The sequence below is a fragment of the Streptomyces hokutonensis genome (assembly GCF_000376565.1).
Classification (GTDB): Bacteria; Actinomycetota; Actinomycetes; order Streptomycetales; family Streptomycetaceae; genus Streptomyces; species Streptomyces hokutonensis.
Window position 1 is genome coordinate 1 of record NZ_BARG01000013.1, and the last position, 108,947, is coordinate 108,947.

Consider the following 108,947-nt stretch of genomic DNA (forward strand, 5'->3'; position numbering starts at 1 on the left):
CCCCGGCACACCGCACCGCACCCCCGACACCCCACCACCCCGCCTGGACACCGAGGCCGCCGAACGGCTCCGCGCGCTCAGCGCGGGCGACGACGGCCTGGAGGTCGAACTCCGCGCCCGCGCCGACCGCTCCGGCATCCGCCTGCACCGGGCCGGCTCCCCACCCCTCGGCTACGACACCGGCGTCGTCCAGCTGCACACCCGGATCACCGCCCGGGGCGAGAGCATCGGCCACATCGGCCACCAGTCCCACGGCCGCTCCGTCCCCGGCCTCCTGAACCGGCTGGCCACCGAGGAACTGCCCGAACTCATCGGCCTGGCCCGCCTGTTGGCCACCAGACCCGTACCACGACTCGCCTACGACGACCTCCTCGTCGACGGCCGGGTCCTGGTCAAGCTGCTCTCGCTGATCGTCCCCGCCTTCCAGCTGGACTCCGTCCTCGAAGGACGCTCCCCGCTCGCCGACCGCACCGGCGAAACGGTCGCCTCACCCGGCGTCGGCCTGGTGGACGACCCGACCGCACCCGACAGCCCGCTCCCCGTCCCCTGGGACGGCGAGGGCACCGCCTGCGGACCCACCGCGCTGATCGAGGACGGCGTCCTGCGCGGCTTCCTCAGCGCCCGCCGGACGGCGGCCGAGGCCGGTACCACCAGCACCGGCTCCGGACAGCGCGGCCCCGGCGGCGAGATGGTCACCGTCCAGCCCGGCTATCTGAGGCTGCGTCACACCACCGACCTCGGCACCGAGTTCCGGCCCGGCCGCACGGTGCTGCACGTGGTGCAGGCCAACGGGGCGCACACCTCCAACCCCATCACCGGCGAGTTCTCCATCGGCGCCAACGCCGTGGTCGTAGGACCGGACGGCGGCCGCGACAACGCGGGCAACATCACCCTCGCCGGCAACGTCTTCGAACTGCTGCGGAACCTCGACGGACACGACGGCCGGATACGGGTCAACCGCGCCCACGACTCCTTCGTCGCCGGCCCGGGGGTATGGACCACCAGCCTCACGACCGGCCGCTAGGCCACGGAGTCCAGATGTCACTGCTGAAGAACCCCGAGTTCCGGCTGTTCTGGGGCGCCCAGACGGTCAGCATGATCGGGACGAACACGAGCAGGACCGCCATCCCGCTGCTCGCCGCCACCACGCTGGCCGCGACCCCGATGCAGATGGGTGTGCTGCAGGCGGCACAGACCTTCGCCTTCCTGCTCGTCGGACTGCCCGCCGGAGTCCTGGTCGACCGGGTGAGGCGACGCCCCGTCCTCATCGTCTGCGACCTGCTGCGGGCCGTCCTGATGATCCTGATCGGCGTCGGCTTCTTCCTGGACCGGATCTCCTTCCCGGTCCTGCTGGCGGGCATGCTGCTGATCGGGTTCGCCACCGTCTTCTTCGAGATCGCCTACCAGTCGTACATCCCGGTCGTGGTGGGCCGCGACCGGCTCGTCGAGGGCAACGCCCGGCTGGAGAGCACCAATTCGGTCTCCCGGACGGTCGGCCCCACCCTCGGCGGCTCCCTCGTGGAACTCGCCGGCGCCACCGCCACCCAGTGCTCCCAGGCCGCCGCGCACCTGCTGTCGGTGTTCCTGCTCTCCCGCATCCGCAGCGTCGAAGCGGTGCCCGAAGGACGCCCCGACCGGCGCATGGGCGCCGAGATCCGGGCCGGTCTGAGCTTCGTGCTGCGCCACCCCGTGTTCCGTGCGATCACCGGCTCGGCGGCCACGTACAACTTCTTCTACGCCATGACCCTGCCGCTGGTGACGCTGCTGCTGGTGGACGAGATCGGTTTCTCGGGCACCCTCGTCGGCGTCCTGATGACCATCGGCGGGGTCGGCGGAGTGCTCGGCGCCGCCCTCTCCGGCCGGCTCGCGCTCCGGCTCGGCCAGGTCCGCGCGATGCGGCTCGGCTACCTCGCGACGGTGCCCACCACCCTGCTGATCCCGTTCGCCGGCGACGGCTGGGCCGCGCTGCTGTTCGCCGGACCCTGGTTCGCCACCGCCTTCGGAATCATCGTCTACAACGTCGGCCAGGCCAGCATCCGCCAGGCGCTGTGCCCGCCCGACCTGCTGGGCCGGATGAACGCCAGCGTGCGCTTCCTCGTCTGGGGAATCCTGCCGCTCGGCTCCCTCGCGGGCGGCGCGCTCGGCGAGTGGGCCGGCGTACGGACCGCACTGTTCGTCGCCGGGGCCGGGATGAGCGCCGGCGGCCTGTGGCTGGTCTGCTCCCGGCTGCGCACGATGCGCGACCTGCCCGCGCCCGAGGACTTCCCCTTGGCGCGCACCGCCCCCCTGAGCAAGTGAATGGAGCAATCATGGCTACCCGTTTCGTGGTCTTCGTCGACTCGCCGTGGACCGGCGCGGGCCAGGACTGTGCCCGCTACCTGCTGGAACAGGGCGTCACCCCGATCATCGTCGCCGCCGACCCGGCCGCACTGCACCCCTCCCTGCTGCACGACTACGCCGAACTCGGCGTGGAGATCCAGGCCTGCGACGTGGACTCCGTCGACGCCGTCGTGGACTTCTGCCGCGAACTCGGCACGCGGGGCGAGGTGATCGGCGTGACCTCCGTGTACGAGTACTACTGCGACACGGGCGCGGAGGCCGCCGCCCGCCTGGGCCTGGCCGGACCGGACCCGGCGGCGGTGGCGATCTGCCGCTCCAAGGCGGCGATGCGCGAGGCCATGGCGGACACCCCGGGCCTCAACCCGCTCTTCCGGGTCGCCGAGACGCCCGCACAGGCCGTGGCCGCCGCCGAGAGCATCGGCTACCCCGTGGTCGTCAAGCCGCTCGACCTGACGGGCAGTCTCTTCGTCCGCCGCTGCGACTCCGCCGACGACGTCGCCGCGATCACCACGCAGGTCATGGAACTGGGCGAGTACCTCGGCCACACGGTGACGCCGAAGGTGGTCGTGGAGGAGTGTGTGCCCGGTGCCGAGTACTCGGCCGAGATCGTGCACGGCAAGGTGCTCGGCCTCACCGAGAAGATCGGCAGCGAGCCGCCGCTGTTCCTGGAGATGGGGCACGTCTTCCCCGCCGCACTGCCGCCCGAGCGCGAACGGCTCCTGGTCGACAAGGCCGAGCAGGCGGTACGCGCGATCGGTGTCACCTGGGGTCCCGCGCACGTGGAACTGAAGCTCACCGCCGACGGAACGGACGCCCGCGTCATCGAGGTCAACGGCCGGATCGCGGGCGACCGCATCCCCGAGGCGGTCCGCATCGCCAGCGGCGTCGACATGTGCCGGCTCCACATGATCGCGCTGCTCGGCGGCACCCCCGACCTGACCCTGCGCTGCGACCGTACGGCCGCGATCCACTTCCTGATGCTGCGGCAAAGCGGCCGTCTCGACGCCATCGAGGGCATCCCGGAGGCCAAGGCGCTCAAGGGAGTCCACGAGGTGCACCTGCGCCCAGGAGTCCAGGCGGGCATCACCTACGAGGCCAACGGCTCCAACCGGGACCGCGCGGCCTGGATCATCGCCGAGGGAGCCGACCGCGACGAGGCCCTCGGGCGGGCACACGCGGCGGGCGACGAACTGACCTTCGCATGGTCCCCGGCCGGCGCGGCGGCCCGGTCCGCATGACACCCGAGCCCGGGCCGGCGGCACCGGTCCCCCCGCGCACGGTGACCGTCCCCTTCGAGGCGGGCGGCACCGGCCCGGCCCCCCTGACCTGGAGTCAGCAGTACTACCTGGCGGAAACGGACGCGGCCCGCCCCCACGGCCGCAGCCTGGCCATCACCCGCCTCTACCCCCTCCGCCCCGGGGTGAGCGAGGAACAGGCGACGAGCGCGGTACGCGATCTCATGGAGCGCTACGAGACCCTGCGCAGCCGGGTGATCCGGTCCAGCCCGCCTGGTCAACAGGTCTACCAGCAGGGCGAGTTGAGGGTGGCCGTGCATGATGTCGCGGCGCCCGGGATCCAGGTCCCGGCCGACGCCGTACTCGCGGATCTCGCCCGCCGCCCCTTCGACGTCACCGAGGAATGGCCGGTGCGGGCCGCGCTGGTCGGGGTCGGTGGGCGGCCCCGTTTTCTCGCGCTGGCCTTCAGCCATGTCGCCGTGGACGCCTACGCGTTGCTGCCGGTCGGCGCGTTTCTGGTGGAGCGGTGCGCGCGGGCGGACCCGGTCGCGCGCACCCTGCCCGGGGCCGGTGCCAAAGGGTCGCAGCCGCGCGAACTGGCCGAGGCCGAGGCGTCCGAGGCGGGAGACCGCGCCGCCCGCCGGGCACTGCTCCACGCCGAGCGGGTGCTGCGGCGCATGCCCGCGACCTCCGTCCGCGGCGGCCGCCCGCGCACCGGTGAGCGGTTCCGCTTCCTGCGCCGGAGATCCGCCGCACTCGACCTCGCCGTGGGCGCGCTGGCGGCCCGCACCGGAGAGAGCGCCGCCGCCGTACTCGCCGCGGCCGTCCTGGCACTCGACGCCGCGGACACCGGTGAGCGGTACGCCGCCGTCCAGTTGATCTCCGCGAACCGGCTGCGCCCGGAGACCGTGGACGCGGTCGTCCCCTGCTCCCAGCCGGTGCTGTGCTGCGCCGACACCGAGGACGCCTCCTTCTCGGAGCTGGTGCGCCGTACCGCCGCCGCCTCCCTGCGCGCCTATGCGGCCGGCCCCTGCCCGCCCGCCGCCCTGGCGGAACTGCGCGCCGCGGTGGAGCGGGAGCGGGGCGTACGGCTGGACGGCGTCCCCACCCTCAACTACCGCCCCCGGGCCACCGCGTTGCCCGTCCGGGAGACCGACGCCGAAGAGCTGCGCCGGGCCGCGGCCGACACCGAGACCGAGTGGATGGACAGCGCCATGCTCTGGCGGTCCGCCCACTACCTCAGCGTCGACGCAGACGGCACCGGCGTCCGGCTGCTCCTGCAGATCGACACGGAGATCCGGTCCCCGGGATGGGCCGAACGCCGGCTGGCCGACCTGGAAGCCCTGCTGTGCGCCGCCGCGACGGACACGCGAATGACACGAATCCGGAGAGCCCGATGACAGACCCGCGACAGCAGCAGACCGTCCTCCTGATCGGCGCCGGCGTCATGGCCGAGGGCTATCTGCGCGCGGCCCAGAAGGCGGGCCTGCGTGTGGGCGTCGTCGAGACACCCGCCCGGTACGCGGCCCTCACGGGGCGGTTCCCGTGCGTCGTGGACTTCGAACCGGTACCGGAGGTGATCGCGACCCGGGACGAGAGCTGGCTCTCCCCGGCCATGACCCTGGCCGGCCGGCTCGCCCCGGACGCGGTGTGGGCGTTCGCGGAGGCCCATGTCATGGCCGCCGCCATGGTCCAGCACCGCCTGGGGCTGCCGGGCCCCGGTCTCGACGCCGCGACCGTCTCCCGCAACAAGGCGCTCCAGCGCGCCGAGTTCCACCGTGCGGGCCTGCCGCAGCCCGCCCACCGGCACACGCCACGCCTGTCGGACCAGCGGGAGTGGGCCCTCGCCCGGCTGCCCGTCGTGGTGAAACCCGTGTCGCTGCAGGGCAGCCAGGGCGTGGAGCGGATCGCGAGCCCGGACGAGTGGGACGACGCGGTGGCCCGGCGGGACGACGAGGGGCCACTGCTGGTCGAGGAGTACGTGGCGGGCCAGGAGTACAGCGTGGAGGCGCTGGTGCACCGGGGCCGGGTCCTGTTCACCAACCTGACCCGCAAGGAGACCACCGGCCCGCCGTACTTCGTCGAGCTGTTCCACGAAGCCGGCCACGGCGCCGACCGCCCGCTGCTGCGCAAGGCCGCGGACGACCTGTGCGCGGGTGTCGTGACCGCGCTGAACTTCGGCACCGGCATCGTCCACCTGGAGTTCCGGGCGCGCGCCGACCACGATCCGGTGATCATGGAGGTGGCCGTCCGCACCCCGGGCGACCACATCCTCGAACTCGTCGCCCGCGCCCACGACTTCGACGTCTTCGCCGCCTGTCTGCAGCTCGCCCTCGGCGAGGTGCCGGACACTCCCACGGCCCCGGTGCGCGCCGCCGGCAGCCTCTTCCTGTCCGCACCGGAACCGGGACGGCTGACCGGGCTGGACCTCGCCGCCTGGGCGGCCAGGCCCGAGGTCGTCGCACACGACGCCCGCCTCGCCCCCGGCGCTCCGGTGCGCCCCGCGCAGAACTCGGGCGACCGCCTCGCCTGGGCGGTGCTCACCCGCCCGACGGGGCCGGAACTGCGCCTGCTGGCGGAGCGGTTGGTCACCGAGGCCGTGGTGGAGATCGAGGCGGGTGCGGTGGGGACCGGAGCGGCCGACGCGGCAGGCCCCCTCAACACCCCTGTCCCAGTGAGGAGTTCCATGTCCAAGCAGCGTGTGCTGATCGTCGGCGGACGGATCGAGAACGTCCGCAAAGCCAAGGAGCAGGGACACGAGGTCGTCTTCCTGCAGCGCCCCGAACTGTTCCGCGCGGAGCACGCCGAGCTGGTGGACGCCGCCCTGCTGGTCGACTACCGGGACTGGGACACGCTCGCGCCCCTGATCACCGCGGCCCACCAGGTGTACGGCTTCACGGCCGCCGTGACGACGAGCGAGGCCGGGGTCGAGCCCGCCGCCCGCATCAACGACCTGCTCGGGCTCGGCGGTGTCTCCCACGAGGTGGCCCTGCTGCTGCGGGACAAACTCCTGATGCGCCGTCATCTCGCCGCCGCGGCACCGGAGATCACCGTCGCGGCCGAGGAACTCGACGGCCGGGAGAGCCTCGACCGGTTCGCGGCGGCCCACGGGTACCCGTTCATCGTGAAGCCGGTGGACGGCATCGCCAGCCTCGGCCTCCAACTGGTCAGGTCCGGGGCGGAACTCGACGACGTCTGGGAGACCACCCGTGAACTGCGCGGGGTGGAGCACCAGTTCGCCTCGGCCTTCCCCATCGAGCGGTTCGTCATGGAGGAGTACGTCGACGGGCCGGAGTTCAGCGTCGAGGCGTTCACCTTCGCGGGCCGGCACGTGATCGTGGCGATCACCGAGAAGCTGACCTCCGACAACTTCGTGGAACTCGGCCATGTCGTCCCCGCCCGGCTGGATCCGGACTCGGCCCGCGCGGTCGAGCGCTGTGTGCACACCTTCCTGGACGCGATCGGGCTCCAGGAGGGCCCGAGCCACACGGAGGTACGGCTCTCGGACCGGGGACCCCGGGTGATCGAGTCGCACAACCGGCCGGGCGGCGACCGCATCCGGGACCTGGTGGAGGCGGCCTACGGCTTCGACATCGAGCGCTACACCGTCGCCTGGGCCGGCGGCACACTCCCCGAGCTGAACTCCCGGCCCCCACTGCGGCAGGCCGCGGCGACCCGCTTCCTGAGCGCGGAGCCGGGCACGGTGACGGCGGTGGAGGGAGCGGCGACGGCCACCGAGCACCCGGACGTGCTGACCGTCGCCCTCGACATCGCGGTCGGCGACACGGTACGACCACTGCGCTCCAGCTGGGACCGCATCGGCCAGGTGGTCGCCGTGGGCCCGGACGCGGACGCGGCACTCGCCCTGTGCGAGAAGACGGCCACGACAGTCGTGGTCCGCACGGAGGCACCGACCGATGCCCCCGAGTGACCGGGGGCGCGCCCCGCGACAACCGGGTTCGGTGGAGCGGGGTCCTGAGGTTGTGGCTGACTCCGGTGGTGATGGCGGGGCCCGTGGTGTGTCGGGGTCGGGTTCGGTGGAGCGGGGCCCTGAGGTTGTGGCGGACTCCGGCCGTGGCGGCCGGGCTCGTCCCGCATCGCGACCGGGTCAGGCGGAGCGGAGTTCGGAGGTTGTGGCGGATCCCGGCTCCAGTGACCGCGCTCGTCCCGTATCGCGGTCGGGTTCGGTGGAGCGGGGCCCTGAGGTTGTGGCGGATCCCGGCCGTGGTGGGCGGGCCCGTCCCGTGTCGGGGTCGGGTTCGGTGGAGCGAGGTTCTGAGGTTGTGGCGGATCCCGGCCGTGGTGGGCGGGCTCGTCCCGTATCGCGACCGGATCCGGCGGAGCGGAGTCCTGAGGCTCAGGTGGATCCCGGCCGCAGTGGCCGGGCCCGTCCCGTATCGCGACCGGATCCGGACGAGCGGGGGCCCGGCGCCCCGGTGGACCCCGGCCATGTCGAGATCACGTCCGAGGAGGAGCTGCGCGCTCTGGTCGGCGAGGCGAACCCGGTTGTCTACGGCAAGGCGAGCGCGCTGCTGGGCGAGTTCGAGCGGGCGTGGATCCGGCACACTCCGCTGGTGCTGATCGCGACGGCGGCGCTGGACGGCACCTGTGACGTGTCGCCGAAGGGCGATCCGGCGGGCTTCGTGCGGGTCCTCGACGATACGACGCTGGCGGTGCCGGACCGGCCGGGCAACCGGCGGCTCGACAGTTGGCTCAACGTCCTGCAGAACCCGCACGTCGGGATGATCTTCGTGATTCCGGGGCGGGGCGACACCCTGCGGGTCAACGGGCGGGCGCGGCTGGTTCGTTCGCCGGAACTGCTGGACTCGATGGTGGTCAAGGGCAATCGGCCGAAACTGGCGCTTCTGGTGGACGTCGAGGAGGCCTATTTCCACTGTGCGAAGTCGTTCATGCGGGCAGGTGTCTGGGACCCCGGGTCGTGGACACCGGACGCGGCGCCGTCCAGGGCGCGCATCGCCAAGCGCACGGAGTGGAAGGACGTACCGCTTGACGTGCTCGAAGAGCGTTACGGGGCCGCCTACGAGCGCCGCCTGTACCCGTGACCGGCGGGCCGAACGCACCGGTGAGGAACACATGGATGCCAGGGGGTGTCAACACGATGACGAGGTGAACAATCGGTAATTGCCAACCTTTGGCAAGCCTTGCCAAACCGGAAGGCCGGAGGTTAGCTTGAGGGAATCAGGCGGGCCGCACGGGGGAGATGGCCACCTCTGGAGTGCGCCTTGTCCGCGGTCAAAGGTGATCGCGCCCATCCACTCGACCTGGAAACAAGGCAAAGGATCGATCATCGTGAAGGTTCTCATCGGCGGACTGGCCGCCCTGGCGCTAGCCCTGTCCCTGGCTGCGGGACACGCACCGACCCAGTCCTCCGAGCGGGCGCAGGTGAGCGCCCAATCCGCGCCGGCCACCGATCTCATCGACTGGCCCTGACGCGTCAAGATTCAGAAAAAAGCGACCTTGCCAAATGTAGACAAGGTTTGCCATACTCCTGGACAGGGGGAGTCGCTGAGGCGACTCCCCCTTGAGTGCCTTCTAGGGCCGTGGGCGCCTGTGCGGGGCGCCGCTGGCTTGACGTGATCATCACCCTCAAGGACGGATCTCACTCATGCTGGAGCAGCCGAGTTTCGGCCGACGCCTGCGTCAGTTGCGACTGCAGCAGGGCAAGTCGCAGTCGGAGCTGACCGGACCCGGAATGTCGGCCGCCTACCTGTCCCGGCTCGAATCCGGGGCACGCCCCCCGACCGACCGTGCGGTGGCCTACCTGTCCGAGCAACTGGCCGTGCCCGTCGAGAGCTTCGCCCAGTACTCCGAGAACGATCTCGCCGACCTGGTCATGACCCTCTCCTCCCGCCCGCAGGGCGAGCGGGACGGTGAGATCCGGGACCTGCTCAACGACGCGCTCAGCACCGCCATCGACGTCGACGCCACCACGCGCTGGGAGGCCCTCGACCTCTTCGCCCGCCAGCACTCGGCACTCGGCGAGTTCCAGGAGGAGCGCACCGTCCTGGAGAACCTGGACGTGATGAGCCGCGAACTGAACCGCCCGGCCCTGCACGTCTACATCCTCCAGCGCATCGCCCGATGTTGTCGCAACCTCGGCGACATGGAGGGCGCCCGACGCTCGGCCCAGGAAGCGCTGGAGCTCACGCGGCGGCACCAACTGCGCGTACTGACCGCGGACCTGGTCCGCGCCAAGCTCCTGCTCATCTCCGCCGAGGCGGAACTCGGCAACCTCGCGGAAGCGGCCGCACTCAGCACCGAGGTGTGCGAGAGCCTGCCGCACGGCGAGGGCGCACTCGCCGCCGAGGCCTACTGGACGGCGTCCACCGTCCGGGCCAGGCAGGGCAACTTCAGCCAGGCCTTCGAGTTCATCGAGCGGGCGCTCGCGGCGCTGGACAGCCGCGAGGAACTCACCCTCTGGATGCGCCTCAGGCTGGCCGCGGCGAGCCTGTCGCTCCAGGCCCTGCCGCCCCGCCTCGACCGGGCCGAGGCCCTGCTCACCGAGGCGGAGCCCGCGCTCAAGCTCGCCGGCCCGCCCAGGAACGTACAGGAACTACTCCTCCTCAAGGCTCAACTCGCCTACCGGCAAGGCGACTTGGAGCGTGCCGCCGAGCTCGTCGCGGCTGCCGAGAACGATGTGCACCTGCTGACCTACCGGGACCAGATCCGCTTCCGGCTGCTGCGCGAGATGCTCGCCACCCGCGGCGGCGACCTCGGCGCGGACCTCCGGCTGCGCGAACTGGCCGCCCAGGTCCAGGCCGCGCGGATGCCCGACCTCAGCGCGGAGGTGTGGCGCGCCATCGCCGAGAGCGCCCCGCCCCCACCGTCGGCCCCCGCCGACCGCCCGCTCTCCCTGCACTGACATCCCTGGCAGTGCCTTCGATATAATCTGCCCAGTTCACTCTTTCGGGTCGACACCTCCGGTCATCAACCGGACCGGGTGTCGACCCTTCTTCATGTTCCACGCCGGCTCCGCCACCGGCACCTCAGCAGCACACTCCCCCCGCAGCACCCCGCACCGACGGGCCACCGTGCCCGCCGGTCCTTCGTCATGGAGTTCGACAGATGACAGACACCACCCTGCCCATGCCTCAACTCCCGCCCCTCCGGCGGAACTCGGGGTTCCGGAACTTCTGGCTCTCCCGTGCCGTGTCCGGGCTCGGCTCCGCCGTCACCACCGTCGCGCTGCCCGTCCTGGTCTTCCAGCAGAGCCGGTCGCCGCTGCTGGTCTCCTTGGTCGCGGCGGCCGGGACGCTGCCCTACCTCGCGTTCGGTCTGCTCGCGGGCGCGGTCGCCGACCGCGTCGACCGGCGCACCCTGATGATCGTGACCGACTGCCTCAGCGCCCTCTGCCTGGGCTCGCTCCCACTCGCCCAGGCCCTGCACGCGCTCACGGTCGGACACGTCGTCGTGGTCGCGTTCGTCTCCTCCACCCTCTCCCTCTTCTTCGACGCGGGCGGCTACGGCTTCGTCCCCGCCCTCGTCGGCAAGGACAGGCTCCCCGACGCCAACAGCGCGCTCTACGGCGCCGAGACCGTCGTCCGCATCATCGGCAACGGCGTCGCGGGCGTCCTCATAGCCCTCGTCCACCCCGTGGGCACGCTCACCCTCGACGCCGTGAGCTTCGCCGGCTCCGCGCTGTTCCTTCGGGCTGTCGCCAACGGCCCTTCCCGCGTCGTCAGTTCGGGTCCCCGAACGAGCTTCCTCCGGGCCGTCGCCAACGCCCTTTCTCGCGCTGCCAGTTCGGGCCGGCGAACGGCCTTCCGTCGGACCGCTGCCAACGCCCCCGCCCACGCCACCACCAACACCCCCGCCCCCAGTTCCGTTCCACGACCTGGTTTCCGGGAGTCTGTCCGCGAAGGCCTGCGCTTTCTGGCCGGGCATCCGACGCTGCGGGTCATGACCGTGGTCGGCACCCTCCAGTCGTTCTCCGGCGGAGCCATCGTCGGCCAACTCGTCGTCTTCGCCGACCGCGTCCTCGGCATCCACGGCTCCGACGGCCGTATCGGACTGCTCTACATGGCGTGGAGCGCCGGCGGCATCGGCGGCTCCCTGCTGCTGCCCCGACTGCGGCGCCGCTACGACGCCTTCCCGCTGCTGCAACTGGTGCTGCCGGTCGGTGCGTTGCTCGGACTCGTGGTCGTACTCAGCGCCGACTGGCGGATCGCCCTGGTCGCGCTGGCGGCCTGGGGAACCGCCTATCTGGTCGTCCTGGTGAACACGATGACCTACTCCCAGGAGGTGACCCCGGCCGAACTCCAGGGCCGCGTCAACACCACCCGCCGGATGCTCTCCTCCGGCCTGGGCGTCCCGCTCGGCGCCCTGGCCGCGAGCGCCGTCACGCTCTCCGCCGGCATCCGGGCCGGCATGGCCACCGCGGTCGCCTCGATCACCCTGGCCGCGATCGTTGTGTGGGTGGTACGGCTGCGCGGTCTGCCGGGAACGGCTGGCGGGGCGTAGGTGTCAGGGGTGTTTGCCTGGGCTGGGGCGGCGACAGTGGTACGGCTGCGCCGGCTGCCGGATCCCGCTGCCGGGGTGCAGCCGTCGGGCGGGTTCTCTCGCGGGCCGGGGCAGCGACAGCGGGTACGGCTGCGTCGGCCGACGGATCCCGCTGCCGGGGCGTAGCCGTTCGGGCGGGTTCATTCCTGGGCCGCGTCGGCAATAGGGGTACGGCTGCGCTGGCTGTCGGATCCCGCCGCCGGGGCGTAGGCGTCACGGGGGTGCTTGCCTGGGCTGGGGCGGCGACAGTGGTACGGCTGCGTCGGCTGCCGGATCCCGCTGCCGGGGTGCAGCCGTCGGGCGGGTTCTCTCGCGGGCCGGGGCAGCGACAGCGGGTACGGCCGCGCTGGCCGCCGAATCCCGCCGCCGGGGTGTAGCCGTGGGACGGGTTCTCTCCTGGGCCGTGGGCGGCAACAGCTGTACGGCCGGGCCATTTGCCGGATCTCCCCGCCGAGGGGTAGCCGTCAGGCGGGCTCTCTCCCAGGCCAGGACGGCGACAGTGGTACGGCTGCGCGGTCTCGCGGAACCTGCCGCCGAGGCGTAGCCGTCACACCCGGTCCCCCTCCGTGCATCAGGCCCCAGCACTCCCACCCCCCACCGGAGTCAGGACCGCGCCACCCGAGTGAACCGCCCCGCCACCCGCAGATCCGCCTCGATCCGCCCCGCCGTCGCCAGCAGCTCGGGCAGGATGTCCGCGACGTACGCCTCCGCCGGCTGGCGGGCCACATGCGTCGCCGTATTCAGCGCAGCGACGACCCGGCCGGTGCGGTCGCGGACCGGTACGGCGAGTGAGCGCAGGCCTGCCTCCAACTCCTCCTCGACCAGGGCGTATCCCTGGGACCGGACCTGCTCCAGGGCGGTCGAGAGCGCCCCGGGGTCGGTCAGTGTGTGCGGGGTCAGGGGACGTAGGTCGGCCAGGGACTGTCGTAGCGTCGGCGGCGGGGCGTCGGACAACAGGACACGGCCCAGTGCCGTCGCGTACGCCGGGAAACGGGTGCCGACCGCGATGTTCACGCTCATCACGCGGCTGGTGGCGACCCGGGCCGTGTACTGGATGTCGGAGCCCACGAGGATCGCCAGGGACGCGGACTCGTGGATGCGGGCGGCGAGGGCGGTCAGGTGCGGGGTCGCGAGGGACGGGAGGGTGGTGCGGGAGAGAGGGGGGAAGCCCAGCGACAGTACCCGGGGCGTCAGGGTGAAGCGGCGGTCGCCGGACGGGGTCACCAGGCCGAGGTGCTCGTAGGTGATCAGTGCGCGGCGGGCGGTCGCGCGGGCCAGGCCGGTCGCCTGGGAGACCTCCGTCAGGGTCAGTTCGGCGCGGCCCTCGCCGAAGGCCGTCAGGACCGTCAGCCCGCGGGCCAGGGACTCGACGAACTCCCGGCCCAGTTCCTGCTTGGACGCGCCCGTCCAGGTCGCCAGGCCCGAGGGCGCGGCCACCGAATCTGGCTGGGGTGCCGCGCGCAGGTCCTCCTCCATCGCCTCGACCGCCGACCGCAGCCGCGGCAGCAACGTGTTCCGCAGATCCGCCGCCGTGTGCCGGCTGGTGTGGCTCACCACGCTCGCCACACACGCGATCGTGCCGGTGCGAGGGTCCCGTACCGGCACGGAGACCGCCATCAGTCCCGGTTCGATCAACTGGTCGTCCAGCGCCCAGCCGTTCTCGCGGGCCAGGGCCGCCGACCGTTCGAGGTCGGGTGCGGGGGACGACGGCGGGCGCGGGGGTACGGCGGGGAAGCCCCGGTCCTCCGGGTCGGCCGCCCGGCGCTCGCGCCAGCGCGCCCAGTCGTGCTCCGTCCACTCGGTCGCGAACAGCGGTCCCGGCGCGGTGCGTTCGGCCGGCAGCAGGTCGCCGATGCGGAAGCTCAGGGACATCGCGCGGCGGCGGGTCGCCTGGTGGATGAAACGGATGCCGTCCCGGTCGGCGACCGCCAACGACACGGACTCGTCCAGCTCGTCGGCGAGGGCGTCCGCGCGGGCGTCCAGGAGGGACGGCAGCCGCAGGGCGGCCAGGTAGGCGTTGCCCAGTTCCATGATCCGAGGGGTGAGAACCGCGTCCCGGCCGTCGAGACGGACGTATCCCATGCGGGCGAGCGTCGCGGTGATCCGGTCGACCGTGGAACGGGCAAGACCGGTGGCCCGCTCCAGCCCACTGAGGCTCAACGTGCCGCCCGCCTCGGTGAGTTGACGCACCACGGCGACCCCCCGGATCAACGGCGCGACCGCCTCGGCGGGCACGGCTCCGGCACGGTCGTCCAACGTGGTCTCAGCGGGCATCGGCTCTCCGGTACGGCGATCTCGGCAGCCCTACGGTAAGCCCGCGCCCGATGCGGTCACCGCCGAGCCTGCGACACCCGCTTCAGGAGAGCGGTGCTCAATCCCTTGAGCCGCGTCACCTCGCCACCTCTATCGCGTCCGAGTAACCGTCACCCGATAATTCCCCGCCGCATCGGCCCCCGTCACCACCACCCGAACCCCCCTACGAGGATCGTTGAACGATTCCCCCGCAGTGAACGGCGCGTCCGACAACTCGGCGTGCACATTGGGACTCCGCGTGCAGCCCCCGCTGTCCCGGTGCGCGTCGTACACCTTCACCGGCCCCATCCCCGTGTCGACGTCCGCCTCCACCTTGTAGATGAGGACGCCGGGGCGGCACACCGCCTCGTCGTTGCCCTCGCGGGTGCGCAGTTCCAGGGCGTAGCCCGTCCGGCGGGTGAGGGGGACGAAGACGAGGCGGGTGCCGTCGCCGCCGGGGCGTTCCAGCGGGGTCAGGGTGTACTCCGAAGTGCCGCTGGTCATCGCGCAGTTGACCTGGGACGGGTCGAGCCAGCCGAGTTTCCACTTGTGCCAGCCCAGGAGGTCGTTGTCGGCGCCCCAGTCCTCGCTCATGATGTCCCAGTGGCCGACCGCGCCCCCGCCCTCCTGGGTGTAGAGGTCGGGCAGGCCGAAGACGTGGCCGTTCTCGTGGGGGAGGACGCGGTAGCCGGTGCGGGCGTAGGAGCCGGAGCCGTCGTCCTGGCGGGAGTAGACGAAGGAGGCGTTGGAGACGGGGACGCCGTCCGCGACAGGGGCCTCGGTGTTGCCGGCGAACGTCACCGAGAGGACGGTGTCCAGGGCGGAGGGGCCCGCGTTCGGGGTGACGAGGACGTTCAGGAGGTCGTACGACCGGAAGTCCACGGTCGGGTCGGCGGCGGTGACGATGTCCTGGACGAGCTGCCGGTACCCGGGGTCGAAGGGCGCGCCGCGCTCTATGCCGTAGGACTTGAAGGGCTTGGGCATGCGCAGCCAGTGGTCGACCGGGGTCTCGGGGCGGTAGTCGAGGCGGCCGTAGGAGCTGGTGCGGAACCACTCCTGGGTCTGTGGGAAGAACTCGTGGTAGCGGTCCATGGCGGTGCCCTGGCCGGGGGCGTCGGAGAAGTCGACCATCAGGGTCAGGGCGTGGACCGTGCCGGTGGAGCGGGAGTAGCCGCCCGGGGTGGGGATGCCCTCGGACATCTCGGTGTCGAGGGGGCCGTTGATCATGCAGGCGCCGAGTGCGGAGGTGCGGGCGAGCGCGATCGGGCCCGCCGCCGTCGTGGCGCCCGGGGTGAGGTGTCCGGTACCGGCCGAGGTGCTGACCGCGAGGGTCAGGACGGTCACGGACGCGAGGGCGGCCACGCGGCGCGGGCGTATCCGACGGCTGGGCTGCATGCATGGACCCTTCGCGCCACGGCAGCCGCCGGTCTCGGGCTGCACCCTTTCGATCACCCTGTGTCGTGCGGTGCGAGGGCGCGCGCTGGAGGAGACCGACCGTGTGGTCGAGCGGGAAAAGGGGCCCGAACAGGGGTCCAAACGGGGTGTGACCCAGGTCACATCAAATGTCCCGCTGAGTGGGAAATAACCGGGGAGCGTTTCCCCGTTTAGCCATGTGTCCGAGCGAAACGGGGAGTGGATCCCCGGATCGCGTCAGCAGTCCAAGACCTTCAGAGCCCCAGGAGTACGCCGTGACGACCGCGACCCCCGTACAGCGAAAGGTGACCCGGCCGCGCGCCGACGCTTTGCGCAACCGGGAGCGGATCGTCACCGCCGCCCGGGAGATGTTCGTAGAGTTCGGCTCCGATGTGCCGCTCGACGAGATCGCCCGCCGGGCCGGCGTCGGCAACGCCACGCTCTACCGCAACTTCCCCGACCGTGACGCCCTCGTCCGCGAGGTAGTGGTCTCGGTCATGGACAGTACGTCGGAGGCCGCCGAGCAGGCGCTCAACGAGACCGGCGACGCCTTCGCCGCTCTGGAGCGCTTCGTGCACGTGGCCGCCGACGAGCGGATCAGCGCGCTGTGCCCGATGATCTCCAGCACGTTCGACCAGTTCCACCCGGATCTGGAAGCCGCGCGGGAGCGGGTCGAGCAGCTCATCGGCGAGGTCATGGACCGCGCCATGCGGTCGGGACAGCTCCGTACGGACGTGGGTGTCGGCGATCTGATGGTCGCCGTGGCCCAGCTCAGCAGGCCCCCGGCCGGCACCGGTTGCCTCAGCGCCGACCGCTTCGTACACCGACACCTGCAGCTGTTCCTGGACGGACTGCGGGCCCCGGCCCGCTCGGTCCTGCCCGGTACCGCCGCGACCATGGAGGATCTCCGGCAGCCCTGACCGATTAGTTCAGAGCGTCACGCCCGTCTCAACAACAAGCACCGGCTCTCGTCGTCGTAGCGGCCACGGAGTGTCACCCGCCGACGAGCCGTCCCCGAACACGTCCTTCTTCCGTATTTTTCCGTCACGAAGTCCCGAAGTGGGTACCGCCATGTCTGAAACAGCTCGAAGCGCCCCCGGCGCTCTCGACAAGGCCGCCGAGGCGGCCGAGCACGAAGCCCATGCCAACCGCTGGAAGGCGCTCGCGTTCATCGCGCTCGCCCAGCTGATGGTCGTGCTCGACGCGACCATCGTGAACATCGCCCTCCCGTCCGCCCAGACCGACCTGGGCATCTCCGACGGCAACCGGCAGTGGGTCGTCACGGCCTACGCCCTCGCCTTCGGCGGACTCCTCCTCTTCGGCGGCCGGATAGCCGACCTGTGGGGCCGCAAGCGCGCCTTCGTCGTCGGTCTGACCGGCTTCGCCGCCGCGTCCGCCCTCGGCGGTCTCGCCACCTCCGGCGCCATGATGTTCGGCGCCCGCGCCCTCCAGGGTGCCTTCGGCGCACTGCTCGCGCCCGCCGCGCTCTCCCTGCTCGCCGTGATGTTCACGGACGCCAAGGAACGCGCCAAGGCGTTCGGCATCTACGGTGCGATCGCCGGTGGCGGCGGCGCCGTCGGCTTCATCCTCGGCGGTGTGCTCACCGAGTACCTCGACTGGCGCTGGACGTTCTTCGTGAACATCCCGTTCGCGATCATCGCCGCGCTCGGCGCGTACTTCGTCATCCGCGAGCCGGAGGGCGGCCGCAACCGCAACCCGCTCGACATCCCGGGTGTCCTGCTCTCCACCCTCGGCCTGGTCTCGCTGGTCTACGGCTTCACCCGCGCCGAGACCGACGGCTGGGGCGACTCCTCGACCATCGCGCTCTTCATCGCGTCGGCCGTCCTGCTGGCCTCGTTCGTGATCGTCGAGTCCAGGGTCAAGGCCCCGCTGCTGCCCCTGCGCGTGATCACCGACCGCAACCGCGGCGGTATCTACCTCTCGCTCGGCATCGCCATCATCGCGATGTTCGGCACCTTCCTCTTCCTCACCTACTACCTGCAGGTCGTGAAGGGCTTCTCGCCGATCAAGACCGGCTTCGCCTTCATGCCGATGATCGTCGGCATGATGGTCGGCTCGACCCAGATCGGCACCCGCCTGATGACCCGCCTGCCGGCCCGCCTGCTCATGGGCCCCGGCTTCCTGGTCGCCGCGGTCGGCATGCTGCTGATGACGCAGCTGGAGATCGGCTCGTCCTACGCCTCGATCATCCTGCCCGCGATGCTGCTGCTCGGCCTCGGCATGGGTACGGCGTTCATGCCGGCCATGTCGCTGGCCACCCTGGGCGTCGAGCCCCGGGACGCGGGTGTCGCCTCCGCGATGGTCAACACCTCGCAGCAGGTGGGCGGCGCCATCGGTACGGCCCTGCTGAACACGATCGCCGCCTCCGCGACGACCGCGTACATCAAGGACCACATCGCCGGCGCGGGTACCTCCAAGACCCAGCAGCAGCTGATCCAGCTGCAGGGCCAGGTGCACGGCTACACCAACGCCATCTGGTTCGCCGTCGGCATGCTGGTGGCGGCCGCGGTCATCGTCTCGGTCCTCGTCAACGCGGGCACGCAGGGTTCCGACCCGGTCGCCTCCGGTGACGGCGCCGAGGACGAGTTCAAGGTCCCGGTCGTCGCCCACTGACGACGCCCGACCCGGTCGTACCCCCTTCGCACCATCCGTACGTACGGGGAAGGGGACGCCCCGTACGTACGATCCCCAGGAACTGCCCTGGTTTCCGCCTGAGTTGAGCGGCTCAGCGGAGCCAGGGCAGATCCGCGCCCGCTTCGTTGGGCTGAAGTCCCTCGGCGACGATCTCCATGATCTCGCCGAGGGACTTCTGCTGTTCCGGGCTCAGCCGCTCGAACAACGCCTGCCGTACGGCGCTCACATGCCCCGGCGCGGTCCGGCTGAGCACCTCGTGGCCCGCGTCGGTCAGCACCGCGAACTGGCCGCGCTTGTCGGAGGGACAGTCCTCGCGGCGCACCCACCCGTTCTTCTCCAGCCGCGCGATCGCGTGCGAGAGCCGGGAGCGGGTGATCTTCGCGTTCATGGCCAGCTCGGTCATCCGCAGCCGGCGGCCCGGCGCCTCGGCGAGCTGCACGAGAAGGCCGTAGTAGATGTGCGGCATGCCCGCGTCCCGCTGGAGCTGGCGGTCCAGATGGTCCTCCAGGAGGGTGCTGGCGTGCATGTAGAAGCGCCAGACACGCTGCTCCTCGTCGGTGAGCCAGCGGGGTTCTGCGGAAGTGGGTGCCGTGTTCATGCACTCCGCTGTACGAGAGCTCTCCTTGAAAGTTAAACAAACGAGGCGTAAGCTCTGACGCAGGGAATTTGAGAGTTCAAGCATGGGGAGTGACCGTCATGTCCACCGCCGCACCGGAGCGCATGCCCGCCCTCTACCTCAGCCACGGCGCGCCGCCCCTCGCGGACGACCCCGTCTGGCCCGGCGAGTTGGCTGCCTGGTCCGCCGACCTCCCCCGCCCCAAGGCGATCCTCATGGTCTCCGCCCACTGGGAGGAGGCCCCCCTCGCCCTCGGCGCCACCGCCCCGGTCCCGCTCGTCTACGACTTCTGGGGCTTCCCCGAGCACTACTACCAGGTCCGCTACGACGCTCCCGGCGCACCCGAACTCGCCGAGTCCGTACGGAAGTTGCTGCGCGCCCCGGGCATCCCCGTGCAGGACGTCCCCGACCGCGGCCTCGACCACGGGGCGTACGTCCCGCTCGTCGAGATGTTCCCGGCCGCCGACATCCCCGTCCTCCAGGTGTCGATGCCGACGCTCGACCCGGTGAAGCTCATGGAGATCGGCCGCAAGCTGGCGCCCCTGCGCGACGAGGGCGTCCTGATCGTCGGCTCCGGCTTCTTCACCCACAACCTGGCGGCCCTGCGCCACACCGGCGACGGAGTGCCCACCTGGTCCTCCGAGTTCGACGACTGGGGCAGGCGCGCGCTGGAGGCCCGGGACTGGGACGGCCTGCTCGACTTCCTGCACAAGGCACCGGCCGGGCGCTACGCCCACCCGCGCACCGAGCACTTCGCCCCGCTGTTCGTCACCATGGGCGCGGCGGAGGCCGGCGGCGAGCTGGACACGCAGCACTCGGTGATCGACGGGTTCTGGATGGGGATGGCGAAGCGGTCGGTGCAGTTCGGCTGAGCCCGCGTGCCTTCCGGCCGAGCTCGCGCCGAAAACGCCCTCCCCTTCGGGGAGGGCTACAACTCCTTCTCGTACCAGGCGACATCCCAGTAGCGGCCGAACTTGCGGCCCACCTCCCGGTAGGTGCCCACCGGCCGGAAACCGAAGCGTTCATGCAGCCGCGTGGACGCTTCGTTGGGCTGTGCGATCCCCGCGTACGCCCGGTGCACGTCCTCGGTCGCCAGGTCCGCGAACAGGGCCTTGTAGAGCAGCGTTCCGACACCGCGCCCGCCGGCGTCGGGCGCGAGGTAGATCGTGACCTCGACCGAGGTCGAGTAGGCGGGCTTCGCCCGGTAAGGGCTGGATGTGGCGTAGCCGAGGATTCGCTGTGAGTTTCCTTGGAAGGTCCCGTCGACGGCAACCTTCAGCCGGTATGGGCCGTCTTCAGGGTGGGAGAGCAGCCAAGGACGGCGCTCCTCCGGCGTGAAGGCGGCGGTGTCGAAGGTGATCGGGGTCTCGCGTACGTAGTGGTTGTAGATGTCGGTGAGGGCGACGAGGTCATCCTCGACTCCCGGCCTGACCTGCACCTCTGTACGTTCCGACGGCATCATGCCTCCCTTGTGGCCGGACAGGGTACTGCAAGATCAGAAAAATAGGGGAGTGGGTCGGGAATTCTGTCCGGATTCCAGTCGTTGTTTCCATCAGATGCAGGGCACACGAGAAGAGTCACGAAAAGAGTGCCCGACCATCCGACGAACACCTGCTGACCCACCATCGCAAGGGAGCACGCATGGCAACCCGTGCCGTCGCCCGTCGTAAGTCCGCCTCCGGCGAGACCTCCGGCGTGGCACGCAGTGTTCGCGCCCATGGCGGCGAGATCGCCGACCGCGACCTGGTCGGCATGTATCTCGACGAAATCGCGCGTACACCGCTGCTCGACGCCGCCAAGGAAGTCGAGCTTTCGCAGACCATCGAAGCGGGCGTGTTCGCGCGCCAGGTCCTCGACGGCGAGGAGGAGTCCCAGGCGGACGCCACCCGCGAAGAGCTGGAGGCCCTGGTCGCCGAAGGGGAGCGTGCCAAGGACGTCTTCATCCGGTCGAACCTCCGCCTGGTCGTGGCCGTGGCCCGCCGCTACCCCCGTAGCGGCCTGCCCCTGCTCGACCTGATCCAGGAGGGCAACGCGGGCCTGGTCCGCGCGGTCGAGAAGTTCGACTACCGCAAGGGCTTCAAGTTCTCGACGTACGCGACCTGGTGGATCCGCCAGGCCATCACCCGCTCGATCGCCGACCAGTCCCGGACCATCCGGCTCCCCGTCCACCTCGTGGAGGAGCTGGGCCGGATCCGCCGCGTGCAGCGCGAGTTCAACCGCAAGAACGGGCGGGAGCCCGAGCACGAGGAGATCGCCGCCGAGCTGGACTCGACCCCGGAGCGGGTGACGAACGTCCTGGACTGGGCGCGCGACCCGGTCTCGCTGAACATGTCGGTGGACGACGACGGCGACACGCAGTTCGGTGACCTTCTGGAGGACACCTCCGCGGTCTCGCCCGAGCAGTCCGTGATGACCCTGCTGCGCAGCGAGGAACTGGACGACCTGATCGGCCGCCTCGACCAGCGCACGGCCTCCATCATCAAGATGCGGTACGGCATGGAGGACGGCCGGGAGCGCACGCTCACCGAGGTCGGCAAGGAGCACGGCCTCACCCGCGAGCGCATCCGCCAGATCGAGAAGCACGCCCTGCTGGAACTGAAGAAGCTGGCCAGCCAGACCGGTTTCGACGCGGCGGCCTAGGAAAGGCCCTGAGCAGCAACCCCTCCGGCGGGGGCGCCGGAGGGGTTGCCGGGGGCAAGAGTCCCCGGCTCCCCGGCACATGGCCCGGCAGCCACAGGGGCGCGTACGACCCCCGTGTGCGCCCGGCCGCGTACGCCGGGTGGCGGGAGACCGCGCAAACATGGCCGTGCAACGCCGCTTCAACGTGCGGGGCCCTGGGAACAAGACTTCAGGGCCCAGGAGTTGGGGCCATGGGCGTTGCCCCGTGACCCTCTGAGCCAAGTCCCGACGCAAATCCCCCCCCCCGGCGCCGGGACTCTCCCGAGCCGGGCTTCGGCACCTGTCCCCCCAGGCGCCGGGGCCCGGCTCACCTTCACGCACGGGCGGGGCGGGTTGAGGTGCGGACATGCCTGGATGGCGGGGCACCCCGTACCTGAACACCGGGGTGGCCCGCCGAATGGCAGATTGTGCCACAGCGGCATAGCCTGCCGGTGTGAGCAGCCCCACCCCAGCCCCGGATCCCCGTCCCGACTCTCCCTCCGCACCGCTCTCGCTGACCGAGCGGCGCAAGGCCGAGACCCGGATGCAGATCGCCCGGGCGGCGGCCGGACTCTTCGCCAGACACGGGCTGCGGGCCACCCGCGCCGAGGACATCGCCCAGAGCGCCGGTATCGCCCCGCGCACCTTCTACCGCTACTTCGCCACCAAGGAAGAGGCCGTCGCCCCGCTCTACGCGGCCGGCGCCCAGCGCTGGGCGGACGCGGTGCGCGCGGCCCCGCCGGCGCTGTCGGTGCCGGAGGCCCTGGAACACGGGGTGCGCCACACGCTGACCCCCGGGGTGGGCGTCTCCACGACCTCCTGGACCTGGGTGCGCACCCTGATCGGCATGGCCGAGTCCAGCCCCGGCCTGCGCAGGGTGTGGGCGGAGGTCTGCCAGGCATCGGAACGGACCCTGGGCGAGGTCCTGTTGGAACGTGTCACCCACGGCGACCCCACCCTCGCCGCCGGCACCCCCGACGCGACCTCCCCGGAACTGCGCTTCGCCGCCGCCGTCGCGAGCGCCGCCGTACGCACCGCCGTAGAGGGCTGGGCGACCGGAAAGGAACACCCGGGCACGCTCGCCGGCCCGGCGGAGTCGGCACTGCGGAACCTGCGGGCGCTGCGGGACTTTCCCTGGAGGGAGATCGGGGCGGCGCGGGGGGTGGGGTGAGCCGTAGTGGAGTGCGTGAGGCGCGATGGAGGGGCGTGCGGCCGCCTCATTCGTGCCGTACCGGCCCGCCCCCTGCTGCCGCCCTGCTCAGCCGCTCCCCCAACTCCCTTACGCAGCGCACCAGTTCCTCCGGTTCCTGCACCGTGAACTCGAACTCCAGCAGGGCCAGCCGGGCGGCGAGCCAGCGGATCTCGTCGCCGGTCGTGGCGCGCAGGCGGCAGCTGTGCGCGTCGAGCGGTTCGGGCGTGCCCATCCAGGCCGGGACGCGCGCGGCGACGACGTCGGCGGGCGCGGCGAACGTCACGGTGTACTCGTAGGACTCCTGCCGCCGGTACATCGACCGCCGCAGATACTCCGCCGCACTCCCCGTCGGCAGCTCGCGCGGCGCGAACCGCGCCCCCGTCGCGAACGGCTCGCTCACCCGGTCGACCCGGAACGTCCGCCAGTCCTCGCGGTCGAGGTCGTAGGCCACGAGGTACCAGCGCCGGCCGGTCGAGACGAGTCGATACGGCTCCGTCACGCGGCGCGACTCGGTGCCGTCCTTCGCGCGGTACGCGAACCGCAGCCGCTCCCGGCCGGCCACCGTCGAGGCCATCACGGTCAGCGTCTCGGGCGCGATGCTCGCCCCGTCGCCACTGGTCAGCGGGGTGGTGGCGGCCTGGAGGGTGGCGACCCGGTGCCGCAGCCGCGAGGGGAGGACCTGTTCCAGCTTGGCCAGCGCCCGTACGGACGCCTCGTCCACGCCCTCGAGCGCGTGCCCGGCGCCCGCCCGCAGGCCGACCGCGATGGCCACGGCCTCCTCGTCGTCCAGGACGAGTGGCGGCATCGCCTTGCCCGCGACCAGGCGGTAGCCGCCGTCGGTGCCCAGGGTCGCCTGCACCGGGTAGCCGAGTTCGCGGAGCCGGTCGATGTCCCGGCGGACCGTACGGCGGGAGACCCCGAGCCGGTCGGCCAGCTCGCCGCCGGGCCACTCGCGGGGCGTCTGGAGGAGGGAGAGCAACTGGAGGAGCCGGCCTGGGGTGTCCGTCGTCATGGATTCGAGGATGCCGTAGAACTAGGACACGATCTGACCTAATGAGGTCATAGCTTCGAGCCATGACCTCCACCGAACTCCTTGTGGACAGCCCGGCCGTCTCGACGGAACCGGCACGTACGGCCGACCGGCGGCGCTGGTTCGCCCTCGCGATCGTGATGACCGCGGCCTTCATGGACCTCGTCGACGTCACGATCGTCAATGTCGCGATCCCGTCGATCCAGCGGGACGCGGGCGCGTCCTTCAGCCAGATCCAGTGGATAACGGCCGGTTACGCGCTCGCCTTCGCCGCCGGACTCATCACCGGCGGACGGCTCGGCGACATCTACGGCCGCAAGCGGCTGTTCCTGCTCGGGATCGGCGGCTTCACGCTCGCCTCCGCGCTGTGCGGCTTCGCCGCGAACCCGGAGATGCTGGTCGCCTCGCGCATCCTGCAGGGCGGGATGGCCGCGATGATGGTGCCGCAGGTGCTGTCGATCGTGCATGCCACCTTCCCGGCGCACGAACGCGGCAAGGTCTTCGGGCTGTTCGGCGCGATCGTCGGCCTCGGCGCGGTCTCCGGACCGTTGCTCGGCGCCCTGCTCACCGAGTGGAACCTCTTCGGTCTCGAATGGCGTCCGATCTTCCTGATCAACCTGCCCGTCGGCATCGCGGGCCTGATCCTCGGCAGCCGCTTCATCACCGAGTCCAGGGCCCCGCGCGCCCTGAAGCTGGACCTCGTGGGCGTCGCCCTGGTCGTCCTCGGCCTGCTGATGCTGCTCTACCCGCTCACCCGCGGCGAGGAACTGGGCTGGCCCGCCTGGGGGTTCGTGTCGATGTCCGGCTCCATCGGCGTCTTCTGGGGGCTGGTGGCGTACGAGAAGAAGAAGGCGGCACGGGACGGTTCCCCGCTGGTCGAACTCTCCCTGTTCAAGGTGAAGAGCTTCGCCGCCGGCATCGCCGTGCAGACCGTCTTCGGCGTCGGACTCGGCATCTTCTTCCTGGTCTGGACGCTGTACATGCAGACCGGCCTGGGCTGGAGCCCGCTGCGGGCGGGGCTGACCGGAGTGCCGTTCTCCATCGCTGTGTCGGTGGCGGCCGGGATGTCCGTCCAGAAGCTGGTACCGCGCGTCGGCGGACGCAACGTCCTCCAGGCCGGCGCGCTGGTGATGGCCGCGGGTGTGCTGCTCTACCTCTGGGAGTCCGACCGGTACCAACTGGCCATCGCCTCCTGGCAGATGGCGCTCCCGCTGGTCGTGATGGGCGCCGGCATGGGGCTGATCTTCGCCCCGCTGACCGACACGATCCTCTCCGAGGTGCCGCGCGAGTACGCGGGTTCGGCGTCCGGACTCATCAACACCGTGCAGCAGATGGGCAACGCGCTGGGGCTCGGGCTGGTGTCGGTCGTCTTCTTCGGCTCGATCGGCGACCGGCTGACCCAGGCCGAGGTGGGCCCGGCCTTCGTCAACGCCTTCCAGAACGCGCTGGGTTGGGTGGCCGCGGTGATGGGCCTGATCTTCCTGCTGATGTTCGCGCTGCCGGGGCGGGCGGCCACGGAGGAGAGGGCGGCCACGGAGGAGAGGGCGGCCAAGGGGGCTGCCTCCGACGGGAGTTGACGCCGTCCCATGACGCCATCCACAGATGCCGTCCGCTGACGCACCGCAGTCGAGCGCCCCGCCCCGAGGCCGTACCGGGGGCGGGGCGCTCGGCGCAACCGGCCGGAGGATGGCGTACGCCGGTGGTCGGACGGGGGCGTACGCCGGGCAGGTCCGGCGGCGCACTCGGTGCCGAACGCGGCATTGAGTACCAGAATCATCGGTTATGTGGTGAACACTCCGGCTTCGGGTGTCGCGCGTGCCCAACTCCCCTGTTCCGCAAGAAAACTGACAGGGTGAAAGATGATGGCGGGAGGGGCGGGCCGGGAGTGGTTCCCTTATCCATTAGTCGATATTTGGTGATGTGCGGCGGCGAACTGTGGATTCCCGTACGGGATTCCGTTGCCCGCGCGGAAGCACCGCATTTCCTGTCGACTCCGATTGCCTCTCGAAAAGGAATTGCGGAAGTCGCGGCGGGCTAATTCGCCGGGTGGGGGCGGCTCGCCGGGCCGGTTCCGGTGGGTGTGCTTCCGCTCGCGGGGGCGGCCGGTCGGGCTGAACCGTATTGGCCGGATCTGTTGACTCTTGATCGATGGCCTTCATTTGATAACGCTGTCAGTGCCCGGTGAAGTCGGGGTCGTCTCGCCCCTGCGTGCATAAAGGGGGTAAAACGTGCCGCCCGGCGGGGTGTTCCGGTGGCGTGCGCGGGGTGGTGCGCTGCTCGCCGTGCAACCCCCATCGCCGGGGTTTCGGCTGGCCGCCGGGCACTCAGGGCTCCTTGTTGCCTGACGGGGAGTGACCTAAAGGCCATCCGTGGTGTTTACTGGGCACCGGTCTGATCCCTGGTGGGTCCGGACCTTTCCGGGAGGTCCTGGGGGTGGTGCCCCGGGGCCTCTCGTTTTTGCCGCCGGTTTGTGCGGGCGTCATATGTTGCTCACCCGAGAAGGGTCCTCTCGCCCTCTGCGGGGGCATGTGAATAATCAGGATCGGTAAATCCGTATAGGGTGCGGTGGTATTCGCATCGGGATTACGTGCGATCTTCTGTAACAAAACCCCACGGTAAGGGGTTCTGGTTCATGATCGCTATTCCTCGTGCCGCCTTCGAAAAGGCGACTGGCTCTTCGCTCACGGCGAGCGGTACGGTTTCCATCGCTCAACTGTCTCCACCCGCCCGGCCTCACCACCCGGGCGCTGCCGCACCTCCCGGAGAGGGAGCAGGACCCACCACCCGGAACCCCGCTGACCAGTGGGGTTCCACAGCACTGACAGAGCAAGGGATCAGGTCAATGCGCACCGTCAACGACGACGGCGTCATTCCGCCGTCGTGCCGCGGACCCCGCGGTACCTCGCCCGTGACACACCGTCACCATCACGCCCCTCGGGGCGCGTACGCCGGGACACGCGCCACCACTGCCGCCGGAGCGGGGGAGTGAACATGCCCTCGACCGTCGACACCTCCCGGTCGGCCGAGCTTCTCCTGGGCCACGAGAACCAGCCTGAGGGAAGCTTCCTGCAACGCCTCTCCGCCGAGGACTGGCAGGTCCTGTTACAGGCCGGACTGCGGGGCAGCACCTTCGTCCGGGACGCGTTGCTGCCGCTGGGCCCGGACGGCCCGGACGTGTACATCATCTGGGAAGGCGTCGTACGACAGGACCGCTTCCCGCTGGGCGACGGGGAGAACGTCCCCACCGTCACGCGGTTCCGGGGCAGGGGCCAGCTGGTCGGTGAGGCCAAGCTCATCACCCCCGACTCCGCCGTCCTCACCAAGTGCCTGACCCCGACCGTGGCCGTCCCCTGCCCGGCCCGCAACCTCAACGTCCTGCTGCGCCGGCGGCACACCATCCAGGGCGCCCTCCTGTGCAGCCTCGAGGACCGCAACCGCAGCGACGAACTCCTCTACACCATGGCCACCCGGCCGCCCGTCGAGCGCGTCGGCAGGCTGCTGGCGCACCTCGCCGACACCGCGGGGGTTCCCGACCCGCGGACGGGCTCGACCGTCATCACCGGTCCGGGCCAGAAGGACATCGCCGCCTCGCTCCAGGTCGCCATCTCCACCGTGGAGAACGCGATCCGGACCCTGCGCTACCAGGGCGTGATCGACGCCAGGTACCGCCAGTTCGTCGTCCACGACGTCGACGCACTGCGTCACTTCGCCGCCGGGATCTGACACGGCCCCGGCACACCGGACCCCGTACCGCTCGCGCTCCACCCCCGAACGGATCACAGCATGATGACCAGCACCACCACGCTGGCGATCGGCACCGGCGCGGGTTCCCTCGCGCTGACCGCCGTCTCCGCTCTCTTCATGGGTGTCCTCGGCACGTACACCCTCGTGCACCACAGGCGGGTCTTCGCCTGGACGCAGAGGATCCGTCGCAGGGACCAGGCGAACACCGACTTCGACAAGCCCGCCGAGTGGCTCGGCGATCTCTACAAGGCCCAGTGCCGCCTCGCCCAGAAGCCCTGCGCCGACGCCGACTTCGGGGACGTCCGGCAGGCCGGCAACATGATCAAGGGGATCGTCGGCCATGTGGAGGTGCTCCGCCCCGAGCTGACGGAGGTCGTCGAACGGGTCGGCGCCTACGTCGCCACCGCCCTGCCGGACCCCGGTCCGGCCGTGAAGGTCACCGTCCTCCACCACCGCGCCCAGCTCGTGATGGCCATGCGGCAGGAGGCCGCCCGCAACGAGCTGGTGCACGCCATCCTCGCCGCCGAGAAGAGGATCAAGGCGGAACGGTACGGCTGATCGGGCGACCAATGTCCGTTCATGTCTGTCCGATGCCCGAACCTGTTTACTTTCCGGAAATGTGGGCGTAGCCTCCGAGCGAAACCACAAGTTCGGGCACAGGTCGGAGGCGAACGGACATGTACGCACCGGAGCGGCAGCAGGAGATCCTCCGGCTGGCCCGTGACGGCGGCCGGGTCGACGTCGTGTCGCTGGCCGAGGAGTTCCAGGTCACCGCGGAGACGATCCGCCGCGACCTGAAGGCCCTCGACCGCGCGGGCCTGCTCCGCCGGGTCCACGGCGGGGCCATACCGGCCGGACGGCTCGACTTCGAGCCCGACCTCGCCGAGCGCGAGTCGACGGCGGCCGACGAGAAGGACCGCATCGCCAAGGCGGCCCTCGCCGAACTGCCCATGCAGGGCACGGTGATCCTCGACGCCGGTACGACGGTGGCCCGCCTCGCGGGCATCGTCCCGCTGGAGGCCGAGCTCACCGTCGTCACCCACTCGCTGCCCATCGCGGCCCGCCTCGCGGACCACCCGGGCATGCAGCTCCACCTCGTCGGGGGGCGCGTACGGCACCGTACGCGCGCCGCCGTGGACGCCTGGGCGCTGCGGGCGTACGGCGAGATCCGCGCCGACGTCGTGTTCGTGGCCGCCAACGGCTTCTCCGCCGAGCACGGGCTGACCACGCCCGACCTCGCCGAGGCCGCGGTCAAGCACGCGGCGATCGGCGCCGCCCGCCGCGTCGTGCTGCTCGCCGACTCCGCGAAGCACGGCCAGGAGCACTTCGCCCGCTTCGGCGCCCTGAGCGACGTGGACCTCCTGATCACCGACAGCGGGCTGAGCCCAGAAGACGCCACCGCCATGGAGCGCGGCGGCATGGAAGTAGTGCGCGCATGATCCTCACGGTCACCCCGAACCCGTCCCTCGACCGCACCTACGAGGTCCCCTCCCTGGACCGCGGCGAGGTCATACGGGCCACCGGCGAGCGCATGGACCCGGGCGGCAAGGGCGTCAACGTCTCCCGCGCGGTCGCCGCCGCCGGGCAGCGCACGGTCGCGGTGCTGCCGCTCGGCGGTGCGCCGGGCGCGCTGGTCGCCAGCCTGCTCGACGCGCAGGGCATCGAGGTCGCGCCGGTCCCGGTCGCCGGGGCCACCCGCTCGAACATCGCGCTGGCCGAGGCGGACGGCGTCCTCACGAAGATCAACGCCCCCGGCCCCGAACTGACCGCCGCCGAACAGGAACTGCTCCTGGAGACGGTCCGGCAGCAGTCCCGTGACGCCGACTGGATCGCCTGCTGCGGCAGCCTCCCGCGCGGCCTCGCGCCGTCCTGGTACGCCGAGTTGGTCGCCCGCGCCCACGCGGCCGGCGTCCGTATCGCCCTGGACACCTCGGGACCCGCGCTCATCGAGGCCCTGCGCGAACGCCCGGACGTCGTCAAGCCCAACGCCGAGGAACTCGCGGAGGCCGTCTCCCGCCCCCTCGCCACCGTCGGCGACGCGGTCAAGGCCGCCGAAGAACTGCGGGAGTTGGGCGCGGGCGCGGTCCTCGCCAGCCTCGGCGCGGACGGGCAGCTCCTGGTCGACGCCTCGGGCGCCTGGTACGGCAGCGCGCGCGTCGACGTCGTACGCAGCAATGTCGGCGCGGGGGACTCCTCGCTGGCCGGCTTCCTGATCGCCGGCGGCCACGGCCCGGAGGCCCTCGCCTCCGCCGTCGCCCACGGCGCGGCAGCCGTCCAGCTCCCCGGCAGCGTGATGCCCACCCCGGCCGACCTCGACCCGTCCGCCGTGACGGTCACGGCCGACGTCCCGGTGGACCGCGTACTGACGGAGCCGGTCGCATGAACGTTTCTACGGCCTTCAGATCTACGGCCTTCAGAGCGCCCCTCGAACCGGCCACCGGGCGGCGGCATTCCCCGCTCTTAACCGCCGCCGCAACCCCCACCGTGATCCACCGCAGTACCCCCGTCCCCACCCCCGCCCACCACACCCCCCGGGCGATACGCGTGCGAAGGAGCCCGCGATGAGCGAGATGATCACCGCGGACCTGGTCGACCTCGACCTGTCCGCCGATACCAAAGAGGCGGCGGCACGTGCCCTCGCCGAGCGCATGGTCGCCCAGGGCCGGGTCACCGACCTGGACGGCTTCCTCGCCGACGTGGCCGCCCGCGAGGCACAGATGCCGACCGGCCTCGACGGCGGCATCGGCATCCCGCACTGCCGCAGCGAGTACGTCACCGAGCCGTCGCTCGCCTTCGGGCGCAGCGCCGAGGGCGTCGACTTCGGCGCGCCGGACGGCCCCGCCGACCTGATCTTCCTGATCGCCGCGCCCGCGGGCGCCGACGACGCCCACCTCACCATCCTGTCGGCGCTCGCCCGGCAGCTGATGAACGCCGAGTTCACGTCCGCGCTGCGGTCGGTGGCCGACGCGGAGAGCGCGGCGGCGCTGATCCGCGGCGACGAGCCCGAGGGCTCGACAGACTCCGCCGCGACGCCGGCGGCGGCCTCCGCCGGCGCCGCGGCGGGCAGCACGGACACGGCGGGGGAGGGCGAGCGTCCGTTCCGGATCGTCGCCGTCACCTCCTGCCCCACCGGTATCGCGCACACCTACATGGCGGCCGAGTCGCTGGAGAACGCCGGTCGTGACGCAGGTGTCGAACTCGTCGTGGAGCCGCAGGGCTCGGCCGGTTTCACCCGGCTCGACCCGGCGGTGATCGCGGCGGCGGACGCCGTGATCTTCGCCCATGACGTCCCCGTACGGGAGAAGGAACGCTTCGCCGGCAAGCCGACCGTCGACGTCGGCGTCAAGGCGGGCATCAACCGCCCCGCCGAACTCATCACCGAGGTCCGCGGCAAGGCGGAGCGCGGCGAGGTCAGCGGCGGATCCGCGCCGACCCCCGTCGAACGCGGCGGCGAGCCGGGCGAGGGCTACGGCACGATGCTCCGCAAGTGGCTGATGTCCGGCGTCAGTTACATGGTCCCGTTCGTCGCGGCAGGCGGTCTGCTGATCGCCCTCGGCTTCGCGATCGGCGGCTACGAGATCAAGTCCGCGCCCTCGGTCATGCAGCACTTCGTGTGGACGCAGACCGACAGCTGGGCCGCGCTGATGTTCCAGATCGGCGCCGTCGCCTTCGGCTTCCTGGTCCCGGTGCTGGCCGGCTACATCGCCTACGGCATGGCCGACCGGCCGGGTCTGGTGCCCGGCTTCGTCGGCGGCATGATCGCCTCCACCATCAACGCCGGCTTCCTCGGCGGTCTGGCGGCCGGTCTGATCGCCGGTGGTGTGGTGCTGGCGATCCAGAAGGTGAAGATCCCGAAGGCGGTTCGCGGGATCATGCCGGTGGTGGTGATCCCACTGATCTCCACGGCGGTCGTCGGGTTCCTGATGTTCGTCGTGATCGGCAAACCGATCGCCTCCGCGCAGAAGGGCATGACCGACTGGCTCAACGGCCTCAGCGGCTCGAACGCCATCCTGCTGGGCGCCCTGCTCGGCCTGATGATGTGCTTCGACCTCGGCGGCCCGGTCAACAAGGTCGCGTACACCTTCGCCACCGCCGGAATCGCGGTCTCCAACCCCAGTGACTCGGCGATGAAGATCATGGCCGCGGTCATGGCGGCCGGCATGGTCCCGCCGCTGGCGATGGCCCTGGCGACGACCGTGCGCGGCAAGCTCTTCACCGAGACCGAGCGCGAGAACGGCAAGGCCGCCTGGGTGCTGGGCGCCTCCTTCATCTCCGAGGGCGCCATCCCGTTCGCGGCGGCCGACCCGCTGCGGGTCATCCCGTCCTCGATGGTGGGCGGCGCGATCACCGGCGCCCTGTCGATGGCCTTCGGCGCGACCCTGCGCGCCCCGCACGGCGGCATCTTCGTGGTCCCGCTGATCGGCAGCCCGTTCCTCTACCTGATCGCCATCGCGGTCGGCATGTGCGTCACGGCCGGCCTGGTCGTCGTACTGAAGGGCGCACGCAAGTCGGCGGCCGGGACTACGGCCCCCGGAGCACCGGAGGACATATCCGCCCCGGCTGCGGACGCCAAGCAACCGGTCGCCGCCTAGCCGCTTTTGGGCCGCCGTGAGGTGTTCACGGCAACTGCGAGATTCGTCACGGTCCGGGACCACGGTCCCGGACCGTGGTGTCTACTGGAACGCATGCCTGCGCACGTCTCGATACTCCAGCTGACCGGTGTGGCCGTTCTCGCCCTGGCGACCGTCGCCTGGGTGCTCGGCCTGACGCGCATCCTGCGCCGCGCCCTCGCCGAACCCACCGTCTGGCACGCGGCCCACCCGCTCCACGGCCTCCCGGGCCAGCGCGACACGGCCCCCCACCTGGAGTCCGTCGAACTGACCCCCGCCGAGCGCGACGCCTTCGCGGGTCTCGTACGACAGCTCAGCGACGGGCGCTGAACCGGGCCCGGGGCCTTACGAGACCTGCGCCGCCCGCCGCTCCATCGCGTCCCGGGCCGCGTCCTCGCTGACGTACACCTCGCACATGTGACGGCCGTCGGGCGTGGCCGTGTGCTCGACCTCCCACAGGGAGATCTCCGCGCCGTCGGGCAGCAGGAACGCGTGCTCGTAGAGCGAGAAGCACACCGCCGCGCGACCCGCTCGGTACGGGCGGCCGAAGGCCTGGATGATCTGGTGCCCGAACGCCGTCGCCAGCAGCGCCGCCGTCTCCTCGTCCGGCTGGTCCGGATTCTCCGCGCGGCGCAGTAAACGCCGCGCGTGGTCCGCCGAGTTGTCCGCCAGATACGAGTGCCGGGGCTCGGGGATCGGTGACAGATGCACCAGCACCGGGAGTTCGAAGTCCGTCGTGTCCGGCGGCATCGGCAGCCGCGCGGTCGCCGTCCGCAGCTCCTCCTCGTCGACATACACCTCGTGCTGCGCCTCACGGCCCAGCACGGTGTTGTGGACGAGCTCCCACAGGGTCAGCGCCGAACCGTCGGTGAGCAGCCACGTGTGCCGGTACGTCTCCCGGTGCAGGCCCGCGCTGTGGTGCGCCGAGTGCAGCGAACTGTCGTACGCCAGCGCGCAGTCCAGGACCTGCCGTATCGTCTCGTCCGGCAGCTCGAAGGAGTTCAGGGCACGGCCGAGCAGTCGCGCGAGGTGCTCCTCCGGAGACTCGTGCGACTCGGGTGGTTCGTACGCTGCCGTGTCGTACGGAACGCTCAAGGCTTCTCCCGGCGTTGCTGCATGTCACCTTGTGGGTGCATACCGTAGCCCCTCGGTCGGACATCATTCCTGTGAACCGAGAAAACGTATGCCCGGAAAACGAGCGGGCCGCACGAGATGTTCCCGCGCGGCCCGAAGATCCGTCAAAACCTGCCGGTCAGGCAGCACTTCCTGCGGTCCACTCGCTCCACGCCAGGTTCCAGCCGTTGAGCCCGTTGTCCGGGGCGACCGTCTTGTCGGGGGAGTTCTTCACGATCACGACGTCCCCGATCAGGGAGTTGTCGTAGAACCACTGGGCGTTCGTCGCGCCCTGCGCGCCCTGTACGTCCGCGAGCCCCACGCAGCCGTGGCTGGTGCCGGTCTGGCCGAAGGGCGGATTGGCCTTGTTGTACCAGTAGTTGCCGTGGATGAACGTCCCCGACGAGGTCAGCCGCATCGCGTGCGGCACGTCCGGGATGTCGTACTCGCCGCCCAGCCCGACCGTCCGGCTGTTCATCCGCGTCTGCGTGAACTTCTCGGAGATCACCATCTGCCCGTTGTACGTGGTGTGTTCCGGGCTGCCCGAGGAGATCGGCAGTGACTTGAGGGTCTGGCCGTCCCGTACCACGGTCATGGTCTGCGTGTTCACGTCGACCGTGGAGACCTGCGAGCGGCCGACGGTGAACGTCACGGTCTTCTTCTGCACGCCGTAGACGCCGTTCGCGCCCTCCACGCCGTCCAGGTCGATCTTCATCGTGACCTTCGAACCGGCCTTCCAGTACTCCTGCGGCCGGAAGTCGAGCCGCTGCGCCCCGAACCAGTGCCCCACGACCTGCTGCCCGCTGCTGGACGTCACCGTGATGTGCGACTGCACGGCCTTCTTGTCGCCGATCACCTTGTCGAAGGTGAACGACACCGGCATCCCCACACCGACCGTCGTCCCGTTGTCCGGGGTGTACGTCCCTATGAAGCTGTTGGCCGAACTGACCGTCGTGAAGATCGAGTTGGCCGCGGAGGTCTTGCCGCTCGAGTCCTTCGCGGTCGCCGAGATCTGGTACTTCGTACCGCGCTCCAACTGCTCCTTCGGCTTCCAGCTCGCGCCGTTCGCGGAGACCACGCCCTCCACGGCCTGCCCCGACCCGGCCACCGTCATCTTCACGTCGGTCAGCGTGCCGTTGCTGACCTGCACGCCGGTCGCGTTGATGGACGCGTTCGTCGCACCGTCCTTCGCCGAGATGACGATCTTCGCGGTGGACGTCTTGGCGGACGTCCCGCCGCCGCCCTTGCCGCTGGTGTCGGTGTCCGCGCTGGCGTTGCCGCCGCACGCGCTGAGGGTGAGGGTGCCGACCACCAGGGCGGCGATGGCCCCCAGTACGCGCCGCGCTGCTATGTCCGGCGTTGTCACGGGCTGCTCCAGGTTCGTGTGATGTGCGTGATCCGCTGCGATGCGTGGACAAAGAGGGTCCCCGCCCCCGCACGGGTTCCCGCCGTTCCCCACGAACGCCATCCGGTGACAGAACCGCGACAAACACCGGGACGGATCCCCGGAAACACCGGACGCCCACCGCCTGCAGGGCCCCTACCGCCTCCCGTACAGCTCCTCGTGCGACGGCCACGCCCCGCCCGGCCCGTCCACCGACTCGGCGGCCCGCACCGCGCGCACGATCGCCCGGGTCACCACGTCCGCGCCGGCCGCGAGGATGTCGTTCAGGGCCAGGGGGTTCTCGGTGTCCAACGGTCGGGCCCCGGTGGCCAGCGCGAACACCGTGTCCCCGTCATGGAGCAGATGCACCGGCCGTACGGCACGCGCGATGCCGTCGTGCGCCGTACCGGCCAGCTTCTGCGCCTGGGCTTTGGTGAGTTCGGCGTCGGTCGCGACCACCGCGAGCGTGGTGTTCAGCGGAGGGGGCGTGTGCTTCGCGGCGGTCTCGGCTAGACGCCGGCGCGCGGCCTCGTGGACGTGCGCTTCCGGATACGTCACGCGCCCCTGGAACAACTCCCCGTACAGGACACCCGTTTCGGGATCCACGACCGACCCCGCCGCGTTGGCCACCACCAGCGCGGCCACCGTGATCCCCGACTCCAGCACGATGCTCGCGGTCCCGACGCCGCCCTTCATCGGTCCGACCGCTGCGCCCGTACCGGCGCCCACGCCCCCCTCGCGCACCCGCACTCCCGGCCCGCTGATCGCGGCGGCCTCCACCGCGGCCCGCCCGGTGGCCGCGTCCGGCCTGGCCTTGAAGTCGCCGCCCCGCCCCAGATCGAAGACACAGGCCGCGGGCACCACCGGCACGACGTGCGTCGGTTCCACGCCCACCCGCACCCCGCGCCCCTGCTCCTCCAGCCAGGCCATCACCCCGGACGCTGCGTCGAGCCCGTACGCGCTGCCGCCGGTCAGCACAACCGCATCGACCCGCTGCACGACGTTGCGCGGATCGAGCGCGTCGGTCTCCTTGGTGCCGGGTCCGCCGCCGCGCACGTCCACGGCGGCCACCGCCCCGCCCTCCGGCGCGAGCACCACGGTCGTACCGGTGAGCCAACCGTCCCCCGACCGCGTCGCATGGCCCACCCGCACCCCGGCCACGTCCGTCAATGCGTCAACTGTCACGGAGCTCAGTCTCACGCAGCGCGCGGCGGATTCGGGGACCGGCGGCGCGGTGGAGGCGGTTGTTGGGGTGCTGGTCGGCTGGGCGTCGGAGGTTGTTCCGCTGCCGCTCGGCCGGTCGTGGCTGTCGGTCAGCCTACTGGCGCCGTCGCCTCGGCCTTGCTTTCCACGCCGGCCGTGAGTGCGGTCAGGGTGCTGCCGACCGCCACCGTCAGCGCCGACACCAGGCCCGCCGCGAGCACCGCCCAGGAGCCCAGGAAGGTGCAGCAGACCACCAGCAACGCCGAGACGGGAAGCACCAGTTGCTGGGCGACGCCCACCTTGTAGTGACGGGCGTGCAGCGCCCACACGCTGAGCAGATACAGCGCCGTCGGCACGGTCACCGCGGCCGACGCGGCCAGTGTGGAGATGTGCGCCTTGCCGATGGCCTCCGTGACCGCCACCTCCAGGCCGGCGCCGATCGTGGCCGCCGACGCGAAGATCAGATAGTGGCCGTACCCCCACAGGAACGCCTGCCGGTTGGACCGGAGATGGCCGTGGATCGGCACCACGAAGTAGATCCACCACGCGGCGAACACGATCAGCAGCCCACCCGCCGCGATGGGCAGCAGCTCGCCCAGAGCGTCGTGCTCGTCCACCCCCGACTTCACGGCCACCGTGGCCGCCGCGATCGTCTCGCCCAGCACGATGATCGTGAACAGCCCGTACCGCTCCGAGATGTGGTGCGGATGCCACGGCGTAGGGAAGTCTTTCTCCGCGTAGCGCGGCACGCACAGCTCGGCGATCACCATCACGAGGAACACCCAGCCCCGGGCCGGTTCCGGCAGGACCACCAGGCCCGTCCAGCCGACCATGCAGAGCAGCACGCCGCCCGCGTACCGCAATGCCATCGTCCGCTCCGGCCCGCGGGCGGCCCGTGCCGCCCGCAGCCACTGCGTGGCCATCGCCAGCCGCATGATCACGTAGCCGAGCCAGACCATCAGGTAGTCGTGGTGTTCGAAGGCCCGCGAGACCCCGGCCGCGAGGACCAGGACGCCGGAGATCTGCACCAGGGTCACGACCCGGTAGAGCACGTCGTCGTTGTCGTACGCCGAGGCGAACCAGGAGAAGTTCATCCAGGCCCACCAGATCGCGAAGAACTGCATCGCGTAACTGAGGACGCCCTGCCCCGCGTGCCCCTCGGCGACGGCGTGCGCCAGCTGGACGCCCGCCTGCGCGATGGCCACGACGAAACACAGGTCGAAGAAGAGCTCCAGCGGCGAGGCGACCCGGTGCGGTTCGTCCCGGCCGCGGGCGGTGAGCGGGCGCAGGGGTCTCGGAATCTCGGACGTCATGCGGACAAGCACAGCAGATAACGGCAGGGATTTCAGAAGCGGCCGGCTCGACCGGGACCGACCGCTCGGCCCGCGGCGGCGTCAGGCGCCCCCTCGGCCGTACCCTGGAGGTATGAGTACCGCCCCCGCCCCCGAGCCGCGCGATCCGATCGGGCCGAAGCCCGCGCTGGTCTTCGACGACCCCTTGAGCCGGCCCTCCGCGGACGACACGGATCGCGGGTGGGGCGAGCGGGCCGAGGGTGAGGGCGGCGCCGCCGACCTCAAGCGCTTCCTCGACGAGAAGCCGCCCCACCACATCTGAGCCGTCTGCTTCAGCCGCCGGCACATCTGAGCCGTCGGCTACGGCTCCCGATGCCCGTTGCCGCGCTGGGCGACGAGCGCGTCGCGGATCTCCTTGAGGACCTCCAGCTCGGTGATCTCGATGACCTCGTGGGTGCCCTCCTTGGCCTTGCGCTGGGCCTCCACCCGGGCCAGGTACTTCGACATCGGCAGGACCATCAGGAAATAGACCACCGCCGCGGTGATCACGAAGCTGAGGGCGGCGCCCAGGACCGAGCCCCACATCAGCTGGATGCCCTTGTCGCCCGAGCAGCTGTCGCTCAGGCACGAGCTGTAGCTGTCGAGGTTCTGCGTGCCGATCGCGCCGACGAGCGGGTTGATGAGCCCCTTCACCACCGAGTTGACGATGTTCGTGAAGGCGGCGCCGATGACCACCGCTACTGCCAGATCGACGACGTTCCCGCGCATCAGGAAGGTCTTGAACCCCTGCCAGACGCCCGGTTCCTTCTTCTTCTCGCTCAACTCGGAGCCTCTTCTCGCACGCGCACGGTGTGGAACGAACAGCTCCGCAACCTACGTCAAGGCGTGGCCGCCGTGTCCAATTCGGTAGCTCGAACGAGGGACTTGACACGAATTCGCACATGCGCCGGAAGGCGCGGCTCACGATACGGAGAGCACGGCTCAACACATCGTCACCGCCAGCCGTGCCGTGGCACTCGCACCGGCCAGCCGCGCCGCCGTGGCGCGCGGCACCGACAGCACCACCAACGCCCCGCTGCCAGCCGCCTCGTCGAGCGGGTCGGGCACCTTCGTCACCCGCGCCCCGCGCGCGACCACCTCGGCGTCACCGCCCGCAGCCGTGTCCTGAGCCGCGATCACGTCGACCCGGTCGCCGGACCGCAGCAGCCGGACCGTGGCGGCGTCGGCGATCCGCACCGGCGCCGACACCCACTCGACCGCCCGGCGCTGCTGACGCATCGGATCGGCCACCGGATGCCCGCGGGTCCGCTCGCCGTGCCGCGCGTCCGCCGTATTGCGCGGGCCGGCCGCGATGAGCGCGACCGCCGTCACCGCGAGCCCGGCTGCCACGGCCCGCCTCCGGTGCCGTAGCAGCCGGCGCAGTTGGTACCACCCGCCGCGCACCCGCACCGGCGCGAAGTGCGGCACCTCGCACGTGGCCGGAGCGTCCGTGCCCAACGGGCGTGGAAAGGGAGGGGAGATGGGAGGAGAGCCGGGAGAGGACAGGGACATGTGGACCACCACCTGCGACGAGGGATCGGCTTGCCGTCCCACGATGCGGGAATTCGCCGCGGTCCGCCGGAGCCCGTGTGCTACCCGCCGGTTGTGGACAACTCCCTCACCCGAACGGGAAGTTCCGCACTTCCCGAGCCCCCGGACTCCGCCCGGCTACGGCAGCTCGAACCCCGGATCCATCCCGCCCAGCGCGTTCGCGCACAGGCAGTCCCGTGCCCCGTTCTCCGGCAGCGCGGCCACCGTGTCGAACAGCACGCCCCGCAGCCGGTCCACGTTGGCCGCGAACACCCGCAGAACCTCGTCGTGGGAGACGCCCTCGCCGGTCTCGGCGCCCGCGTCGAGGTCGGTGACCAGGGTCAACGAGGAGTAGCAGAGTTCCAGTTCACGGGCGAGCGGTGCCTCGGGGTGGCCGGTCATGCCGACCACGGACCAGCCCTGGGCCTGGTGCCAGAGGGATTCGGCGCGGGTCGAGAAGCGCGGCCCCTCGACCACCACGAGCGTGCCGCCGTCGACCGCTTCCCAGTCCTGCCCGCGCGCAGCCTTCAGCGCGGCTGCCCGGCCGGTCGGGCAGTAGGGGTCGGCCAGGGACACATGCACCACGTTCGGCACCGTGCCGTCCGGGAGCGGCAGCCCGTCGAAGTACGTCGCCGCCCTGGACTTCGTACGGTCCACCAGCTGGTCCGGCACCAGCAGCGTGCCCGGCCCGTACTCGGGGCGCAGCCCGCCCACCGCGCACGGGCCGAGGACCTGGCGCACGCCCACGGAGCGCAACGCCCAGAGGTTGGCCCGGTAGTTGATGCGGTGCGGCGGCAGATGGTGGCCGCGTCCGTGCCGGGGCAGGAACGCCACCCGTCGGCCGGCGATCTCGCCGAGGAAGAGGGAGTCGCTGGGCGGCCCGTAGGGCGTGTCCACCTGGATCTCGGTCACGTCGTCCAGGAACGAGTAGAAGCCGGAGCCGCCGATTACGCCGATCTCTGCGTTCGCCATGAGCAGCACACTAGCGGCCGCCGAAAAGGCGCAGAATCCGGCCCGGGAACCGCCGTGGAACCTTCTCGGAAAACACCGAAGACCCTGTCGTCGTACGACGACAGGGTCCCGCGGTCGAGAAGTTCTGCGCGGCCCGGGCGGTCTACGCGGCGGAGCTGCTGCTGCCGGTGGAGGAGCCCGAGTTCGACGACTTCGACTTGGAGTCCGAGGACGAGGAAGTGGTCGACGGGGTGGACGGCTTCGCGTCCGAGGACGTCGACGGCTTCGAGGTGGCCGGCGAGCTGCTCGACGAGGAGCCGCGGCTGTCGTTCCGGTAGAAGCCGGAGCCCTTGAAGACAATGCCGACCGCGGAGAACACCTTCTTCAGGCGGCCACCGCAATTGGGGCACTCGGTCAGCGCGTCGTCGGTGAACTTCTGGACCGCTTCAAGGCCCTCGCCGCACTCGGTGCACTGGTACTGGTAGGTCGGCACTGTGTCTTCCTCCTGGCACTCTCACTCAATGAGTGCTAACGAGCGTCCATACTGACCTATTCCCGGGGATCAGTCCACTGCCACCGGCACGCGGTGACCGACGCCACGTGCCACGGTGCGGCTGTGGGGCCGGGTCGCGAGGCGGGACCGGAGCGCGATCAGGGTCCCCAGGGCGAGCACCGTACCGGCCATCGGCACCAGGAAACCGGCGCCGCCCCACAGGCGGTCCTCCAGCTGTCCTGCGACGGTGACGGCGGCGGCCTGCCCGAGGGCGACCGCGCCGGTCAGCCACGTGAAGGCCTCCGTGCGGGCGCCTGCCGGGACGAGCCCCTCGACCAGGGTGTAGCCGGTGATCAGGGCGGGCGCGATGCACATGCCGACCAGGAGACCGAGGCCAGCCAGGAGCAGCACCGAGTGGGCGGTCCACAGGGCGGACGCGGTCAGCGCGAGGGCCGCGTAGCCCACCAGGAGCCGGCGCTGCGGGGCGACCTTCCAGGCGACGGCACCGCAGACGACTCCGGAGAGCATGTTGCCGGCGGCGAAGGTGCCGTAGAGGACGCCGTTGAGGCCGGGTTCGCCGATCGACTCGGTGAAGGCGGCCAGGGAGACCTGCATGCCGCCGAAGACGGAACCGATGCCCAGGAAGGTCACGATCAGCACGCGCACTCCGGGGACGCGCAGTGCGGAAACGTGCTCCACGCGCGCGTGCCCGTCGGCGGTCACCGAGGGCTGGGTGCTCTTCTGCGCGGCGAACAGCAGACCGCCGACGAGAGTGAGCCCGGCCTCCGTGACCAGGCCGGCCGCCGGGTTCACGGTGGTGCACAGGGCGGTCGCCAGCAACGGGCCGAAGACGAAGGTCAGTTCGTCGGTGACGGACTCGAAGGCTGCGGCGGTCGTCATGAGGGGCGAGTCCTGGAGCTTCACGCCCCAGCGGGCGCGCACCATGGGCCCGACCTGCGGCACCGAGGCGCCGGTCGGCACGGCCGCCACGAACAGTGCCCACAGGGGAGCGTGGCCGAGCGCGAGCGCGGTGAACGTGAGGCCCGACAGGGAGTGCACCAGGACGCCGGGGATCAGTACGGCGCGCTGTCCGTGGCGGTCGGCCAGGCGTCCGCTGTAGGGCGCGAACAGGGCCATGGAGACGCCGGTGACGGCCGCGGCGGCGCCCGCAGCGCCGTAGGAGCCGGTGGTGTGCTGCACCAGCAGCACGATGGAGATGGTGAGCATCGCGAACGGCTGGCGCGCCGCGAAGCCGGGAAGCAGGAACGTCCAGGCGCCGCGTGTGCGCAGCAGCTGCCCGTATCCAGGACGGGATCCCGTCCTGGAGGTGACCGTGGATGCCACGGCCCGTGCCTTTCTGCCACCTGGTAGCGCGCCCTGTGCGGGGGGCGCCGAGCACTGTCCTCTTGCGCGGAACTGCGGTAGATACCGGTGCCCACTGCGGAGGAGGGATTCGGCCGCCATACGGTCGCGCCAGCACTGCGTCAGGCAGAGTTGGTTCGATCAGAATGTGCCTTCATCGTACAGGGAGTGAAGCCCGGTGGACCTGTGAAAACGGGCACCACGCGCGCGTTCACCTGCGATTGGTGAACGTGTGAACCGTACGAAACATGCCCTTAATGACTGGCCGTGGCATTGTCCGTGCCCAGCCACCCCGCCAGCTTCCCGCCGCGGCCCACCGCCCGCAGCCGCCGCTCGGCCGCGTCCCGGACCGGATCCGTCGCCACGACAAGGAGTTCGTCGCCGCGCCGCAGAACCGTCGAGGGCAACGGAACAAACGATTTTCCGTCGCGTACGACCAGGGTGACCGCAGCCCCGGCCGGCAGCCTGAGCTCGTTGACCTCGACGCCGTGCATCTTGGACTCCGCGGGGATCGCGACGGACAGCAGATGTCCGCGCAGCCGCTCCAGGGGCGCCGATTCGATGCCGAGGTCGGCGGCCTCCGGCCCCTCGCCCAGCTTCAGCGTGCGCGCCAGCCAGGGCAGCGTCGGTCCCTGGACGAGGGTGTAGACGACGACCAGGACGAAGACGATGTTGAAGACACGACGGCTGCCGGTGACGCCGTTCACCATGGGGATGGTCGCCAGGATGATGGGCACGGCGCCGCGCAGCCCGGCCCAGGACATCAGCGTCTGCTCCTGCCAGGGCACCCGGAACGGCGTGAGGCTGACCACCACGCTGAGCGGCCGGGCCACCATCGTCAGCACCAGGCCGATGATCAGCGCCGGCCAGACGTCGTCACCCAGTTCGTGCGGGGTGACCAGCAGGCCGAGCAGGACGAACATGCCGATCTGGGCGATCCAGCCGAGCCCGTCGGCGAAGCCGCGCGTCGCGGGCCAGTGGGGCAGCCTGGCGTTCCCCAGCATCATCGCGGCGAGATAGACCGCCAGGAAGCCGCTGCCGTGCGCCAGGGCGCCCGCCGCGTACGCGGTGACCGCGATTGCCAGGACGGCGATCGGATAGAGGCCGGAGGCGGGCAGCGCCACGTGCCGCAGCCCCCAGGAGCCGAGCCAGCCCACCGCGAGGCCGATGGCCGCGCCGATGGCCAGCTCCAGGGCTATCTCGCCCACGAGCGTGTACCAGTGGTCGACCGGGCCCGCCGTGGAGAAGGCGACGACCAGGATGACCACGGGGGCGTCGTTGAAGCCGGACTCGGCCTCCAAAGTGCCCGTCACGCGCGCGGGGAGGGGGATTCGGCGCAGCACGGAGAAGACCGCCGCCGCGTCCGTCGAGGACACCACCGCCCCGACGATGAACGCCTGCCGCCACTCCAGTCCGACCAGATAGTGCGCGCCCGCGGCTGTGACGCCGACGCTCACCGCCACCCCGACAAGCGCCAGCGTGGCGGCCGACGACAGGACCGGCCTGACCTCTGCCCACTTCGTGCCGAGGCCGCCCTCGGCCAGGATCACGACCAGGGCCGCGTATCCGATGACCTGGGTCAGCTCGGTGTTGTCGAAGTGGATGTCGCCGATGCCGTCCTGGCCCATGGCGATGCCGATCCCCAGGTAGACGAGCAGGCTGGGGAGCCCGCTGCGCGAGGAGATCCGGACCGCCGCGACGGCGACGAGCAGGACGAGCGAGCAGACGAGCAGGAGCTGGTCGAGGTGGTGGACAGTCAGAAGGCTTCCCTTCCTCGGCTGACGCGCGTCCGGGGCGGCAGCACATGTACAGGGGACGCGAGACTGCGGCGCCACGCATCCAAGTACTTCGTTACCTTACCTAACTCTTGACGCTTTCTTGACACTTCCCGAGGCAAGATCGAACGCCCGTCCGCGCCGGTACCCGACACCGCGTCAAGTCGCTCGGAAGCCTGCGCCTATGGTTGCTCCAGCGCTCAGTCAAAAGCACAGCCCGCCCTGCCGCTCGCGTTAGGACAGCAAGGACAGCGATGCCCCCCAACACCACCGCCTCATCGGGTCATAAGCCCGGCAAGTCCGGCAGGAAAAAGGGGCGCAAAGCCCGTCTATTGGTTCTCGTCCTGGTAATGGCCATCATCGGGGGCATCGCCTACGGCGCCTACTGGTCCGTCAGTACGGTCCGTGCCTCCCTGCCGCAGACCACGGGTTCGATCACCCTCGACGGCCTGTCGGGACCCGTCGACGTCAAGCGCGACAGCTACGGCATCCCGCAGATCTACGCGTCCTCCGACGAGGACCTGTTCATGGCGCAGGGCTACGTCCAGGCGCAGGACCGGTTCTACGAGATGGACGTACGACGGCACATGACCGCCGGGCGGCTGTCCGAGATGTTCGGCAAGAGCCAGGTCAAGGACGACGAGTTCCTGCGCACCCTGGGCTGGGACCGCGTGGCACAGAAGGAGTACGACACCACGCTGTCGGCCTCCACGAAGAAGTACCTCCAGGCCTACGCCAAGGGGGTCAACGCCTACCTCCAGGGCAAGGACGGGAAAGACATCTCCCTGGAGTACGCGGCCCTCGGTTTCACCAACGACTACAAGCCCGAGAAGTGGACCCCGGTCGACTCCGTCTCGTGGCTCAAGGCGATGGCCTGGGACCTGCGCGGCAACATGCAGGACGAGATCGACCGCGCGCTGATGACCTCCCGCCTCGGCCCCCAGCAGATCGCGGACCTGTACCCGGACTACCCGTACAGCCGCAACGAGCCGATCGTCACCGTGGGCGAGTACGACGAGTACACCAAGACGTTCAACGGCGGTGACAGCTCCTCCAGCACGTCCACGAGCGGCTCGACGGGTTCCACGTCGTCCTCGTCGGGTTCGGCCCTCACGAGCCAGCTCGCGGGCCTCTCGAACGTCCTGGACGACCTCCCGACGGCCGTCGGCGTGAACGGCCAGGGCATCGGCTCCAACTCGTGGGTCGTCGGCGGCGAGCACACCATCACCGGCAAGCCCCTGCTGGCCAACGACCCGCACCTGGAGGCGTCGCTGCCGTCCGTCTGGTACCAGATGGGCCTGCACTGCCGCGCGATCTCCAGCAAGTGCCAGTACGACGTCACCGGCTACACCTTCGCGGGCATGCCCGGCGTCGTCATCGGCCACAACCAGGACATCGCCTGGGGCATGACCAACTCCGGGGTCGACACCACCGACCTCTACCTGGAGAAGCTCTCCGGAGACGGCTACCTGTACGACGGCACGACGAAGCCCTTCACCAGCCGCACGGAGACCATCAAGGTCGCCGGCGGTGCGTCCAAGAAGATCGTCGTCCGCGAGACCAACAACGGTCCGCTGCTGTCCGACCGCAACGACGAGCTCGTGAAGGTCGGCAAGAAGGCCACCGTCGACACCGCGGCCCCGGACAGAGGCGACGGCTACGCCATCTCCCTGCGCTGGACCGCCGAGGACCCGGGCACCACCATGGACGCCGTCTTCGCCATCGACAAGGCGTCCGACTGGAGCGAGTTCCGCGCGGCCTCCACGAAGTTCGACGTGCCCTCGCAGAACCTCGTCTACGCCGACACCAAGAACAACATCGGCTACACGCTGCCCGGAAAGATCCCCGTGCGCGGGAAGGGCGACGGCTCGCTGCCGGTGCCCGGCTGGGACTCCAAGTACGACTGGACCGGTTACATCCCGCAGGCCGCGCTGCCGTACGAGTACAACCCGAAGCGCGGCTACATCGTCACCGCGAACCAGGCGGTGATCGACAAGGACAAGTACCCGTACACGCTCACCACGGACTGGGGTTACGGCACCCGTAGCCAGCGCATCACCGATCTGATCGAGTCGAAGATCGGCGGCGGCGGCAAGATCTCCACCGACGACATGCGGCAGATGCAGCTCGACGACAGCAGCGAGATCGCCAAGCTGCTGGTGCCCAAGCTACTGAAGATCGACGAGCCCGACCCGGACGTGCGCCAGGCGCAGAAGCTCCTGGAGGGCTGGGACTACACCCAGGACGCCGACTCGGCGGCCGCCGCCTACTTCAACTCGGTCTGGCGCAACATCCTCAAGCTCGCCTTCGGCAACAAACTGCCCAAGGAACTGCGGGTCAAGGGCCAGTGCATCTTCGTCTCGCCGGTCGACACGACCGGTCCCGCCGACGAGACCAACCAGAAGGTGCGCGAGTGCGGCGAGCGCGACGCGGACCAGGCGCAGCCGGACGGCGGCGACCGCTGGTTCGAGGTCGTCCGCAAGCTCATGGACGACCCCACCAGCGACTGGTGGACGACCCCCAAGTCGGGCACCCGCCCGGGCGCGAGCAACATGAACCAGCTCTTCAAGCGCGCCATGATCGACGCCCGCTGGGAGCTGACCGCCAAGCTCGGCAAGGACATCGACACCTGGAGCTGGGGCCGGCTGCACCGCCTGTTCCTGAAGAACCAGACCCTGGGCACCGAGGGCCCCGCCCTCGTCCAGTACATCCTCAACCGCGGCCCCTGGAAGCTCAGCGGCGGCGAGGCCACGGTCAACGCCACCGGCTGGAACGCGGCCGGCGGCTACGGAGTGGTGTGGGTGCCGTCGATGCGCATGGTGGTCAACCTGGACAACTTCGACAAGTCCAAGTGGATCAACCTCACCGGCGCCTCCGGGCACGCCTTCAGCGCGCACTACACCGACCAGACGAGCAAGTGGGTCGACGGCGAACTGCTGCCGTGGTCCTTCTCGTCCAAGGCGGTCGACAACAGCACGAGCGACACCCTGGTGCTGAAACCGTGACCCGCTGACATCAGAAACGGCCCTCCACGCGCGCGTGGAGGGCCATTTCAGTTCCCGGGGAACCGGTGCACGCCGCCCGGTGTCACCGCCGCCCGCACCGGCCGGTCGTGCGCCTCCGCCGGGACGCTCGCGACGACCTCGAAGTCGTAGAGCAGCACCACCAGCGCGGGATGCGCGCCCGCCCGCTCCAGCCGCGCCAGCACCCGGTCGTACGACCCCCCGCCGCGCCCCAGCCGCATCCCGCGCCCGTCGACCGCCAGACCGGGCAGCAGGACGACGTCGGCCGCCGTCACGGCCTCCGGGCCGAGCCGCTTCCCGGACGGCTCGAACAGGGCCATCTTTCCGCCGTGTTGGACCCGGTCGAGCGAGCCCTCGCCGTCGTAGGCGCCCCAGTCCAGGTCGTTGTCCGGGAGGAGCACGGGGAGCAGGACGTCGACGTCCCGCGCGCGGAGCGCGTCCAGCAGGGCGAGCGTTCCCGGTTCGCCCCCCACGGAGACGTACGCCGCCACCGTGCGCGCGTGCGCCAGCTCGGGCAGCTCCAGCGCGCGATCGGCGAGCGCGGCGGCGGCTTCCCGCACGTCATCGGCCGTCAACCTGTTCCTCACCGCGAGGAACTCTCGTCGCAACATTCGCTTGTCAGGCTCGGCTTCATGTCCTAGGTGACGCACAGGTCCCACCCGTATCCTTTCCAATGTGCTCATATGAGAGCGTATTAACCGGAGCCACAGATTCTGCACAAAGGCACCGGATAGGGTTCGGGTATGACTCAGTCGCACCCCAGGATCAGCAAGGCTGTCATTCCCGCAGCCGGTCTCGGCACCAGGTTCCTGCCGGCCACGAAGGCAACTCCCAAGGAGATGCTGCCGGTCGTCGACAAGCCCGCGATCCAGTACGTGGTCGAGGAGGCCGTGTCGGCGGGGCTCGACGACGTACTCATGATCACCGGACGCAACAAGCGCCCCCTCGAGGACCACTTCGACCGCAACTACGAACTCGAATCGGCCCTCCAGAAGAAGGGCGACGCGAGCCGGCTGGCCAAGGTCCAGGAGTCCAGCGACCTCGCGACCATGCACTACGTCCGCCAGGGCGACCCCAAAGGCCTCGGCCACGCGGTGCTGTGTGCGGCCCCGCACGTCGGTCACGAGCCCTTCGCCGTCCTCCTCGGGGACGACCTGATCGACCCCCGGGACCCCCTCCTCGCCCGCATGGTCGAGGTCCAGGAGCAGCACGGCGGCAGCGTCGTCGCCCTCATGGAGGTCGCGCCCGAACAGATCCACCTCTACGGGTGCGCGGCTGTGGAGGCCACCGCCGACGACGACGTCGTCAAGGTCACCGGCCTGGTGGAGAAGCCGGAGGCCGCCGACGCCCCGTCGAACTACGCGATCATCGGCCGCTACGTCCTCGACCCCCACATCTTCGGCATACTGCGCAAGACCGAGCCCGGCCGCGGCGGCGAGATCCAGCTCACCGACGCCCTCCAGCAGTTGGCCGACGACGAGAAGGTCGGCGGCCCCGTGCACGGCGTCGTCTTCAAGGGCCGCCGCTATGACACCGGCGACCGGGGCGACTATCTGCGTGCCATTGTCAGACTCGCGTGCGAACGTGAAGACCTGGGCCCGGACTTCCGCGCCTGGCTTCGCAGTTACGTAGCCGAGGAGATGTAGCAACGTTGAGCACCGCCGCGACCCGCACCACAGGACCCGACCACCTCTGGACGGTGGACGAGCACCTGGAGGACATCCTCGCGACCGTCCGCCCCCTGGAACCCATCGAGCTGCAACTGCTCGACGCCCAGGGCTGCGTCCTGGTCGAGGACATCACGGTGCCGGTCTCGCTCCCGCCCTTCGACAACAGCTCGATGGACGGCTACGCGGTGCGGGTCACGGACGTCGCGGGCGCGAGCGAGGAGTACCCGGCCGTCCTCACGGTCGTCGGTGATGTCGCGGCGGGCCAGGCCGACCTCCTCCACGTGGGCCCCGGCCAGGCCGCCCGCATCATGACCGGCGCCCCGCTGCCGCCCGGCGCGGAGGCCGTCGTCCCCGTGGAGTGGACCGACGGAGGCCTCGGCGAGGGCCCGGTCACCGGCATGCGCGCCCGCAGCCAGGCCCCCGAGACGGCCGGCGGTCACGTGCACGTCTACCGCTCGGCGGAGGCACGCGCGCACGTACGCGCGAAGGGCAGCGACGTGAAGGCCGGCGACCGCGCCCTGGACGCCGGCACGATCCTCGGCCCGCCGCAGATCGCCCTGCTCGCCGCGATCGGCCGCGGCACGGTCCGGGTCCGCCCCCGCCCGCGCGTGGTCGTCATGTCCACCGGCAGCGAACTCGTCCAGCCCGACGAGCAGTTGGGCCCCGGCCAGATCTACGACTCCAACAGCTTCGCCCTCACCGCCGCCGCCCGCGACGCCGGAGCCATCGCCTACCGGGTCGGCGCCGTCGCCGACGACGCCGACACCCTCCGCTCCACCATCGAGGACCAGCTCGTCCGTGCCGACCTCCTGGTCACCACCGGCGGCGTGAGCGTCGGGGCGTACGACGTCGTCAAGGAAGCGCTGTCCTCCGTCGGCGACGAGGACGAGGAGGGCGCCGGGATCGACTTCCGCAGGCTCGCCATGCAGCCCGGCAAACCCCAGGGTTTCGGCTCCATCGGCCCCGACCACATCCCGCTGCTGGCCCTCCCCGGCAACCCGGTGTCGTCGTACGTCTCCTTCGAGTTGTTCGCCCGCCCCGCGATCCGCACCCTGATGGGCCTCGACGACGTCCACCGCCCGAGAACCCGCGCCACCCTCACCACCGACAAGGCGCTGACCTCGCCCAAGGGGCGTCGGCAGTTCCTCCGTGGGTCGTATGCCGACGGTGAAGTGACCCCCGTAGGGGGCGCCGGATCGCACCTGGTCGCGGCCCTCGCGCTGGCCGACGCGCTGATCGTCGTCCCCGAGGACGTCGAGTCCGTCGAGCCCGGCACCGAGGTCGAGGTGGTCCTGCTCGGCTGAGCACTCCTGGTTGGCGGTACCGTGTCGCGCACAACACGCCCGGACCGGGAGCGCCACACAGCATGACTGAGCCTTTCCGGGGGGACACCCCCGGACCCCTTGAGCAGGACCGCCTCACGCACATCGACGACGCGGGCGCCGCCCGCATGGTCGACGTGTCCGGCAAGGACGTGACCGCACGCACCGCCACCGCCAGCGGACGCGTCCTCGTCTCGCCCCGCGTGGTCGAACTCCTGCGCGGCGAGGGGGTCCCCAAGGGCGACGCCCTGGCCACCGCGCGCATCGCGGGGATCATGGGCGCCAAACGCACTCCCGATCTGATCCCGCTCTGTCACCCGTTGTCGGTGTCGGGTGTGAAACTGGATCTGTCGGTCGCGGACGACGCCGTACGGATCCGGGCCACCGTGAAGACGACGGACCGCACGGGCGTCGAGATGGAGGCCCTCACCGCGGTCTCCGTCGCCGCGCTCACCGTGATCGACATGGTCAAGGCGGTCGACAAGGGAGCGGTCATCACGGACGTACGCGTGGAGGAGAAGACGGGCGGCAAGTCGGGGGACTGGAGCCGGACATGAGCCCCGACGATCCGGCCGGCGGTGCGCTGCCCGCGCCGTACCGGGCACTGGTGGTCACCGCCTCCAACCGCGCTGCCTCCGGGGTCTACGAGGACAAGGGCGGCCCCCTGATTGCCGTCGGCCTCAAGGGCTTCGGCTTCGCGGTCGAGGGACCGCAGGTGGTCCCAGACGGCCGCCCGGTCGAGGCCGCCCTGCGCGCCGCCGTGGACGCCGGTTACGACGCCGTCGTCACCACCGGCGGCACCGGCGTCTCGCCCACCGACCGCACCCCCGAGGCCACCCGCGCGGTCATCGACTACGAGGTGCCGGGCATCGCCGAGGCCATCCGCGCGTACGGCCGGGAGAAGGTGCCGACCGCGGCGCTCTCCCGTGGCCTGGCCGGGGTCGCCGGGCGCACACTGATCGTCAACCTGCCGGGTTCCACCGGCGGGGTGAAGGACGGCCTCGCCGTCCTGGAACCCCTGCTGGCGCACGCCGTCGACCAGATCCGAGGCGGCGATCACCCCAGACCCGCCGACACCAGTGGGGGTGCGAGCTGAACAGCCCATCCTGGCCCGCCGTACTGGCGGACGGCGACATCGTCCTGAGGCCGATAAAACTCCGCGACCAGCGGGACTGGCGCGAGGTCAACCGGCGCAACCGGGACTGGCTGCGCCCCTGGGAGGCGACCATTCCGCCGCCCACGCCCAGCGGACCGATCGCACACCGGCCGACCTACCGCCAGATGGTCAGACACCTGCGCTCCGAGGCGAACGCGGGCCGGATGCTGCCGTTCGTCATCGAGTACCAGGGGCGCCTGGTCGGGCAGTTGACGGTCGCCGGGATCACCTGGGGCTCGATGTGCTCGGGCCACATCGGCTACTGGGTGGACGAGTCGGTGGCCGGGCGCGGAGTGATGCCGACGTCCGTGGCACTCGTCGTCGACCACTGTTTCCGGGCGGTCGGACTGCACCGCATCGAGGTCTGCATTCGCCCGGAGAACGGCCCCAGCCGCCGGGTCGTCGAGAAACTCGGATTCCGTGAGGAGGGGCTTCGGCCCCGTTATCTCCACATCGACGGCGCCTGGCGCGACCATCTCGTCTTCGCGCTCACCGCGGAAGAGGTCCCCGAAGGGTTGCTGGCCCGCTGGCAGCGGGCGCGTTCCCGGAGCACACCGCACGACAATCCCGCGTAACGGGGAGCCTGTTGGGCCCGGAAGCACGGATCCCCGGAAATGGAATAAGTGTTCGAAAGTGATCGACGGATGACCGGCTTGGGGCAATGAATTCGCCAACTCCGCGGCCTGTTGATCGCATCGGTCACAAAAAAAGCTCGAAATATCAGCCAGATCGTGCGACACACCGGCTCAATTGGCAGATGGCCTCACGCAAACCCCTCTACCGTGTGAGGCGTGAGCAGCAGCGGCCTCATCTACGCAGTCATTGTCGGGGCCTGGGCCGCCTACTTGGTGCCGATGTGGCTCCGTAGGCAGGACGAGCTGAACGAGGCCCGTCCGACGGAACGCTTCAGCACCGCCATCCGGCTGCTGTCCGGACGGGCGGGAATGGAGCGCCGGTACGCCAAGGACCTGCGGGCGCGCTCCACCGAGGAGGGGGAGCCCAGCGCCGTCGTGCCGGACGCCGTCACCGACTCGGTGGACGTCCGGGCCTTCGCCATGCCCCCGGCCCGTCCCCAGGTGCACGCACAGGTCCGCCGGCCGGGCCCGGACCGGTCGGAAGCGGCGCGGGAGGCGGAGCGCGAGTCGGCGCGTGAACCCGCGCGCGAACCGGGTCGCGAACCGGGTCGCGAACCGGCGCGCGACCAAGCACGGGACCAGGCCCGCGACCAAGCACGGGGTCAGGCCCGGGACCAGACGGCCAAACCGGCACCCCAGCAAGCCTCCGCCCCCGCCCCGGCCTCCGCCCAGGCGTCCAAGACGGCCAAGCCCGGCCCCAAGTCCGCCCCCGCGTCCGCCCGTAGACGCGTCCCGGTCGGACGGCGTACGCCTGCCGAGGAAGCCGCCGCGGCGCGCGCCCGGCGGGTGAAGGTGCTCGCGCGCCGTCGTCGTACCACCGTGATGCTCTTCCTCGCCTTCACGCTCGGCGCGATCGTCGCGGCGGTCGGCGGGCTCGCCCTGCTCTGGGCGCCCGGTGTGCCGGCGGTACTGCTCAGCGGTTACATCGCCTACCTGCGCTCCCAGGAACGCAGCCGCTTCGCCTACCAGATGGACCGCCGCCAGGCCGAGGCCGCCGCGCAGCGGCTGAGGGAGCGTCAGCCGCGCCGACGCGCGACCGTGGACGCCGGCATCGACGACGCCGAGGAGGGACCCGAACCGGAGACGGACCCCGGGATGTCCGCCCTCGCTGCCGACCGCCGTGCCCTCGTCGAGCAGACCGACCATGCCGAGTGGGTCGACCAGCAGCGCGAACGGCAGCGTCGGCCGGGCCAGGGCGACAGCTGGGACCCCGTACCCGTACCCCTGCCGACGTACGTCACCGCACCGGTCGCCCCGCGCGCCACCTCCGACGTGGACCTCGGGGCGCCCGACGCGTGGAGCTCCGCGCGCTCCAGCTCGGTGGCGCCGGAGCACGAAGCACAGCAGGCGGCCCACGAGGAGGAGGCGGAGGACCTGTCGGACGACGACAAGGCGACGCCGGACGGCCGCACCGACGCCCGCCGCGCCGCCTCCGCCCGCCGGGCCCGTGAGCGCGGCCGTACCCCGCTGTTCGACCAGTACGAGGACGGCGAGCGGCCCCGCGCGGCCAACGAGTGACCAGGCAAGGAACGGATTTCCAAGCACCCTGAGGGGGATGCTAGAGTTTCACTCGTTGCAAGGGCCTGTGGCGCAGTCTGGTAGCGCACCTCGTTCGCATCGAGGGGGTCTGGGGTTCAAATCCCCACAGGTCCACCGCAGCTCAGAGCCCCAGACGGAGTGATCCGGCTGGGGCTCTTTGGTGCCGTACAGCAGCGAAGTACAGCAACTACTTTGGATCTTGCTTCCCAAGGTGCTTGCCCAGCTTGCGCAGTGCCCGGCGAGTCGACTCCGAGGGCACGTGAGTGTAGACCTCCATCGTGACCGCGATCTTGCTGTGTCGGAGGATCTGCATCGCGACGCGAGGGTGCACGTCGAGCGCGGCCAGGAGCGAGCCGCACGTGTGCCGGGTGTCGTGCAGCCGGATGCGGCGGACGCCCGCCCTGGACGAGCGATCGGTGAACCGGCGGTTGAAGTTGCGCGGCTCGAACGGCGTGCCGTAGCGCGTGGTGAACACGAAGTCGGAGTCGGTCCACAGCTCGCCGGCCGCTTGCTTCGCCAACTCCCTTTCCTTCCAGTGGAGTTGGAGCGCAGTCACGCAGATCTGCGGCAGCGGCAGCGTGGCCGTGGACGCCTCGGTCTTGGTCTCGTCATGGACCAGGCGCCGGTTGATCCGCTGTAGCTGCATCTCCACCGTGACCTCCCCGGCGTCCAGGTTCACGCTCTTCCAGGTGAGGCCCAGCACTTCGCCCCGCCGGAAGCCCAAGACCAGGATCAGCACGTAGGCCGCGTACAGCGAGTCATGTGCAGCGCTGGCCGCTTCGAGGAACTGACGAGCCTCCTCCACTGACCACGGATGCCGCTTCACCTTGCGCGCCGATCGCACCTTGACCAGGCCCGCGACGTTCTTCGAGATCAGCTCTTCCGTCATCGCGTTGGTCAGCGCCGACCGCAGTACGGCGCGGGCGTCCTGCACCGTACGGCGCGACGGGATGCGCTCGCAGCAGTCGCCGGTGGCACAGCAATGAGGCTTGTCCCGCTTCGCGTCGAGGCCCTGAGCGCAGCACTGGCACTGATCCAACAGGTCGTTGACCCAACTCCGGACGTCCCGCACGGTGAGCTTGTCGAGCCGCTTTGAGCCCAGCCCCGGTGCGATGTAGAGCCGGACGTGCATGGCGTAGGTCTCGGCGGTCTTGGGCTTCAGGTCGGGCTCTACGACCTCTCGGAGCCACCGCGCGAGGTACTGCGCCAGCGTCGGCGTGGAGGTGGCCACCGGCCCCTTCTGCGCCTCAGCATGCAGCTTGATCCACTTCTCGTGGACCTCTTCCCGGGTCTTGCCGTAGACGTACTTCCGCTTGCGGTTGCCTTCGGGAGTTGTGACCCAGACGTACGCGGCGAAGCTGTTCTTGTATGGGTAGATCGAGCCTTCGCCGTTGCCACGCTTGCCGCTCATGCCGACCACCTCTGTTCGGCTTCCTTCGCGAGGCGTTCGACGTACTCATCCACCCAGCGGGGCAGGATGCGGCGGTTGCGGCCGTCCTTGATCGAACGGATCTCACCAGTCAGTACGAGCATCTTGGTCTTGGACAGTCCGTAGCCGAGCATCTCGGCGACTTCCGCCGTGGTGTGCCACTTGCGCGTGATCACAGTCGCGGTCATGCTGCGGCTTCCTCCCCATCGAGTTGGTCTTGCAGGGCTTCGCGGGCGGTCTCGCGGTTGAGTTGGATGTCCCGGTGGATGTTGGCGGCGAGCCAGGATTCGCCGGGGGTGTGGCCGTGGCCGGCGTAGGTCCAGTGGGCGAGGGTGAGCGTGGTTGCCTCCGGGTTGTCGTCGGGGTCGGGCAGGCCGAGGGCTTCGCGGTGTTGGGCTGAGCGGTAGTCGGCTCTCACCTGTCGGAGGGCGCCCAGGGTGGTCGAGTAGCGGCGGGACTTGGTGGAGAAGTGGCCCCGGAAGCCGAGCATGTGGGCCCAGTCGCGGAGCTTGCGGTCCGGGTAGAGCGCGTGGAGGTCGAGGCAGGCTTCGATGAGCCGGCGGGGGTGGTCGGGCACGCCGAGCAGCACGAGGGCTTCCTTGTTGCCGATCCGGCGGTCGACCGTGCCCGTGGTCTCCGCTGCCTTGGTCGCGTACTTGGCGACATAGGAGGCCACGGCGGCTTCGGTGATCTCTTCGCCGTGGCCGAAGGCGCCGATCGGCTGGACGTCGAGCTGCGTGCCCCAGGCGAGGGTGCGGGCCGGTTGGTCCCCGGCGGGGTCGACGTCGACCGCGACGCGGGCAGCGGCGGCACGGATCGCGTCGTCGAGCAGGTCGAGGGTGGCCCAGGCGGGTGGTGGGCTGTCGGGGCCGTCCGGTCCGTCGAAGCGGATCACCGCGTGGAAGTGGACGGCTCCGCGTTTCTGGTACTCGGCGACCTTGCCGAAGGCCACGCGGGACTGAGCATGTGCGTCCTTCTGCGTGAGGCCGGCGCGCTTGGCGATCTCGCGGCGCAGGTAGATCGTGAAGTAGCGCCACAGGTCGGAGGCGTGGTTGTTCCACAGCACCGCGCCCGCGTAGTCGTACGTCGCCAGGTCGAGCGGAGTGCCGAGTTCGGGCGCCTCCTCGCCGTGGCGGGTGCCGCAGCGGCAGGGCCGGTTTCCAGGCCGGTTGTGGACGGGACCGAACGAGGGCGCGGTGAGGGTGGCGAAGACCCGGGGGTGATCCCGGATCGTGTGCGGGGTGCCCTTGGCGGGATCGCCCACGAGGCCGGCGCGGATCAGGTGGTAGGTGTCGCCGGCGTAGGTCCAGGCACAGGCCGGGCAGCGCGAGGCACGGCGGTTGCCGCAGGCGATCCGCAGTGTGCCGCCGGGCTCGTGCTCGGTCGTGTACGCGTACAGGATCGTCTTGGTGGTCGGGTCGATGGTCTTGGTGGCGCCTGTGAGGCGGATCGGGTCGGAGCAGCCGCCCGTTCGGCGGATCTGGTCCTGCCAGCGGTCGAAGTGGGCCGAGCCAGCCACCCTCAGCACGTCGTTGAGGGTGGCCGGGTCGAGTCCCGCCGGGGTGGCGGTGTCGGTCACGCGAACACCTCCTGACGGCAGGTCAGGAACGCGGTACCGATCCACTGCGTGTAGGCGGGCGGGATCGCTTCGGTCAGCTCTTCGTGGACGTCGGTCCAGGTGATGCCCATGGCGTGCTGCATCTCGGGAACGGTGGCCTTGCCGCCGCCCTCCCCGTACGCGGCCACGTACGGGCCGTCGCGGTAGACGCCGTGACGCCAACCGCGCACGTATCCACGGTGTTTGGGGTGAGCCGGCCGAGCGACGGCCCAGCGGCCGAGTTCGAAGTTGCGGTGGCGCAGCACGGCGAGGCCGAACATCTCGCCGCACAGGGTGACGTCCTTGCGGATCTCCGCCTTGCCGTTGGGTTGTTCGATCACGTACGGCAGGCCTGTCCGGTCGAGCAGGGCGCGCGTGGGTGCCACCAGGTCTTCATGGGTGCCGCCCCAGCCCTGTGAGTGGTTGGTGCCGACCGTCAGGGTGTTCTTGGCCTGGCAGGGCGGGGAGGCGTGCACGAGGGCGTACCGCTCGATGGCGCCCGTGGTGATGAGGCGGTCGAGGTAATCGAGGGCGTCGCCCCGGTGGTAGGCGAAGGGGTAGCGGGGGCGGTCGGCGAGGTCGCAGCCGTCGACCGCGAAGCCGGCGCGGTGGTAGCCCATGGCGGCACCGCCGGAGCAGGAGAACAGGTCCAGGACCCGGGACGCGGTCATCGTCGGCCCCCGTTGCGGTGGGCGGGACCGTGGTTGGCGCTGTAGTCCTCGACCAGGGCCGTGACGTCGGTGTCGCCGTTGGCGTGGTCCTCCGCGCCGCAGCCGCCGCACCGGTAGTCGCCCTGGGAACTGCTGTAGCGGGTGCTGGCCTTGACGCGCAGGCCGGGACTGCCCTCGGTCGGGGTGAGGTCGGCGGGGAGCTTGCGGAACAGGGCGGTCACCGTCGCCACCCCCGCTTCTGCGGGGTGTTGGCCGAGGGTGCGGCCGGGGTGGCGGTGTTGCCCTTGGGCTTGGACGGCTGGGGGTGGGACTGGTCGAGCTTCGCGTGTGCCTTGGCGACGCTGCGGGCGCGGTCGGCGTCCGAGTCGAGCGGGTTGCCGGTGTCGCGGGGCAGTCGGTCACGGAAGATTCCCATTACGCGGTCACCCACCGATCCGGACGAGGGCGGACGCGGGGGCGGCGGAGTGGCCGGTGCCGTCGCAGGCGGTGCAGGTGACGCGGAGCAGGACGCGGGAGCCGTCGCGGTTGCGGGTGCCGGTGGTGATGGCGACGACGGGGAAGCCGTCGCAGTGGTGGCAGACCGGACGGTTCGGGAGACGAACAGGCATGATGAGCAGAGCCCTTTCAGGTCGGAAGATCGGGAAGAGGTCGAGCCGTCCGGGGCGGCGGAAACTTGGCGGTTGAGGCCGCCCCGGAGGGTGCTACTTGTCCTTGCTGTTGCGGCTGATCGTGTAGCTGATGCCGCCGCTGGCCGACAGGACCGCGATGGCCGCGCCGGCGATGACCTGGACGACGAAGGCGATCACCAGGAGCACGGCGATCGATCCGGCGACGATGACCAGGGTCAGGACGATGGGGCCTTTGTAGGAGCGCGGGGCTTCCTGCACGATGACGACCTTGCGCAGGTCGGTGCCGTGCGGGATCTGCCGGTAGACGTCGGACGGGATGTGTCCGGCGCGCCACTGGTCTTCGGGTAACTGCATCGGACTGTCCCTCTCTGATCAGGTGCACCGGTGGGTGTGGGCGGCGAGTTCGGCGGCGGAACGGTCGTCGTGCTCGGTCGAGAAGCCGCAACTCGGGGCGGTGCACGCGGCGGTGTGCTTGGTCTGGCCCCGGCCGTTGTTGAAGGAGCCGACCTTGACGGGGCCGATACGGATCACGTTGAAGAAGCGGTTCGGACGGGACACGGCTGAACCTCCTTGGGAATCAGGCGAGTTGGGCCACAATCGCGCCGGCGAGGTCTTCCGGGACCCCGAGGCGGACGCGCAGGGTGGCGGTGTCGATCGCGCTCCCGGTGCGGGTACGGTGCTCGGTCGCGATCTTGCGGGCGTGGTCGACCAGTGCCGGAGGCACGGCCGGGGCCGCCTTCGGGAGAGCAGGTGCGGGGTCCGGCGCGGTGATCTCCGGGGCCGGTGCGGGGTCGGGCGTTTCGGGGCGGTCGATCACCGGCGCGGGCTGTGGCTCCGGCTCAGGTGCCGGGGCGGTGATCGAGGGTGCGTGGGCGAGCAGGGTCCCGCCGAGGAAGGCGAGTGCGGGCCAGCCGGCGACGAGGATGCGCAGCCAGGCCGGAACGTGGTGGAGGTCGAGGAGTCCGGCGGTCGCGACGTTCGCGCCGAGCGAGGCGGTCAGGGCGATCACGAACCAGGTCCAGGCCGCGCGGTCGCGGCGGGCGGTGCGCAGTCGACGCCAGGCGGCGACCATCAGCAGGTCGACCGAGACCGGGTAGGCCCAGGCCTTCCAGCCGGATTGATGCGCTGCTTCGGCGAGGTCGTGCAGGTGCGCGAACGAGAGGGCACCGGCGATGACGGCTTGGATCAGGACTGCGTCCAGACGGACCGAGCGGGCCATGAACGGCACCTCCCTTCAATGGAGTTGGGCCAGGAGCGGGCGGGGAAGTGATCTCCATCCGCCCGGCCCCGGCAGGTCATTCGGCGGGGGCTTCGCCTGAACCGAGGCAGTTGAGGCAAAGGCCGGTTTGCTGGCCGACCGCGCGGTGCTTGCGGCCGACGTGGACCGTGCGGGAGACCTCTCCGGTGCCCTTGCAGACCGGGCACTTCGCGGGCTCCGGGTCGGCGGTGACGGGCTCGGGGGTCTTGCGTGCAGCCACGGCGCTCACCCGTCCTGCGTGGACGCGGCGTCGGCACTCTGCGCGGTGGCCCAGCGGTCCACGGCCGCGAGGTAGCCGGCCACCGTCTGCGCCAGCTTCTCGGCGAACGCCTTGTGCTCGCCGGGCGAGCGGCCCTCGAAGACCGAGATGGTCAGGGCGTAGTCCTCTGCGTCGAGGGCCAGGATGGGCGGGTGGTCGGTGCCGTAGTCGTGGAAGTGGACCCGCGTGGAGGGCTCCGGGTTGAACATCATCGAGGCGGACATCTGCATACCTCCCTGTGTTCGGACATGGCTCGGGTAGGGACCCGGCGCGAGGCGGTCGCGCCGACCGTGGAACGAGGGGTGTTGCTCGGTGCCCGGCTAGGGCTGCACCAGCGGCGCAGCGGCCGGCTTCGGTGGAACGACGACCTGTCCGACCGGCCGGAACGGAGCCAGGAACGGCAGGTCCGGGGTGAGGTGGGCGAACTCGCGGCACACGGCCGCTGTCTCGCCGGGGGTGGTCTCGGGGGTGCGGATGCGGGACCAGCCGCCGGAGGTGTCGCCGGCCACCGCGACACCGGGACGATCCGGGGCGATCGCGGTCACGGCCATCACGGCATCCGGAGCGATGTCGCCGAGCCCCATGTCGGCGGTCTGCTTGTCGTTGACACGGTGCACGACCCGGCCGGTGAGCTGAGCACGCAGCGCGGTCGCACCCTTGCCCAGATCGGAGCCGAAGCGCTGCCCGCACACCTCCAGGTAGACGCCGATCGCGCGGGCCATCTGGCCAAGGCGCACCAGGTTCATGACCGCGTGATCGCGGGCCGCCTCATCCTTCTTCGAGGTCACGAAGAACAGTTCCGCGATCTCGTCCACCAGCACGATCAGCGGCACCGGCCGGACCTCGTCGGGCAGTTCCCACAGGTCCGAGACCCCGTACAGGGCGAGCAGGTCGAAACGCTCTTCCATCTCGCCGACCAGCGCGTCGATCAGGTCGCCGGCCGACTGAGGGTCGGTGACCAGTGCCGACAGGCGCGAGGCGTACCGGCCGAGTTCGACACCGCGCTTGCAGTCGATCCCGATCAGGCCGACCGGCAACTGAGCCAGCCCCTTGATCAGGTTGCGCTGATACATCGATTTCCCGGACTGGTTCGCGCCCAGCGTCAGGGCGTGCGGCACCTTGCGGTAGTCCCGCACGAAGACCGTGCCGTCTTCCCGCAGTGCGACCGGAACGACCAGGTCACGCGGCTGGGCCTTGCGCGGCAGCTTGACCCGGCGCAGCACGTCCCACCCGGTCATCCGCAACTCGACATAGCCGGGCTTGGTCTCCCGCACGATCACCGACCGTACGCCCCACGCGTGGCGCAGACGCTCGGAGGAGGCGGCGAGATCGGCGGGCTCCAGGCCGGCCGGGAGCCGGAGGGTGACCCGCAGACCGGTAGAGGTGCCCCGCACGCGGCGGACCTTCGGTGGCACCGGCCGCACCTCGGCACGGGCCAGGTTCCGCTTCACGAAGGCGCGGAAGCCGGACGGTTGCACCGTCAGCCCGCACACCTCCATCGTGTCCCGGTAGGTCCAGGTGAACCGGCCCCACGTGAGGGGCAGGCCCACCACCGACCAGTACACGCGAGGGGCGCGGTGCTTGGCGTAGCCGAGGCCACCGGCGCCGGCCGCTATGGTCCCGGCCTCCAGCCAGGTCGCCAGGTCCGTCATGGTCAGACCCCCGGCGTCACGGCGACCGCGCGGAACGAGATCCCGTGCCGCTTCTGGCCGTTGAACTCGTTCTCCCAGTCACGCGCCTTGAGACCGATCACCCGCACCGGCGTGCCCGGCATCAGGCCCTCGGGGATGCCCGTCTCGGGAATGGTGACCTGGTAGAGGTTGCCCTCTCCCTCGTCAGAGATCAGCAGACCCACCGTCGACAGGCCCGCACCGGTCTCCCGGTCCATGGCCCGCTCCCCGGTCTGCTTGTTGGCGAGCTTCGGCGTCGGCGCGGTCGCCACGAACACCATGGCGGTCGAAACATCGATCTTGAAGGACGGCATACGTCACTCCTTGCTCGTGGCACGTTCTTGCTGTGCCAACTGGCTTGAGCCACTTACTGGCTTAAGCCAGTTGAGCACACGCCGGCGCCGGGGTCAAGCAGGTGGCTTGAGCCAGTTGCTAGAGTGTGGCCATGACGTCCACCCGCCCGCCGACTCCGCAGCAGCCCAGCCGTCGCATCGCCGATGAACTCCGCCGTCAGATCGAGAGCGGAGACCTTCGCAGCGGCGACAAGCTGCCGTCCGAACGGGCGTTGGCCGAGCAGTACGGTTCGGCCCGCAACACCGCGCGTGAGGCCATCCGTCTCCTTGCCGAGCAGGGACTTGTCACGGCGAAGCACGGAAGCGGCGTCTTCGTGCGTGAGCCGCAGCGGCTGTTCCGGTTCGGGAGTGATCGCTACTCGCTCAAGAACCGGGAAACGGGGCTGACGCCGTTCCGGCTAGAAGCGAAGCGCCAAGGCAAGGTGGCGCGGATCGATGTTCCCTCGATCACCCGAGAGAAGCCGCCGGCCGACGTCGCGGAGCGCTTGAAGGTGTCTGCGGACGAGGAGAGCGTCGTGCACCGCGAGAACCACTACTTCGCCGACGACGAACCGGTGCAGATCGTTTCGACCTTCGTACGGTGGGACGAGGCTCAAGGCACGCTGCTGATGGAGGCCAAGACGGGGAAGGACGGCATCTACGGCCGTCTTGAAGATCTCGGCCATGTCATGACGCGCGTGCGGGACGAGATCAGCGCGAGGATGCCGACGCCCGAAGAGGCCGCCATCCTGAGTCTCCTGCCGGGCGTGCCAGTCCTCGAAGTGCTGCACACCAGCCTCGATCAAGACGGAGTGCCTTTCGAGGTGTCCCGCTACGTGCACCGAGCTGACCAGACCGGATTGCTCTATGAACTGCCCGTCGAGAGCTAGGAGTTGAAGGTGAATCCTGCGGTCGTACGCCCCTTCGGGAGGGACGATCTACCCGGAGCCGCAGCGGCACTGATCAAGGTCCATGAGACCGATGGATACCCGGTCGAAGGAGTCGAGGACCCAGACGCATGGATCAGCTCAGACGATGTCCTTGCGGCATGGGTGGCCGAGATGGACGGGGATGTCGTCGGGCACGTAGCTGTCATGCGCCCGCACGGCGAAGCCGCCGTCGCGCTGTGGATGGAACAGAGCGGTGCCGATGAATCGCACGTCGCCGTTCTAGGCCGGCTATTCGTCGTTCAGGCAGCGCGGAAGCACGCCACGGGCAGGCGGCTGACAGAGGCCGCGATGAGCTACGGCCGTGAACATGATCTCCGCTTGGTGCTCGATGTCATGGCCAAGGACGCTCCCGCGATGCGCCTCTACGAACGGCTCGGATGGCACAAGATCGGCGAGACCACACACCACTTCGGCGATGGCCAGGGCATCCCCGCCGTCTGCTACGTCGCCCCGGGCGCCTGAGCTGTTACAGGTTTCTCTACTTCATCAAGCCCCACCCTTCGGGTGGGGAGGGGGTCCCGCCCGCCACGGCCCGCAGGCTCCAACGAGACCAACAGCCGTCGCGCACCTTGGGATAACAGGACACGACAGCAACCGTAAGGTTCCTCAGCCCCCCCCCACGCTCCACAGGACCCTCAGGGCTTGCGCCTCAACCCCCTTGGGTCGCAGGCCCGCAGCGGCACGGGGAAGCGGCGGGGGCTCTTGGCCCTTCGACCATCCGGTCGCGCTGTCCCTGCTGGCTTTCGACCGTCGCTGCGTTGATCACACACCCCCGGCCCGCACTGCGGGCCGGCGCGCGGCTCGGGACTCGGGCCTTCGCTCCTGCCTTCGGCCCGCGCCGGCCCGGCCCCGGCCCCGCGCCACCTTCGATGCCCCGGGGTGATCACGCTTCACACTCCGATCCCGCCAAGGGCCGATGCGCCGGACCGAGCCTGATTTCCCACCCCGACCCACACCACCAGGCCCGACCTAGGGGAAGACGGCACTACCCACAGTCGCATCGCATGATCAGGCACGGACCAACCGACGCTTTGACTCCACAAGCAGGTGCGCGACGGCTGTTGGTCTCGTTGGAGCCTGCGGGCCGTGGCGGGCAGAACCGTGGGGGCTGGGGAGGTCGCTCCGAGACTTTAAGGTCTGCCGACCTGCGGGGCCCCTCCGAGAGCAAGAAAGGGGGCCGAGTGCCTGCTTCGCACGGTGAGGATCAATGACCCTCTCCATTGGATCAAGTGTAATAGCCCCCTTTCATGCTCTCGCCCCACAGATCACCAGACCTCAAACTCTCTCCCCCGACCCGTGGGCACCTCCACCAAGTAGTTGGTTTCACGTGAAACGCCAATTCGGGTCAACTCCCTTGATTTGAAAGTAAGTTGATGACAGGGCGGCATCCTTGAAGACGTTCCTCCATCCTTCGTACGCGCCCACCGATTCTGCGGGACTTGACAATTGACGATCTGCCATGTCTTCATTTCTGCAGGGCAGGACACGCACCGCCCGACCCGCTGCCTCGCGCCCATGCCGCGAATGGCTACGACGGTCAAGGTCTCCCGGGGCCCGTGCTCACTGAACTCCGCCCAGACACGGCAATGGTCTAGCGGGGAGCATGGGACCCGTGGGAAGGAAAGTGCCGTGCCGAAGAAACAAAGCACTGCTCAGAAGAAGGCTCGCGCCCTGGTCAACTCGACTGACATTCCGTATGTCATGGCGTTGAAGCTGACCGTCCGTGATGCCTCCAGTGCGACGCAGGCACCGGTCGATAAGCCTGTTGACGTCCGAGTCGTGGTTACGTATCCGTACGACGGGATGTCCAAGATGTTGCAGTCCGTGGCGGCCCAGCGCGAGAGCACGCTCAAGACCCTGCGGTCGGTGGGTGCCGAGGACGGGATGTCCAAGATGTTGCAGGCCGTGGCGGCCCAGCGCGAGAGCACGCTCAAGACCCTGCGGTCGGTGGGTGCCGAGGACGGGATGTCCAAGATGTTGCAGGCCGTGGCGGCCCAGCGCGAGAACATGCTCAAGACCCTGCGGTCGGTGGGTGCCGAGGACGGGATGTCCAAGATGTTGCAGGCCGTGGCGGCCCAGCGCGAGAGCACGCTCAAGACCCTGCGGTCGGCGGGTGCCCTTTGGAAACTCCCCTAGGGTCACGGAGTTCGGATCCGCAAGGCGCCAGCAGTACAGCACGGAAGTACAGCAACCGTGGGGACTGCAAGTGACCGTCCCGAACCGCTGCCATCCCTGTGACCAGGTCCAGAAACCTCAGCGACCGACTTGCCTGTAGTTCGCATCGAGGGGGTCTGGGGTTCAAATCCCCACAGGTCCACACAGCAACAAGATCCCGTCCGATCGGAAGATCGGGCGGGATCTTTGCGTTCCCGGCGCGGGCACCTGTCGCCTGAGGGACCGACAGGTGTCCGCGGTCACAGCGGTCACAGCGGTCACAGCGATCACAACGCCTTCGCGAAGCACCTGCTGTCGTCGAAGTGGCGGTAGTAGCCGAACTTCACGCAGGGCTCGTAGCCGCTGGACGTGTAGAGGGCGATGGCCTCGGGCTGCTTGGTGCCCGTCTCCAGGACCATGCGGACGCGGCCGGCGGCGCGGGCGTTCTCCTCCAGGGCGGCCAGCATGCGGCGGGCGAGACCACGGCCGCGCGCCTGCTCGATCACGAACATCCGCTTGAGCTCGGCGTCGCCGTCCTCGTTGCCCTCGCCGTTGGCGTCCTGGGAGCGCCAGCCGCCGGTGGCGACGGGCCTGTCGTCCTCGTCGTAGGCGATCAGGTACACGCCGTTGGGCGGTTCGAAGTCCGTCGGGGAGAGCGGGGTGGAGTCGCCGCCGTCGCCGTAGCGGACGTGGTACTCGGCCTGGACCTCGTCGTTCAGCTTCACGGCGTCGGGGTGGTCGAAGGGAACAGTGCGTAGATTCACGCCGAAAATCGTATCCCTGCCCGAAAGGGGGATCCGGACTCCGTCCGGTGTGCCGGTATCGTGCCGGAGTGCTCACTGTGACCTCAGTAAATGTCAACGGACTGCGGGCCGCCGCGAAGAAGGGCTTCGTGGAGTGGCTCGCCGGGACCTCCGCCGATGTGCTCTGCCTCCAGGAGGTGCGAGCCGAGCCGCAGCAGCTGCCGGAGCACGTCCGCACCCCCGAGGGCTGGCACGTCGTGCACGCGCCGGCCGCCGCCAAGGGCCGCGCGGGCGTCTCCCTCTACACCCGCCGTGAACCCGACCGCGTACAGGTCGGCTTCGGGTCGGCCGAGTTCGACGGCAGCGGCCGCTACGTCGAGGCCGACCTCCCCGGCGTCACGGTCGCGAGCCTCTACCTGCCCTCGGGCGAGGTCGGCACCGAGCGGCAGGACGAGAAGATCCGCTTCATGGACGAGTTCCTCGCCTATCTGAAGGACCTGCGCGAGCGGGCCGCCGCCGACGGCCGCGAGGTCGTCGTCTGCGGCGACTGGAACATCGCCCACCAGCCGGCCGACCTCAAGAACTGGCGCGCCAACCAGAAGAGCTCCGGCTTCCTGCCGGAGGAGCGCGAGTGGCTGAGCCGGGTCCTCGACGCGGCGGACGGGGCGTACGTCGATGTCGTACGGGCGCTGCATCCGGACGTGGAGGGGCCGTACTCGTGGTGGTCGTACCGGGGGCGGGCCTTCGACAACGACAGCGGATGGCGCATCGACTACCACGTGACGACGCCGGGGCTCGCCGCGAAGGCGGTCAAGGGGTACGTCGAGCGGGCGGCCACGCATGACGAGCGGTGGTCGGACCACGCGCCGGTGACGGTGGTCTACGACCTCTGACCGTGTGACGGTCGTCTACGACCTCTGAGGACCAGGACCAGGACCAGAGCCAGGCCCCTGGTCGTGACCGCCTTGCAGTCGCCGGTCCATCGCCATCGACAGTTCCGCCTCCACCACGCTCTTCGCCAGCGGTCGCAGCCGTTGCAGGTCCTCCGGCGTGCCGCCCTGGGCGAGGACCAGGTCGGCGAAGAGTTCGGCGAGGGACTCGGTGTGGGCGCGGACGCGGCGGCCCGCGTCGAGGACGGCGGCGAGGGGGATGCCCTCGCGGACCAGGGCGGCCGTGACGTCGAGGAGGCGGCGGCTGATGTGGACGATCTCGCTGCCGTCGGTGCCGAGGTAGCCGAGTTCGAGCGATGCGGCGAAGTTCTCCGGTGTGGCCTGGTCGCCGAAGTAGTCGGCGAGGGCCTCGGGGGTGAGCCGGACCGGGGTCTCCTCGGTCGGCGCGCCCAGTCCCAGCAGCTCGCCGACGTTGCGCCCGTGGTCGAAGGCCTCGGCGAGTTCCGCGATGCCGTTGAGGGTGTGGCCGCGCTCCAGGAGCGCCGAGATCGTGCGCAGGCGGGCGAGGTGCGTCTCGTCGTACCAGGCGATACGGCCCTCCCGGCGCGGTGGGGGGATGAGTTTGCGCTCGCGGTAGAAGCGCAGGGTGCGCACCGTGATGCCGGCCCGCTCGGCCAGCTCCTCCATGCGGTACTCGCGCTTCTGTTCTGCCTTCTCCGCCACGTCCGCACCCTATGTCGTACCCCAGGTAACTTTCCTGGTACCGCCCCCTACCCATGAGTACGGAGCTGCTCTACAGTCCGATTGCGCCAGTGTTCACTGGCGCGGTTGCACGGTCGTATGGGAGGGCACGGGATGACCGAACGCGAGCATGTGCGGGTGGCGGTGATCGGGTCCGGGTTCGGCGGGCTGGGGGCCGCGGTGCGGCTGCGGCGCGAGGGCGTCACCGACTTCGTCGTCCTGGAGCGCGCCGACAGCGTCGGCGGGACCTGGCGGGACAACAGCTACCCCGGGTGCGCCTGCGACGTACCGTCCCACCTGTACTCGTTCTCCTTCGCGCCGAACCCCGACTGGCCGCGCACCTTCTCCGGGCAGGAGCACATCCGCGGCTACCTGGAGCACGTCACGGACGTCTTCCGGCTCCGCCCCCACCTCCGCTTCAACTCCGAGGTCAAGATGATGACTTGGGACGCGGAGCGGCTGCGCTGGGACATCGAGACCAGCAGCGGTTCCTACTCCGCCGACCTCGTCGTCTCCGCGACCGGACCGCTCTCCGACCCCAAGATCCCGGACATCCCGGGCCTCGACTCCTTCCCCGGCAAGGTCTTCCACTCCGCCCGCTGGGACCACGACTACGACCTGCGCGGCAAGCGCGTCGCCATGGTCGGCACCGGCGCCTCCGCGATCCAGATCGTGCCGTCGATCCAGCCCGAGGTGGAACGCCTCACGCTCTTCCAGCGCACCCCGCCCTGGGTCATGCCCCGCGTCGACCGCGCCATCAGCGGCGCCGAACGCGCCCTGCACCGCGCGCTGCCCTTCACCACCCAGGCCCGCCGCGGACTCCTTTGGGGATTGCGGGAGTTGCAGGTCCAGGCGTTCACCAAGCGGCCCAACGAGCTGGGAATGGTGGAGCAGTTGGCCAAGCGCAACATGGCCCGCTCCATCAAGGACCCGGCCCTGCGCGCCAGACTCACCCCCGACTACCGCATCGGCTGCAAACGCATCCTGCTCTCCAGCGCCTACTATCCGGCCCTCGCCCAGCCCAATGTCGACGTCGTCACCAGCGGGCTGAGCGAGGTGCGCGGCTCGACCGTCGTCGGCGCCGACGGCAGTACGGCCGAGGTCGACGCGATCGTCTTCGGTACGGGCTTCCACGTCACGGACATGCCGATCGCCGACCGGGTCGTCGGCGCGGACGGGCGGACGCTGGCCGAGGCATGGCAGGGCGGAATGCAGGCGCTCCGCGGTGCCTCGGCGGCCGGGTTCCCCAACTGGATGACCATCATCGGGCCCAACACCGGCCTCGGGAACTCCTCCATGATCCTGATGATCGAGTCCCAGCTGAACTATCTCGCCGACTACGTACGGCAGTTGGACGTCCTCGGCGGACGCGTCGCCCTCGACGCCCGGCCCGCCGCCGTGGACGCCTGGAACCGGCGGGTGCAGGAACGCATGAAGCGGACCGTGTGGAACACCGGCGGCTGCACCAGCTGGTACCTCGACGCCAACGGCCGCAACACCACCATCTGGCCCGGCACGACCACCGAGTTCCGCACGGCCACGCGGCGCGTGAACCTCGCGGAGTACGAGGTCGTGCGGGCGCCCGCCGAGAAGAAGACCGAGAAGTCGGAGGTGGTGGACGCATGAGCCGTCTCCTGCACGTCACGTCCGGGCCGTACGCCCCGCCCGTCCCCGTCCGCGAGCTGACCGTCACCTCGGCCGACGGCTCCCGGCTGCATGTCGAGGTGCACGGGCCCGAGGGCGCGCCGGCCGTCGTCCTCGCGCACGGCTGGTGCTGCTCCACGGCCTTCTGGGCCGCGCAGACAAGGGACTTGGCGGTCGACCACCGGGTCGTCGTCTACGACCAGCGCGGGCACGGGCGCAGTCCGGCGGCCCTCACCTACAGCACCGACGCGCTCGCCGACGACCTGGAAGCCGTACTCGAAGCGACTCTCGCCCCCGGTGAGAAGGCCGTGATCGTGGGGCACTCCATGGGCGGGATGACCGTACTGGCGGCGGCCGGGCGGGCCCGGTTCCGGGAGCACGCGGTGGCCGTGCTGCTGTGCAGTACGGGCAGTTCGCGGCTGGTCGACGAGTCGCTCGTGGTGCCGATGCGGGCCGGGCGGACCCGCACCCGGCTGACCCGGAAGGTCCTCGGGACGCGGGCGCCGCTCGGGCCGGTCACGCCCGCCGCGCGCCGGATCCTGAAGTACGCGACGATGGGACCCGGTTCCGCGCCGCACATGGTCGAGGCGTGCGCGCGCATCGTGCACGCGTGTCCGAGGACGGTGCGGCACGCGTGGTCGCAGGTCCTCGACACCCTCGAACTCGACCACGGGGTACGGGAGTTGGCGGTACCCACGGCCGTCGTCGTCGGTACGGCGGACCGGATGACGCCGCCGGTGCACGCGCGGGCGCTGGCCGCCGCGCTGCCCCAGTGCGTCGGCAGCACCGAACTGACGGGGCTCGGACACATGACCCCCGTCGAGGCGCCGGAGCTGGTCAGCGCGAAGATCCGCGAACTGGCCGCCACCTACATCGAGTTGGACCCGAGCGATCAGATCAAGGAGGGCGCATGAGCCGCAAGGTGAGCCTGGAGGGTCAGGTCGCGGTCGTGACCGGGGCCGCGCGGGGTGTCGGCGAACTGCTCGCCCGCAAGCTGTCCGCGCGCGGCGCGAAGGTGGCGCTGGTCGGGCTGGAGCCGGACGCGCTGAAGCAGGTCGCGGAGCGGCTGCACACCGACAGCGCCTCCTGGTACGCGGACGTCACCGACCACGAGGCGATGACGCGGGTCGCCGCCGAGGTCAAGGAGCGGTTCGGGAAGGTCGACATCGTCGTCGCCAACGCCGGTGTCGCCAGCGGCGGGCCCTTCGTCGACTCCGATCCGGTCGCGTGGCGGCGGGTGATCGAGGTCAATCTGATCGGCTCCGCCGTGACCGCGCGGGCGTTCCTGCCGGTGCTGATGGAGAGCCGGGGGTATCTGCTGCAGATCGCCTCGCTGGCCGCGATCACGCCCGCGCCGATGATGACCGCGTACTGCGCGTCCAAGGCCGGCGTCGAGGCGTACGCGCACAGTCTGCGCGCCGAGGTCGGCTACAAGGGTGTGCGGGTCGGCGTCGGATATCTGTCGTGGACCGACACGGACATGGTGCGCGGGGCCGATCAGGACGACGTCATGCGGGAGTTGCGGCAGCGGTTGCCGTGGCCGGCCAACAAGACGTATCCGCTGGGGCCGGCCGTGGACCGGATCGTCGCCGGGATCGAACGGCGGTCGAGCCATGTGTACGGGCAGGGGTGGCTGCGGGGGACGCAGGGCGTGCGCGGGTATCTGCCGGGGATCATCGGGGCGGTGGGGCAGCGGGAGATGCGGCGGTTCGGGGCGCGGTTGGAAGGGATGCGGTCGGGGCTGGTCGGGGCGGGTGGAGCCGCTGATGAGGAGGCTCGCGCTACGGAACGTAGCTGACCGAAATGCGAACTGTGTCCACCCGTGTGAATCTGGTCGAGGCCCGACCAAGGGCCGTTTCCCCCCACTACGGGAGTGAACCCACATGGGTATGAAGGACCAGTTCCAGGACAAGGCCGAAGAGCTCGCGAACAAGGCCAAGGAGAAGGCGGGCCAGGGGCGTGAGCGCGGGGAGCGCGGGGAGCGCGGCGCGCAGCGGGACGAGGTGTCTGAGCGGGGTCAGCAGCGGGATGAGACCTCTGAGCGGATGCAGCGTGAAGAGGACCGGATGGATCAGGACTACGACGTCTAGTCGTTGTCCGATTGCGTGGGGCGCCCTGTTTTTTTGGGGCGTCCCACGTTTCGTTGTCGGGTGCGGGCCCGGTGGGGGCTGGTCGCGCAGTTCCCCGCGCCCCTGGGTGACTCGCCCTGCTGTCTCTTAAGAGCGTGGGGGGAGTTTTGGTCTTGAGCGGTCCGGTACGGCGCTGTAGTCAGGCGGTGTTGCCGCGGGATGGATCGCCAGCAGGTCCAGCGCCAGCTTGATCGCGTCGTCCAACTGGGCGTGTCTGCCCTCTGCCCAGTCCAATGGGGTGCGGAGGATCTCCAAGTCCGGTGTGACGCCGCGGTTTTCCACCGACCAGCCGTAGGCGTCGAACCAGGCCGCGTTCATGGGGACCGTGATCACCGTGCCGTCGCCGAGTTGGTGGCGGCCGGTCATGCCGACCACTCCGCCCCAGGTGCGCTGGCCCACCACCGGGCCGAGTTTCAGGAGCTTGAAGGCTGCCGTGATCATGTCGCCGTCCGAGGACGTTGCCTCGTCCGCCAGCGCGACTACCGGGCCCCTGGGGGCGTTTGAGGCGTACGACACCGGCTGGGCGTTGCGGGTCAGGTCCCAGCCGAGGATCGTGCGGGTCAGTTTCTCTACGACCAACTCGCTGATGTGGCCGCCCGCGTTGCCGCGTACGTCGACGATGAGGGCGGGGCGGGAGACCTCGAGGCGCAGGTCGCGGTTGAACTGGGCCCAGCCGGAGCCGCCCATGTCGGGGATGTGGAGGTAGCCGCAGTGGCCGCCGCTCAACTCCCGTACCACCGCACGGCGTTTGGCCACCCAGTCCTGGTAGCGGAGGGGGCGTTCGTCGATGAGGGGGACGACCGCGACGCGGCGGGATCTGCCTTCGCCCTCCGCGGGAGTGAACGTCAGCTCCACCGTCGTACCGCCCGCGCCCGCCAACAGGGGGTAGGGGCCGGTGAGTTGGTCCACCGGGCGGCCGTCGACGTGGGTCAGGACCGCGCCCTCGCGGATGCCCGTGCCGGCCAGCGGGGAGCGGGCCTTGGAGTCCGAGGACTCGCCGGGGAGGATGCGGGCCACCGTCCAACCGCCCTCCCTGCGGACCAGGTTGGCGCCCAGCAGGCCCTGGCGGCGCTGGTAGTGGGGCGGGCCCTCGTTGCGCCGGGACGGGGTGACGTAGGCGTGCGATGTGCCCAGCTCGCCCAGGACTTCGCGGAGCAGGTCCGCGAAGTCGTCGGGGGTCGCGACGCGTTCCACCAACGGGCGGTACTGGTCCAGGACTCCGTCCCAGTCGATGCCGCACATCTGCGGGTCCCAGTAGTAGGCGCGGATCAGGCGGCCGGCCTCCTCGTAGGACTGGCGCCATTCGGCGGGCGGGTCGACCTCGTGCAGGATGCGGCGCAGGTCGATCCAGACGGTCGAGTCTCCGTCGCCGGACTCCGTGGAGGGGACTGCTCGTAGTTCGTCCTCGTCGACCACCACCAGGCGTGAGCCGTCGCCGCTCACCGCGAACCAGTCGAGGTGGTCCACGAGTTCGGACTTCTTCGCCTTGCTGATGTTGAAGTACTCGAGGGTCGGCCGGCCACTGGTGTCGTCCGGGTTGGCGAAGGTCTCGCCCAGCGCGCCGGAGATCGGCCAGCGCAGCCAGACCAGGCCGCCGCCCGAAACCGGGTACAGCGCCGAGTACTTGGAGGCCGAGACCGGGAACGGGGTGACCCTGCTTTCCAGGCCCTCCACCTCCACCGTCACCGCGCCGTCCGCGCCCTCGTCGTCCTCCGCCGCGTCGAGGCCACCGGCGGCCGGGCGGCCCTCCGGGGTCAGGGCGAAGGGGGAGGGGGTGGCCGAGGAGAGGGGGACCAGGTAGGGGCGACAGCCCAGCGGGAACGACAGGTCGCCGGTGTGGACGTCGTAGACCGGGTCGAAGCCGCGCCAGGAGAGGAAGGCGAGGTAGCGGCCGTCCCTGGTGAAGACCGGATTCTCGTCCTCGAAGCGGCCGTTGGTGACGTCGACGATCAGGCGGTCCTTTATGCGGGCCATCTTGATCTGGCGCAGCGAGCGGCCGATGCCCGGGTGGGACCAGGTCAGCCAGCTGCCGTCGGGGGAGAAGGCGAGGTCCCGTACCGGGCCGTTGAGCGAGCAGATGAGTTCCGTGACCTCGCCGTTGGAGTCCTCCGTGGCGTCGAGGAGGAGCAGTCGGCCGTCGTGTGCGGCGATCGCGAGGCGTTCGCCCGCCGGGTCCGAGACCAGCTCCAGTACGCGGCCCACCTCGCCGGAGGCGAGCCGGCGGGGGGCGCGGTCGCCGGTGGCGCGGGGGAGGTAGGCGATCTCGATCGCGTCCTCGCCGTCCGCGTCGGTGACGTAGGCGACCTGTCCGCCCGAGCCGAGCATCTCGGGGAGCCGGACCCGTACGCCCGGGGTGTCGGTGATGGTGCGGGCGGGGCCGTCGCGGTGCGTCAGCCAGTACAGACTTCCCCGTACGACTACGGCGCTCGCCCGGCCCGTCTCGTCGACCGAGATGCCGTCGACGTGCTGGGCGGCGGGGACCTGGTACGTACGGCGGCCGGGGCGCGGGCCGCTGAGGCGGACGTCGAGCTTGCGCGGGAGTGAGGTGGCGGACAGGTCGTCGACGATCCACAGGTCGCCGGCGCACTGGTAGACGACCCGGGTGCCGTCGCTGGCCGCGTGCCGGGCGTAGAAGGCGTCGTGGTCGGTGTGGCGGCGGAGGTCGGAGCCGTCGTAGGAGCAGGAGTAGAGGTTGCCGATGCCCTCGTGGTCGGAGAGGAAGGCGATGCGGCCGTCGACGAACATCGGGGAGTGGAGGTGGCCTTCGAGGTCGGCGAGGAGGCGGCGGCCGTGCAGCCAGAGGCGGCCCATGGCGCCGCCGCGGTAGCGCTTCCAGGCGGCCGGTTCGTGGGGTGGGGTGCCGGTGAGGAGGAGGGTCTGGCGTTCGCCGCCGATGTCGGCGAGCTGGATGTCGGAGACCGGGCCCCAGGGGAGGCGGCCGCCGGGGTCGCCGTCGGTGGGGACCTTGTGGGCCCAGGTGAAGTAGGAGAACGGTTCGCCGTGGGAGGCCACCGCCAGGATGTCGCCCTCGGGTGTCCAGCCGCAGACCTGGGTGTCGGCGCTGCCCCAGTAGGTGAGTCTGCGGCCGGGGCCGCCGTCGACCGGGACGAGGTGGATCTCCGGGACCAGGCTCCGCCAGGTCGTGTACGCGAGGTGGCGGCCGTCGGGGGAGAAACGGGGGTGGCCGACCTTGGTGCGGTCGACGGTGAGGCGCCAGGCGCGGCCCCCGCCGTCGAGCGGGGCCAGCCAGAGGTCGTCCTCGGCCACGAAGCTCAGGAGGTCTCCGTTGAGGTGCGGCAGGCGCAGATAGCTCACGTCCCTATGCTTTTCCGCGGGACGGACCGGAGCAACTTGTGAAATAGCGCGGCGGGTGACTCAGCACACGTACGAAACGGTTTCGTTTCGTAGAGAGGTGCGCTACATTCGTCATGTACGAAACCGTGTCGTTCGGAGCTGGAAGGTGAGTCGCATGACTGAAGTCGCAACGGCGCGTCGCAGTCGCATCACACCCGAGCGCGAGGCCGAGCTCTATGCGGCCGTGCTCGACCTGCTCCGTGAAGTCGGCTACGACGCCCTCACCATGGACGCCGTCGCCGCCCGCACCCGCTCCAGCAAGGCGACCCTCTACCGCCAGTGGGGCGGCAAGGCCGAGCTGGTGGCCAAAGCGGTGCGGCACAACAAGCCGGGCCGGCCCACCGACGTCGACACCGGAACACTCCGGGGCGACATGCACGCCATGGTGGCCCGCGAGGACGACTGCCGGATCGAGCAGAACTCCGCGCTGATGCGGGGTCTGGCCATGGCGACGCACAACAACCCGGACCTGCTGCAGGCGTTCCGGGAACTGCTCATCGAACCGGAGATGGAAGAGTTCCGCGTCGTCATGCAGCGCGCCGTCGACCGGGGCGAGGTCCGCGCGGACTGCCCCGCGCTGGAGTTCGTGGTGCACATGATGATCGGCGCCTTCGCCACCCGCACGGTGATCGAGAACCTGCCGCCGACCAAGGCCTATCTGACCTCGTACATCGACGCCGTGGTGCTCCCCGCACTGGGCGCATCCACCACCTGAAAGACCCACAGCACGCCCACCTGACGTAACCGCTCACGTCGTCGGGCCGATCAGCCGTGTCCCCAACCGGCCGGTCACACCTGCCCCGAAGAACCCCACGACCTGACCGGGAGTACGCCCTCGTGGCCACGTTCCTCTACAAAGTCGGCCGTCTCGCCTTCAGGCGACGCCACTTCGTCGCCCTCATCTGGATCGCCCTGCTGACCCTCGCGGGAGTCGGCGCGGCCAGCGCGCCCGCCGCGGGCTCCACCTCCTTCTCCATACCCGGGACCGAGGCCCAGAAGGCCTTCGACCTCCTCGACCAGCGCTTCCCCGGCTCCAGTTCGAACGGCGCCACCGCGCGCGTCGTCTTCAAGGCGCCGAGCGGCGAGAAGATGACCGACGCCGCCAACAAGGCGACCGTAGAGAAGACGGTGAAGGACCTGGCCGACGGTTCCGAGGTCGTCTCCGTCAGCGACCCGTTCACCACGAACGCCGTCAGCAAGGACGGGACGGTCGCCTACACCTCGGTGAAGTACGACGTCGCCGGCATGGAACTCAAGGACGCCAGCAAGAACGCCCTGGAGGACACCGCGGCCCAGGCCCGGGCCACCGGACTGACCGTCGATGTCGGCGGTGACGCGCTCCAGGCCGCCGCGGAGATGGGCATCGGCGAGATCATCGGTATCGCCCTGGCCGCCGTCATCCTCCTCATCACCCTCGGCTCACTCGTCTCGGCCGGCCTGCCGCTGCTGACGGCGATCATCGGGGTCGGCATCGGTGTCTCGACGATCACCGCCCTCGCCAAGACCCTGGACCTGGGCTCGACGACGTCGACGCTGGCGCTGATGATCGGCCTCGCCGTCGGCATCGACTACGCGCTGTTCATCGTCTCCCGCTACCGCGCCGAACTGGCCGAGGGCCGCGAACGCGAGGAGGCGGCCGGCCGGGCCGTGGGCACGGCAGGCTCGGCGGTCGTCTTCGCGGGCCTCACCGTGGTCATCGCCCTGGCCGGTCTCGCAGTCGTCAACGTGCCCATGCTCACCAAGATGGGCGTCGCGGCGGCCGGCACGGTCGTGGTCGCGGTGCTCATCGCCCTGACCATGATCCCGGCGCTGCTCGGCTACGCGGGCCGCAGGATCAGGCCCACCGGCGAGAAGGCCAAGTGGCTGGGCGGCGGCAGCGCCAAGGAGGCCGCCAAGGCGGCCAGGCCCAACATGGGCACCCGCTGGGCGAGCTTCGTCGTACGGCGTCCCGCGGCCGTCCTGATCCTCGGCGTGCTCGGCCTCGGCGCGATCGCGCTGCCGGCCAGCCAGCTCCAACTGGGCCTGCCCGACGACAGTTCACAGCCGACGTCCACCACCCAGCGACGGGCCTACGACCTCCTCGCCGAGGGCTTCGGTCCCGGCTTCAACGGCCCGCTGATGATCGTCGTGGACGCCAAGAACAGCGACGCACCCAAGGCCGCCGTCACCACGGTGACCGACAAGATCAAGACCCTCGACGACGTGGTCTCGGTGAGCCCGGCCATGTTCAACAAGGCCGGTAACACCGCGACGATCACCGTCGTGCCCGACTCCAAGCCGTCGTCGGTCACCACCGAGGACCTGGTGCACTCCATCCGGGGCGAGGGCGCCGGCATCAAGGCCGACACGGACGCGCAGGTCCTGGTCACCGGCACCACGGCGATGAACATCGACTTCTCCCAGAAGCTCAACGACGCCCTGATCCCGTACCTGGCCCTGGTGGTGGGCCTGGCGTTCCTGCTGTTGATCGTGGTCTTCCGCTCGATCCTGGTCCCGCTGAAGGCGGCCCTCGGCTTCCTGCTCAGCGTGCTCGCCTCGCTCGGCGCGGTCGTCGCCGTCTTCCAGTGGGGCTGGCTGGCGGGCCTGATCGGCGTCGAGGAGACCGGCCCGGTCATGTCGATGATGCCGATCTTCCTGGTGGGCGTGGTCTTCGGCCTGGCGATGGACTACGAGGTGTTCCTCGTGACCCGGATGCGCGAGGCGTACGTCCATGGCGAGAAGCCCAGCCAGGCCGTCGTCACCGGGTTCAAGCACGGCGCCCGGGTCGTCACGGCCGCGGCGGTCATCATGATGGCGGTCTTCGCGGGCTTCATCACCTCCAGCGAGGCCATGGTCAAGATGATCGGCTTCGGCCTGGCGGTGGCCGTCCTCTTCGACGCGTTCGTGGTCCGCATGGCGATCGTCCCCGCGGTACTGGCCCTGCTCGGCAAGCGGGCCTGGTGGCTGCCGAAGTGGCTGGACAGGGCACTGCCCAACGTCGACGTCGAGGGCGAGGGCCTGCGCGCCCTCGACGCCAAGGACTCGGATCCCGACGAGGACCGGGAGTTGGTCCGGGCCTGAGGCGGCTGCCGCGAGGCACTGAGGCCCTGGACAACTGATCTGCCGCGCCACCGAGTTCGGGTGGCGCGGCAGATCGCGTCGGTGACAGGGTTACGGCCGTGACAGCGCTGGACGATCTGGTACGGCTGCTCGGCCCGTCGACCGTGGCACGGACGCTGTCGGCCGACGACTGGACCGAGACCGAGGCGTACGTCGCCTCGCCGCTGCCCACCGACTTCAAGGCGTTCCTCGACACCTACGGCACGGGCGTGATCTGCGACGAGCTGGTGATCTTCCACCCCCGCGGCGACAGCCCCCTCCTCGCTCGGATGCGCCAGGTCCACGAGAGGCGCGCCGCGGCCCGGCGCCGCGTTCCGGACCTGCACACCTTCCCCGTCCACCCGGAACCCGGCGGCCTGATCTCCTGGGGCTACGACCACTCCGGCAACGAGCACTTCTTCTGGCCCTGCGACCCGGACCCCGACCGGTGGAAGGTCGTCACCGACAGCCACGGCCTGGAACTGGAGGTCTTCGAGGGGCCGTTCACCGCGTTCGTCCTCGACTTCGTCGAGCGACTGCGGGAGGTGGACGACGACGAGCCCGATACGGACGAGTTCGACCCGGACGGGTTTGATCCGGATGAACCGGAATCCGTGGAACCGAGCTTCAGACCGATCTGAACCGGGTCGATGTCAGTGGGCCGGACTAGCGTGTTGAACATGACCACACTCGCAGAACGGCCCCACACCGCACTCCTGCTGATCGACGTCCAGGTCGCCGTCGTGGCCGACGCGTACGAGCGTGACGCGGTCGTCGCCAACATCGCCGCGCTCGCCGACCGGGCACGCGAGGAAGACGTCCCGGTCATCTGGGTCCAGCACTCCGACGAGAACACTCCGAAGGGCAGCGAGGGCTGGCAGTACGTCCCCGAACTGACTCTCCGCGACCAGGAACCCCTGATCCACAAGACCTACCCGGACTCCTTCGACGACACCAACCTGGAGGAGGTGCTGGCCGCCGCCCAGGTCGGACGCCTCGTCGTGGCGGGCGCATCCACCGACCAGTGCATCCGCTCCACACTCCACAGCGCGTTCACCCGCGGCTACGACGTGACACTCGTCGGCGACGCCCACACCACGACCGACCTCAGCCAGTGGGGTGCGCCGCCGCCGGAGCAGGTCATCGCCCACACGAACCTCTACTGGAAGTACCACACCGGCCCCGGCCGCACGGCGGGAGTCGACACGACGAAGGACGTCACCCTCACAACCTGACCTCGGTCCACACCGTCTTGCGCGGACGCTCGCCCTCGGCCACGTATCCGCAACTCCAAGAACAAGCTGGGTGCACAGCTGGCCCTCTCCACTCCTGGTTGGGGCGAGTTCGTCACGTACGTTGTGAAGTCGCCGTTGGGCCACTCGCTTCTTTGGCAGTGTCGGGCTTCCGCGGACCGAGTAAAGGGCGCTCCCTGCGGTCGCGTCGCCTGCGGCGATTCCGCTGCGCTCCACCCTTGACTAGGTCCGCTCCAGCCCGTCTGAGAAGCGAGCGAGCGGCCCGGAGGAATGGGGGGCCGAGGCATACCGGCCCCTTACGTCGGCTGCGTACGCAACCAGCGGAACGGGGCGCGTCCGCGTCTCGCCAGCACGCCGGGCCGGCTCAGCGGCCAACGGCCGGTGGGGGGGGTGTGGATGGCGGGCGGTGGGTGGTGTGTGGCGGGTGATTGGCGGATGGGGGCCGGAGGACTGGACGGGGTGCCGGGGCGGTCCTGGGTGGTGATCGGGGTGGAGGCCCGGTTCTGCCCATCGCCTTGATTGCCTTGGTCGCCTTGTCCCTGTCTGGGATCCGGTGCGCCGAAATGCGGCAGCCGGGGAGGGCGAGGATGCCGTGTTCTACCGCTGACCCGGCCTGACCCCCTCTGAAAGCTGTGGTCTTTTCTAACCAGTCATGGGGGTGGAGAGTGGTTAGTCTGGGGCCCAGCTTCTGGAGACCCCCAAGCCCCCACCCACTGCTCGTTCGCCCCTCACCGGGGGTTGGCCGCTGAGCCGGCGCGGCGTGCTGGCGAGGCGCGGACGCGCATCCGCTCCGCCGGGTGCGGACGCAGCCCACGTGAGGGGTCAAGGGACCTCGGCCACCCGTTCCTCCCCGGCCGCTCGCTCGCTTCTCAGACGGGCTGGAGCGGACCTAGTCAAGGGTGACCCGGAGGGTCATCGCCGCAGGCGACGCGACCGTAGGGAGCGCCCTTTACTCGGTCCGTGGAAGTCCGACACTGGCAAAGAAGCGAGTGGCCCAACGGTAAGAACTCAGTCGCAGGCCCAGTACACCCCCCGCTAGCGTGCCGTACATGACCACGAACGGCAGCGAAAACCCCCAGGACTCAGACTCCGGCGCCAACCCTCGTTTCGCCGAAGCCATAAGGGAGTTGGGACTCGCGGAACTCCTCAACAGCATCCGGCGCTTCCCGGACGCGACCCGTACCGCAGCGGAGGCCGCCGCCGCGATCGGGTGCGAGTTGAGTGAGATCTGCAAGTCCCTGATCTTCGCGGCGGACGGGGTACCGGTGCTGGTGCTGATGGACGGGGCATCGCGGGTGGACGTGGAGCGGGTCCGGGAGGAGCTCGGCGTCGAGAAGGTCACGCGGGCCAAGGCAGAGGTCGTACGGGAGACGACGGGGTATGCCATCGGAGGCGTGCCGCCCTTTGGGCACCGTACGAAGACTCGGGTGCTCGCGGATCGTTCGCTGCTCGCGCACGATGTCGTGTGGGCCGCCGCAGGCAATCCGCATGCGGTGTTTCCCATGGAGCCGAAGGAACTTGTCGCGTACGCAGGTGCCACCTTGGTGGACGTGCGCGAGCAGATCTCGTGACGCCACTGGTCGCCGCCGCCGTCCTGCTCGCCGCTGTCACCCACGCCTGCTGGAACGCCCTCGCGCACCAAATCACGGACAAGCTGGTCGGGTTCACGCTCATCACGGGTGGTGGGACGGTCATCGGGCTGGCGCTCGTGCCGTTCACGGCTTTTCCGGACGCAGGCGCGTGGCCGTATATCGGGGCCTCCGCGCTCATTCATCTCGCCTACACACTGCTGCTGATGAAGTCTTTCCGGCTGGGGGACTTCGGGCAGGCGTATCCGATCGCGCGCGGCACCGCGCCCCTCGTCGTCACGGTCTTCGCCGCCGTCTTCGCGCACGAGGTGCCGGACGGGTGGGCGGCGGCGGGTATCGCGCTGTCGTGCACGGGACTGACCGGTGTCGCGCTGTGGGGGATGCGCGGGCGGCGGCCCAACTGGGCGGCGATCGGGGCCGCGTTGGCGACGGGGCTGTCGATCGCGGCGTACACCGTCGTGGACGGGCTGGGTGTGCGCGCCTCGGGGTCGTCGCTGGGGTACATCGCCTGGCTGATGGCGGCGGAGGGGTGGATGATCCCGGTCTACGCCTTCTCCCTTCGACGGGGTCAACTCCTCTCGGAACTACGGCCGTTCGCCGCCGTCGGCTTCCTCGGTGCCGCCCTGTCCGTGCTGGCGTACGGACTCGTCCTGTGGGCCCAGACCCGCGCGGCCCTCGCCCCCATCGCCGCCCTGCGCGAGTCGTCGATCATCGTCGGCGCGGCCATCGGAGCGGTCTTCTTCAAGGAGCGGTTCGGGGCGCCCCGGATCGCCGCCGCCGTGCTGCTGGTGGCCGGGATCGGGCTGATGCTGCGCGCGGGTTGACCGTTTCTTCACCCTGCTTGTCGACGACTTGACGATCCGTTCCATGGGCGTTCAGACGGCTGTCTGTGTGTGTGGTGTGTGGTGCCCCTAAGGTCCCTGAGGATTCGGGAGAGAAGGGGCTCATGGAGACACTCCACGCGGTCCGGGCCGGCGGGATCAGCAAGTGCTTCGGCGAGGTCGTCGCGCTCGATGGCGTCGATCTGGATGTGACGCAGGGCCAGATCCACGGTCTGGTCGGGCCGAACGGGGCGGGCAAGACCACCTTGCTCGGTCTGCTGCTGGGGCTGGCCGTCGCCGACAGCGGGCGGCTGGAGATCCTCGGTCAGCAGGTGGGGCGGGCGTTCGCCGCCCCCGACGGTGTGGCCGGTTTCGTGGACGGGCCCGGTCTCTATCCCTCTCTCACCGCCCGGCAGAACCTCGCCGCGCTGGCCGCCCTTCGTGGCGGCGACGCGCGGACGGCGGGCATCGACGACGTGCTCGACCAGGTCGGCCTCACCGATGTCGCCGACGACCGGGCGCGTGGCTTCTCGCTCGGGATGCGCCAACGGCTCGGGCTCGCCGCCGCACTGCTCACCAGACCCCGGCTGCTCATCCTCGACGAACCGTCCAACGGCCTTGATCCGGCGGGCAAGAGACATGTGCACGGAGTGCTCACCAGACTCGCCGCCGACGGAACCGCCGTGGTGCTCTCCAGCCACCGTATGGACGACCTGGAGGCGCTCTGCTCCGAGGTCACGATCCTCGCCACCGGACGGGTCGTGTTCTCCGGGCCGTTGAGCAAGCTGGCCGCCGAGAGCCGTGAACTCGACTACCGGCTGCGGACGTCGGACCCCGGGGCCGCGCGCCGGCTCGCCGCCGACACCGCCGGCGTCCGGATCGTCGACGACAGCGTCGTACGGCAGGACGCCGACGTGTTCGTCGTACGCGCGCTGACGCCCGCCCTCGACGAACTGGTGGCCCAGGTCGTGCGGTCGGGCATCGCGGTGCGTGAACTCGCGCCCGTGGTATCGCCGTTGGAGGCCGCGTTCCTCGCGCTCACCGATCAGGAGGCGGGTCGATGACCGCGGTCGCCGTTGCCGAACGGACCGTCACGGCACCCCCCGTCTCCGTCGCGCGCGGCTACCGCTTCGAACTCGTCAAGCTGGTCTCGCAGTGGCGGGTCCGGCTGCTGGTGCTCGCCTGTTGGGTCGCGCCCGCGCTCTTCGTCGCGGGGGTGAGCCAGCAGGACACCCTCCCCTCCGACACCCTCTTCGGGCGCTGGATGCACGCCACGGGGTGGGCCGGGCCGTTGGTCATGCTTGGTTTCGCGGGTACTTGGGCGTTGCCGCTGCTCACGTCCCTCGTCGCCGGTGACGTGTTCGCCGCCGAGGACCGGCTCGGCACCTGGCGGCATCTGCTGGTGGCGGTCCGTTCGCCCGCGCGGATCTTCGTGGCGAAGACGCTGGCCAGCGTCACCGTCATCCTGGCGCTGGTGGCGGGGCTGGCCGTCTCCAGCACGGTCGGCGGGCTCCTGGCCGTCGGCAACCAGCCGCTGGTCGGCCTCGACGGCCACTTGCTGTCCCCGGGCGACGCGGCCGGCCGGGTCCTGCTCGCCTGGCTCTGCGCCCTCGCCCCGACCCTGGCGCTGGCCGCGATCGGCCTCCTCGGGTCGGTCGCGCTGGGCCGGTCCTCGATGGGGCTGCTGCTGCCGGTGCTGGTGGCCCTCGCGATGCAGGTCGCTCAGATGCTGCCGCTGCCCGTCGCCGTGCGCCTCGCCCTCCCCGGCTACGCCTTCATCTCCTGGAACGGCCTGTTCACCAGCCCGGCCCAGCTCACCCCGCTCCTGATCGCGGTCGCGGTCAGTCTGGCGTGGGCCGTACTCGCGACCGCGCTGGCTCATCTCCTGTTCGTACGGCGGGACTTCACCAACCCGGCCTACGACGGCTCCGGGCGCCGCGCGTTCACCTTCGGCGTGCTGCCGCTGGCCGCGCTGACCGCAGTCACCGTAGGGGCGGTCGCCGTGGCGACTCCGTCGACGGGCTCGGGGATCGAGCAGGCGAAGGTGCAGAAATCCCTCGCCATCGTGTTCGCGCACCTGTACCGCCTCCAGACCGAGCAACTCCACCGGCCCGCCGTCACCGAGGCCCAGCTCCGGACCTCGGCGGCCTGCACCAAGAGCGACGGCCAGGCAGCCCAGGAGGGCGCGGGCAACGACTGGCGCTGCGTCGTGAGCTGGCATCTCCCCGGAGTCGCGGTCACGGGGTCGGCGATCTACCAGCTCGACATCACCTCGGACGGGCGGTTCGTGGCGGACGGCGACGGTCCCAAGGAAGTCAACGGCTACTTCCTGGTGCGGACTTCGACCGGCGATGCCCCGAATCCGCTGTGGCAGTTCGACGGCAACGTCGAACTGCTCGAAACCCAGTGAAGGGAACAGTTCCGTGCAGGTAACCCGCCAGCGTCGGATCAACGAGAAAAACCAGGTCAACCTCTTCGGCAGACACGTCGGCCGCCGGGCACTGCTCGTGACGGCCGGTATCGCCGTCGCCCTCGGCGTCACGGGCACGGCGGTCGCCTCGACATACCAGTTCGGCACCCAGCAGGTCGGCCAGACCACCGCCAACGGCCAGGTCATCTCCAGCGACCAGTACATCAAGCCGTACGGCAGCCGCACCGTCATCAACGACGGCAAGATCATGTCGTCGACGGTCAGCCCGGACGGCACCCACCTCGCCGCCTCGATCGCCGACGGCGACGCCTCTCTGGTGGTCATGGACCTGGCTACCGGTCAGATCAAGCAGAAGATCGGCACCAGCACGGCGGACGACCTGCGCATCAGCAGCGGCGCCGTCGGCCAGGAAGGGCCGACCTACTCGCCCGACGGCAAGCAGCTGTGGCTCGGGCAGGCGAACGGCTACACCAAGTTCACCGTCAACGCCGACGGCACCCTCGCGAGCCCCACCGCCGTCCCGATCGCCGCCGACGGCGCCAAGCAGGCACTCGTGGGCGCGGCCGTGTTCTCCCCCGACGGCTCCACCGTCTACTCGGCGGTCAACGGCCAGAACAAGGTGGTCGCCATCGACGCGGCGACCGGAACCATCAACCAGACCTGGACAGTTGGCACCGCCCCGCGCGGAATCGCCCTGGTCGGCGGCAAGTTGTACGTCAGCAACGAGGGCGGGCGCCCGGCGAAGGCCGGCGACACCACCATCAACTCCTACGGCACCGACGTGCCCGCGAACCCCAAGACCGGCGCCAGCACCACCGGCACGGTCAGCGTCATCGACACCGCCGACCCGTCCGCCGCCGTCGGCACCATCGCCGTAGGACTGCACCCGACCGCCGTGTACGCCAAGAAGGGCGCGGTGTTCGTCACCAACACCGCCGACAACAGCGTGTCGGTCATCGACACCCGCAAGGACAAGGTCGTCCAGACGATCGCCACCCAGCCGTGGCCCGAGGCGTCCGTCGGCTACGAGCCGAACGCGGTGACGCTCACCGACGACGGCCGGCTGCTGGTCACGCTCGGCCGCGCCAACGCGGTCGCCGTCTACCGCTACAGCTCCCCGCAGCAGCCCGCCCGCTACGTCGGCCTGCTCCCCACCGACTACTTCCCCTCGGGCATCACGGCCGACGGCAAGCAGATCGTCGTCGCCAACACCCGCGGCGTGGACGCCCTCCGCCCCGACGCGGCAGGCCACAACACGCACGACACGACGTCGAGCGTCACGCAGTTCACGCTGCCCAGCGACCTGACCGTCAAGTCCCAGACGGCCAAGGTCTTCAAGCAGAACGGCTGGACGCCCGGCTCGGTCGCCACGGCCAAGAGCAAGAGCCGCGCGAAGGCCGTCCCGGTCCCGACGCGGATCGGCGACCCCTCGACGATCAAGCACGTCTTCCTGCTCGTCAAGGAGAACCGCACCTACGACCAGGTCTTCGGCGACCTCCCGCAGGGCAACGGCAACGCCTCGCTCACCCAGTTCGGCGAGAACGTGACGCCCAACCAGCACGCGCTGGCCGAGCAGTTCGGGCTCTACGACAACTTCTACGACATCGGCACCAACTCCGCCGAGGGCCACAACTGGCTGATGCAGTCGGACAATCCGGAGTACACGGAGTCGTCGGCCGGCGAGTACACGCGCAGCTACGACACCGAGAACGACGTCCTCGGTCACCAGAAGACCGGCTTCATCTGGACCGGCGCGCAGGCGGCCGGCAAGTCCGTCAAGGACTTCGGTGAGTTCCAGTCGCTGGAGACCAAGCCGGCCGGCGCGACCTGGCAGAACCTGTACTGCGACAGCAAGAACATGGCCGCCACCGGAGCGGAGACCGCCTACCCCATCAAGACGGGCTCGGCGATCCCCTCCCTCAACGACGTGTCGGTGCAGGGCTTCCCGCTGTTCGACCTCGACGTCCCGGACATCTACAAAGAGCAGATCTGGCAGCAGGACTTCGACAAGAACGGCCCGGCGAACCTGAACATGTTCTGGTTCTCCAACGACCACACCGGCGGCCCGGCCAACGCCGCCGCCGAGGTCGCCGACAACGACCTCGCGGTCGGGAAGATGGTCGACAAGATCACCCACAGCAAGTACTGGAAGGACTCGGCGATCTTCGTCGTCGAGGACGACTCCCAGGCCGGCCTCGACCACGTCGACGGCCACCGCGCCCCGGTCCAGGTCATCAGCCCGTACGCCAACCACGGCACGGTCGACGACCACTACTACTCGCAGATCACCATGGTCCGCACGATCGAGCAGATCCTCGGCATCCACCCGATGAACCAGCTCGACAGCGCGGCCACCCCCATGTACGGCGCCTTCACGAACAAGCCCGACACCACCCCGTTCACCGCGGTCCCCAACCGCACGTCCCTCACCCTGGGCGTGAGCCCCCAGCCGTCCTGCGGCTCGGACACCCCGGCGGCCCAGGACAAGAACGCCCTGGCCGCACCGACAACGGTCGCGGTCCCGCAGGCCGAGAAGACGCTCGCGGCAGAGTGGAAGACCTGGGCCTCCCACCAGCGCCTCACCGGCCCCCACGCGGTCCCCGATTACGCCAACCCCACCCAGATGAACCGCTACACCTGGTACCAGACCCACAACTGGACCAAGCCCTACCCCGGCGACAGCAAGATCTACGCACCGGACGACGTCCCCGGCGCCTACCTCCCGTCGCCGGAGTCCGACGGCTGACCGGAGCCCCGGCCCGTCAACGGTCCCTGACCGGCGTCACCGCCGGTCAGGGGCGTACCGCCACCGCGTCCACCTCGAACAGCATCCCGGGCAGCGCGAGCGAGGCGACCCCGCTCAGCGTCTGGGCCGGCAGACGGTCGCCGAAGTGCGCGTGCAGCGCCTTGCCCAGGGTCTCCAGCTTCGTGAGGTCGTGGTCGACGACGAACGTCCCCAGCCGCACCACGTGCTCGAACCCGAGACCCACTCCCGCAAGCGCCGACCGGAGTCGCGCGAAGGCCACGTCCACCTGCGCCGAGAAGTCCCCCACCACCGGCGCCCCCGTCTCGTCGGACGCGTACTGCCCGCCGATGAAGACGAGTTCACCGGGCGCGGACACCGCGTGGCTGTACCCGAAGGGGGTGGGGTCGTGGAGCGCGGGCGGGTTGGTGATCGTGCGCGCGTCGTTCTTGAGCGTCATGGACGGGAAACGCCCCGCACACTCCGCCCATTCCGTTCCCGCGCCCCTAAAACGGCCCGAAGGGCCAGTTTTAGGGGCGCGGGGAACGGCGCGACCAGCCCCAACGGCGCAGCACCCAACCGACTACCCGATCGACTCAGGCAACAGACACCCCCAGCGCCCCAACACCGGACAGATCATGGGCCCGAACGCTGTTACGATCCGTGGCCGCCCGCCCAAGCGCATGGTGCGGCCACAGCCCACCCGCCACCCGCCGAGACCGCTCCCCCCACTCCCGCGCCTCAACACCACCAGCCTTGTAGTGGTTGAGGGCGTAACCCCCAGAGTGAACTCGCAGCAGCAGAAACCCCCCGGGATAGTCCTTCGCAGCGGTCACCTCCTGCTGCACGACATGCGGCGCCCGCACCAGCAGCGTCCGCTTGTTCCGGTGGGTATGGCCCGCGTGGTGCAGGAAAACCCCCGGCGCCGAGGCATACGCGTCGACGATCGCGCGCGCCTGCCGCCGATCGAGCTGCTGCCCCCGAGTCACCGGGAACACGGAGTCCCGTACGGTCAGCGGATGGTGGCCGAAGACGACGGTCGGCCGGTCCGGCTCCGCCCTCAGCCGCGCCCGGAACCAGGACAGCTGCTCCTCACCGAGCCCACCCGCGTCACCCCCGTTGCCGGCCTTGGCGTACGTGTCGAGCCCGATGATCCGCAACCCGCCGAGATCATGCGCGAAGTACCCGGGCCCGCCGCCGAAGCCATCGCCGAACCCCTCCCGGAACGTGTCGGCGGAACTCCCCGCCCGGTCGTGGTTGCCGCGTACGACGAGATAGTCCCGGCCGAGCGTGCCGAAGCCGTCCAGAATGCGTCTGGCCTCGGCCAGATCCTGCGGCGATCCGCCCGCCGAGATGTCCCCGGCGGCGAGCAGGACGTCCGCCCCGCGCCGCTTGGCCTCCTCCACCAGGGCCCGGGTCATGATCTCCGGATAGGCGGCGAGACCCGCCGCCTGCGACACCCCGCGCAGCAGCGGGAAGCCCGCCATGCGGCCCGCGGTGGTCTCGCCGAGGTGCAGGTCGTTGCAGAGCGCGATGGACAGCAGGTGCCTGCCGGGCGGGGGCTGGGGCGTGGTGAAGGAGTACGTGCCGGTCAGCGAGCCGAGGCCGTGCCGCGAGGTCCCGACGGCGTTCCCGCGCACATGCTGCAACGGCGTCGGTACGGCGGTCACGCCCCGGGAGCGGGCCCGGTAGTAGTACGTCTGCCCGGGCTCCAGGCCGGTCAGCTCCACCTGGTGGTGCGCGGTGGGCCGGTCCTCGGCGGCGACGCGGTTGAGCCGGCCCGGGTGGGTGCCGTAGACGACCTCGCCCTCGGTGACCGCGGGGATGGGGTGGCCGAAACCGTCGTCGGTGCCGGGTATCCGGGTGTGCCAGGTGATGATGGCGCTGTCCTCGGTGAGGGTGACCAACTCCAGGTGGACGGCGGCCAGTTGGCGGAATCCGCCGCGTCCGGGACGGGCGTGGGCGGCACGCAGCAGCGCCGGGGCGAGGAGCGTGCCGGAGCGCAGGACGTCGTACGGAGTGGGGAGCGCGGCGAGGGCCGCGAGGGGAGCCGAGAAGCAGCAGCGCATACCCCATTGTTGCCCCAGGGCCGTGAACGCCGGCCGTGGTACCGACGGCCGCAGCCGTACCAGTGCGCTACGACAGTGCGGTACGCACCGCCCTGACCAGGGCCTGCGCCCGTGGATCAGCCGTCACACTCTTCCGGAACGAATTCGTCACATACCCGAACGCGATGCCCGAATCGGAGTCCGCGAAGCCCAGTGCGCCGCCCCGGCCCGGGTGGCCGAAGGAGCCGTCGGAGAGGAGCGGGGACGCGCCGCCGTGCAGCATGTAGCCCAGGCCGAAACGGGTGTTGATCACGAGGACGCGGTCGGGGCCCGAGGAGCGCTCCGCGCGCGCCAGCTCGGCCGTCTCGGGGGTGAACAGCCGTGTCCCGCCGTCCACTTCGCCGATCAGGGACGCGTAGAAACGGGCCAGGCCGTCCGCCGTCGCGATGCCGTTCGACGCGGGGAGTACGGCGGCCCGGTACGCCGGGTCGTTCTCGTCCGGCATCGGGGTGATCGCGCCGAACGCGCGCCGGGTGAGGGAGTCGGGGTTCGCGTACGCCTCGGAGACCGACCGCTTGGGGCGGACACGGAGGCCGTGCGCGTCCGCCGGGGCCGCCTCGACCTGCGCCACCCGGCCCACCCGCCCCGCCGCACCGGACGGCAGCCCCACCCACAGGTCCGCCCCGACAGGGCCCGCGATCTCGTCCGCGATCCACTCACCGATCGACCGGCCGGTCACCCGCCGCACCAGCTCACCGGTCAGCCAGCTGTACGTCTGCGCGTGATAGCCGTGGTCCGTGCCCGGCTCCCACACCGGTGCCTGTGCCGCCACCGCCGCGGCGCCCAGCACCGGGTCCGCGGCCTGCGCCGGGGTCAGCGGGCGGTCCAGCACCGGGACGCCCGCACGGTGCGCGAGCAGGTGCCACACGAGCGTGCGTTCCTTGCCGGCCGTCTTGTACTCCGGCCAGTAGTCGCCCACGGGAGCGTCCAGGTCCAGCTCCCCGCGCTGCGCGAGCAGGAGCAGTACGGCCGCTGCCACGCCCTTCGTCGCCGAGCGGACGATCTGGGCCGTGTCCCGCTGCCAGGGCGCGGTGCCGTCGACGTCCTTGGTGCCGGCCCACAGGTCGACGACCCGGTGGCCGTCCCGGTACACGGTCACGGCCGCGCCCCGGTCCCCGCGTACCTCGAAGTTGGCCGCGAACGCCTCCCTGACCGGCTCGAAGCCCTCGGCCACCACGCCGTTCACGTCCACGTCCGCACTCCTGGTCCCGCCGGTCCGCTGTCCTACCTCAACCAAGCAGGATCGTGACGTCGATGTTCCCGCGCGTCGCGTTCGAGTACGGGCAGACCTCGTGGGCCGCGTCCACCAGCTTCGCCGCGATGTCCGGGTCGAGCACCGGGAGGGAGACGCTGAGGGCGACCGCGAGGCCGTAGCCGCGCTGCTTGTTGGGGCCGATGCCGACCTTCGCGGCGACCGTGGAACCGGTCAGGTCGAAGCCGGCCCTACGGCCGACCAGGACCAGCGCGTTGTGGAAGCAGGAGCTGTAGCCGGCCGCGAAGAGCTGCTCGGGGTTGGTGCCGTTGCCGTCGCCGCCCATGGCCGGGGGCATCGCGACCTGGAGGGCGAGCTGGCCGTCCTGGCTGCTGACATAGCCGTCCCGGCCGCCGTGCGCGGTGGCCTCGGCGACGTACATGATCTTCGTCGGGCGGGTGTCGACGGCGGTGTCGTCGGCCATGGCGGGACCTCCCCCAGAACGGAAACACGGGACGGAAATACAAGAGTGGGCAACTACATCGTGCACAAGATACTGACCGGTAGGGCGCCTGCGGCTACCAGGGGGTAGCAACCGCCGGTAACCCGAGGTCAGCGGGCCCGTTCCGCCGCCGCCTCAGCGCGCTCCGCCAGCCGCCACAGCTCCCCGCGCAGCCGTACGACCTCCGGCATCTCCAGCTCCGTCGCCGCGAGCAGCGCGCCCGGCACCCGGGCCGCGCGCTCCCTCAACGCGCTGCCGCGCTCCGTGCAGGCGACCAGCACCGAGCGCTCGTCGTGGGCCGCGCGCTCGCGGTGGACGAGCCCGGCCGCCTCCAGGCGCTTCAGGAGCGGCGACAGCGTGCCGTAGTCGAGACGCAGCGCGGTCGAGAGGTCCTTGACCGTGCTCTCGCCGCGCTCCCACAGGACGAGGAGGACGAGGTACTGCGGGTAGGTCAGCTCCAGCTCCTCGAGGAGCGGGCGGTACGCGGCCGTCAGCGCGCGCTGGGCCGCGTACAGCGCGAAGCACAGCTGCTCGTCGAGGAGCAGCGACGTATGGTCCTCGTTCGTCACGCGCCCATTGTCACGGACCGCGGGTCGAACCCGAAGGGCAACTCCAGACGATGGGCCCGCATCAGCACGTCGTCGGAGAGGAGTTCGCCGGTCGCGCCGTCCGCCGCGATCACGCCCTCGCTCAGGATCAGCGAGCGCGGGCACAGCTCCAGCGCGTACGGCAGGTCGTGCGTGACCATGAGGACGGTCACGTCCAACGACCGCAGGATGTCGGCCAGTTCGCGCCGGGAGGCGGGGTCGAGGTTGGAGGAGGGCTCGTCGAGGACGAGGATCTCCGGTTCCATCGCCAACACCGTGGCGACCGCCACCCTGCGCCGCTGCCCGAACGACAGATGGTGCGGGGGACGGTCCGCGAAGTCAGCCATCCCCACCAACTCCAGTGCCGTACGCACCCGTTGCTCCAGCTCCGCGCCCTTCATCCCGGCCGCCGCCGGACCGAACGCCACGTCCTCCCGCACCGTCGGCATGAAGAGCTGGTCGTCGGGGTCCTGGAAGACGATCCCGACCCGGCGCCGGATCTCCGCCATGTGCCGCTTGCCGACCGGGAGTCCGGCCACCGTCACGGTGCCCGCACCGCCCGTGAGAATGCCGTTGAGGTGCAGCACGAGAGTGGTCTTGCCGGCACCGTTCGGGCCGAGCAGGGCGACCCGTTCGCCGCGCGCGACGGTGAAGTCGACGCCGAACAGGGCCTGATGGCCGTCGGGGTAGGCGAAGGCCAGCCCGGAGACATCCAACGAAGGGGAGTCGGTCACAGCGTCCATCCCAACAGGCATACGACAAGGGCGGCACAGGGCAGTGCGAGGGCGTACGACCACTGCGCCCGGTCGGCGGTCACCTCGTCGATCACCGGCATGGAACCCGCGTAACCCCGGCTCACCATGGCCAGATGGACCCGCTCCCCGCGTTCGTAGGAGCGGATGAACAGCGCGCCCGCCGACTTCGAGAGCACACCCCAGTGGCGGACGCCCCGGGCCTCGAAACCCCGTGACTCGCGGGCGATCCGCATCCGCCGCATCTCGTCCGTGATGACATCGCCGTAGCGGATCATGAAGGACGCGATCTGGACGAGGAGCGGCGGGAGCTTCAACCGCTGGAGGCCCAGGAGGAGTTCGCGGAGTTCGGTGGTGGCGGCGAGAAGGACGGAGGCGGCGACGCCCAACGTGCCCTTGGCGAGGACGTTCCAGGCGCCCCAGAGGCCGTTCACGCTCAACTCAAGCCCCAGGAAGGTCACTTGCTCGCCCTCGGCCACGAAAGGCATCAGCACCGCGAACGCGACGAAGGGCACCTCGATCAGCAGGCGGCGGAGCAGGAAGCCTGCGGGCACACGGGCGGCGTGGGCGACGCACGCGAGCAGCACGGCGTACAGCCCGAACGCCCACATCGCCTCGCGCGGGGTCGACACCACGACCACCACGAACGCGAACACGGCGGCCAGCTTGGTGTGCGGCGGCAGCGCGTGCACGCGGGAGTGGCCGTGCCGGTAGAGCCGGTGGGCGTGGCCCGCGCCCATCTCAGGCCGCCTGCGAGGTGCTACGGCGCCTGCGGACCGCCCAGAAGACTCCCGTGCCCGCGACGACCGTGACGCCGACGCCGATCACGCCCGCGAGGCCGCCGGAGAGCCGGGCGTCCTCGACATCGCGCACGCCGTAGTCCGCGAGGGGGGAGTCGGCCGAGGCGTGCTCCTTCGCCGCCCGGTCGATGCCCTGGTCGGCGGCGACCTTCTCCAGGCCGTCGGGGTTCGAGGAGGCGTAGAAGCTGACGAAACCGGCGAGGAGGAGGGAAGCGACGAGACCGGTGATCCACACCTTACGGTGCGAGGCACGTACTGGCTCCAACTCGGGCGTGGCGTCGACGAGTTCGCCGTTCACCCGCAGCTTCAGCCGCTGCTCCAGGCCGCGTGCGCCGTAGACGAGATCCGGGCGTACGGCGATCACCGCGCCGACCGTCAGTGCGGTGATCGCGGCCTCGCCGACGCCGATGAGGACGTGGACGCCGATCATCGCGGTGGCGACCTTGCCGATCGAGACGTCGGTGGTGCCGCCGAGGGCGTAGAGGAGGGTGAAGACGAGGGCGGCGGCGGGGACGGAGAGCAGGGCGGCGGTGAAGGACGCGGCGGTGATCGAGCGGCGGGTGCGCGGGAGGATCTTGACCAGGCCGCGGAAGACGGCGTACGCGACGACCGTCGTGGTGATCGCCATGTCGGTGATGTTCACGCCGAGCGCGGTCAGCCCGCCGTCCGCGAAGAGGATGCCCTGCATGAGCAGGACGACCGAGACGCAGAGGACGCCGGTGCAGGGGCCGACGAGGATCGCGGCCAGGGCGCCGCCCAGGAGGTGGCCGCTGGTGCCGGCCGCGACGGGGAAGTTGAGCATCTGGACGGCGAAGATGAAGGCGGCGACCAGGCCGGCCAGCGGCGCGGTCCGCTCGTCGAGTTCGCGGCGCGCGCCGCGCAGGCTCACGGCGATGGCGCCGGCGGCGACCAATCCGGTCGCGGCGGATACGGGGGCGTCGATGAATCCGTCAGGGACATGCACGGGTTGATTTTAGATGGTTGTTGCGAGTCCTTTGCAAGAGCGAGAAGATCCCCATTCGTTATGTGAGATCTGTCGCCTCGAGGGGCGCTCCCGGGAAAATATGCGACATTGGGGTAGTGGAAGCGGATGCATAGCTTTCACACAGGTCACTCAGCGTAAGGGGCCGCCCGATGTCCGTAGTCGAACAGTACGCGCGAGCCCATATCGTCACCGACGAGGACGTGGACCGGCTGGACCCCGCCGCCGTGCCCGTCGTTCTGCGGTACGACCCCGAATCCGATCCGCGAACCGTCCGTATCGACCTGCCCGGACCGCATGCCTGGACCTTCGACCGGGAGCTGCTGGAGGAGGGGCTGCGCGCCCCGGCCGGCAGCGGCGAGGTGCGCGTGTGGCCCTGCGGGCGGGTGCAGGCCGTGGTCGAGTTCCACTCCGAACAGGGCGTCTCCGTCGTCCAGTTCGAGACGAAGACGATCATGCGCTTCCTGCGGCGGACCTATACGGCCGCCGCACCCGTCGGCACCTGAGGCTCAGCCTCCGAGACTGCTGCCCAGCTTGAGCAGGGCCGCCACGATCGGACCCGCCGTGTCGCCGCCGTGGCCGCCCGCCTGGACCACGCCGGCGGCCACGAGGTCGCCCTTGTACGCGGTGAACCAGCCGTTGGGCTTCTTCTGTCCGTCGACCTCCGCCGAGCCGGTCTTCGCGCCGTAGTCCGAACCGAGCCCGGCCATCGCCTTCGCCGCCGTGCCGTAGTCCGCGGTGTACTTCATGACCTCCTTCAGCTCCGACTGCGTCGTCGACGACATCGTGCGCGAGGCCTTCGCGATCGTGCGGTTGTCGACCGTCGGGGAGACCAGGTACGGCTGGTGGAAGGTGCCCGTGTCGACCGTGGCCGAGACCGACGCCATGTTCAGCGGGTTCATCCGGACCCCGCCCTGGCCGATCAGCGAGGCGCCCATCTGCGCGCCGCTCTGCACCGGGATCGCGCCGTCGAAGGTGGGGACGCCGATGGCCCAGTTGTTCATGCCGAGGCCGTAGACCTGCTGGGCCTCGGTCGTCAGGTCGCTGTTGGTCAGCTTGGGCGCGAAGTTGATGAAGGCGTTGTTGCAGGAGGCCCCGAAGGCCAGCTTGAACGTGCCCTGCTTGATCTCGGAGTCGTCGTCGTTGTGGAAGGTCCAGCCCGCCAGCTTGTACGTCTTGGGGCAGGGGTGGGACGCGTCCGGGGTGATGAGGTTCTTCTCGAAGAGCATCGTCGACGTCACGATCTTCATCGTGGAGCCGGGCGCGAGGGAGCCCTGGAAGGCCACGTTGAAGCCGTGCGAGGCGTTCGCGACGGCCAGGATCTCGCCGGTCGACGCGCGCATCATCACGACCGAGGAGTTCTTCTGCTTGCTCACCTGCGTCTCGGCCGCCGCCTGGAGGGTCGGGCTGAGCGTCGTCTTCACCTTGCCGGGCGTGCCCTTGCTCAGCTCGACGAGCGTCTTGTCGGACTCCTTGGACTTCTTGCCCCGGACCACCCGCAGCTCGATGCCCGCCTTGCCGCCCGCCTTCTTGCCGAACTTCTCCCGCAGCCCGTCCAACACCGGCCCCAGGGACGGGTACTTGGCCGTCGTCAGCTCGCCGCCGTCCCGGTCGTAGGCCTTGATCGGCGGGGTGCCGGACTCGCCCGTCACCAGGGTGTCGCCGTCCGCGAGATCCGGGTGGACGACCGAGGCGTGCCACTGCACATACGGCTTGCCGTCCTTCGCGCTGCGTACGACGGTGAGCGAAGTGGCGTACGTCATCGGCTTGGTGAGGCCCTTGTACGACACCGTGCACTTCACGGTGAAGGGGACCTTGGCGCCGGTGGGGGTGCCCTCGGTGACGGTGACGCCCGTCATGTGGGCGTTCTTGCTGTAGCCGGTGAGCAGCGCGGTGGCGGCCGTCGACTTGTCGGTCGTGGCGGCGGCCTGGGCGACCTTGCCCTGCTGCCAGTCGGCCAGGTACCGCTTCGCGGTCGTCTGGACCTCGGCCGCCGTCAACGGGCCCTTCTTGACGGCCTTGTGGTCGGCGGTGGTCGACGTGTGCGCCTCGGCCGACGCACCTCCGTCGTACAGCGCGTAGGCGCCGACGCCCGCGCCGACGACGGCCACGGCGATCACCCCGCCGACCATGGCGGGTCTCGCCTTCCGTCGCTCGGCGGCGGCCTTCTTCTTGCCCCTCGTGCCCACAGTTCCCGATCCTCCGCGAATCCCCTTGGGCCCCCGTCGCCCTCAGCCCTCACACACCCCAACGACCACGCCCACCCTAGAGTCCCGTCCTGTGCGGGTGGTTCACTTTCCCCGGGGAGTGAGTTCAGCCACTTGCCGCCAGTACCGCCCGGACGATCGGTCCTGCGGCGTCGATGCCGTGGCCGCCGTCCTGCGTCATGGCCGCCGCGGCGACATCGCCCCGGTAGCCGGTGAACCAGCTGTTGGACTTCGACTGCCCGTCCACCTCGGCCGATCCCGTCTTGGCGCCGATGTTCGGGCCGAGCCCGGCCATGATCCCGGCGGCGGTGCCACTGGTCGCGGTGCGGTACATCATCGCCCGCAGCTGCGCCGACGTACTCGCCGACAGGCCCTTGGCGGTGGCCAGTTGGCGGTCGTCGAGGCTCTGCGCGACGAGCACCGGCTGGCGGAACGTGCCCGTCTTCGCGGTCGCCGTCACCGACGCCATGTTCAGCGGGCTCATCTGCACCTGGCCCTGACCGATCAGGTTCGCCGCAGTGTCCGGGCCGCCGGACGCGGGCACCGAGCCGTCGAAGGACGGGATGCCGGTCTTCCAGTTGTCCCGGCCGAGCCCGAAGCGGTCCTGGGCCTCCCGGGTCAGCGAGTCCACCTTGACCGAGTCGGCGAACTTCACGAACGCCGTGTTGCAGGACCGGGCGAAGCTGTCGGCGAGCGTGGCGTTCTCGTTCGGCTTGAGGTTGGTCAGGTTCTTGAAGGTCTGCTCCTGCCACACCGCGGAGGGCGGGCAGGGCGCCGGGCCGTTCATCGTCGTCAGCCCGTTGTCGATGAGCGTGGCGGCGCTGATGATCTTCATCGTCGAACCGGGCGCCAACTGCCCCAGGAACGCCGCGTTGAAGCCGTCGTTACGGTTGTTGGCGATCGCCAGCACCTGTCCGGTGCTCGGCTGGAGCGCCACGATCGACGACTCCGAGTACTTCGTCACGGCCTTCTCGGCGGCGGCCTGCGCGCTCGCGCTGAGCGTCGTACGCACCTTGCCGGCCTTGCCCTTCTCCAGGGTCAGCAGCGTGGTGTCGGCCGAGCCCTCGGCCTGGTGCTTGATCGCCAGCTCGATACCGGCCGAACCGCCCGCTTGGGCGCCGTACTTGGAGCGCAGCTCGTCGAGTATCGGCCCGAGCGACGGGTACTTCTCCTTGGTCAGCACGGTCCCGTTCCGGTCCACGGCCTCGATCGCCGGGCTCGCGGACTCGCCGGTGACGAACGTGTCGCCGCTCTTCAACTCCGGGTGGATGACGGCCGGTTGCCAGTCGACGAGCGCCCGTCCGGTGGTCTTGCCGCGTACGACGGTCAGTCGGCTGCTGTACGCCAGCGGCTTCGACTTCCCGTCGTATGACACCGTTGCCTTCACGGTGAACGGCACGGTCGCCCCGGTCGTCGTGCCAGGGGTGATCTTCACCCCGGTGATGTGCCCGGCCCCGCTGTAGGACTCCAGCACGGTGTCGGCCGCCGCGTCGTTGTTCGTGTACGTAGCTGCCGTCGCCGCCTGCCCCTTCTCCCAGGCCGCGAAGAACTTCGCCGTCGTGTCCTTGACCTCCGACGCGCTCGGCGGCCCGGTCTTCACGGCCGCGGGCCCACCAGAACCGCCCACACCCGAACTCCCACCCAGCGCGGACACGACGTTGTACGCCCCGTATCCCGCCCCTCCCACCATCACGGCGAACACACTGCCGATGACGGTGGCCTTTACCCCCTTGCGCATGGGTCGTTCCCCTCCCCGTTAACAGTCCCTCGACTGTATGGGGCGTGGGGGAAAGCTGTGAGGGGTGTTGCCTTTTGTTGTCCTAACGGAGACCGGCGGTGAAGGCGGACCAGGCGGAGGCGGGGAGGAGGAGTACGGGGCCGTCCGGGACCTTGGAGTCACGGACGGGGATGAGGCCGGTGACTCCGTCGGCGACCTCGAGGCATTCGCCGCCGGTGCCGTTGCTGTAGCTGCTCTTACGCCAGAGGGCGGCGCTCAAGTCGATCTTCGTGCTTGCCATTTCGATAGTCCTCTGCCGCTGCCTGGATCATGGCCAGGGACGCCTCAGGTGACAGTGCGGCGGCCCTGAGCAGATCGTACGACTCGCGGTAGTCCTTCACGAGCGCCGGATAGTCGATGAGTTGGCCGCTGTGCAGGCTCTCGACGTACACCACCGGTGGGGCGTCGGCGAAGGTCATGGTCCTGGTCATGCCCATCATGAACGGGTGGGTCGAGGAGGTTTCCGGGACGATCTGCAGAATGGAGCGAGTGGTCGTGATGACGTGCGCGACGTGCTCCAGCAACTCGGCCATTCCGTCATCGGCGAGCACCCGGCGGCGGATCACGGACTCGTCGAGAATCGCCCAGAACGCAGGGGGGTTGTCGGCCTCGAAGAGGCTGGCTCGTCCCATCCGGGCGGACACCTTCTTCTCCACCTCAGCGTCCCTGGCCCGAGGCATGGCGGCTCGTACGATCGCGCGGGCATAGGCCGATGTCTGGAGCAGGCCAGGCAGCAGCATCGGTGCCCAGTCCTCGATAGTGCCCGCGTGTTGCTCCATCTCCGCGACATCGGCGAAGTACTCCGCGTGCCCCGACTGCTTCGCCTTGCGCGCGTCTTCACAACGGCGCTCGAAAAACCCGTCCGTCCCGAGGACCTTGTCCACGTGCCGGGCCAGATCCAGCGGCATCCGCCGCTCCCCGTGCTCGATCTGGCTCAGGAACGGCACCCCCCGATAGCTGCCCTCCGCCAACTGTTCCAGCGTCAGACCCGCGAGTTCCCTCTTGAAGCGCAACTCCGCGCCATAGAAGGAGGGGACGTTCGCCGACGCGTCGGTGTCCTTGCGAGGGGGCACAACTCACCACCGCCATTTGCTCGTTGACAGGCGTAACTCGAACTCCTTTCACGGTAGGGCCTGTCACGTCACTGTGTGAGTGATTCGTCACAGAGAGCACAGAAAGGCGCACGGAGAGATGCCCCTACAACCCACTTCCGGCCCCTACGACACGGTCCTGTGCGCGGAGGAACTCCGCGACGCACTCGCCGCCCACGGCATCACACTCCCGTCACTCCGGGCAGACCTGCCCAGCTTCGCGGGGACGTCCGGCGGCTCCAAGGGGCTGGTCGCACTGGGCAACTGCAACCTCGACACGGCCCGCCGCCTGGCCGCCGTACTCCGTGAGGCGGCGGAACGGTGAACGCGACACACTTCGAAGCCGCCCTGCTCGCCGTACCGAAGGCGGTCCCCGAACTACGGCACGCGGTGCGCGGTTACCTCGGCGGCGACGGCCCGCACCCCGAAGTGGAGCTGTGCGTCAGCGAGTTGGTGAGCAACGTCATCCGGCACGTGGGCGAGGGAACGCCGGTACGGGTACGGGTCACCAGGGTCGGTGGGGTCGGCGGGGTCGCCCGGGTCGGTCCGGACGGCGACCGGATCCGCGTCGAGGTGGCCGACCCCGACCCGCGTGCCCTGCCCGTCCTCCTGGACGCCACCACGGACACCGGCCTCGGTGCGGAGTCGGGGCGCGGGTTGATGCTGCTGGACGCGGTGGCGGTGCGGTGGGGGGTGGAGCAGGGGGTGTCGGGGAAGGTGGTGTGGTGCGAGGTGCGGGCCCCGGCCTCCCCGGCACCGGCCTCCTCCAGGAAGTGAGGCGTACGCACGAGGACACGGACATGGTGGAACACTTGTCTGGTGCTTTCGGCACCGCCATCCCGCAGGCCACGCTCGTCCAGTACCGTTCCCGCGGGGGGTGCCATGTCCGGGTGGATCACATTGGGTGCCGGCTGCTTCGTCGTAGCCGTGGGCGTGTTGGCCTTGATCGGCCGGGGAGTCGCACCGCACGCGCAGTCTCGTAAATCTGGCTGGGGCCGGATAGCGATGGGGGGCGGCTTCGTTCTGGACGGCGGAGCCCGACTTCTGGGCGTCTCATCCGGAGTGGGGTTGGTTGTTTCCGCTCTTGCCCTGGGACTCGTAGTGCTCGGTGTAGTGCTTCAGATCCGAGCGGGAGTGTTCACCAGGGCGCGTCAGGCAGGAGACGCCGAATGAACAGATGGCTGAGCACCCGGAGCACATGGCTGGTCATACCGATCCTGTGGGCGATCATCCTGACAGGCGCCCTGATCGGAATCGCATGTGCTCGAACCTTCTTTGAAAACCCGCCTCTGAGGCCCTTCACCTCTGAACTCCCGATGGCGGTAGGCGGCAGTCTCTTCGTCGCCGTCGTCGGCGCGACGAGGTTGCGTCGCAGGCAGCGGCAGCTGGACCAATAACGACCACTGAACAACGGCGACTTGGTTGAAAGCCTGTGTGCGGTGGTCTGGGTGGGTTCTAGTCTCGTGTGGTGGTAGGGGGCGGGGCTGGTACGGGGGTTCACGTGGCGGGTGTCGGGGCTGTGCCGGGCGGACCACGGTTGTTCGTCTCGCACGCGGGGGCGGACCAGGCGTGGGCGGAGTGGGTGGCCTGGCAGTTGCAGGATGCCGGGTACGACGTGGAGTTGGCCGTCTGGCACTGGGGGGCCGGCGAGAACGTCATCCAGAACATGGACCGGGCCTTGGCTGCCGGGCCGACGGTGGCGTTGTTCTCGGCCGCGTACTTCGACTCCGAGCGGTGGACCACCGAGGAGTGGACCGCGAAGCTGGCCGCCCGGGAGAAGCTGATCCCGGTCCGGATCGAGGACTGCGCCGTGCGGCCGATGGTGCAGGCGTTGCTTGCGCCGGCGTTGTTCGGTCTGGGGGAGGAGCAGGCGCGGGAGGTGCTGCTGGCGGCGGTGGCGGGGCCGGCGGGGGTTCCGCGGGTGCCTCCAGGCTTTCCTCCGGGCCAAGGCGGGGCGGGGCGGCTGCGGAGGATGGGGGCGAGCGGGCCGCGACTGCCGGGGACGCTGCCGAGGGTGTGGAACGTGCCGGCGCGTAATGCCGGGTTCGTGGGCCGGGATGCGCTGTTGGTCGAGGTGCGGTCGCGGCTGGCGGGCGGTCGTGCGGTGGCGCTGGATGGCCGCGGGGGTGTGGGTAAGACGCAGCTCGCGGCCGAGTACGCGCACCGGTTTTGCGGAGAGTACGAGCTGGTGTGGTGGGTGCGGGCGGAGGATCCGGCGCTGATTCCTGGGCAGTTGGCTTTGCTGGCGGTTGAGACGGGGGCTGCGCAGCCGGAGACGCCTCTTGAGGAGGCGATGCGGGCGCTGGGGCATGAGCTGGGGTCGCGGTCGCGCTGGCTGGTCGTTTTCGACAACGCGGAGGACCCTGCGGCGTTGGCGGACTTCGTGCCGTCCGGGGCAGGGCATGTGCTGATCACCTCTCGTAACCCGGACTGGCACGGTGTGGCCTCGCCGTTGGATGTCCATGTGCTGGCGCGACGGGAGTCGATCGATCTGCTGCGCAGTCGGACGCGGTGGCTGACGGAGGCGGATGCGGGGCGGCTGGCGGAGGCGTTGGATGACCTGCCGCTGGCTTTGGTGCAGGCGGCTGCTGTGCTGACGACGACGGCCGTGGACGACTACCTGGCCCTGCTGGCGGTCAAGGCCAGCGAGGTCACCGATGAGGGCAGGCCGCGGGATTATCGGTGGTCGTTTGCCGCGCAGATCCGGCTGAGCATGCAACGGCTGCGGGAGCAGGACCCGGAGGCGGCGGAGGTGATGAACGCCTGTGCACTGCTCGCTCCGGAACCGTTTGCTCTGCCCACCAGCATCCGGCAAGAGGCTGACGAGGATTCGTCCGCGGGCAGGGCAGTGGCGGACTGGCGCACGAGAAACCGTGTTCTGTCGGCACTCCACCAGCACGGGCTGGCCCGAGTGGCGGGCGGGAGCCTGCACCTGCACCGTCTGACTCAGGCTGTCCTCAAAGACCAACTCACCGACGGGGAGCGTGCTGCTGCCGCGCGCAACGCCAGCGTCTTGCTCGCTGCGGCGTTCCCCGGCAGGGCGCAGGACCCTGCGTCCTGGCCTCGCTGGCCCGACTTGCTACCTCACCTACTGGCCATCGACCACGCCGACCTGGTCAGCGAGGACGCCCGCTTCGCCGCATGCGAAGCTTGCCTTTACCTCCTACAGCGTGGCAGCGCACCAGCGATCCTGCCCCGCCTCGAAGACCTCCACCAAGCCTGGAACGCCCTGCTAGGCCCTGATCACGTTCACACCTGGTGGGCCGTCAACTACTTAGCGATGGCATCAAGTGCTGTTGGCGATCATGAGGGTGCTCACACCCTGCACGAGGACCTGTACGACCGGCAGCGGCGCGTGTTCGGTGAGGATCATCCCGGCCCCCTAGGCATCGCGTCCAACCTGGCGTCTGATCTGGCGGCTGTGGGACGGGTGGAGGAGGCATTGGAGCTCAGCGAGAACACCCTGTCCCGGCGGCGGCGGATATTCGGTGAGGATCACCCCGACTCTTTGCGTACCGCGTCCAACCTGGCGAATCGGTTGGCGGCTGTGGGGCGGGCGGAGGAGGCGGTGGAACTGTGCGAGGACACCCTGTCCCGGCGGCGGCGGATATTCGGTGAGGATCACCCCGACTCTTTGCGTACCGCGTCCAACCTGGCGAATCGGTTGTCGGCTGTGGGGCGGGCGGAGGAGGCGGTGGAGCTGGGTGAGGACACCCTGTCCCGGCAGCGGCGGGTGTTGGGTGAGGACCACCCCGACACCCTGAGCACCGCGTACAACCTGGCGATCCGGTGGGCGGCTGTGGGGCGGGCGGAGGAGGCGGTGGAGCTGGGTGAGGACACCCTGTCCCGGCGGCGGCGGGTGTTCGGTGAGGATCACCGCGACGCCCTGCGCACCGCGTCCAATCTGGCGGTTGATCTGGCGGAGGTGGGTCGGGTGGAGGAGGCGGTCGTGTTGGGTGAGGACACCCTGGCCCGGCAGCGGCGGGTGCTGGGTGAGGACGACCCCGACACTTTGCGCACCGCGTCCAACCTGGTGAATCGGCTGGCGACTGTGGGTCGGGTGGAGGAGGCGCTGGCGCTGTGCGAGGACACTCTGGCGCGCCGACGGCGGGTGCTGGGCGAGGACCATCCCGACACCCAGCGCACCGCAAGCCTGCTCGACAGCCTCACCCAGCCGAACGGTGGCTGATACGCCTCAGGGCGTGGACATCCCCAGACGTCCACCGAGATATGCGATGGCAATCAAACCGCCCCGTCAGACCAGCTACCCCCAGCCCGCCGTAAACCTGCCCGCGCCCAGACCCGAACCACCCTCCGCCCGCCCAAAGGCGACCAACCACCCCCAGTACGGGATCGGCCGCCGCGTCGTTGTTCGTGTACGACGCGGCCGTCGTCGCCTTGACCTCCGACGCGCTCGGAGGCCCGCTCTTCACGGACGCGGGTCCGCCGGAACCGCCGACACTTGAACTGTCGTTCAGTGCGGATACGACGTTGTACGCCCCGTACCCCGCTCCTCTCACCATCACGGCGAACACACTGCCGATGACGGTGGCTTTTACCCCCTTGTGCATGGGGCGTGGGGAAAGCTGTGAGGGGTGTTGCCTCTTGTTGTCTCAACGGAGACCCGCCGAAGAGCGATCAGGCGGGCACCCCCGCCGCGTCGAGGAGCCGGTGCATCTCCTCGGCGGGAAGCGCGGGATTGCCGGCGACGGAGCCGAGCAGGTCCGGGTCGGCGAGCAGTTCACGGATCCGAGGCAGGGGCAGCCGCGGGTCCCGGGCGGCCGGCCCGCGCAACCCCCCGTCACGGCTGAGCCGGTCCAGGTCCTCCGGGGTCAGCGCGGGATCACGCAGCGCCAGTCGGCGGTGGTCCTGATCCGGGGCGTCGAGGAAGCGGGCGGCCATTCCCGCCGACGGGAATCCGGGCCTGGCGATGAGCATCATCACGGCCCGGTGCGTGCCGTGCAGATACAGGTCGAGCAGCAGCTCCGGCGGCGGCTCGGGATGGAACTCGCACAGCAGCAGCCGTACGGCGAAGTCCTCGTCCCGGGCGAGGAGTTCGACCATGTCCGGTGGCAGGGCCGGGCACACCGCGGCGCTGCGGCGCAGCCAGGTGTGCGCGGAGGTCGCGCACCGGCGCAGGAGGTCGACGTCCTCGCGGGCGTCCCACACCCAGTTCAGTGGGGACAGGCGGGCCTCGGGATCCACGGTGTAGTCGATGGCCGCGCGTTCCGCCTCCGTCAGTTCCGGCCGGGCGGAGACGACGAGCCGGATGTGCGGGTCCGGGTCGACGGCCAACTGCCGTACGAGATCCGGGGGGAGGGAGGGGTTCGCGGCGACCGAGGCCCGGCGCGGCTGGGCCAGCAGGTGCTCGGCGAGCTCGCGGCTCAGCCGCCCGGTCTCCAGAACCTGGTACAGCAGGTGGGAGCCGACGAGGCTTTCGAGCAGCCACGCCGTCCGGTCCTCGTCCTCGTGGCAGACCTGCATGGCGGCGGCCCGCCGCACCTCCAGGTCGTCGTCCCGGAGCAGCAACTCGCGTGTGGTGTCCGGCAGTTCCTCCCAGGCGCGGCAGGCCGCCTTGCGAAGGGCGCTGTCGGGACGGTCCGCCAGGCCGACCAGGATGCGGGCGGGGACGAGGTACGACATGACGGTCTCGCAGCTGATGCGCGAGTCCGGGTGCTTCAGCAGCCGCTCGTACGCCCAGTCGGGCAGCGGTTCCACCCGGCCCCGGTACGGCGACGGCCCGATGGCGAGGGCGAGCAGGACCTTCGGGTCCGGATCGTCGATGAGCCGGGCGCGCTGGGCCGGGTCGGCGGCGGCGCTGTCGGCGAAGTCCTGGCGGAGCCTGCGATCGGGGTCCGCCAGGATCGCGTCGACGACCTCCAGGGGCAGGTCGGCGCGCTGGGTGATGGTCCACCGCACGTCCCGGTGGTCAAGTCTGAGCAGTCGCAGCAGCACACTGCCCGGTGACGCGGGGTTCCAGGACAGCGCTCTGACCGCGGCGTCGAGGTGGTCGTCCATGTCGTTTCCCCCGGCCCCGCCTACACCCACGTATCCAGCCACATCCGAGACCGCCACTGATCAATAGGAATCGACGTCCCCGTATAAAGCGGCCAGAAGTAGATGAAGTTCCAAGTGATCAGCAGGACCAACACCCCCGCGCCGACCGCCCCCGTGACCCGCCGCGTGTCGCTGGAACCCGGTGGGCCGATGATCGCGCCGATCAGCATCGCGACCGCCAGGCACAGGAACGGCAGGAAGACGATCGAGTAGAAGAAGAAGATCGTGCGGTCCTGGTAGAGGAACCAGGGGAGGTAGCCGGCCGCGACGCCGCAGGCGATCGCGCCAGCGCGCCAGTCGCGGCGGAAGGCCCAGCGCCACAGGACGTAGAGGATCGCGAAGCAGGCGGCCCACCAGAGCATCGGGGTGCCGATGGCCAGGACCTCGCGGGCGCACTTGTCGCCCGCGTTCACCGGGCAGCCGTCCGCGCCGGGGGACGGGGACTCGTAGAAGTACGAGACCGGGCGGCCGTCGACCAGCCAGCTCCAGGGGTTGGACATGTACGTGTGCGGCGAGTGCAGGCCGACGTTGAACTCGTAGACCTCGTGCTCGTAGTGCCACAGGCTGCGCAGCCAGTCCGGCAGGACGTGGCTCCAGGTGCCGCCCTTGCCGTCGGTCGCGGCCCAGTTGCGGAAGTAGCCGCCGGAGCCGTTGGCGGGGGAGAGGATCCAGCCGATCCAGGAGGTGAGGTAGACCGCGATGGCGACCGGGATCGTCGCTACGAAGCCCAGGCCCAGGTCGTGCTTCAGGACCGCCACGTACGCGTTGCGGGCGCCCGCGACCTTGCGGGAGCCGACGTCCCACATCAGCATCATCACGAAGAACGCGGCCGTGATGTAGAGGCCGTTCCACTTGGTGCCGATCGCGAGGCCGAGCAGCAGGCCCGCTGTCCAGCGCCAGGGGCGCCAGCCGAAGGAGAGGGTGTCGGCGGTGTGCGCGTCGGGGCGGACGCGGCCGTAGGCGTCGGCCGGTAGCGCCGCCGCGAGTTTCTCCCTCGCCCTGTCGCGGTCGATCAGCAGGCAGCCGAACGCGGCCACCACGAAGAACATCAGCACACCGTCGAGCAGCGAGGTGCGGGCCATCACGAAGGCCAGGCCGTCCAGCGACATCAGGACGCCCGCGACACAGCCCAGGAAGGTGGAGCGGAAGAGGCGGCGGCCGATGCGGCACAGCATCAGCACGGTCAGCGTGCCGAGCAGCGCCGTCATGAAGCGCCAGCCGAAGGGGTTGAAGCCGAAGATCAGCTCGCCGATGCCGATGACGTACTTGCCGACCGGCGGATGTACGACGTAGGCCGCGTCCGTGGGGATCGAGACGTGCCCGCCGGTCTTCAGGATCAGGTCGTTGGCGTTCTTGTCCCAGTTGACCTCGAAGCCGCGGTGGACCAGCGCCCACGCGTCCTTGGCGTAGTACGTCTCGTCGAATATCACCGCCTTCGGACTGCCCAGGTGGTAGAAGCGCATCACGCCGGCCATCAGCGTGACCAGCAGCGGGCCGCCCCAGCCCGACCAGCGGGTGAGGCGGTCGACGAGCCCCGGCGAGAAGCCGAGCGCCGCCCACAGCCGGGGGCTGGGCTCCGCGTACGGCGGCGACAGCCGGTCGCGTACGTCGCTTCTGGGCCCCGCCGTGTAGCCGAAACGGCGCAGCCGCTGTTGCCACGACGGCCGCTGCTCTTGAGGGGCCTGGCCCTGCCGGGTGTCCGTGGAGGACGCGGTACTGGTCACCGCGCCATCGTAGGGAACAGCGCTGTGTGAGTCCCGTGCATGGGCGGTCTCGGTCCGGATGCGTCCGGATCTGTCGGCCCTGCGAGGATGGGAACGTGACTGGAACCCTTGTTTTGGCGGGCACCCCCATCGGCGACATTCAGGACGCCCCTCCCCGGCTCGCGGCGGAGCTGGCCGGGGCCGACGTGGTCGCCGCCGAGGACACCCGGCGGCTGCGTCGGCTGACCCAGGCGCTCGGCGTGCAGCCCAAGGGGCGGGTCGTGTCGTACTTCGAGGGCAACGAGTCCGCGCGGACCCCCGAGCTGGTCGAGGCGCTGGTGGGCGGCGCGCGCGTGCTGCTGGTGACCGACGCGGGGATGCCGTCCGTGTCCGACCCGGGGTACCGGCTGGTCGCCGCCGCCGTGGAGAAGGACATCAAGGTGACCGCCGTACCGGGGCCGTCGGCCGTGCTCACCGCGCTCGCGCTGTCGGGGCTGCCGGTGGACCGGTTCTGCTTCGAGGGGTTCCTGCCGCGGAAGGCGGGCGAGCGGCTGTCGCGGCTGCGCGAGGTGGCCGGTGAGCGGCGCACCCTCGTCTACTTCGAGGCACCGCACCGGCTCGACGACACCCTCGCCGCGATGGCGGAGGTGTTCGGCGCCGAGCGGCGGGCCGCCGTCTGCCGGGAGTTGACCAAGACGTACGAGGAGATCAAGCGCGGCCCGGTCGGCGAGCTGGCCGAGTGGGCGGCGGAAGGCGTGCGCGGCGAGATCACCGTCGTGGTGGAGGGGGCGCCGGAGCAGGCCGAGGAGCTCGGTGCGGAGGAGCTGGTGCGGCGGGTGCGGGTGCGCGAGGAGGCGGGGGAGCGGCGTAAGGAGGCGATCGCCGCGGTCGCGGTCGAAGCGGGCGTTCCCAAGCGCGAGGTGTTCGATGCGGTGGTGGCCGCCAAGACCGCGCAAAAGCCGCTCTGAGCTGCGAAGACGGCCCCTCTGAGCAGGGCGCTCCTCCCATGAGCACGCGCCCCATGGCGGAGCAAAGCAGTGTCGCGAAATGCAAAGCCAGGACCGGCTGGCCGGGGCGATTTGACAAGAAGAGTCCAAATCGCCTCCAACAGACGACAGGTCTGGTGCGTTCGCCCTCCCCGAGGCGTCCACTGGAGTGAGGGACGCACCCGTCCCTCGCCTCCATCGGGATTCCGGGGGGAATCCCCTCGCAGGGGGCGCTTGTCCAGCGGAAAGCAAGCAGGAGCTGGCATGAGTGAGATCGCAGGGCAGACCGGCCTCCGGGGCGCTGCCACCGCCGTGGTGAACGAGTCGTACTCCTTCGCCTGCATGCGGTGCGGGCACGGCTGGGAGCAGGCATACGAGATAGAGCACCACGTCGACACCGACGGCCACCAGTTCGTGATGTACGTGGCGGACGGCCAGGTCGTGCCGTCGCCCCTGAGCCGCCCCGCGTGCCACAACTGCGACGGGCATGTCGTGCGCATCATGCGGGCGGGCCAGGTGTCGTCGGTACGGGACGCGGCGCAGCGGCAGTACCAGGCGCCGAGGCCCCGAGCGGCGGCGGCAGCGGCGGAGGAGACGGACGACTCGGTGACTCCGCTGCCGGAGCCCAGGGAACACCACTGGCACCTGTCGGACCTTCTGCACCCGTTCCACCGCAAGGCGAGCTGACCGCCTCCGGCGACCGGGCGGGCATGCCCCTTTCGTAGGATCGGGGCATGCCTGCCCCCAGCGACAAGAACACGGCGCCTCCGCTCCCGGAACCCCTCCGGGTGCCCGTCGCCGACTCCCACACCCACCTCGACATGCAGTCCGGCACGGTGGAGGAGGCGCTCGCCAAGGCGGCCTCGGTCGGTGTCACGACGCTCGTGCAGGTCGGCTGCGACGTGAAGGGCTCCCGCTGGGCCGCCGAGACGGCCGCCCGCCACGACGCGATCCACGCGACGGTCGCCCTCCACCCGAACGAGGCCCCGCGCATCGTGCACGGCGACCCCGACGGCTGGTCGAGGCAGGGGGCCAGGGTCCCCGGTGGCGATGCGGCCCTCGAAGATGCCCTCGCGGAGATCGACCGGCTGGCCGGACTCCCGCACGTCAAGGGCGTCGGCGAGACCGGCCTCGACTACTTCCGCACCGGCCCCGAGGGCAAGGCGGCGCAGGAACTCTCCTTCCGCGCCCACATCGAGATCGCCAAGCGGCACGGCAAGGCCCTGGTCATCCACGACCGTGACGCCCACGCCGACGTCCTGAGCGTCCTCAAGGAGGAGGGCGCCCCCGAGCGGACCGTCTTCCACTGCTACTCCGGCGACGCCGAGATGGCCGAACTCTGCGCCAGCGCCGGGTACTTCATGTCGTTCGCCGGCACCGTCACCTTCAAGAACGCCCAGAACCTGCGGGACGCGCTGGCCGTGGCGCCCCTGGAGCTCGTCCTGGTGGAAACGGACGCCCCCTTCCTGACCCCGGCCCCCTACCGCGGACGGCCGAACGCGCCCTATCTCGTCCCGGTCACGGTCCGCGCGATGGCCTCCGTCCGGGGCATCGACGAGGACGCCCTGTCGACGGCCCTCGCGGCCAACACGGCCCGCGCCTTTGGCTACTGAGGCGTCAGGGACCCTTTCGAACACAACCCTGAGTAGCCGCGTCGCTTTGGAGAGTGACGGTCGCTCCGCTAGGTTCTGTTGGCCCGATCCGGACCCTTCTGGCCTTCTGGAGCGTGTCGGCGTGAGCAACTACGAGACCTACGAGACGTATGACCGCGGTGTGCGCGCCGATGTGTACACCGACGAGTACACCGACGCGACCCAGGTGTACGAGGACACGTACCGCCCCGCCTACGAGGCGCCGGAACCCGTGTTCCCGCGCCAGGCGGCGACCGTCGCGCCGGGCCGCGCGGACCGCAGACGAAGAGCCGACCGTACGGCCGCCACAGGATCCACCATGCGGCGGCTGGTCCCGCAGGCGCTGGTCGTCGCCTTCCTCGCCGGCGGCACCACCGCGTTCGTCGCCAAGGACAAGGCGATCGAGCTGAGCGTCGACGGCCGGCCGCGCACGCTGCACACCTTCGCCGACGACGTCACCGAACTCCTCGCCCAGCAGGGCGTCGAGGTCGGCGAGCACGACGTGGTGGCCCCCGGCCGGGACGCGGACCTCGCCAGCGGCGACGAGGTCGCGGTCCGCTACGGCCGCCCCGTGCGGCTCACCATCGACGGGCACCGGCGCGAGGTGTGGACCACGGCCCGGACGGTCGACGGCGCCCTCGAACAACTCGGCGTCCGCGCGGAGGGCGCGTACCTCTCGACCTCCCGCTCCCAGCCCATCGGCCGCGCCGGACTCGCCCTCGACGTGCGCACCGAACGCACCGTCACGATCATGGCCGACGGCCGCGCCCGCACGATCCGCACCAACGCGGCGACGGTCGGCGAGGTGGTCCGGGAGGCCGGCATCGGCCTGCACGGCGAGGACACCACCTCGGTCCCGCCCGAGAGCTTCCCGCGCGACGGCCAGACGATCACGGTCCTGCGGATCACCGGCACCCGCGAGGTCCGCGAGGAGCCGATCCCCTTCCGGGTGGAACGCACCGACGACCCCACCCTCTTCAAGGGCACGGAGGTCGTCGAACGCGCCGGCCGCCCGGGCCTGCGCCGCGCCACCTACGCCCTCCGCACGGTCAACGGCGTCAAGGAGAAGCCCCGCCGCATCGACGAGGAACTGGTCCAGGAACCCCGCCCCCAGCTGGTGAGGGTCGGCACCAAACCCATGCCCACCTCGGTACAGGGCGCCGACCAGCTCAACTGGCACGGCCTCGCCACCTGCGAGTCCGGCGGCCGCCCCGGAGCGGTGGACCCCTCCGGCACCTACGGCGGCCTCTACCAGTTCGACACCCACACCTGGCACAGCCTGGGAGGGTCCGGCCGACCCCAGGATGCGAGCGCGGAGGAGCAGACGTTCCGGGCGAAGAAGCTGTACGTGCGGCGGGGGTCGAGCCCATGGCCCCACTGCGGGACCCGTCTACACGGGTGAGGTGTGCGCCCTG

The 108,947-nt window shown here is 70.3% G+C and carries 101 protein-coding genes, 1 tRNA gene and 1 pseudogene; 55 read left to right on the forward strand and 48 right to left on the reverse strand.

Annotated features, from left to right (window positions below):
- The 9 genes from SSP08S_RS58100 to SSP08S_RS05205 all read left to right on the forward strand — a co-directional run.
- Window positions 1–1,024, forward strand: a 1,024-nt coding sequence (locus SSP08S_RS58100; protein WP_019066504.1) for a metallopeptidase TldD-related protein, incomplete at its 5' end; no start/stop codon positions are given.
- Window positions 1,025–1,038: 14 nt separating this feature from the next.
- Window positions 1,039–2,298 (forward strand): MFS transporter, encoded by a 1,260-nt coding sequence (locus tag SSP08S_RS05165; protein WP_019066505.1) that lies wholly within the window; start codon window positions 1,039–1,041, stop codon window positions 2,296–2,298.
- A gap of 11 nt (window positions 2,299–2,309) precedes the next feature.
- The gene (locus SSP08S_RS54805) at window positions 2,310–3,578 is read left to right on the forward strand and encodes an ATP-grasp domain-containing protein (protein ID WP_019066506.1); all 1,269 of its coding nucleotides are present in this window, start codon (window positions 2,310–2,312) and stop codon (window positions 3,576–3,578) included.
- A complete protein-coding gene (locus tag SSP08S_RS58105; protein ID WP_158697131.1) occupies window positions 3,575–4,975 on the forward strand; it encodes a condensation domain-containing protein in 1,401 nt (466 codons plus the stop codon). Before SSP08S_RS54805 ends, SSP08S_RS58105 begins: the two co-directional genes overlap by 4 nt.
- Window positions 4,972–7,506, forward strand: a complete 2,535-nt coding sequence (locus SSP08S_RS59045; protein WP_019066508.1) for an ATP-grasp domain-containing protein — start codon at window positions 4,972–4,974, stop codon at window positions 7,504–7,506. The genes SSP08S_RS58105 and SSP08S_RS59045 overlap by 4 nt, the downstream gene beginning before the upstream one ends.
- Before the next feature lie 505 nt (window positions 7,507–8,011).
- The gene (locus SSP08S_RS63215) at window positions 8,012–8,638 is read left to right on the forward strand and encodes an MSMEG_1061 family FMN-dependent PPOX-type flavoprotein (RefSeq protein WP_019066509.1); all 627 of its coding nucleotides are present in this window, start codon (window positions 8,012–8,014) and stop codon (window positions 8,636–8,638) included.
- Between the two features lie 247 nt (window positions 8,639–8,885).
- Window positions 8,886–9,026 carry a hypothetical protein gene (locus tag SSP08S_RS05195; RefSeq protein ID WP_158697132.1) on the forward strand — a complete coding sequence of 47 codons (141 nt, stop codon included), beginning with the start codon at window positions 8,886–8,888 and terminating at the stop codon, window positions 9,024–9,026.
- A 175-nt stretch (window positions 9,027–9,201) separates the two neighbouring features.
- The gene (locus SSP08S_RS05200) at window positions 9,202–10,458 is read left to right on the forward strand and encodes a helix-turn-helix domain-containing protein (RefSeq protein WP_019066511.1); all 1,257 of its coding nucleotides are present in this window, start codon (window positions 9,202–9,204) and stop codon (window positions 10,456–10,458) included.
- A 203-nt stretch (window positions 10,459–10,661) separates the two neighbouring features.
- The gene (locus SSP08S_RS05205; protein ID WP_019066512.1) at window positions 10,662–12,056 is read left to right on the forward strand and encodes an MFS transporter; all 1,395 of its coding nucleotides are present in this window, start codon (window positions 10,662–10,664) and stop codon (window positions 12,054–12,056) included.
- 642 nt (window positions 12,057–12,698) lie between these two features.
- On the opposite strand, the gene SSP08S_RS05210 is transcribed toward SSP08S_RS05205, so the two are convergent.
- Window positions 12,699–14,369, reverse strand: coding sequence for an IclR family transcriptional regulator domain-containing protein (locus SSP08S_RS05210; protein WP_019066513.1), 1,671 nt, complete (start codon window positions 14,367–14,369; stop codon window positions 12,699–12,701).
- A gap of 129 nt (window positions 14,370–14,498) precedes the next feature.
- Window positions 14,499–15,782, reverse strand: coding sequence for a M6 family metalloprotease domain-containing protein (locus SSP08S_RS05215; protein ID WP_026178186.1), 1,284 nt, complete (start codon window positions 15,780–15,782; stop codon window positions 14,499–14,501).
- A 293-nt stretch (window positions 15,783–16,075) separates the two neighbouring features.
- Here SSP08S_RS05215 and SSP08S_RS05220 point away from each other — a divergent pair, with 293 nt between their 5' ends.
- Together SSP08S_RS05220 and SSP08S_RS05225 are read left to right on the forward strand one after the other, a co-directional pair.
- A complete protein-coding gene (locus SSP08S_RS05220) occupies window positions 16,076–16,720 on the forward strand; it encodes a TetR/AcrR family transcriptional regulator (protein WP_019066515.1) in 645 nt (214 codons plus the stop codon).
- Between the two features lie 151 nt (window positions 16,721–16,871).
- Entirely contained in the window at window positions 16,872–18,434 is a 1,563-nt protein-coding gene (locus SSP08S_RS05225) for an MFS transporter (RefSeq protein WP_043259272.1), read from the forward strand.
- Between the two features lie 112 nt (window positions 18,435–18,546).
- On the opposite strand, the gene SSP08S_RS05230 is transcribed toward SSP08S_RS05225, so the two are convergent.
- Complete coding sequence (locus tag SSP08S_RS05230; RefSeq protein WP_019066517.1) at window positions 18,547–19,053, reverse strand: MarR family winged helix-turn-helix transcriptional regulator; 507 nt, start codon at window positions 19,051–19,053, stop codon at window positions 18,547–18,549.
- Window positions 19,054–19,151: 98 nt separating this feature from the next.
- Between SSP08S_RS05230 and SSP08S_RS05235 the strand changes: the two genes are divergently transcribed.
- Window positions 19,152–19,943 (forward strand): dioxygenase family protein, encoded by a 792-nt coding sequence (locus SSP08S_RS05235; RefSeq protein WP_026178187.1) that lies wholly within the window; start codon window positions 19,152–19,154, stop codon window positions 19,941–19,943.
- Between the two features lie 56 nt (window positions 19,944–19,999).
- Here SSP08S_RS05235 and SSP08S_RS05240 read toward each other — a convergent pair whose 3' ends face one another.
- On the reverse strand, window positions 20,000–20,530 hold the full coding sequence (locus SSP08S_RS05240) for a GNAT family N-acetyltransferase (protein ID WP_019066519.1): 531 nt from the start codon (window positions 20,528–20,530) through the stop codon (window positions 20,000–20,002).
- Between the two features lie 182 nt (window positions 20,531–20,712).
- Here SSP08S_RS05240 and SSP08S_RS05245 point away from each other — a divergent pair, with 182 nt between their 5' ends.
- Both SSP08S_RS05245 and SSP08S_RS05250 read left to right on the forward strand, forming a co-directional pair.
- Window positions 20,713–21,711 (forward strand): sigma-70 family RNA polymerase sigma factor, encoded by a 999-nt coding sequence (locus SSP08S_RS05245; protein WP_019066520.1) that lies wholly within the window; start codon window positions 20,713–20,715, stop codon window positions 21,709–21,711.
- Window positions 21,712–22,183: 472 nt separating this feature from the next.
- Window positions 22,184–22,900, forward strand: a complete 717-nt coding sequence (locus tag SSP08S_RS05250) for a TetR/AcrR family transcriptional regulator (protein WP_078532344.1) — start codon at window positions 22,184–22,186, stop codon at window positions 22,898–22,900.
- Between the two features lie 46 nt (window positions 22,901–22,946).
- On the opposite strand, the gene SSP08S_RS05255 is transcribed toward SSP08S_RS05250, so the two are convergent.
- A complete protein-coding gene (locus SSP08S_RS05255) occupies window positions 22,947–23,933 on the reverse strand; it encodes a helix-turn-helix transcriptional regulator (RefSeq protein ID WP_019066522.1) in 987 nt (328 codons plus the stop codon).
- Between the two features lie 62 nt (window positions 23,934–23,995).
- On the opposite strand from SSP08S_RS05255, the gene SSP08S_RS05260 reads away from it, so the two are divergent.
- The 7 genes from SSP08S_RS05260 to SSP08S_RS05290 all read left to right on the forward strand — a co-directional run bounded on the left by SSP08S_RS05260 (window position 23,996) and on the right by SSP08S_RS05290 (window position 32,635).
- Window positions 23,996–25,528, forward strand: coding sequence for an MFS transporter (locus tag SSP08S_RS05260; protein ID WP_019066523.1), 1,533 nt, complete (start codon window positions 23,996–23,998; stop codon window positions 25,526–25,528).
- A 1,414-nt stretch (window positions 25,529–26,942) separates the two neighbouring features.
- Complete coding sequence (locus tag SSP08S_RS05265) at window positions 26,943–27,674, forward strand: Crp/Fnr family transcriptional regulator (protein WP_043259273.1); 732 nt, start codon at window positions 26,943–26,945, stop codon at window positions 27,672–27,674.
- A gap of 60 nt (window positions 27,675–27,734) precedes the next feature.
- Window positions 27,735–28,253, forward strand: coding sequence for a hypothetical protein (locus SSP08S_RS05270; RefSeq protein WP_019066525.1), 519 nt, complete (start codon window positions 27,735–27,737; stop codon window positions 28,251–28,253).
- A gap of 119 nt (window positions 28,254–28,372) precedes the next feature.
- Window positions 28,373–29,134: a DeoR/GlpR family DNA-binding transcription regulator gene (locus tag SSP08S_RS05275; RefSeq protein ID WP_019066526.1), complete on the forward strand. Its 762-nt coding sequence runs from the start codon at window positions 28,373–28,375 to the stop codon at window positions 29,132–29,134.
- Window positions 29,131–30,078, forward strand: coding sequence for a 1-phosphofructokinase (pfkB, locus tag SSP08S_RS05280; protein WP_019066527.1), 948 nt, complete (start codon window positions 29,131–29,133; stop codon window positions 30,076–30,078). Before SSP08S_RS05275 ends, pfkB begins: the two co-directional genes overlap by 4 nt.
- A gap of 178 nt (window positions 30,079–30,256) precedes the next feature.
- Complete coding sequence (locus SSP08S_RS05285; RefSeq protein WP_019066528.1) at window positions 30,257–32,287, forward strand: PTS fructose transporter subunit IIABC; 2,031 nt, start codon at window positions 30,257–30,259, stop codon at window positions 32,285–32,287.
- A 93-nt stretch (window positions 32,288–32,380) separates the two neighbouring features.
- A complete protein-coding gene (locus tag SSP08S_RS05290) occupies window positions 32,381–32,635 on the forward strand; it encodes a hypothetical protein (protein ID WP_019066529.1) in 255 nt (84 codons plus the stop codon).
- A gap of 15 nt (window positions 32,636–32,650) precedes the next feature.
- Here SSP08S_RS05290 and SSP08S_RS05295 read toward each other — a convergent pair whose 3' ends face one another.
- From SSP08S_RS05295 to SSP08S_RS05310, 4 genes are all read right to left on the reverse strand, one after another.
- The gene (locus SSP08S_RS05295) at window positions 32,651–33,400 is read right to left on the reverse strand and encodes a DUF6227 family protein (RefSeq protein WP_019066530.1); all 750 of its coding nucleotides are present in this window, start codon (window positions 33,398–33,400) and stop codon (window positions 32,651–32,653) included.
- 157 nt (window positions 33,401–33,557) lie between these two features.
- The gene (locus SSP08S_RS05300; protein ID WP_019066531.1) at window positions 33,558–34,784 is read right to left on the reverse strand and encodes a L,D-transpeptidase; all 1,227 of its coding nucleotides are present in this window, start codon (window positions 34,782–34,784) and stop codon (window positions 33,558–33,560) included.
- A 174-nt stretch (window positions 34,785–34,958) separates the two neighbouring features.
- Window positions 34,959–35,987 carry a P1 family peptidase gene (locus SSP08S_RS05305; RefSeq protein ID WP_026178188.1) on the reverse strand — a complete coding sequence of 343 codons (1,029 nt, stop codon included), beginning with the start codon at window positions 35,985–35,987 and terminating at the stop codon, window positions 34,959–34,961.
- 128 nt (window positions 35,988–36,115) lie between these two features.
- On the reverse strand, window positions 36,116–37,318 hold the full coding sequence (locus tag SSP08S_RS05310; RefSeq protein ID WP_019066533.1) for a low temperature requirement protein A: 1,203 nt from the start codon (window positions 37,316–37,318) through the stop codon (window positions 36,116–36,118).
- A gap of 112 nt (window positions 37,319–37,430) precedes the next feature.
- Here SSP08S_RS05310 and SSP08S_RS05315 point away from each other — a divergent pair, with 112 nt between their 5' ends.
- Window positions 37,431–37,619 (forward strand): hypothetical protein, encoded by a 189-nt coding sequence (locus SSP08S_RS05315; RefSeq protein ID WP_019066534.1) that lies wholly within the window; start codon window positions 37,431–37,433, stop codon window positions 37,617–37,619.
- A gap of 38 nt (window positions 37,620–37,657) precedes the next feature.
- Here SSP08S_RS05315 and mscL read toward each other — a convergent pair whose 3' ends face one another.
- The 6 genes from mscL to SSP08S_RS05345 all read right to left on the reverse strand — a co-directional run bounded on the left by mscL (window position 37,658) and on the right by SSP08S_RS05345 (window position 43,507).
- A complete protein-coding gene (mscL, locus tag SSP08S_RS05320; protein WP_019066535.1) occupies window positions 37,658–38,119 on the reverse strand; it encodes a large conductance mechanosensitive channel protein MscL in 462 nt (153 codons plus the stop codon).
- 159 nt (window positions 38,120–38,278) lie between these two features.
- Window positions 38,279–38,848, reverse strand: a complete 570-nt coding sequence (locus tag SSP08S_RS54825) for a CpaB family protein (RefSeq protein ID WP_026178190.1) — start codon at window positions 38,846–38,848, stop codon at window positions 38,279–38,281.
- Between the two features lie 156 nt (window positions 38,849–39,004).
- Window positions 39,005–39,838, reverse strand: a complete 834-nt coding sequence (locus SSP08S_RS05330) for an S-methyl-5'-thioadenosine phosphorylase (RefSeq protein ID WP_026178191.1) — start codon at window positions 39,836–39,838, stop codon at window positions 39,005–39,007.
- Between the two features lie 142 nt (window positions 39,839–39,980).
- Window positions 39,981–40,310, reverse strand: coding sequence for an FmdB family zinc ribbon protein (locus tag SSP08S_RS59055; RefSeq protein WP_078532345.1), 330 nt, complete (start codon window positions 40,308–40,310; stop codon window positions 39,981–39,983).
- Window positions 40,311–40,379: 69 nt separating this feature from the next.
- Window positions 40,380–41,654 (reverse strand): MFS transporter, encoded by a 1,275-nt coding sequence (locus SSP08S_RS05340; protein WP_019066539.1) that lies wholly within the window; start codon window positions 41,652–41,654, stop codon window positions 40,380–40,382.
- Between the two features lie 272 nt (window positions 41,655–41,926).
- Entirely contained in the window at window positions 41,927–43,507 is a 1,581-nt protein-coding gene (locus SSP08S_RS05345) for a potassium/proton antiporter (RefSeq protein ID WP_019066540.1), read from the reverse strand.
- 194 nt (window positions 43,508–43,701) lie between these two features.
- Between SSP08S_RS05345 and SSP08S_RS05350 the strand changes: the two genes are divergently transcribed.
- Window positions 43,702–46,452, forward strand: coding sequence for a penicillin acylase family protein (locus SSP08S_RS05350; protein ID WP_026178192.1), 2,751 nt, complete (start codon window positions 43,702–43,704; stop codon window positions 46,450–46,452).
- A 47-nt stretch (window positions 46,453–46,499) separates the two neighbouring features.
- On the opposite strand, the gene SSP08S_RS05355 is transcribed toward SSP08S_RS05350, so the two are convergent.
- A complete protein-coding gene (locus SSP08S_RS05355; protein WP_078532346.1) occupies window positions 46,500–47,081 on the reverse strand; it encodes a 5-formyltetrahydrofolate cyclo-ligase in 582 nt (193 codons plus the stop codon).
- A gap of 132 nt (window positions 47,082–47,213) precedes the next feature.
- Here SSP08S_RS05355 and galU point away from each other — a divergent pair, with 132 nt between their 5' ends.
- The 7 genes from galU to SSP08S_RS05390 all read left to right on the forward strand — a co-directional run bounded on the left by galU (window position 47,214) and on the right by SSP08S_RS05390 (window position 52,906).
- Complete coding sequence (gene galU / locus SSP08S_RS05360; RefSeq protein ID WP_026178193.1) at window positions 47,214–48,116, forward strand: UTP--glucose-1-phosphate uridylyltransferase GalU; 903 nt, start codon at window positions 47,214–47,216, stop codon at window positions 48,114–48,116.
- A 5-nt stretch (window positions 48,117–48,121) separates the two neighbouring features.
- Entirely contained in the window at window positions 48,122–49,444 is a 1,323-nt protein-coding gene (gene glp, locus SSP08S_RS05365) for a molybdotransferase-like divisome protein Glp (protein ID WP_019066544.1), read from the forward strand.
- A gap of 62 nt (window positions 49,445–49,506) precedes the next feature.
- Window positions 49,507–50,019, forward strand: coding sequence for a cyclic pyranopterin monophosphate synthase MoaC (moaC, locus tag SSP08S_RS05370; protein ID WP_019066545.1), 513 nt, complete (start codon window positions 49,507–49,509; stop codon window positions 50,017–50,019).
- Window positions 50,016–50,558 (forward strand): MogA/MoaB family molybdenum cofactor biosynthesis protein, encoded by a 543-nt coding sequence (locus SSP08S_RS05375; protein WP_019066546.1) that lies wholly within the window; start codon window positions 50,016–50,018, stop codon window positions 50,556–50,558. The genes moaC and SSP08S_RS05375 overlap by 4 nt, the downstream gene beginning before the upstream one ends.
- Window positions 50,555–51,193, forward strand: coding sequence for a GNAT family N-acetyltransferase (locus tag SSP08S_RS05380; RefSeq protein ID WP_026178195.1), 639 nt, complete (start codon window positions 50,555–50,557; stop codon window positions 51,191–51,193). The genes SSP08S_RS05375 and SSP08S_RS05380 overlap by 4 nt, the downstream gene beginning before the upstream one ends.
- Before the next feature lie 216 nt (window positions 51,194–51,409).
- Window positions 51,410–52,771: a SepX/GlpR family protein gene (locus SSP08S_RS05385; RefSeq protein ID WP_019066548.1), complete on the forward strand. Its 1,362-nt coding sequence runs from the start codon at window positions 51,410–51,412 to the stop codon at window positions 52,769–52,771.
- A gap of 61 nt (window positions 52,772–52,832) precedes the next feature.
- Window positions 52,833–52,906, forward strand: a tRNA-Ala gene (locus tag SSP08S_RS05390).
- 73 nt (window positions 52,907–52,979) lie between these two features.
- Here SSP08S_RS05390 and SSP08S_RS05395 read toward each other — a convergent pair.
- From SSP08S_RS05395 to SSP08S_RS05460, 14 genes are all read right to left on the reverse strand, one after another.
- Window positions 52,980–54,212 carry a site-specific integrase gene (locus SSP08S_RS05395; RefSeq protein ID WP_019066549.1) on the reverse strand — a complete coding sequence of 411 codons (1,233 nt, stop codon included), beginning with the start codon at window positions 54,210–54,212 and terminating at the stop codon, window positions 52,980–52,982.
- The gene (locus SSP08S_RS05400) at window positions 54,200–54,409 is read right to left on the reverse strand and encodes an excisionase family DNA-binding protein (RefSeq protein WP_019066550.1); all 210 of its coding nucleotides are present in this window, start codon (window positions 54,407–54,409) and stop codon (window positions 54,200–54,202) included. Before SSP08S_RS05400 ends, SSP08S_RS05395 begins: the two co-directional genes overlap by 13 nt.
- On the reverse strand, window positions 54,406–55,800 hold the full coding sequence (gene repSA, locus SSP08S_RS05405; protein ID WP_019066551.1) for a replication initiator protein RepSA: 1,395 nt from the start codon (window positions 55,798–55,800) through the stop codon (window positions 54,406–54,408). Before repSA ends, SSP08S_RS05400 begins: the two co-directional genes overlap by 4 nt.
- On the reverse strand, window positions 55,797–56,489 hold the full coding sequence (locus tag SSP08S_RS05410) for a DNA cytosine methyltransferase (RefSeq protein ID WP_019066552.1): 693 nt from the start codon (window positions 56,487–56,489) through the stop codon (window positions 55,797–55,799). The genes repSA and SSP08S_RS05410 overlap by 4 nt, the downstream gene beginning before the upstream one ends.
- The gene (locus tag SSP08S_RS05415) at window positions 56,486–56,719 is read right to left on the reverse strand and encodes a hypothetical protein (protein WP_019066553.1); all 234 of its coding nucleotides are present in this window, start codon (window positions 56,717–56,719) and stop codon (window positions 56,486–56,488) included. Before SSP08S_RS05415 ends, SSP08S_RS05410 begins: the two co-directional genes overlap by 4 nt.
- Window positions 56,707–56,904 (reverse strand): hypothetical protein, encoded by a 198-nt coding sequence (locus SSP08S_RS05420; protein WP_019066554.1) that lies wholly within the window; start codon window positions 56,902–56,904, stop codon window positions 56,707–56,709. Before SSP08S_RS05420 ends, SSP08S_RS05415 begins: the two co-directional genes overlap by 13 nt.
- A gap of 7 nt (window positions 56,905–56,911) precedes the next feature.
- Window positions 56,912–57,097 (reverse strand): hypothetical protein, encoded by a 186-nt coding sequence (locus SSP08S_RS05425; RefSeq protein WP_019066555.1) that lies wholly within the window; start codon window positions 57,095–57,097, stop codon window positions 56,912–56,914.
- 93 nt (window positions 57,098–57,190) lie between these two features.
- Entirely contained in the window at window positions 57,191–57,472 is a 282-nt protein-coding gene (locus SSP08S_RS05430; RefSeq protein ID WP_019066556.1) for a hypothetical protein, read from the reverse strand.
- Window positions 57,473–57,490: 18 nt separating this feature from the next.
- Complete coding sequence (locus SSP08S_RS05435) at window positions 57,491–57,676, reverse strand: mobile element transfer protein (RefSeq protein WP_019066557.1); 186 nt, start codon at window positions 57,674–57,676, stop codon at window positions 57,491–57,493.
- Between the two features lie 19 nt (window positions 57,677–57,695).
- Entirely contained in the window at window positions 57,696–58,337 is a 642-nt protein-coding gene (locus SSP08S_RS05440) for a DUF2637 domain-containing protein (RefSeq protein WP_019066558.1), read from the reverse strand.
- Window positions 58,338–58,413: 76 nt separating this feature from the next.
- Window positions 58,414–58,605 carry a hypothetical protein gene (locus SSP08S_RS05445; RefSeq protein ID WP_019066559.1) on the reverse strand — a complete coding sequence of 64 codons (192 nt, stop codon included), beginning with the start codon at window positions 58,603–58,605 and terminating at the stop codon, window positions 58,414–58,416.
- Window positions 58,602–58,859, reverse strand: a complete 258-nt coding sequence (locus tag SSP08S_RS05450) for a hypothetical protein (protein ID WP_026178198.1) — start codon at window positions 58,857–58,859, stop codon at window positions 58,602–58,604. The genes SSP08S_RS05445 and SSP08S_RS05450 overlap by 4 nt, the downstream gene beginning before the upstream one ends.
- 96 nt (window positions 58,860–58,955) lie before the next feature.
- The gene (locus tag SSP08S_RS05455; protein WP_019066561.1) at window positions 58,956–60,287 is read right to left on the reverse strand and encodes an FtsK/SpoIIIE domain-containing protein; all 1,332 of its coding nucleotides are present in this window, start codon (window positions 60,285–60,287) and stop codon (window positions 58,956–58,958) included.
- A gap of 2 nt (window positions 60,288–60,289) precedes the next feature.
- Window positions 60,290–60,619, reverse strand: a complete 330-nt coding sequence (locus tag SSP08S_RS05460) for an SCO3933 family regulatory protein (RefSeq protein ID WP_019066562.1) — start codon at window positions 60,617–60,619, stop codon at window positions 60,290–60,292.
- Between the two features lie 131 nt (window positions 60,620–60,750).
- On the opposite strand from SSP08S_RS05460, the gene SSP08S_RS05465 reads away from it, so the two are divergent.
- The 3 genes from SSP08S_RS05465 (at window position 60,751) to SSP08S_RS05480 (ending at window position 63,723) form a co-directional block, all read left to right on the forward strand.
- A complete protein-coding gene (locus SSP08S_RS05465) occupies window positions 60,751–61,527 on the forward strand; it encodes a GntR family transcriptional regulator (protein ID WP_019066563.1) in 777 nt (258 codons plus the stop codon).
- 9 nt (window positions 61,528–61,536) lie between these two features.
- A complete protein-coding gene (locus SSP08S_RS54830; RefSeq protein WP_078532347.1) occupies window positions 61,537–62,049 on the forward strand; it encodes a GNAT family N-acetyltransferase in 513 nt (170 codons plus the stop codon).
- A 1,167-nt stretch (window positions 62,050–63,216) separates the two neighbouring features.
- On the forward strand, window positions 63,217–63,723 hold the full coding sequence (locus SSP08S_RS05480; protein ID WP_019066566.1) for a hypothetical protein: 507 nt from the start codon (window positions 63,217–63,219) through the stop codon (window positions 63,721–63,723).
- A 305-nt stretch (window positions 63,724–64,028) separates the two neighbouring features.
- On the opposite strand, the gene SSP08S_RS05485 is transcribed toward SSP08S_RS05480, so the two are convergent.
- A complete protein-coding gene (locus tag SSP08S_RS05485; RefSeq protein WP_019066567.1) occupies window positions 64,029–64,505 on the reverse strand; it encodes a GNAT family N-acetyltransferase in 477 nt (158 codons plus the stop codon).
- A gap of 68 nt (window positions 64,506–64,573) precedes the next feature.
- Here SSP08S_RS05485 and SSP08S_RS05490 point away from each other — a divergent pair, with 68 nt between their 5' ends.
- Window positions 64,574–65,377: an exodeoxyribonuclease III gene (locus SSP08S_RS05490; protein WP_026178199.1), complete on the forward strand. Its 804-nt coding sequence runs from the start codon at window positions 64,574–64,576 to the stop codon at window positions 65,375–65,377.
- Window positions 65,378–65,392: 15 nt separating this feature from the next.
- Here SSP08S_RS05490 and SSP08S_RS05495 read toward each other — a convergent pair whose 3' ends face one another.
- Window positions 65,393–66,097 (reverse strand): MerR family transcriptional regulator, encoded by a 705-nt coding sequence (locus SSP08S_RS05495; RefSeq protein ID WP_019066569.1) that lies wholly within the window; start codon window positions 66,095–66,097, stop codon window positions 65,393–65,395.
- Window positions 66,098–66,229: 132 nt separating this feature from the next.
- Between SSP08S_RS05495 and SSP08S_RS05500 the strand changes: the two genes are divergently transcribed.
- The 4 genes from SSP08S_RS05500 (at window position 66,230) to SSP08S_RS05515 (ending at window position 69,849) form a co-directional block, all read left to right on the forward strand.
- Window positions 66,230–67,741, forward strand: a complete 1,512-nt coding sequence (locus SSP08S_RS05500; protein ID WP_019066570.1) for a flavin-containing monooxygenase — start codon at window positions 66,230–66,232, stop codon at window positions 67,739–67,741.
- Window positions 67,738–68,673, forward strand: a complete 936-nt coding sequence (locus tag SSP08S_RS05505) for an alpha/beta fold hydrolase (protein WP_019066571.1) — start codon at window positions 67,738–67,740, stop codon at window positions 68,671–68,673. The genes SSP08S_RS05500 and SSP08S_RS05505 overlap by 4 nt, the downstream gene beginning before the upstream one ends.
- Window positions 68,670–69,557, forward strand: coding sequence for an SDR family oxidoreductase (locus SSP08S_RS05510; protein WP_019066572.1), 888 nt, complete (start codon window positions 68,670–68,672; stop codon window positions 69,555–69,557). The genes SSP08S_RS05505 and SSP08S_RS05510 overlap by 4 nt, the downstream gene beginning before the upstream one ends.
- A gap of 91 nt (window positions 69,558–69,648) precedes the next feature.
- On the forward strand, window positions 69,649–69,849 hold the full coding sequence (locus SSP08S_RS05515) for a hypothetical protein (protein ID WP_369407083.1): 201 nt from the start codon (window positions 69,649–69,651) through the stop codon (window positions 69,847–69,849).
- A gap of 126 nt (window positions 69,850–69,975) precedes the next feature.
- On the opposite strand, the gene SSP08S_RS05520 is transcribed toward SSP08S_RS05515, so the two are convergent.
- A complete protein-coding gene (locus SSP08S_RS05520; protein ID WP_019066574.1) occupies window positions 69,976–73,203 on the reverse strand; it encodes a S41 family peptidase in 3,228 nt (1,075 codons plus the stop codon).
- Window positions 73,204–73,357: 154 nt separating this feature from the next.
- On the opposite strand from SSP08S_RS05520, the gene SSP08S_RS05525 reads away from it, so the two are divergent.
- The 9 genes from SSP08S_RS05525 (at window position 73,358) to SSP08S_RS05565 (ending at window position 85,160) form a co-directional block, all read left to right on the forward strand.
- On the forward strand, window positions 73,358–73,957 hold the full coding sequence (locus tag SSP08S_RS05525) for a TetR/AcrR family transcriptional regulator (RefSeq protein WP_019066575.1): 600 nt from the start codon (window positions 73,358–73,360) through the stop codon (window positions 73,955–73,957).
- A 122-nt stretch (window positions 73,958–74,079) separates the two neighbouring features.
- A complete protein-coding gene (locus SSP08S_RS05530) occupies window positions 74,080–76,302 on the forward strand; it encodes an MMPL family transporter (protein ID WP_019066576.1) in 2,223 nt (740 codons plus the stop codon).
- 98 nt (window positions 76,303–76,400) lie between these two features.
- Window positions 76,401–76,961 carry a hypothetical protein gene (locus tag SSP08S_RS05535; protein WP_019066577.1) on the forward strand — a complete coding sequence of 187 codons (561 nt, stop codon included), beginning with the start codon at window positions 76,401–76,403 and terminating at the stop codon, window positions 76,959–76,961.
- 39 nt (window positions 76,962–77,000) lie between these two features.
- Window positions 77,001–77,555 (forward strand): cysteine hydrolase family protein, encoded by a 555-nt coding sequence (locus SSP08S_RS05540; RefSeq protein WP_026178200.1) that lies wholly within the window; start codon window positions 77,001–77,003, stop codon window positions 77,553–77,555.
- Between the two features lie 1,067 nt (window positions 77,556–78,622).
- A complete protein-coding gene (locus SSP08S_RS05545; protein WP_026178201.1) occupies window positions 78,623–79,144 on the forward strand; it encodes a YbaK/EbsC family protein in 522 nt (173 codons plus the stop codon).
- Window positions 79,141–79,986 (forward strand): EamA family transporter, encoded by an 846-nt coding sequence (locus SSP08S_RS05550; protein WP_019066580.1) that lies wholly within the window; start codon window positions 79,141–79,143, stop codon window positions 79,984–79,986. The genes SSP08S_RS05545 and SSP08S_RS05550 overlap by 4 nt, the downstream gene beginning before the upstream one ends.
- Window positions 79,987–80,108: 122 nt before the next feature.
- The gene (locus SSP08S_RS05555) at window positions 80,109–81,047 is read left to right on the forward strand and encodes an ABC transporter ATP-binding protein (protein WP_019066581.1); all 939 of its coding nucleotides are present in this window, start codon (window positions 80,109–80,111) and stop codon (window positions 81,045–81,047) included.
- On the forward strand, window positions 81,044–82,393 hold the full coding sequence (locus tag SSP08S_RS05560; RefSeq protein ID WP_019066582.1) for an ABC transporter permease: 1,350 nt from the start codon (window positions 81,044–81,046) through the stop codon (window positions 82,391–82,393). The genes SSP08S_RS05555 and SSP08S_RS05560 overlap by 4 nt, the downstream gene beginning before the upstream one ends.
- Window positions 82,394–82,406: 13 nt before the next feature.
- Complete coding sequence (locus SSP08S_RS05565) at window positions 82,407–85,160, forward strand: bifunctional YncE family protein/alkaline phosphatase family protein (protein ID WP_019066583.1); 2,754 nt, start codon at window positions 82,407–82,409, stop codon at window positions 85,158–85,160.
- A gap of 46 nt (window positions 85,161–85,206) precedes the next feature.
- Here the strand turns inward: SSP08S_RS05565 and SSP08S_RS05570 are convergent, their stop codons facing one another.
- The 8 genes from SSP08S_RS05570 to SSP08S_RS05605 form a co-directional block, all read right to left on the reverse strand.
- Complete coding sequence (locus SSP08S_RS05570) at window positions 85,207–85,617, reverse strand: RidA family protein (RefSeq protein WP_019066584.1); 411 nt, start codon at window positions 85,615–85,617, stop codon at window positions 85,207–85,209.
- A 136-nt stretch (window positions 85,618–85,753) separates the two neighbouring features.
- Window positions 85,754–87,226, reverse strand: a complete 1,473-nt coding sequence (locus SSP08S_RS05575) for a purple acid phosphatase family protein (RefSeq protein ID WP_019066585.1) — start codon at window positions 87,224–87,226, stop codon at window positions 85,754–85,756.
- Window positions 87,227–87,293: 67 nt separating this feature from the next.
- Window positions 87,294–88,457: a serine hydrolase domain-containing protein gene (locus SSP08S_RS05580; RefSeq protein WP_019066586.1), complete on the reverse strand. Its 1,164-nt coding sequence runs from the start codon at window positions 88,455–88,457 to the stop codon at window positions 87,294–87,296.
- 37 nt (window positions 88,458–88,494) lie between these two features.
- Window positions 88,495–88,941, reverse strand: a complete 447-nt coding sequence (locus SSP08S_RS05585; RefSeq protein WP_019066587.1) for an organic hydroperoxide resistance protein — start codon at window positions 88,939–88,941, stop codon at window positions 88,495–88,497.
- 128 nt (window positions 88,942–89,069) lie between these two features.
- The gene (locus SSP08S_RS05590) at window positions 89,070–89,528 is read right to left on the reverse strand and encodes a MarR family winged helix-turn-helix transcriptional regulator (RefSeq protein WP_019066588.1); all 459 of its coding nucleotides are present in this window, start codon (window positions 89,526–89,528) and stop codon (window positions 89,070–89,072) included.
- Window positions 89,525–90,289 (reverse strand): energy-coupling factor ABC transporter ATP-binding protein, encoded by a 765-nt coding sequence (locus SSP08S_RS05595; RefSeq protein WP_026178202.1) that lies wholly within the window; start codon window positions 90,287–90,289, stop codon window positions 89,525–89,527. Before SSP08S_RS05595 ends, SSP08S_RS05590 begins: the two co-directional genes overlap by 4 nt.
- Window positions 90,277–91,038, reverse strand: a complete 762-nt coding sequence (cbiQ, locus tag SSP08S_RS05600; RefSeq protein WP_019066590.1) for a cobalt ECF transporter T component CbiQ — start codon at window positions 91,036–91,038, stop codon at window positions 90,277–90,279. Before cbiQ ends, SSP08S_RS05595 begins: the two co-directional genes overlap by 13 nt.
- A 1-nt stretch (window position 91,039) precedes the next feature.
- Window positions 91,040–92,062 carry an energy-coupling factor ABC transporter permease gene (locus tag SSP08S_RS05605; RefSeq protein WP_019066591.1) on the reverse strand — a complete coding sequence of 341 codons (1,023 nt, stop codon included), beginning with the start codon at window positions 92,060–92,062 and terminating at the stop codon, window positions 91,040–91,042.
- A 170-nt stretch (window positions 92,063–92,232) separates the two neighbouring features.
- Between SSP08S_RS05605 and SSP08S_RS05610 the strand changes: the two genes are divergently transcribed.
- Window positions 92,233–92,586 (forward strand): SsgA family sporulation/cell division regulator, encoded by a 354-nt coding sequence (locus tag SSP08S_RS05610; protein WP_019066592.1) that lies wholly within the window; start codon window positions 92,233–92,235, stop codon window positions 92,584–92,586.
- Window positions 92,587–92,589: 3 nt separating this feature from the next.
- Here the strand turns inward: SSP08S_RS05610 and SSP08S_RS05615 are convergent, their stop codons facing one another.
- The 4 genes from SSP08S_RS05615 to SSP08S_RS05630 form a co-directional block, all read right to left on the reverse strand.
- Complete coding sequence (locus SSP08S_RS05615; RefSeq protein ID WP_051105853.1) at window positions 92,590–94,212, reverse strand: penicillin-binding transpeptidase domain-containing protein; 1,623 nt, start codon at window positions 94,210–94,212, stop codon at window positions 92,590–92,592.
- Between the two features lie 181 nt (window positions 94,213–94,393).
- Complete coding sequence (locus tag SSP08S_RS05620; RefSeq protein ID WP_019066594.1) at window positions 94,394–96,025, reverse strand: penicillin-binding transpeptidase domain-containing protein; 1,632 nt, start codon at window positions 96,023–96,025, stop codon at window positions 94,394–94,396.
- 82 nt (window positions 96,026–96,107) lie between these two features.
- Window positions 96,108–96,305 (reverse strand): DUF397 domain-containing protein, encoded by a 198-nt coding sequence (locus tag SSP08S_RS05625; RefSeq protein ID WP_026178203.1) that lies wholly within the window; start codon window positions 96,303–96,305, stop codon window positions 96,108–96,110.
- Window positions 96,262–97,137, reverse strand: a complete 876-nt coding sequence (locus SSP08S_RS05630; protein WP_019066596.1) for a helix-turn-helix domain-containing protein — start codon at window positions 97,135–97,137, stop codon at window positions 96,262–96,264. Before SSP08S_RS05630 ends, SSP08S_RS05625 begins: the two co-directional genes overlap by 44 nt.
- 118 nt (window positions 97,138–97,255) lie before the next feature.
- Here SSP08S_RS05630 and SSP08S_RS05635 point away from each other — a divergent pair, with 118 nt between their 5' ends.
- The 3 genes from SSP08S_RS05635 (at window position 97,256) to fxsT (ending at window position 101,344) form a co-directional block, all read left to right on the forward strand.
- Window positions 97,256–97,480: a hypothetical protein gene (locus tag SSP08S_RS05635; protein ID WP_019066597.1), complete on the forward strand. Its 225-nt coding sequence runs from the start codon at window positions 97,256–97,258 to the stop codon at window positions 97,478–97,480.
- A complete protein-coding gene (locus SSP08S_RS54835; protein WP_019066598.1) occupies window positions 97,477–97,932 on the forward strand; it encodes an ATP-binding protein in 456 nt (151 codons plus the stop codon). Before SSP08S_RS05635 ends, SSP08S_RS54835 begins: the two co-directional genes overlap by 4 nt.
- A 742-nt stretch (window positions 97,933–98,674) precedes the next feature.
- The gene (fxsT, locus tag SSP08S_RS54840; protein ID WP_281176124.1) at window positions 98,675–101,344 is read left to right on the forward strand and encodes an FxSxx-COOH system tetratricopeptide repeat protein; all 2,670 of its coding nucleotides are present in this window, start codon (window positions 98,675–98,677) and stop codon (window positions 101,342–101,344) included.
- Between the two features lie 154 nt (window positions 101,345–101,498).
- Here the strand turns inward: fxsT and SSP08S_RS63220 are convergent.
- The 3 genes and pseudogenes from SSP08S_RS63220 to SSP08S_RS05660 form a co-directional block, all read right to left on the reverse strand.
- Window positions 101,499–101,726, reverse strand: a pseudogene (locus tag SSP08S_RS63220) (penicillin-binding transpeptidase domain-containing protein); the annotation flags it as partial.
- Window positions 101,727–101,793: 67 nt separating this feature from the next.
- Window positions 101,794–103,173 (reverse strand): hypothetical protein, encoded by a 1,380-nt coding sequence (locus SSP08S_RS05655; RefSeq protein ID WP_019066601.1) that lies wholly within the window; start codon window positions 103,171–103,173, stop codon window positions 101,794–101,796.
- A 20-nt stretch (window positions 103,174–103,193) separates the two neighbouring features.
- Entirely contained in the window at window positions 103,194–104,936 is a 1,743-nt protein-coding gene (locus SSP08S_RS05660) for a dolichyl-phosphate-mannose--protein mannosyltransferase (protein WP_019066602.1), read from the reverse strand.
- Window positions 104,937–105,031: 95 nt separating this feature from the next.
- Between SSP08S_RS05660 and rsmI the strand changes: the two genes are divergently transcribed.
- The 4 genes from rsmI to SSP08S_RS05680 all read left to right on the forward strand — a co-directional run bounded on the left by rsmI (window position 105,032) and on the right by SSP08S_RS05680 (window position 108,934).
- A complete protein-coding gene (gene rsmI / locus SSP08S_RS05665) occupies window positions 105,032–105,883 on the forward strand; it encodes a 16S rRNA (cytidine(1402)-2'-O)-methyltransferase (protein ID WP_026178204.1) in 852 nt (283 codons plus the stop codon).
- Between the two features lie 282 nt (window positions 105,884–106,165).
- The gene (locus SSP08S_RS05670; protein WP_019066604.1) at window positions 106,166–106,588 is read left to right on the forward strand and encodes a hypothetical protein; all 423 of its coding nucleotides are present in this window, start codon (window positions 106,166–106,168) and stop codon (window positions 106,586–106,588) included.
- A gap of 47 nt (window positions 106,589–106,635) precedes the next feature.
- Window positions 106,636–107,514, forward strand: a complete 879-nt coding sequence (locus SSP08S_RS05675) for a TatD family hydrolase (protein ID WP_019066605.1) — start codon at window positions 106,636–106,638, stop codon at window positions 107,512–107,514.
- 121 nt (window positions 107,515–107,635) lie between these two features.
- Window positions 107,636–108,934 (forward strand): resuscitation-promoting factor, encoded by a 1,299-nt coding sequence (locus tag SSP08S_RS05680; RefSeq protein WP_019066606.1) that lies wholly within the window; start codon window positions 107,636–107,638, stop codon window positions 108,932–108,934.
- Window positions 108,935–108,947 lie beyond the last annotated feature (13 nt).

Excerpts from the sequence above, each read along its gene's own strand:
- SSP08S_RS05165 (WP_019066505.1), top strand. The coding sequence starts at position 1,039 with ATGTCACTGCTGAAGAACCCCGAGTTCCGGCTGTTCTGGGGCGCCCAG.
- SSP08S_RS54805 (WP_019066506.1), top strand. The coding sequence starts at position 2,310 with ATGGCTACCCGTTTCGTGGTCTTCGTCGACTCGCCGTGGACCGGCGCG.
- SSP08S_RS58105 (WP_158697131.1), top strand. The coding sequence starts at position 3,575 with ATGACACCCGAGCCCGGGCCGGCGGCACCGGTCCCCCCGCGCACGGTG.
- SSP08S_RS59045 (WP_019066508.1), top strand. The coding sequence starts at position 4,972 with ATGACAGACCCGCGACAGCAGCAGACCGTCCTCCTGATCGGCGCCGGC.
- SSP08S_RS05200 (WP_019066511.1), top strand. The coding sequence starts at position 9,202 with ATGCTGGAGCAGCCGAGTTTCGGCCGACGCCTGCGTCAGTTGCGACTG.
- SSP08S_RS05205 (WP_019066512.1), top strand. The coding sequence starts at position 10,662 with ATGACAGACACCACCCTGCCCATGCCTCAACTCCCGCCCCTCCGGCGG.
- SSP08S_RS05210 (WP_019066513.1), bottom strand. The coding sequence starts at position 14,369 with ATGCCCGCTGAGACCACGTTGGACGACCGTGCCGGAGCCGTGCCCGCC.
- SSP08S_RS05215 (WP_026178186.1), bottom strand. The coding sequence starts at position 15,782 with ATGCAGCCCAGCCGTCGGATACGCCCGCGCCGCGTGGCCGCCCTCGCG.
- SSP08S_RS05225 (WP_043259272.1), top strand. The coding sequence starts at position 16,872 with ATGTCTGAAACAGCTCGAAGCGCCCCCGGCGCTCTCGACAAGGCCGCC.
- SSP08S_RS05230 (WP_019066517.1), bottom strand. The coding sequence starts at position 19,053 with ATGAACACGGCACCCACTTCCGCAGAACCCCGCTGGCTCACCGACGAG.
- SSP08S_RS05235 (WP_026178187.1), top strand. The coding sequence starts at position 19,152 with ATGTCCACCGCCGCACCGGAGCGCATGCCCGCCCTCTACCTCAGCCAC.
- SSP08S_RS05240 (WP_019066519.1), bottom strand. The coding sequence starts at position 20,530 with ATGCCGTCGGAACGTACAGAGGTGCAGGTCAGGCCGGGAGTCGAGGAT.
- SSP08S_RS05245 (WP_019066520.1), top strand. The coding sequence starts at position 20,713 with ATGGCAACCCGTGCCGTCGCCCGTCGTAAGTCCGCCTCCGGCGAGACC.
- SSP08S_RS05255 (WP_019066522.1), bottom strand. The coding sequence starts at position 23,933 with ATGACGACGGACACCCCAGGCCGGCTCCTCCAGTTGCTCTCCCTCCTC.
- SSP08S_RS05260 (WP_019066523.1), top strand. The coding sequence starts at position 23,996 with ATGACCTCCACCGAACTCCTTGTGGACAGCCCGGCCGTCTCGACGGAA.
- SSP08S_RS05265 (WP_043259273.1), top strand. The coding sequence starts at position 26,943 with ATGCCCTCGACCGTCGACACCTCCCGGTCGGCCGAGCTTCTCCTGGGC.
- SSP08S_RS05270 (WP_019066525.1), top strand. The coding sequence starts at position 27,735 with ATGATGACCAGCACCACCACGCTGGCGATCGGCACCGGCGCGGGTTCC.
- SSP08S_RS05275 (WP_019066526.1), top strand. The coding sequence starts at position 28,373 with ATGTACGCACCGGAGCGGCAGCAGGAGATCCTCCGGCTGGCCCGTGAC.
- pfkB (WP_019066527.1), top strand. The coding sequence starts at position 29,131 with ATGATCCTCACGGTCACCCCGAACCCGTCCCTCGACCGCACCTACGAG.
- SSP08S_RS05285 (WP_019066528.1), top strand. The coding sequence starts at position 30,257 with ATGAGCGAGATGATCACCGCGGACCTGGTCGACCTCGACCTGTCCGCC.
- SSP08S_RS05290 (WP_019066529.1), top strand. The coding sequence starts at position 32,381 with ATGCCTGCGCACGTCTCGATACTCCAGCTGACCGGTGTGGCCGTTCTC.
- SSP08S_RS05310 (WP_019066533.1), bottom strand. The coding sequence starts at position 37,318 with ATGACGTCCGAGATTCCGAGACCCCTGCGCCCGCTCACCGCCCGCGGC.
- SSP08S_RS05315 (WP_019066534.1), top strand. The coding sequence starts at position 37,431 with ATGAGTACCGCCCCCGCCCCCGAGCCGCGCGATCCGATCGGGCCGAAG.
- SSP08S_RS54825 (WP_026178190.1), bottom strand. The coding sequence starts at position 38,848 with ATGTCCCTGTCCTCTCCCGGCTCTCCTCCCATCTCCCCTCCCTTTCCA.
- SSP08S_RS05330 (WP_026178191.1), bottom strand. The coding sequence starts at position 39,838 with ATGGCGAACGCAGAGATCGGCGTAATCGGCGGCTCCGGCTTCTACTCG.
- SSP08S_RS05350 (WP_026178192.1), top strand. The coding sequence starts at position 43,702 with ATGCCCCCCAACACCACCGCCTCATCGGGTCATAAGCCCGGCAAGTCC.
- SSP08S_RS05355 (WP_078532346.1), bottom strand. The coding sequence starts at position 47,081 with ATGTTGCGACGAGAGTTCCTCGCGGTGAGGAACAGGTTGACGGCCGAT.
- galU (WP_026178193.1), top strand. The coding sequence starts at position 47,214 with ATGACTCAGTCGCACCCCAGGATCAGCAAGGCTGTCATTCCCGCAGCC.
- moaC (WP_019066545.1), top strand. The coding sequence starts at position 49,507 with ATGACTGAGCCTTTCCGGGGGGACACCCCCGGACCCCTTGAGCAGGAC.
- SSP08S_RS05375 (WP_019066546.1), top strand. The coding sequence starts at position 50,016 with ATGAGCCCCGACGATCCGGCCGGCGGTGCGCTGCCCGCGCCGTACCGG.
- SSP08S_RS05400 (WP_019066550.1), bottom strand. The coding sequence starts at position 54,409 with ATGACCGCGACTGTGATCACGCGCAAGTGGCACACCACGGCGGAAGTC.
- SSP08S_RS05410 (WP_019066552.1), bottom strand. The coding sequence starts at position 56,489 with ATGACCGCGTCCCGGGTCCTGGACCTGTTCTCCTGCTCCGGCGGTGCC.
- SSP08S_RS05420 (WP_019066554.1), bottom strand. The coding sequence starts at position 56,904 with ATGGGAATCTTCCGTGACCGACTGCCCCGCGACACCGGCAACCCGCTC.
- SSP08S_RS05425 (WP_019066555.1), bottom strand. The coding sequence starts at position 57,097 with ATGCCTGTTCGTCTCCCGAACCGTCCGGTCTGCCACCACTGCGACGGC.
- SSP08S_RS05430 (WP_019066556.1), bottom strand. The coding sequence starts at position 57,472 with ATGCAGTTACCCGAAGACCAGTGGCGCGCCGGACACATCCCGTCCGAC.
- SSP08S_RS05440 (WP_019066558.1), bottom strand. The coding sequence starts at position 58,337 with ATGGCCCGCTCGGTCCGTCTGGACGCAGTCCTGATCCAAGCCGTCATC.
- SSP08S_RS05450 (WP_026178198.1), bottom strand. The coding sequence starts at position 58,859 with ATGTCCGCCTCGATGATGTTCAACCCGGAGCCCTCCACGCGGGTCCAC.
- SSP08S_RS05455 (WP_019066561.1), bottom strand. The coding sequence starts at position 60,287 with ATGACGGACCTGGCGACCTGGCTGGAGGCCGGGACCATAGCGGCCGGC.
- SSP08S_RS05460 (WP_019066562.1), bottom strand. The coding sequence starts at position 60,619 with ATGCCGTCCTTCAAGATCGATGTTTCGACCGCCATGGTGTTCGTGGCG.
- SSP08S_RS05465 (WP_019066563.1), top strand. The coding sequence starts at position 60,751 with ATGACGTCCACCCGCCCGCCGACTCCGCAGCAGCCCAGCCGTCGCATC.
- SSP08S_RS05500 (WP_019066570.1), top strand. The coding sequence starts at position 66,230 with ATGACCGAACGCGAGCATGTGCGGGTGGCGGTGATCGGGTCCGGGTTC.
- SSP08S_RS05505 (WP_019066571.1), top strand. The coding sequence starts at position 67,738 with ATGAGCCGTCTCCTGCACGTCACGTCCGGGCCGTACGCCCCGCCCGTC.
- SSP08S_RS05510 (WP_019066572.1), top strand. The coding sequence starts at position 68,670 with ATGAGCCGCAAGGTGAGCCTGGAGGGTCAGGTCGCGGTCGTGACCGGG.
- SSP08S_RS05515 (WP_369407083.1), top strand. The coding sequence starts at position 69,649 with ATGAAGGACCAGTTCCAGGACAAGGCCGAAGAGCTCGCGAACAAGGCC.
- SSP08S_RS05525 (WP_019066575.1), top strand. The coding sequence starts at position 73,358 with ATGACTGAAGTCGCAACGGCGCGTCGCAGTCGCATCACACCCGAGCGC.
- SSP08S_RS05540 (WP_026178200.1), top strand. The coding sequence starts at position 77,001 with ATGACCACACTCGCAGAACGGCCCCACACCGCACTCCTGCTGATCGAC.
- SSP08S_RS05545 (WP_026178201.1), top strand. The coding sequence starts at position 78,623 with ATGACCACGAACGGCAGCGAAAACCCCCAGGACTCAGACTCCGGCGCC.
- SSP08S_RS05555 (WP_019066581.1), top strand. The coding sequence starts at position 80,109 with ATGGAGACACTCCACGCGGTCCGGGCCGGCGGGATCAGCAAGTGCTTC.
- SSP08S_RS05560 (WP_019066582.1), top strand. The coding sequence starts at position 81,044 with ATGACCGCGGTCGCCGTTGCCGAACGGACCGTCACGGCACCCCCCGTC.
- SSP08S_RS05570 (WP_019066584.1), bottom strand. The coding sequence starts at position 85,617 with ATGACGCTCAAGAACGACGCGCGCACGATCACCAACCCGCCCGCGCTC.
- SSP08S_RS05575 (WP_019066585.1), bottom strand. The coding sequence starts at position 87,226 with ATGCGCTGCTGCTTCTCGGCTCCCCTCGCGGCCCTCGCCGCGCTCCCC.
- SSP08S_RS05585 (WP_019066587.1), bottom strand. The coding sequence starts at position 88,941 with ATGGCCGACGACACCGCCGTCGACACCCGCCCGACGAAGATCATGTAC.
- SSP08S_RS05595 (WP_026178202.1), bottom strand. The coding sequence starts at position 90,289 with ATGGACGCTGTGACCGACTCCCCTTCGTTGGATGTCTCCGGGCTGGCC.
- cbiQ (WP_019066590.1), bottom strand. The coding sequence starts at position 91,038 with ATGGGCGCGGGCCACGCCCACCGGCTCTACCGGCACGGCCACTCCCGC.
- SSP08S_RS05610 (WP_019066592.1), top strand. The coding sequence starts at position 92,233 with ATGTCCGTAGTCGAACAGTACGCGCGAGCCCATATCGTCACCGACGAG.
- SSP08S_RS05615 (WP_051105853.1), bottom strand. The coding sequence starts at position 94,212 with ATGGTCGGCGGGGTGATCGCCGTGGCCGTCGTCGGCGCGGGCGTCGGC.
- SSP08S_RS05620 (WP_019066594.1), bottom strand. The coding sequence starts at position 96,025 with ATGCGCAAGGGGGTAAAGGCCACCGTCATCGGCAGTGTGTTCGCCGTG.
- SSP08S_RS05625 (WP_026178203.1), bottom strand. The coding sequence starts at position 96,305 with ATGGCAAGCACGAAGATCGACTTGAGCGCCGCCCTCTGGCGTAAGAGC.
- SSP08S_RS05635 (WP_019066597.1), top strand. The coding sequence starts at position 97,256 with ATGCCCCTACAACCCACTTCCGGCCCCTACGACACGGTCCTGTGCGCG.
- SSP08S_RS05655 (WP_019066601.1), bottom strand. The coding sequence starts at position 103,173 with ATGGACGACCACCTCGACGCCGCGGTCAGAGCGCTGTCCTGGAACCCC.
- SSP08S_RS05670 (WP_019066604.1), top strand. The coding sequence starts at position 106,166 with ATGAGTGAGATCGCAGGGCAGACCGGCCTCCGGGGCGCTGCCACCGCC.
- SSP08S_RS05675 (WP_019066605.1), top strand. The coding sequence starts at position 106,636 with ATGCCTGCCCCCAGCGACAAGAACACGGCGCCTCCGCTCCCGGAACCC.